The following is a 115343-nucleotide window of genomic DNA, read 5'->3' on the forward strand; positions in this document are numbered from 1 at the left end:
GTTAAATCATAAGGAGATAACTCGATAGTAACCTTATCTCCAGGTAGAATACGGATAAAGTGCATACGAATCTTACCAGATACGTGTGCTAGAATCACATGTCCATTTTCTAATTCTACCTTAAACATCGCGTTTGGCAAAGTCTCAACAACTGTCCCTTCGACTTCAATTACATCATCTTTCGCCATCTACTCTGTCTCCTCTCTATATGCAAATTAAAGTTCTCATCGTTACATCAAACGGATATCTGCTGCAACTTTAGAAGCAACCTCGTTTCAACATATGTTTGGATTGTATGAGAGATGTTTGAAAGACGCTCGTCTGGTTTCGCTTCACACAATCCACGGAATTTACAGAACCAATAAGGGCACTGAACCTCCCATGTTTACACGAATACCGGAATGTCTTTGATGAGATATTCATACCCGTTACACAGATGCTTCCACGAAACCCATTATACTCCTCCAAAAGGTATGTTGCACTCTTTAGAAGAAATATATACCGGGCACAATATGCTTTTGCAACTCTCAAAAAAATTATGTTTCGTTGTTGCTCCCGCATGCCTCCCGCGGAAGCAGTACTCTGCGCCCGGAGCCGGGTATCAGCTGCGGCTGCCCTGTAATAGAGCATCAAGATCAGCAAACACTTTGTTAATATCTTGCTGTCCATCAATGTTAGTTAACACACCTTTAGCTTGATAGAAATCAAGTAGAGGTTGTGCTTGATTCATATTTACTTCCAGACGGTTTGCAACCGTTTCAGGATTATCATCTGCACGTGTATAAAGCTCGCCACCATCTTTATCACATTTTCCTTCCACCTTAGGAGGATTGAAAATTAAATGATATGATGTACCACAAGTTTTACAAATACGTCGACCTGAAAGACGAGCAATTAACTCATCCTTTTCAACTTGAATGTTTAATGTATGCTCAATCGCTTTACCTAGATCAGCAAGAATGCTATCCAATGCTTCAGCTTGAGGAACAGTACGTGGGAATCCATCTAATAAGAAGCCCTTTTCACAATCAGGTTTAGCCAGTCGCTCACGAACAATACCAATCGTTACTTCATCAGGTACTAGTGCACCTTGATCCATAAACGATTTCGCTTGTAAGCCTAGTTCAGTACCTTCTTTAATTGCAGCACGGAACATATCGCCTGTAGAAATATGAGGAATCGCGTACTTCTCAACAATTTTATCTGCCTGAGTACCTTTACCAGCACCTGGCAGACCCATTAAAACGATATTCATTAGGAAATATTCCTCCCACAAAAGGTTTGCTGATTTAAGGAAACGATGGAACGTTCCCTAAAAACCAACATTATTTCATAAAGCCTTTGTAGTGACGTTTAACAAGTTGAGATTCTAGCTGCTTCATCGTTTCCAGCGCTACACCGACTACGATAATAATACTAGTACCACCGATCTGCACTGAGGCAGGTAAATTCATAAAATTAATGAATAAAATCGGCATTACAGCAATAACAGTTAAGAATATCGCACCAACAAAAGTTAGACGATATAACACGCTTGTTAAATACGTTTGAGTGTTTTCACCAGGACGAATACCTGGAATGTAAGCACCTTGTTTTTTCAAGTTGTCTGCCACATTTTCTGGATTCACTTGAACGAATGCATAGAAATATGTGAACGCGACGATCAAAATAATATAAATTGTCATACCGATAGGCTGCGTATACTGCAGATTTTTCGTAATCCAATTTGTAACACTATTTTCACCAAAGAACACAGCAAGCGTTTGAGGTGTTACAAGAAACGCTACTGAAAAGATTACCGGAATAACCCCTGCAGCATTTACTTTTAACGGTAGATGCGTTTGTTGACCACCAGTTTGCTGACTACGTCCAGTAACTCGTTTCGCATATTGAATTGGAATTTTACGAAGTGCTTGTTGCACGTATATAACCCCAACTACAACTGCTAATAAAATTAATACAAGCAATGCAAGGACAATGATGTTGATAAATAATTTATCTCCAGCACCCTCGATTTGCTGTGCAAAAATTTGGTTGATCCCTGTAGGCAATGCTGCAACGATACCTGCGAAAATGACAACAGAAATACCATTACCAACACCGTGAGCAGTAATTTGCTCAGCAAGCCATACTAGGAATGCTGTTCCCGCTGTCAATACTATAGCAATTGTAACATAAGTTAGAACGCCCTCTTCTTTAATCAAAGATCCACCATACATTCTATTAAAACCGAATGACATTGCGAATGATTGGATAAAAGCAAGAATAATAGTAAAGTAGCGAGTAAATTGTGCAAGTTTACGTCTTCCGACTTCACCTTGCTTTGCCCACTCAGCAAATTTCGGTACTACGTCCATTTGCAATAACTGAACAATGATTGAGGCTGTGATGTAAGGCATAATTCCCATCGCGAAGATGGAGAAGTTCTTTAAAGCACCACCGCCAAAAGTATTCAGGAAACCAACGAGGTTAAACTCATCAGTTGCCTTTAATACATCAGCGTCAACGTTTGGTACTGGAATGAAAGTTCCAATACGAAAAACGATTAACATTAAAAGTGTGAAAATGATTTTATTTCTTATATCTCGAACACGCATAAAGTTAGAGATTGTCTGAAACATTAAATCACCTCAGTAGTTCCGCCGGCATTCTCGATTGCTTCTTTCGCTGAAGCTGAGAATTTATGAGCTTTAACAGTAAGCTTTTTATTAAGAGCTCCGTTGCCAAGAACTTTAATTCCAGCTTTCTCGTTGCTCACTATACCAGTTTCAAGTAATAATGCAGCAGTAACTTCTGCACCGTCTTCGAAACGGTTTAAAGCATCAAGGTTAACAATCGCGTATTCTTTACGATTAATGTTCGTAAATCCACGTTTTGGTAAACGACGGAATAATGGGTTTTGACCGCCCTCAAATCCTGGGCGTACACCGCCACCAGAACGAGCGTTTTGACCTTTATGACCTTTACCTGCTGTTTTACCGTTACCAGAACCGATACCACGACCAACGCGATTGCGTTGCTTACGAGAACCTTCTGCTGGTTTTAACTCATGCAGTTTCATAGTGGGTGGCACCTCCTTGTTCAATTATTGAAAATTAAATTTCTTTTACAGTAACTAAGTGTGCTACTTTATCAAGCATACCGCGAGTAGCTGCATTATCAGCTTTCTCTACAGTTTGGTGTAATTTACGTAAACCTAAAGCTTCAACAGTTTTGCGTTGTGCAGGTTTAGTACCAATCACAGATTTAGTAAGGGTGATTTCTAATTTGTTAGCCATTATCTTTCCCCCCTTATCCTAATATTTCTTCCACTGATTTACCACGTAATTTAGCTACGTCCTCTACGCGTTTTAATTCAGTTAAACCTTGAACAGTTGCACGCACCATGTTGATTGGTGTGTTAGATCCAAGAGATTTTGAAAGAATATCAGTAATACCAGCAAGTTCTAGTACAGCACGTACTGGACCACCAGCGATAACTCCTGTACCAGGAGCAGCAGGTTTAATTAAGATTTCTCCTGCACCGAAGCGACCAAGCACTAAGTGTGGAGTTGTTCCACCAACACGTGGCACTTCTACTAAGTTTTTCTTCGCATCTTCAACAGCTTTACGGATAGCATCTGGAACCTCTTGAGCTTTACCAGTACCGAAACCTACATGACCGTTTCTATCGCCAACAACAACTAGTGCTGTGAAGCGGAAGCGACGTCCACCTTTAACAACTTTAGCAACACGGTTAATAGTAACTACGCGTTCTTCAAGTTCTCCAAGTTTGTTTGCGTCAATTCGACTCATGAAATGTGTCCCTCCTTCTTATTAAAATTCTAAACCATTCTCACGTGCAGCTTCAGCTAAAGCTTTCACGCGTCCATGATATAAGTAACCACCACGGTCAAAAACTACAGCAGTAATATTTTTTTCCGCAGCGCGTTTCGCGATTGTTTCACCGATTTTTGATGCAGTTGCAACATTGCTACCAGTGCCTTCAAAATCTTTTTCTTGAGAAGATGCGCTAACAATTGTTACGCCTGCTACGTCATCGATAAGTTGAGCGTAGATGTTCTTGTTAGAACGGAATACATTTAAGCGTGGACGCTCAGCAGTACCCGAAATTTTAGAACGAACTCGCGCATGACGTTTTTTACGAACTTGATTTTTATCCTGTTTCGTAATCACAAGGGTCACTCCTTTCTAATGCTTAGGCAGCATTATTTACCTGTTTTACCTTCTTTACGACGAACGTATTCGCCTTCGTAACGGATACCTTTACCTTTATATGGCTCTGGTGGACGAACGTCACGGATGTTAGATGCAAGAGCACCAACGCGCTCTTTGCTAATACCTTTAATGATGATTTTAGTGTTAGAAGGAACTTCAATTTCAAGACCATCTTCAGGTGTGAACTCTACTGGATGAGAGTAACCTACGTTAAGTACAAGTTTTTTGCCTTGTAATTGCGCACGGTAACCAACACCGATAAGTTCTAAAGCTTTTTCGAAACCTGCAGAAACACCAGTAACCATGTTCGCTAGAAGCGCACGAGTAGTACCGTGGTTTGTGCGGTGTTCTTTTGATTCAGAAGGACGTGATACAGAGATTACGTTACCCTCTTGCTCAATTTTCATATCTTGGTGGAAAGAACGAACAAGTTCGCCTTTAGGACCTTTAACAGTAACAGTGTTGTCAGCTGCAACAGTAACAGTTACGTTAGCTGGTACCTCGATAATTTTTTTACCTACACGAGACATTTAGTTGCACCTCCATTCATTTATTGCTAATTACCAAACGTATGCTAGAACTTCGCCGCCAACTTGTTTAGCGCGAGCTTCTTTATCTGTTAATAAACCTTGTGAAGTTGACACTAAAGCGATACCAAGACCGTTCAGTACTTTAGGCACTTCATTTGTTTTAGCATATACACGTAGACCAGGTTTAGAAATACGTTTTAAGCCAGTGATAACACGCTCGTTATCTTTACCGTATTTTAAGAAGATACGGATAATACCTTGCTTGTTGTCTTCCACGTATTCTACGTCACGTACGAAACCTTCACGCTTTAAAATTTCAGCGATTTCTTTTTTCACGTTGGAAGCTGGTACTTCTAACTTCTCGTGACGAACCATGTTCGCATTACGAATGCGAGTAAGCATATCTGCAATCGGATCAGTCATTGTCATTACATTTACCTCCTTCCCAAATTAGGGGATTACCAGCTGGCTTTTTTCACGCCAGGAATTTGTCCCTTATATGCAAGTTCTCGGAAACAAATACGGCAAAGTTTGAATTTGCGATATACAGAGTGTGGACGGCCACAGCGTTCACAACGTGTATATTCTTGCACTTTAAACTTTTGCTTACGTTGTTGTTTAACGATCATAGATTTTTTAGCCACGTTTTCGCCCTCCTTGTTTAAATTACTTTTGGAACGGCATACCGAATTGTGTCAATAACTCGCGAGCTTCTTCGTCAGAGTTCGCTGTCGTTACGATCACGATGTCCATACCGCGTACTTTTGAAACTTTATCGTAATCGATTTCTGGGAAAATTAGTTGCTCTTTAACACCTAGAGTGTAGTTACCGCGACCATCGAATGCTTTTTTAGAAACACCACGGAAGTCACGTACACGAGGAAGTGAGATTGAGATTAATTTGTCCAAGAATTCATACATACGCTCACCGCGTAATGTAACTTTAGCACCGATTGGCATACCTTCACGTAAACGGAAACCTGCGATCGATTTTTTCGCTTTAGTTACAACTGGTTTTTGACCAGTGATAATTGTTAATTCTTCTACAGCTGCATCTAATGCTTTAGAGTTTTGAACAGCATCACCAACACCCATGTTGATAACGATTTTGTCAACTTTCGGCAACTGCATAACTGATTTATATCCAAACTTGCTCATAAGAGCAGGAGAAACTTCATTTAAATATTTTTCTTTTAGGCGGCTCATGTGTGTACCTCCCTTCTTTTATTTACTAGTTAGTCGATTACTGCACCTGATTTTTTTGCAACACGAACTTTTTTACCGTTTTCGATTTTATAACCTACACGAGTCGGCTCGCCAGATTTAGGATCGATTAGCATTACGTTCGAAACGTGAATTGCAGCCTCTTGGCTTACAATCCCACCTTGTGGATTCAATTGGTTAGGTTTAACGTGCTTTTTCACGATATTAACGCCTTCAACAAGAACGCGGTCTTGTTTAGGGAAAGCAGCTAGGATTACTCCTTCTTTGCCTTTGTCCTTACCAGTGATAACCTTAACCTTGTCACCTTTTTTTACATGCATGCTGTCGCACCTCCTTGATTGGCACTATCATGAAATTAAAGAACTTCTGGAGCTAGAGAAACGATTTTCATGAAGTTGCTGTCACGTAATTCACGTGCAACAGGTCCGAAAATACGAGTTCCGCGTGGTGATTTATCATCACGAATAATTACACAAGCATTTTCATCAAATTTGATGTACGTACCGTCTTTACGACGTACGCCTGATTTAGTACGAACGATAACAGCTTTAACAACGTCACCCTTCTTGACAACGCCACCTGGTGTTGCTTTCTTAACTGTACAAACAACGATATCACCGATGTTAGCAGTTTTACGGCCAGAGCCACCAAGCACTTTAATTGTAAGAACTTCACGTGCACCTGAGTTGTCAGCAACTTTCATACGACTTTCTTGTTGGATCACTTAGGTTACCTCCCTTCGGAAATGGTTGTTCCGAAATAGTTATTAAATAATAACCGCTTTTTCTACAACTTCAACTAGACGGAAACGTTTAGTAGCTGATAGCGGGCGAGTCTCCATGATACGTACGATATCACCGATTTTCGCTTGGTTTTGCTCATCATGAGCTTTAAACTTTTTAGAGTATTTTACACGTTTACCGTAAAGCTTGTGCTTTTTGTGAGTTTCAACTAAAACAGTAACAGTTTTGTCCATTTTATCTGAAACAACGCGGCCCGTGTAAACTTTGCGTTGATTACGCTCAGTCATACTTGAAAACCTCCTTTATCAGTTATTTGCACTGATTTCTCTTTCACGAATAACAGTTTTCATACGCGCGATTGCTTTACGCACTTCACGAATACGAGCTGTGTTTTCTAATTGACCAGTCGCCAATTGGAAGCGAAGGTTGAAAAGCTCTTCTTTCAGTGATTTCACTTTTAATTCAATTTCAGAAGTGGCAAGGTCACGGATTTCATTAGCTTTCATTAGATTCACCACCAGTTTCTTGACGTTTTACGATCTTACATTTAACAGGAAGCTTATGTGATGCTAAACGAAGTGCTTCACGTGCAATCTCTTCAGATACACCAGCAATTTCGAACATAATTTTTCCTGGTTTTACTACTGCTACCCAACCTTCAGGAGAACCTTTACCAGAACCCATGCGGACTTCTAGAGGTTTTTTAGTGTAAGGTTTGTGTGGGAAGATTTTAATCCAAACTTTACCGCCACGTTTCATGTAACGAGTCATCGCGATACGTGCAGATTCGATTTGACGGTTAGTAATCCAGCTAGCAGTTTGAGCTTGTAAGCCCCACTCGCCGAATGATACTTCTTTGCCGCCTTTCGCTTCGCCACGCATGTTGCCGCGGTGTTCACGACGGTATTTTACGCGTTTAGGCAATAACATATTATTTGCCTCCTTCCACAGATTTCTTCGTAGGAAGAACTTCACCACGGTAGATCCATACTTTAACGCCTAATTTACCGTAAGTAGTGTCAGCTTCTGCGTGTGCATAGTCAATGTCAGCACGTAGAGTATGAAGTGGAACAGTTCCTTCACTATAGTGTTCAGCACGCGCGATATCAGCGCCACCTAAACGACCAGATACTTGTGTTTTAATTCCTTTTGCACCAGCACGGATTGTGCGTTGGATCGCTTGCTTTTGCGCACGACGGAATGATACACGGTTTTCTAATTGACGAGCGATGTTTTCAGCTACTAGACGAGCGTCAAGATCTGCACGTTTAATTTCAATGATGTTGATGTGTACGCGTTTACCAGTTAACTCGCTAAGGTATTTACGAAGGTTTTCAACTTCAGTACCACCTTTACCGATTACCATACCTGGTTTCGCAGTGTGAATTGTAATGTTTACACGGTTTGCAGCACGTTCGATTTCTACTTTAGAAACAGAAGCGTCTTTAAGAGCCGTTTCAATATATTTACGCACTTTGATGTCTTCGTGAAGTAGAGTTGCATAGTCTTTTTCAGCGTACCATTTTGACTCCCAGTCACGAATAATACCAACGCGCAGTCCTATTGGATGTACTTTTTGACCCACGGATTAACCCTCCTTCTTCTCAGATACCACTAGAGTGATGTGGCTTGTGCGTTTGTTAATTGCGCTTGCACGTCCTTGCGCACGTGGACGGAAACGTTTTAAAGTTGGACCTTCATCAACGAACACTTCAGAAACTACTAAAGAGTTGATGTCAAGATCGTAGTTGTGCTCAGCATTAGCAACTGCAGATTTTAATACTTTCTCAACGACTGGAGACGCCGCTTTTGGAGTATGACGTAAAATTGCAACTGCTTCACCAACTTGCTTACCTCGGATTAAGTCTACAACTAGACGTACTTTACGAGGAGCAATACGTACTGTGCGAGCGATAGCTTTAGCTTGTGTCATTAGGATTTACCTCCTCTCAAAATTAGCGTCTTGTTTTCTTGTCGTCTGCACCGTGACCTTTGTAAGTACGTGTCGGTGCGAACTCACCAAGTTTATGGCCTACCATATCTTCTGTTACGTATACAGGAACATGTTTACGTCCATCATATACAGCAATCGTTAAACCGATGAAGTTCGGGAAGATTGTAGAACGGCGTGACCAAGTTTTGATAACTTGTTTTTTCTCAGAAGCCTCTTGTACTTCCACTTTTTTCATTAAGTGGTCATCAACAAAAGGTCCTTTTTTCAAGCTGCGACCCATGTAGGAACCTCCCTCCGTGATTCCACCACGGCTCTCACATAGAACCGTAGTTTAACCACTTTATTTTTTACGACTACGGATGATAAATTTATCCGATTTGTTTTTCTTCTTACGAGTTTTGTAACCAAGTGCTGGTTTACCCCAAGGAGTCATTGGTGATTTACGTCCGATTGGAGAACGTCCTTCACCACCACCGTGTGGGTGATCGTTAGGGTTCATTACAGAACCACGAACTTCTGGGCGTTTACCTAACCAACGGCTACGACCTGCTTTACCGATGTGTACAAGTTCGTGTTGTTCGTTACCAACTTGACCGATTGTAGCGCGGCAAGTAGCTAACACTAAACGTACTTCACCAGATTGAAGACGAACGATTACGTACTTATCTTCACGACCAAGTACTTGAGCAGAAGTACCAGCAGAACGTACTAATTGTCCACCTTTACCAGGTTTTAACTCGATGTTATGGATTGTAGTACCCATTGGAATGTTTGCTAATGGTAATGCATTACCTACTTTAATATCAGCATCTGGACCAGAAACGATTGTTTGACCAACCTCTAGACCTTTTGGTGCTAAGATGTAAGCTTTTGCTCCATCAGCGTAGTTGATTAATGCGATATTCGCAGAACGGTTTGGATCATATTCAATAGTAGCAACTTTTGCCGGAATGCCATCTTTAACACGTTTGAAATCGATAACACGGTATTGCTTCTTATGACCACCACCATGATGACGAACAGTGATTTTACCTTGGTTGTTACGACCAGCTTTGCGTTTAGTTGGTTCAAGCAATGATTTCTCAGGCTTGTTAGTTGTAATTTCCGCAAAGTCTAATGACGTCATGTTACGACGACCATTAGAGGTAGGTTTATACTTTTTAATCGCCATTGTGTTTTCCCTCCTTCTTGAGTGTTCAAATCATAAATCCATTAAGGATTACACTTCGAATAATTCAATTTCTTTGCTATCAGCAGTTAATTTAACAATCGCTTTACGACGTTTGTTAGTGTAACCACCGTAACGGCCAACACGCTTGAATTTACCTTTGTAGTTAAGAACGTTTACTTTCTCAACTTTTACGCCAAAGATTTCTTCTACAGCGTCTTTTACTTGAGTTTTGTTAGCGCGAGTGTCTACTTCGAAAGTATACTTTTTCTCTGCCATAAGTTCTGAAGAACGCTCAGTAATGACCGGACGTTTTAAAATATCACGTGCTTCCATTATCCAAGCACCTCCTCAACTTTTTCTACTGCAGATTTAGTGAATACAACTTTGTCGTGACCTAATAGATCAAGAACGTTGATTCCATTTGCAGTTAAAACTGTTACACCTGGGATGTTACGAGCAGATAATGCTACGTTTTCATCTAGGTCAGCAGTTACGAATAAAGATTTTTTCTCTAAAGAAAGATCTTTAAGAATTTTTGTGAATTCTTTTGTTTTTGGTGCTGCTAGAGTTAGAGCATCAAGAACTAAGAAGTTTTGTTCTACTACTTTAGCTGATAAAGCAGATTTAAGAGCTAAGCGGCGAACTTTTTTAGGTAATTTATAAGAATAGCTACGTGGAGTAGGACCGAATACGATACCACCGCCGCGCCATTGTGGAGAACGGATAGAACCTTGACGAGCACGACCAGTTCCTTTTTGACGCCATGGTTTACGACCACCACCAGCAACCTCAGAACGGTTTTTAACCTTGTGATTACCTTGACGAAGAGAAGCACGTTGAGCTACTACTGCGTCGAATAATACTGCTTCATTTGGCTCGATTCCGAAGATCGCATCGTTTAATTCGATTTCACCAACTGAAGCACCTGTTTGACTAAGTACAGATACTTTTGTCATTCCTGTTTCCTCCTTTCTTGAAGTGATTACTTAGCTTTAATTGCAGTTTTTACTGTAACTAGAGCTTTTTTAGAACCAGGAACATTACCTTTAACAAGTAGTAAGTTACGATCAGCATCAACTTTCACGATTTCTAAGTTTTGGATTGTAACTACATTGCCACCCATTTGACCAGGTAATTTCTTTTGTTTAAATACGCGGTTCGGAGCAACTGGACCCATTGAACCAGGACGACGGTGGTAACGAGAACCGTGGGCCATAGGACCACGAGATTGTCCGTGGCGTTTAATAACACCTTGGAAACCTTTACCTTTAGTAACACCTGTTACATCAATTACATCGCCTTCTGCGAAAATTTCTACTTTGACTTCTTGACCAACTTCGTATTCTCCAACGTTCACGTTGCGGAATTCACGAATGAAGCGCTTAGGAGCAGTGTTCGCTTTTGCTACGTGACCTTGTTCAGGTTTGTTAGAAAGCTTAACGCGCTTGTCTTCGAAACCAACTTGAATTGCTTCGTAGCCGTCTGTTTCAACAGTTTTCTTTTGAAGAACTACGTTTGGCGCAGCTTCGATAACTGTTACCGGGATTAAATCGCCGTTTTCAGCGAAAACTTGTGTCATACCAATTTTTCTACCTAAGATTCCTTTAGCCATTTGTCACACCTCCTGTAAGTTTTGAAAAGTTATATTATTTTTACCATTAAAGTTTGATTTCGATATCAACGCCAGATGGTAAATCAAGTTTCATTAACGCATCAACAGTTTGTGGTGTTGGGTTAACGATATCGATCAGACGTTTATGCGTACGCATCTCGAATTGTTCACGAGAATCTTTGTACTTGTGAACCGCACGAAGAATTGTGTACACAGACTTCTCAGTTGGAAGTGGAATCGGACCTGATACACTTGCACCTGAACGTTTTGCAGTTTCCACAATTTTCTCAGCAGACTGATCTAAAATACGGTGATCATACGCTTTTAAACGAATACGAATCTTTTGTTTTGCCATTATTTTCCCTCCTTCTCGCCTATTTTCTAGACATTCTCCACGAAAATTTTCCCACACACCGCCATGGCAAAGCGGCCGGGTGTGTCGGCAACCTCTCGCTTCATCGCAGTCAAAGACCAACATTCAACATTATATACAATAAAAAAAGAATAAGCAAGTCTTTTCGCTAAATTCTTTTAAATGTTGTAGATATTCTTAGTACTACTACTTCTTCGCTTTATTAAGCCGTTTATTAGTATATAAAATTTTATTACATATTGCAATAGTTAAGGTTGTCATATCAACATTTCCGTACTTTTCAAACAATTCTTTAAGAAAGTAGTTTCTATAGATAAGAAACTACTTCTTATTTTATAGAAAGAATACACATGCCATCCAACCAAACAGGATCAAAGGGATATTAATAAAAACAAATGTCGGTACACAAGTATCCCAAATATGATGATGTTGTCCATCTACATTTAAGCCTGCTGTTGGTCCTAACGTAGAATCTGAAGCTGGAGAGCCTGCATCGCCTAAAGCACCTGCTGTACCAATTAAACAAAGAATCGCTAATGGACTCAATCCCAACCCTTGTGCAAGAGGAACAAATAACGTAGCAATAATAGGTACTGTAGCAAAAGATGAACCAATACCCATCGTCACAACTAATCCAATGACTAGCATGATAAAGACAGCGAGACTTCTATTACCTTTCAGCACAGCGATTGAGCTTGTAATTAAGCTATCCACATCCCCAGTAGCATTAATAACGGCTGCGAAGCCATTGGCCGCAATCATGACAAAGCCAATAAAGGCCATCATCTTCATCCCTTCAGAGAGAATGTCATCTGCCTCTTTCCATTTAAGTGCACCTGTAAAATACATCAACATAATCCCTGTAAACGAACCGACAATCATTGAATCTGTTAATACTTGAGCACAAAGTGATGCGACTAATGCAAGAGCTGTAGAAAACATCACAAACTTACTGACGTTCACGTTTAAAGATTCCGTCTCTACTTCATTGTGCTTATACTGTCTTGGCTTGCGGTATACAACAAAGGCGACAAGCAGCCCAATCAGCATTCCTAGCACCGGAATCGCCATTGCTACCGGTACATCACGTGAAGATACAGCCATTCCAGCCTCTGACACTTGTGTAGCAACGATATCTTGAAAAATGGCTCCGAAACCAGCTGGCACGAAACTATAAGTACCGATTAAGCCTACTGCAATTAGGACCGCAATGATACGTCGATCAACCTCCAACATATTTAATATTTTTAAAATAGGAGGAATCAATAATGGAATGAAGGCAATATGAATAGGAATAACATTTTGAGATAAAATAGACATCACGAAAATAAGGAAAAAAATTAAAACCTTCACTAAGCCTTTTCTATTACTTTCGCCATTTAAAATTTTTAACATCCCTGCAATCATCAATTTTGGTATTCCAGTTTTGGCAATAGCAATAGCAAAGCCACCAAGGAGACCATAACTCAATGCAATAGTGGCCCCTGCGCCTAACCCTTCTGTAAATGATTGTACTGTTGCCTCAATGCCCATTCCACTTGTAAGACCACCTACAAAAGCTCCTAGTACTAAGGAAAGAACGACATTGATGCGAAGCAAGCTTAATATCAACATAACGGCTACCGCCGCAATTACTGCATTCATTGTTACACTTCACTTTCATACACTAAATTACTAACATGTTAAACTTTATTATTCTGATATTTGAAAGTCAATAGTTTTCACAATTTCAATATGTTTATATAAAAAAACAGTGTAAAGGATTAATCATTACACTGTTTTTGAGTTTCTTCATATTTAATTGTTACAACGATTCACGAACAACTTTTTTATAATAGCCAACCGAAAGTATGCCAAAGATCGTATATAACGCTACGTAACAGCACATCGCAATCCACAAGGGAGCCGTTAACTCTGTACCAAATAAGAACCATCCTGACTTAACAGCAAAGTAGCTATGCAATAATCCAATAACTAATGGGACACCAAAATTAAAGGCCTGTTTCATATAAATGCCTTTCATGATGTCTTTCTCGGCAAAACCAATTTTTCTGAGTATTGTATAGGAACTTCTTTCTTCCTCTGCCTCAGACATTTGTTTAAAGTATAGAATACTACCAGTTGTCATTAGAAATGCTAATCCTAAAAATGCTGTTGTAAAAATCGTAAGACCTAATGTTTCAATATTATCTTTACGTTTTTCTTCAAAGGAAGATTGTGTATATTGCTGTGTCTTACCATCACCTTCTACAGCCGTAATAACTCCTGCATTTGTTTGAATATATAATTTCTCTGCTGTTTCTAATTCTTCTTTTGCTGTTATTGTAATGGTCGTTTGTTGATGCCAAGGATAAAGCGCTGCTTGCGTAGTTAAACTTGTAAACATGTCATCTGTCACAACAAAGATAGGTCCGCCACCTCCAGCCGTGACAATACCACTTATAACACTTTTATCATGAACATCTACTACATGGAAAGTTTCTTCAAGCTCTCCTGCAGATACCACTACATCACGATCTTTTTCTAATGGAAACATTTCAGCCATATAACCGCCATAGTTGGTTAAGATAACATCGTTGCCTGATAGCGATGCTTCAGGAACGCTTTGCTGATAATCAGAAAGCGGGATAGTATAGATTGTTCCTTCCATATCATATAAAGGATTGTCCTGCTGCTTTTTAGACATTAATTGACCTACAGAGGCTGTTACTCCTTGTAAACGATAATCTACTTTATCATACGTAATGTTATTTTTCTCTAACTCCTCTAAGAAGGTCTGACCCTGCTCTTCTAGCAATATGAAATCACCAGGTACTTGGCTATAAGCCGATGCCTCTGAGGAATAGTAGGCGATATAGGATAGCGTCGTTACACCTAGAGACACACCTGTTAATACAGTGATAAGTGTTAATGACTTTGCGTTGCTCTTCATGCGATGCATAATCGGTGTTAATGCTAATACATCCTTGATAGATAAATGCCCTTTTTTCTTCAAGCGAATAGTATTCATAATAAAGGCTACGGAGAAACGAAAGACAAGAAATGTACCACCAATAGTCGTAGCTAAAATTATCATCATATTGATAAATAAATGACCAGCTGAATCAATATCAAATAGCTTTGTTGACGCATAGTAGCCGTAAGCAATCAGCACAAGACCCATAAAGCCAATTGCCATTTGTAATGCACTAAAACGTCTCACACGCTCGTCTGCTTGTTTTGCCGCGCTAAACAGTGATAATAATGAAACACGATGAATCATCCAAGCCATCTGTACAAGAACAATAACCAAAAGAATAGCAAACACGATCATCGACTGCTGTAATGCCTGTGTACTAAATGTCATGGTTACAAGAGCTTCTTTTTCAAGGACACGTAGTAAAATCATAGCAAATACGCGTGAGCTAAAGAAACCTACCAGCATCCCTAGAATAACAGCACCAATAAATAAGAGAATGTTTTCAATCGCTAGTAAACGCACGATTAGCCCCTTTGTCATGCCTATCAATTGGTACAAGCCTATTTCCTTACTACGACGTTTCATAAATAAATGATTTGCATATAGGACGAAGAATAAAACGATAAAATAGAGAATATAAGTGGCTGCTTTAAATCCTGCCGTAGCCGTTCCACTCATTTGAACAGCATCCCATACCTCAGAATTATTTTGCAATGTAACAAAGGAAAAATACAAAGTAACACTAAAAATAAGAGCAAAGAAATATAGATAGTAGTGCTTCATATTTTTCTTCATGCTTCTAATCACTAGCTTACTAAGACTCATACCCGTCACCGCCTAGCACACTTTGCGTATGCATGATTTCTTGGAAAAATGCCTGCCTTGTTTTATCACCCTTATAAAGTTCACTATAGATCAGGCCATCCTTTAAAAATAAAACACGTGTGCAGAAGCTTGCAGCTACTGCATCATGTGTAACCATCATTATTGTCGCTTCTTTCGTCTCATTAATGTTTTGGAGATTTTGGAGCAAGGCTGTAGCCGATTTAGAATCCAATGCACCAGTAGGCTCATCTGCAAATACCAACGATGGGGTCGTAATAAGTGCACGTGCAGCAGAGGTACGCTGCTTTTGTCCACCAGATATTTCATTGGGATATTTATTTAAAATTTCTGTAATACCCAATAGGGATGTTAGCTCTTTCACTCGGCTTTCCGCAACAGCTTTTGGTAACTTACTGATAGCTAATGGCAGAAGGATATTTTCCTTTACTGTGAGGGTATCCAGTAAATTATAATCTTGAAATATGAATCCTAGCTGCTCTCGTCGAAAATTCGCTAATGCCTTTTCTTTCATATCACGCAAATTATGACCGTTTATTTCAATTACACCTTCTGTTGCGAAATCTATAGAACACAAGACATTTAAAAGTGTTGTTTTACCTGAACCTGAAGGTCCCATAATGCCTACAAACTCACCTTTATTTACTTCTAAATCAATACCCTTTAGCACTTCTTGAGCCGTTGATTTTTTGCCATATACTTTCTTTATTTTACGACCAATTAAAACTGTCACGTGATAACGCCCCTTTCTATAATCCAAGTGTACCCTGTCATAGCTATTCATTCGTGCGTTTTACATGACAATATAAAAAGGTAGGTGACAATTTCGTCATCTACCTGTTAGTTTGACATATTCATTTTGTAAGGGAAAACGCAGTGTAAATAATGAGCCGTCTCCAACATTCGATTGAACATAGATGCGAATCCCCATTTTTCGGGCTGCATTGGATGCCAAATAAAGACCCATTCCTGTAGATTGTGAGGATTCTCTTCCCGCTGTTCCCGTATACGATTTTTGAAAAATTCGAGGTAAATCCTCTAAAGGAATACCTATACCTACATCTTTTATATGTAATAATGTCGCACCTGTTGGGTCATGTTCAGTAAAAATTGTGACCTCAGAATTTACTGGACTATATTTTATGGCATTTGAGAGAATTTGCCGAACAATAAACGCTAGCCACTTGCCATCAGTCAGAACCGTATCTGTAAGCTCAGCGACTTCAAAGCCAATACCTTTTTCAATACACCAAGCCTGCATACCCCTGATTTCTTTATAGACAATCGGTTTCAGCTCGACCTCATTTAAATAGTTGTCCTTTTCAATAGAGGCTAATCTTGTTTGATGTAGCTGTTGATCGACTAAAAGATGTAGTCTCAGCCATTCATTCTCTAATTTTCGGCGCAGTGATACATCCTCAATATGCTCTAACAATAAATTAATCGTTGTTAAAGGGGCCTTTACTTCATGAACCCAAGCCAACAGCTCATCTGAATACTCTTGTAGTTGCACTTTAGCTTGATTTAACTCCATGTTCTTCTCAGAAAAGACACTTTCTATTTTTTGAAAGCATGCTTCCTGAAAAGGAGTTAAAACTAGTCTGTTTTTATGTGCTTCATCAAGGTAGTCGTCCATATTTCCCAGGAAATCTTTTAATTTCCCAACTTCATTGACATAACGCCACACAAAAAAGAGTGTAAAACTAACAAGCAAACTAATGTTTACATACCATATTGAAATACTATTTAAACCAACATCTAAAGAAAATAGCACATTTAGAAGTGTAAAAATGAAAATAAAAAAACCAATCCATGCAAAGCGTTCTCTTATAAATAATAATAGCATGTTTTTCACGTCCTCTGGCTGACTGCCATATATCCAAGTCCTTTTTTAGTTAGAATCACTTCTGGTAAACCAATATCCTCTAGCTTTGTACGTAATCGATTAACATTTACCGACAAAGTATTATCATTGACAAAACGTTCATCATCCCAAAGCTTTCTCATTAATTCGTCTCTTGAAACAATCTGATTAACCTGTTCCACTAAAATTCGTAAAATGAAGAGCTCGTTTTTCGTTAAGGAAGCAGTAGCCCCATTAAACACAATCTCACTCCTTGTATAATCAATAACGGCATTATTAAAACGAGTAACGTCCATTTTCTCCTCAACATAGTCATAGGTTCTTCGTAAAATCGCCTGTGTTTTCGCGAGTAGCACTTCCATATGGAATGGCTTTTGTATAAAATCATCTGCTCCCATTTGCATAGCCATCACCATATCCATTGGATGATCTCGAGACGAGAGAAAAAGGATGGGTACTTTGGATAAATGACGTATTTCTCGACACCAATGAAAGCCATCATAGGCAGGTAATTGAATATCAATCAGCACAAGGTGTGGTTTCTCCTCTATAAAATTGTCCATCACCTTTTGAAAATTTTTAGGACCAACCACTTGTAATGACCAATGTGCAAAACGCTCTTGAATCATGTTAAAAATGGATGGATCATCTTCAATGAGCAAGATTTTCATGTCCATGTTCAATTCCCCTTTTCTTTATTTCTCCTAGATGACATGCTAGCTGTTATGTATACATACACTAATTAAAATCATTTGATTTCCCTTATTTTAACACAAAAAACCAATCTGTAAGCGTCCCTACAGATTGGTTTGATAATTAGCGAAAGCTAAAATTATTTTTGGATAGAAGCAACTACGCCAGCGCCTACAGTACGGCCACCCTCACGGATAGAGAATTTAGTACCTTCTTCAAGAGCGATTGGAGCGATAAGTTCAACTGTCATTTCGATGTTATCACCAGGCATTACCATTTCAACGCCTTCTGGTAAGTTACAGATACCTGTTACGTCAGTTGTACGGAAGTAGAACTGAGGACGGTAGTTAGAGAAGAATGGAGTATGACGGCCACCCTCTTCTTTTGATAAAACGTAAACTTCAGCTTTGAAGTTTGTGTGTGGAGTGATTGAACCTGGTTTAGCTAATACTTGACCACGTTGGATTTCTTCACGAGCAACACCACGTAGTAAAGCACCGATGTTGTCACCAGCTTCAGCATAGTCTAATAATTTACGGAACATTTCTACACCAGTTACAGTAGTAGATTTAGCTTCTTCAGCGATACCGATGATTTCAATTACGTCACCAACTTTAACTTGACCACGTTCAACACGGCCAGTTGCAACTGTACCACGACCAGTGATAGAGAATACGTCCTCTACTGGCATCATGAATGGTTTGTCAGTTTGACGTTCTGGAGTTGGGATGTAAGAATCTACAGCGTCCATTAATTCAACGATTTTTTCTTCCCATTCTGGTTCACCTTCAAGAGCTTTAAGAGCAGAACCTTTGATTACAGGAATATCGTCACCTGGGAAGTCATATTCAGATAGTAGATCACGGATTTCCATTTCTACTAATTCTAATAATTCTTCGTCATCAACCATATCACATTTGTTCATGAATACTACTAAGTATGGAACACCTACTTGACGAGATAAAAGGATGTGTTCACGAGTTTGTGGCATTGGGCCATCAGCAGCAGATACTACTAAGATACCGCCGTCCATTTGTGCAGCACCAGTGATCATGTTTTTAACATAGTCAGCGTGTCCTGGGCAGTCAACGTGTGCATAGTGACGAGTTTCTGTTTCATATTCTACGTGAGAAGTGTTGATTGTGATACCACGCTCTTTTTCTTCTGGAGCGTTATCGATGTCAGCGTATGATTTAGCTGTACCACCCATTTTTTTAGAAAGAACTGTAGCGATTGCAGCAGTTAAAGTAGTTTTACCATGGTCAACGTGTCCGATTGTACCAATGTTAGCATGCGTTTTAGAACGGTCAAATTTTTCTTTAGCCATTAGAGATTGCCTCCTCAAAATTATATGTTTTATTTTTGAAATTTATAGAATGAATGCCGATAGAGAACGGGCCCATCCCCTATCCTGCAATCATAGCTTACAAATTAGTTATACTTTATGCAAGATGAAAATTCAATTATTCACCTTTATTTTTTTTGATGATTTCAGCAGCAATTGATTTTGGTACTTCTTCATAATGATCGAATGTCATTGAGAATACACCACGACCTTGTGTTGCAGAACGAAGTGTTGTTGCATAACCAAACATTTCTGCTAAAGGAACCATCGCACGAACAACTTGTGAGTTACCACGAGCATCCATACCCTCAACGCGTCCGCGACGAGAAGTAATGTTACCCATGATATCGCCAAGGTATTCTTCTGGAATTACAACTTCTACTTTCATCATTGGTTCTAAGATAACAGCGTCACATTGTTTCGAAGCTTCTTTAAGAGCCATAGATGCAGCAATTTTGAACGCCATCTCATTCGAGTCAACGTCATGGTAAGAACCGAATACTAATTTCGCTTTAATGTCGATTAGAGGGTAACCAGCTACTACACCGCGGTCAAGAGAGTCACGAAGACCTGCTTCAACTGCAGGAATGTATTCACGAGGAATTACACCACCAACGATAGCGTTTTCGAATTCAAATCCTTTACCTTCTTCATTTGGAGAGAACTCAATCGTTACGTCTCCGTATTGTCCACGACCACCAGATTGGCGAGTGAATTTACCTTGAACTTTTGCAGAGCTACGGAATGTTTCACGGTAAGATACCATTGGAGCACCTACGTTAGCTTCTACTTTAAATTCACGGCGCATACGGTCAACTAAGATATCAAGGTGAAGTTCACCCATACCTGAGATGATTGTTTGTCCAGTTTCTGTGTCAGTATGAGCACGGAAAGTTGGATCCTCTTCTTGAAGTTTTTGTAAAGCTTGACCCATTTTATCTTGGTCAGCTTTTGATTTTGGTTCTACAGAAAGAGAAATTACTGGCTCAGGGAACTCCATTGATTCAAGAATAACTAGGTTCTTCTCGTCACAAAGAGTATCACCAGTAGTAGTGTCTTTAAGACCTACTGCTGCTGCGATGTCTCCAGCAAATACTTTTGAGATCTCTTCACGAGAGTTAGCGTGCATTTGTAGGATACGACCTACACGCTCACGTTTACCTTTAGAAGAGTTTTGCACGTATGAACCTGAATCTAATGTTCCAGAGTACACACGGAAGAAAGTTAATTTACCTACGAATGGGTCAGTCATAACTTTGAATGCAAGAGCTGAGAATGGCTCTGCATCAGAAGATTTACGTTCTAACTCTTCGTCACCATCTACTGAAGTACCTTTGATTGCTGGTACATCAACTGGAGATGGTAAGTAATCGATAACGGCATTTAACATTGGACGTACGCCTTTGTGTTTGAATGCTGTACCACAGATTACTGGGTAGAATTCTACTGCGATTGTAGCACGACGGATCGCTGCTTTAAGTTCCGCAACAGTAATTTCTTCGCCTTCTAAATATTTTTCCATGATTTCTTCATCAACACTTGCAACAGCGTCGATTAGTTTTTCACGGTATTCTTCAGCTTGTGCGCGGTATTCTTCAGGAATTTCTCCTTCAGTTACTGCTGTACCTTTTTCGTCGCCATAGAAAGTAGCTTTCATCTCAACTAGGTCGATGATTGCTGAGAATTGATCTTCAGCTCCGATAGGTAATTGGATAGGGTGAGCGTTTGCTTGTAAACGATCATGTAGAGTTCCTACAGAATATAAGAAATCTGCTCCTGTTTTATCCATTTTGTTAATGAATACAATACGTGGAACACCATAAGTTGTAGCTTGACGCCATACAGTTTCAGTTTGAGGCTCAACACCAGATTGAGCATCTAGTACTGTAACAGCACCGTCAAGTACACGTAATGAACGTTCTACTTCTACAGTGAAGTCTACGTGTCCAGGAGTATCGATGATGTTTACACGATGGCCTGCCCATTGGGCTGTTGTTGCAGCAGAAGTGATTGTAATACCACGCTCTTGCTCTTGCTCCATCCAGTCCATTTGAGAAGCGCCTTCATGAGTTTCACCGATTTTGTGAATCTTACCAGTGTAATAAAGGATACGCTCAGTTGTTGTTGTTTTACCAGCATCAATGTGAGCCATGATCCCAATATTACGAGTATTCTCAAGTGAGAATTCGCGTTTCATAGGAAATTTCTCCTTCCATATTGGGGTAAAGACTGTATAAGAGACCTTGTGTTAGCTAACTGGCTAACACATAGGTTAAATTACCAACGGTAGTGAGCGAATGCTTTGTTCGCTTCTGCCATTTTGTGCATGTCTTCACGTTTCTTAACTGATGCACCAGTGTTGTTAGAAGCATCAAGAATTTCGTTAGCTAAACGTTCTTCCATAGTTTTTTCACCACGAAGACGAGCATAGTTAACTAGGTAACGAAGACCTAAAGTTGTACGACGTTCTGGACGTACTTCAACCGGTACTTGGTAGTTTGAACCACCAACACGGCGAGCACGAACTTCAAGAACTGGCATTACGTTGTTTAGAGCGGCTTCGAATACTTCAATTGGATTTTCACCAGAACGTTCTTTAACAAGTTCGAACGCACCGTATAAAATCTTTTGAGAAGTACCTCTTTTACCATCAACCATCATTTTATTGATTAAACGAGTTACTAGTTTTGAACTATAAATTGGATCTGGTAACACGTCACGTTTGGAAACAGGACCTTTACGAGGCATGTGTTTTCCTCCTTTCGAATAGTTATCGATTATTTTATAAAGTTGGCCTTTTCGTATTTGTCGATCAAATATCAAATCTGCTAGCAAGATTCGATATTTGTGACAATTAGTATGAGGCTCAGTATTAAATAACGTTATTTAACGTTAAATTATTTTTTTTCTTTAGGGCGTTTTGTTCCGTATTTAGAACGTGATTGTAAACGACCGTTTACACCAGCTGTATCAAGAGCTCCACGTACGATATGGTAACGAACACCCGCTAAGTCTTTTACGCGTCCGCCACGGATAAGAACAACACTGTGCTCTTGTAAGTTGTGGCCTTCACCTGGGATATAAGCTGTAACCTCAATTTGGTTAGTTAAACGTACACGAGCGTATTTACGTAACGCTGAGTTCGGTTTACGAGGTGTCATTGTACCAACACGAGTACAAACACCGCGTTTTTGTGGTGATTTAACATCAGTTAAAGATTTTTTAAATGAGTTATATCCTTTGTTTAACGCTGGTGATTTTGATTTCGTGATTTTAGATTGACGAGGCTTACGTACTAATTGGTTAATTGTAGGCATCGATATTTCCTCCCTTCATTTATTCCTTGTTAATACCACACATCCAGGTGGTTCATTTTTTGGGTAAAAACAAAGTCTTTGTGTTTAATACACAAAAACTACTCTACAGTAATCGCAACTACCGCAGCTCCAACATGGATTCCACAGGCCTTGCCCAGTTCCTTTTTCGACTCAACAAGAATAACTGGTATACCGATTTCTCTCGCGAAAGATATGGCCGAATCGGTTACCCAATTGTCTGCATCAAGTGCCACAAGAAGTTCTTTCACTGAACCGGCTCGCATTGCTTTTACTGCTTGCTTTGTACCTATGATTGTTTGACTAGCCCTTACTTTATCATAAGACATTTTCATATCCTCCGAAGTACAGACAGTTAACTATCAACCTTCAATATATTATCATTACCAATTTACACTGTCAACTAATATCTTTAAAAAGTCCGAAGAGACGGTGAAATTCCATCTCTTCGGTCCTATTTTAATGTCTATTCGGCAGAAACAACTTCTGTGTCAAGCTCATCTTTTTCGATGCGGATTTGACGGTAACGTTGCATACCAGTACCTGCTGGAACAAGTTTACCGATAATTACGTTCTCTTTTAATCCAAGAAGCTCGTCACGTTTACCCTTAATTGCTGCATCTGTTAACACACGTGTTGTTTCTTGGAACGATGCTGCAGATAAGAATGATTCTGTTTCAAGAGAAGCTTTTGTAATACCCAGGATAACAGGACGACAAGTTGCAGGATTTTTGCCATTCATAACAGCATCTGCATTTGCCTCTGCAAATTGGTGGATATCTAGTAATGAACCTGGTAATAAATCTGTATCTCCAGCTTCAATTACACGTACTTTACGAAGCATTTGGCGAACCATTACCTCGATATGTTTATCACCAATTTCTACCCCTTGCATACGGTATACTTTTTGAACTTCTTTTAATAAATATTCTTGAACAGTTGAAACATCTTTGACTTTTAACAATTGTTTTGGATCGATAGAACCCTCTGTTAAAACTTGACCACGCTCTACATTATCACCTTCGATAACTTTTAAACGTGCATTATAAGGTGCTTGATACTTACGCGTTTCTACGTCACCTTGAATAGTAATTTCTTTTAAGCCTTCACGAATTTCTGTGATATCTGAAACAGTACCTGTGATTTCTGAAATAACAGATTGACCTTTTGGATTACGTGCTTCAAAGATCTCTTGGATACGTGGAAGACCTTGTGTAATATCATCTCCGGCAACCCCACCTGTATGGAATGTACGCATTGTTAATTGTGTACCTGGTTCACCGATTGATTGAGCTGCAATAATACCAACTGCCTCTCCAACCTCAACCTTTTCACCTGTTGCCAAGTTCATGCCGTAACATTTTTTACATACGCCATGTTTTGTATTACATGTAAATGCTGAACGGATTGTCACTTCCTCGATACCTGCTTCAATAATTGCACGAGCAACATCTTGGTCGATTAAACCATCTCTTCCTAAAATAACTTCACCCGTTTCAGGATGTACGATTGTTTTCTTCGTATGACGACCAACAATACGTTCATCTAGAGCTTCAATCAGTTCTGTGCCTTCCATTAATGCACCAATTGTTAAGCCACGGTCAGTACCACAGTCATCTTCACGTACAATAACATCCTGTGCAACGTCAACAAGACGACGTGTTAAGTAACCTGAATCGGCAGTTTTAAGGGCTGTATCGGCAAGACCTTTACGAGCACCGTGAGTAGAGATGAAGTACTCTAATACTGTTAAACCTTCACGGAATGAAGATTTAATTGGAAGTTCAATAATACGACCAGCCGGGTTGGCCATCAGACCACGCATACCAGCTAACTGCGTAAAGTTAGATGCGTTACCACGGGCACCTGAATCAGACATCATGAAAATTGGGTTTGTTTTCTCAAGTGACTTCATCAGTTTCGCTTGAATTTCGTCTTTCGCAGCACTCCAGCTTGAGATAACACGATCATAACGTTCATCCTCTGTAATGAAACCACGACGGAATTGCGCTTGAACTTTATCCACTTTTTCTTGAGCTACAGCTAAAATTTCACCTTTATCAGGTAATACCACGATGTCAGATACACCTACAGTAATACCAGCACGTGTTGAATATTTAAATCCTAGGTTTTTCATGCGGTCAAGCATTTTAGATGTTTCAGTAATGTGGAAACGTTTAAACACTTCAGCAATGATATTTCCTAAGAATTTTTTACGGAATGGATTTACAACTGGTACTGATGCAAAATATTTACGCAATACAGCTGTACGTTGTGCATCAATTTTCCCTTTTTCATCTAAATTATTATAAGCGCTATCTGATTCAAGCTCTTTCAGAGTATCTTCGTCAATTACTAAATTAGCGAAGTATTTCTCTGGTGTTACTTGCTCTAAGTTGAAATCAGTTGGCTCATTAATATAAGGGAATGATTTTGGCAAGATTTCGTTAAAGATTACTTTACCAACAGTTGTCAATAGGAACATATTATTTTGTTCTTCTGTGAATGTTGGGTTATTTAACGAACTTGCTTTAATCGCGATACGTGTATGCAAATGTACATGACCTGTATCATATGCAATTAAGACTTCATTTGGACCATAGAAAACAGTACCTTCACCACGAGCATCTTCACGTTCAAGTGTTAGGTAGTAGTTTCCTAATACCATATCTTGAGAAGGTGTTACAACAGGTTTACCATCTTTTGGATTCAAGATGTTTTGTGCTGCAAGCATTAGAAGACGAGCTTCTGCTTGAGCTTCTGCTGATAACGGTACGTGAACCGCCATTTGGTCACCATCGAAGTCAGCGTTATACGCTGTACATACTAATGGGTGAAGACGAATAGCACGACCTTCAACTAGTGTTGGTTCAAATGCTTGAATACCAAGACGGTGAAGCGTTGGTGCACGGTTTAATAATACTGGATGCTCACGAATAACATCTTCTAAAACGTCCCAAACGTCATTGTTTAAACGTTCAATTTTACGCTTAGCAGATTTAATGTTATGAGCAAGACCACGCTCTACTAACTCTTTCATTACGAATGGCTTGAATAATTCGATAGCCATTTCTTTTGGCAAACCACATTGGTACATTTTTAAGTTTGGACCTACTACGATAACGGAACGACCAGAATAGTCAACACGTTTACCAAGTAAGTTTTGACGGAAACGACCTTGTTTACCTTTCAGCATATGTGAAAGTGATTTTAGTGGACGGTTACCAGGCCCTGTTACAGGACGTCCGCGACGACCATTATCAATTAATGCGTCAACAGCTTCTTGTAGCATACGCTTTTCGTTTTGTACGATGATGCTTGGCGCACCTAAATCTAATAAACGTTTTAAACGATTATTACGGTTAATTACACGACGGTATAAATCGTTTAAATCGGAAGTTGCAAAACGACCACCATCTAATTGCACCATTGGACGAAGCTCTGGTGGAATAACAGGTAGAACATCTAGAATCATCCATTCAGGTGAGTTACCTGAGTTACGGAAAGATTCAACAACTTCTAGACGTTTGATAGCACGAGTACGTCTTTGACCTTGTGCAGATTTTAACTCTTCTTTTAAAGAATGTGTTTCATCCTCTAAGTCAATTTTGCTTAATAGTTTTTTGATTGCTTCTGCACCCATTGCAGCTTCGAATGTGTTGCCGAATTTTTCACGGTATGCACGGTACTCTTTTTCAGAAAGTAATTGTTTGCTTTCTAAATTAGTAGCACCCGCATCAATCACAACATATGAAGCAAAATAAATAACTTCTTCTAATGCACGTGGTGACATATCTAGGATTAGACCCATACGGCTTGGAATACCTTTGAAGTACCAGATATGAGAAACTGGTGCTGCTAATTCGATGTGTCCCATACGTTCACGACGAACTTTAGCGCGTGTTACTTCAACGCCACAACGGTCACAAACTACGCCTTTATAGCGTACACGTTTATATTTACCACAATGACATTCCCAATCTTTAGTTGGACCAAAGATACGTTCACAGAATAAACCATCTTTTTCTGGTTTTAATGTACGGTAGTTAATTGTTTCAGGCTTTTTAACCTCACCATATGACCAAGAACGAATCTTGTCAGGGGATGCTAAACCGATTTTCATATATTCAAATTCATTAACGTCTATCAAGGAGCCTACCTCCCTCTAGTATAGGTCTTTATAAAGACTCTTTTACGCAGCTCGATAATCGCTTGCAAAGAATTGCCTCTTTGGCAAAGGATTAGAAATAGAATGATTTATTAAAAGAAAAAGCCAGGCAGGGCGTTAAATCCTGCCCGGCTAATTTGAAAAATAAGTTTGACCTTATTCACCATTGTGAATTTGGGTTTCCATTATTCAAAAGACTCTACTGGCTCTTCTTCTGTATCTGGCTGTGGTGCAATGTTAAGTGCATCAGCTGGTTGAAGATCTTCTTCTTCGTCTAAATCGCGAAGCTCTACTTCTTCATCATTAACTGTTAACATCTTAACATCCATACCAAGAGATTGAAGTTCTTTAATCAATACTTTGAATGATTCAGGAACACCTGGCTCTGGTACACTTTCACCTTTAACGATGGCTTCATATGTTTTCACACGACCAACAACGTCATCGGATTTAACCGTTAAGATTTCTTGAAGTGTATATGCAGCACCGTATGCTTCAAGTGCCCATACCTCCATCTCACCAAAACGTTGTCCACCAAATTGCGCTTTACCACCAAGTGGTTGCTGCGTAACAAGTGAATAAGGACCAGTTGAACGTGCGTGAAGTTTATCATCAACCATGTGAGCAAGTTTGATCATGTACATGATCCCAACAGATACACGGTTATCAAATGGTTCACCAGAACGTCCATCATACAGGATTGTTTTACCGTCACGGTTCATTCCTGCTTCTTCCATTGTTTCCCAAACGTCTTCTTCATTAGCACCATCAAATACTGGTGTTGCCATGTGGACGCCTAGGTAGCGGGAAGCCATACCTAAGTGTAACTCTAAAACTTGTCCGATATTCATACGAGAAGGTACACCAAGTGGATTTAACATGATATCAACAGGCGTGCCATCTGGCATGAACGGCATATCTTCTTCCGGTAAGATACGAGAGATAACCCCTTTGTTACCATGACGTCCGGCCATTTTGTCCCCAACGCGAATTTTACGTTTTTGAACAATATAAGCACGAACTAATTGGTTAACGCCTGGTGGTAATTCATCGCCATCTTCACGGTTAAATACTTTAACGTCAAGAATGATACCGCCAGCACCGTGTGGTACACGTAATGAAGTATCACGAACCTCACGAGCCTTTTCACCGAAGATTGCATGTAATAAACGCTCTTCCGCAGTTAATTCTGTAACCCCTTTAGGTGTTACTTTCCCTACCAGAATATCGCCATCACGTACTTCCGCACCAATACGGATAATACCACGTTCGTCTAGGTTACGAAGTGCATCTTCCCCAACGTTCGGAATATCGCGAGTGATTTCTTCAGGCCCAAGCTTTGTATCACGAGATTCTGATTCATATTCTTCAATATGAACAGATGTATAGACATCGTCTTTTACAAGGCGCTCGCTCATAATAACAGCATCCTCATAGTTAAAGCCGTTCCAAGTCATGAATGCAACAAGTACGTTACGTCCAAGAGCCAGTTCGCCTCTTTCCATTGATGGACCGTCTGCTAAAATATCACGAGGCTTCACACGCTCGCCAACTTTTACAAGTGGACGTTGGTTATATGAAGTACCTTGGTTTGAACGAATGAATTTTTGTAATTTATATTTTGTTAAATCGCCTTTAACCTCTTTGCCGTCTACAACTTCAATGCGACGAACATGGATAGAGCGAGCCTCTACGTGCTCAACAATACCATCGTATTTCGCTACAACAGCTGCACCTGAATCACGCGCATCAACATGTTCCATACCCGTACCAACGAATGGTGCTTCTGGGTTAAGAAGTGGAACTGCTTGACGTTGCATGTTGGCACCCATAAGTGCACGGTTAGAGTCATCGTTTTCTAAGAACGGGATACAGGCAGTCGCAGCAGAAACTACTTGTTTAGGAGATACGTCCATGTAGTCCATTTGAGCTTTATTGAATACTGTGTTATCCCCACGGAAACGACCTACTACTTCTTCATTAGTAAATGTACCATCTGGATTTAATAGCGAGTTTGCTTGTGCTACATAGTAGTTATCTTCTTCATCAGCTGTTAAATAATCAATTTGATCCGTTACTCGACCTGTTTCATGATCAATACGACGATAAGGCGTTTCGATGAATCCAAATTTATTGACTTTGGCAAATGAAGATAATGAGTTGATTAAACCAATGTTTGGACCCTCAGGTGTCTCGATTGGACACATACGACCGTAGTGAGAGTAGTGAACGTCACGCACTTCAAAACCAGCACGCTCACGTGTTAAACCACCAGGCCCTAATGCAGATAAACGACGTTTATGTGTTAACTCTGCTAGAGGGTTTGTTTGGTCCATGAATTGAGATAATTGAGAGCTACCGAAGAACTCTTTAATAGACGCAATTACAGGACGAATATTAATTAATTGTTGCGGTACGATTGCAGCTGTGTCGTTAATGGACATACGCTCACGTACTACACGTTCCATACGAGATAAACCGATACGGAATTGGTTTTGTAGTAACTCACCTACTGAACGTAGACGACGGTTACCTAAATGGTCAATATCATCTGTTGCGCCTACTTGGTAAAGTAAGTTGAAGAAATAGCTTACTGAAGATAAAACGTCAGCTGGTGTAATATTCTTCACTTCTTCATCAATGTACGCATTACTGATGATATTAATTTCTTTTTGTGTTTCATCTTTCGGTGCATAAATCTTAATAGATTGGATTGTTACATCGTCCTCAAGCACGCCACCAACTTGCGATAAAGTACGGTAACCAATACCTTTTGATGAATCTTCTAGGTAAGGTAGAATTTTATCTAAAGTACGACGGTCAAGCACTGTACCCTTTTCTACTAAAATTTCGCCTGTTTCAGGATCTACAAGCGTTTCAGCAATCGTTTGGTTAAATAAACGATTTTTAATATGAAGCTTTTTATTCATTTTGTAGCGACCAACATTCGCTAAATCATAACGTTTTGCATCGAAGAAACGAGAGTACAATAAACTCTTCGCACTTTCTACTGTTGGAGGCTCACCTGGACGTAAACGTTCATAGATTTCTAAAAGTGCTTTTTCTGTACTTTCAGAGTTATCTTTTTCTAACGTATTACGTAAATACTCGTTATCACCGATAATATCGATAATTTCTTGGTCTGAACCGAAACCTAGTGCACGTAGTAACACTGTTACTGGTAGCTTACGAGTACGATCGATACGCACATAAACTACGTCTTTTGCATCAGTTTCATACTCTAACCATGCACCACGGTTTGGAATCACTGTTGCGCCGAAACCTTTTTTACCGTTTTTATCAGTTTTATCATGGAAATACACACTTGGTGAACGAACTAATTGTGAAACGATAACACGTTCAGCACCATTGATAATGAACGTACCTGTTTCTGTCATTAATGGGAAGTCACCCATGAAGACATCTTGTTCTTTCACTTCGTCTGTTTCTTTGTTGTAAAGACGTACTTTCACACGTAATGGAGCTGCGTAAGTAACATCTCGCTCTTTACATTCATCAACATCATACTTAGGCTCACCTAATGAATAATCGATGAATTCTAATGAAAGATTACCTGTAAAGTCCTCGATCGGCGAAATGTCACGGAACATTTCACGTAAACCTTCTTCAAGGAACCACTCGTAAGACGCCGTTTGAATCTCAATCAGATTTGGAAGCTCAAGCACCTCTTTAATACGCGCAAAGCTTCTACGCTGGCGGTGTTGTCCGTACTGAACTAGTTGACCTGTCAACTCATTCACCCCTCAATAAAGCGATATTAGGTCTTTGCAAAATCATACAAATAGTGTATGATTTCGAAAGACAAAAAGAAAACGAGTCTTCAAAAAGATCTCATTTTCGGTTAACTAAACTTATCTTGGCAAGTATACCCATATAAAAACATTTCTATACAAAAGGGCATACGACCTCAAAATAATATTTTTGCATTGTATCATATTATCATAGCCGATTTGTCAAGTCAATAAATTATACATATTTCATTTATTTTTTTGCGCGTACTATCCAGTACCCTTTTTTCTTCTCGACAATATCGACTTCTGAAAATTTTTCTTCTAGGTAACTTACTGTCGATGGTGCTCCTTGTTTCTTCTGGATGACTACCCAAAGCTCACCCGAAGGCACTAGTCGATCATAAGCTCCATCGTAAAAGCGGAAAATCGTTTCCTTCCCTGCACGAATTGGTGGATTCGTTAAGATAGCTGCAGCTTCTACATCTGTATCAACCATCGATAGGCCGTCACTCACAAATATTCGCACATTTTGAACACCGTTCACTTGCGCATTTTTCTGCGAAAGTGTAACTGCGCGTTCATTTATATCCATCATATAAACGGTACGGTCTGGATTCGCTTTGGCAATCGATAATCCTATCGGCCCATATCCACAACCTACATCCAATATCGCACCATTAATATTAGGCATTTTAAAAGCGTCTATTAAAACACGGGATCCAAAATCTACTTCGCTTTTACTAAATACACCTGCATCCGTTTCAAACGAAAACGAATGCCCTAGTAACTTGAATGTCCAGTGACGAGGTTTACTCTCAGTTTGAGGCTTACTTGTATAATAATGATCTGACATTTTCATGCCTCCTCAGAATGAAGAAAAAAGCTCGCCAAAATGACGAGCTTTCCTTTTGTTAAAAAGTAATACGAGATTACTTAACTTCTACAGATGCGCCAACTTCTTCAAGTTTAGCTTTGATTTCTTCAGCTTCATCTTTAGAAACGCCTTCTTTAAGAGCTTTAGGAGCGTTATCTACTACTTCTTTAGCTTCTTTAAGACCTAAACCAGTGATTTCACGAACCACTTTGATTACTTTGATTTTTTCTGCACCAGCAGATGCTAATACTACGTCAAATTCAGTTTTTTCTTCAGCTGCAGCAGCACCGCCAGCAACTACTGCTACAGGAGCAGCAGCTGTTACACCGAATTCTTCTTCGATTGCTTTTACTAAATCGTTTAATTCAAGAACTGTCATAGCTTTGATAGCTTCTAAGATTTGCTCTTTATTCATTATAATTTCCTCCTAATTGGATAATGTTTTATTTTTTTTGCGATCAGGCCGCAGAAGTCTGAGTGCGTATTAAATTACGCGCCTTGTTCTTCTTTTTGTTCTGCAACAGCTTTTGTTGCAAGTGCGAAGTTACGCACTGGAGCTTGAAGTACAGATAAAAGCATAGAAAGTAGACCTTCGCGTGATGGAAGTTCTGCAAGTGCTTTAACATCTTCAACAGAAGAGATTGTACCTTCAATAATACCCGCTTTAATTTCTAAAGCTTCGTTTTTCTTAGCGAACTCGTTGATGATTTTAGCAGGCGCTACAACATCTTCATTTGAGAACGCAATTGCGTTAGGACCAACTAATACGTCGTTGATTCCTTCAAGACCAGCAGCCTCAGCAGCACGACGAGTTAAAGTATTTTTGTAAACTTTGAACTCAACGCCAGCTTCACGAAGTTGTTTACGAAGCTCAGTTACTTGTGCAACATTAAGACCACGGTAATCCACAACTACTACAGAAGCAGCGCCTTGGAATTTTTCAGTAATCTCTTGAACTTGTACTTGTTTGTTTTCGATTGCTTTGCTCATGATGACACCTCCTATTAGAATGGGTCATTTATACCGACAAAAGAAAAGCCTCTGGGTCAAATAGACGCAGAGGCTGAAAGTCATCATCTTTAAAATAAGAATCTGAATTCCGATGTCCTCGGTAGGATCATTAAGTGACAAGTCACCCCTACTGTCTACGGTACAAATGGATAATTCACAACAGCAACTATAATATCATGTATACTCACTGTCGTCAACACATATATATAAATTATTTTACTACTACGTTAGAAGCGTCAACTTTAATAGCTGGGCCCATTGTAGTTGTAACATTTACAGATTTCATGTAAGTACCTTTAGCTGCAGCAGGTTTTGCTTTTTGCACTACATCAAAAACAGCTAAGAAGTTTTCTACTAATTTTTCTGCTGAGAAAGAAACTTTACCGATAGGAGCGTGGATGATACCAGCTTTATCAGCACGGTATTCTACTTTACCAGCTTTGATTTCTTCGATCGCTTTTGTTACATCGAAAGTAACTGTACCAGTTTTAGGGTTTGGCATTAAACCTTTAGGTCCTAATACACGACCAAGTTTACCAACTTCGCCCATCATGTCAGGAGTTGCTACGATTACATCGAAATCAAACCAACCTTGTTGGATTTTTTGGATGTATTCTGCATCGCCTACATAGTCAGCGCCAGCTGCTTCAGCTTCTTTAAGTTTCTCACCTTTTGCGAATACTAATACACGTTGAGTTTTACCGGTACCGTTTGGTAGCACTACTGCACCACGGATTTGTTGGTCGTTTTTACGAGTATCAATACCTAGACGGAAAGCAACTTCTACAGTAGCGTCGAAGTTAACTGTGCTAGTTTTTTGAGCAAGTTCGATTGCTTCTTGTGCACTATATAGTGAGTTACGATCAATTAATTTTACTGCATCTTGCAGTTTTTTACCTTTTTTAGCCATTATATATTTCCTCCTTGATTGTGGTTATAGCGGATTTTACCTCCCACGAATAAAGGTTGCGTGTTCACAAAGAAACTTCGCAACCTTCCAAAAAACAAAACATCAAGTAAATGGGATTAGTCTTCGATAACAATACCCATGCTTCGTGCAGTACCTTCAACCATTAACATAGCAGCTTCCACTGAAGCAGCGTTAAGGTCTGGCATTTTAGTTTCAGCGATTTCGCGAACTTTATCACGCTTAACCGTTGCCACTTTTTTACGATTTGGTTCACCAGATCCTGATTGGATACCAGCTGCTACTTTAAGTAACACTGCTGCAGGTGGAGTTTTTGTAATGAAAGTGAAAGAACGGTCCTCGAATACTGAAATTTCAACTGGAATAATAAGACCAGCTTGATCAGCAGTACGCGCATTGAATTCTTTACAGAATCCCATGATGTTCACACCCGCTTGACCTAATGCAGGACCAACCGGTGGAGCTGGGTTAGCTTTACCAGCAGGGATTTGAAGTTTTACAACTTTAATAACTTTTTTAGCCACGAGACACACCTCCTTAAGTCCGTGATGTGGTAATTGGGTTGCCCCTCCCACTCAATATCTGTCTGTCAGCTAAGTGCCGATAACATTAAAATTATCAATACAGACGTCAACTAAAAGTATGACAGTCTGACCTATGAAATGATACCACTTTTAATTTTTTTAAGCAAGTAGTAATTAACAAAATCTGCGAAACATCTACCAATTGACATGTCATAGATCAATTACTGGAACTATAATTTTTGAATTTGTTCGAAATCTAGCTCCATAATTGTTTCGCGACCAAACATATCAACCGACACTTTTATTTTTCCTTTTTCCGTGTCAATTTCCTCAACACGCCCTTGGAAATGAGCGAACGGCCCTTCTAATACTTCAACAGCCTCACCAACAGTTATATCAACTTCTACAACCTTATCAGTCATACCCATTTGTTGTAGTAGACGATCTGCTTCCTCTGGTAGTAAAGGTGTTGGTTTTGCTCCTCCACCTGATGAGCCGATAAAGCCAGTAACGCCTGGCGTATTTCGTACTACATACCAAGAATCGTCTGTCATAATTAACTCAACTAACACATAACCAGGGAAAACTTTGCGCATCATCGTGCGCTTTTTCCCATCTTTCATTTCTGTTTCCTCGTGCTCAGGAACAATTACACGGAAGATTTTATCTTGCATTCCCATTGTTTCTACACGTTTTTCTAGGTTTGCTTTTACACGGTTTTCATACCCTGAATACGTATGAACAACATACCAATTTTTCTCCATAACTACTAGGACTCCTCGTCCGTCCCTCCCTTACAAATAAAAGTGAAAATGAATCGCGATATGCTAAACGCATTCTTACTCTTTTCACAAACATCTCATTAGAAAAATATAGCTTTCGCTAATAGCCAGCGAAAGCCCGATGATATATACCGAAACTAGCATAGTCATCAATCACTACTATCATACTCTCCTAGTAGCATCCTTATAATCATGAGCGTATTTTACTGACCTTCACTTCACCATGTCATCAAACCAATAGATAAAGTTTTCTGCTGAATGAAGATAAAACAAACGAAAAAACCCGTTATTACAATGGACGGGCTATTTCAAAAATATGCTATTTACTAAATTATAAATCTAAGTACCAGCGGAATAATGATGAAACACCTAAGTCAACTAATACAAAAAATAAAGCCATAATGACAACAGTTGAAATTACAACGACTGTATATTTCGTTAGTTCTTTACTTTTTGGCCAGCTTGTTTTGCGCATTTCAGACATTACATCACTTAAAAAGCCTTTGATCTTGCCCATTCTAGCTTAACCTCCGAATCAATCATATCTGTCTATTTACATATCATTTTATAGCGTTTGTTTATGCATTGTATGTTCATTGCAATGCGAGCAAAATTTCTTTAATTCGAGACGTACAGTTGAACCTTCTTTAGCTGGGAACGTGTAATTTCTCGACCCGCATTTCTCGCAATTTAGCACGACTTTTTTTGCCATATACTCACCTTTTTCGGCACTTTGTCTTTTTAAGACTAACACCTATATTTGTCAATGTCAATAAAGGCCTATATGGACTAAGACATTTCCTCAAGGACCAAATGTCGCTCTAATTTACGCTTGACCCGCTGCAATGCATTATCAATCGATTTCACATGGCGATTTAATTTCTCAGAAATTTCATGATAAGACTGACCATCTAAATATAAAGCTAAAACTTGTAGTTCTAATTCACTTAAAATCTCACTCATTTTTTCTTCTAAATAGCCGAACTCTTCTCTATGAATCATCAATTCTTCTGGATCGTCCATAATAGCACCTGTTAGCACATCCATTAACGTTCGGTCTGACTCTTCATCAAATATAGGCTTGTCCAAAGAGATATAGGAGTTTAGTGGAATATGCTTTTGCCTAGTAGCTGTTTTAATCGCCGTGATGATCTGCCTTGTAATACACAGCTCTGCAAAAGCCCTAAAAGAAGCCAGTTTATCGCCTTTAAAATCACGAATCGCTTTATATAAACCGATCATACCCTCTTGCACGATGTCTTCCTTATCTGCTCCAATTAAGAAATAGGACCTTGCCTTTGCTCTTACTAACAAACGGTATTTCGTAATTAAGTAATCCAACGCATCTGTATTACCTTGATGCACCATTTCAATAAGTTCTTCATCATTGAATCGTTCAAAATCTTGTGTCACTTGTACAATGCTATTTTTAAACATGGTATCACCTCAGCCACAACAGATAATTAGGAACAGTATAACGGAATTGGAAAATATGCGTCAATCTATCATTTCAATCCTCGTCGCCATTTTTCAAAAGCAAGTGCAACATCTGGCTTTAATTCTATACGAGAAGGCGGCTTGCTTTCTTGTTTGCGCCTCACGTCATGTGAAATTTTATGTTGGATAATGCTTGTATCAATTTCTAGCTCTCTAGCCGATTTCCTTAGAGCACCATTACCAAAGATAACGCTTTGCTCTGCCATATCGGACGTTGCTACATGTATCTGTACATTTCTAGCCTTTAGTTCACGCGTCATTTTTTCTATTCGTTCATCTGCCGTTTCATTTTTACGCGTATAAATGACTTCTACACCATTTTCTATATAAGATTGCTCAACTCCTGGTACAAGATGTGCGTCAAAAACAATAATTACGCGCCAGTCCATAGCCGCTTTATATTCAGCCATAACTTCTATCAGCTTTCTGCGCGCATCCTCAAAATTTGTATCACGCAATGGCCGCAGCTCTTTCCAAGATCCAATCATATTATAGCCATCAACAAGCAAAATGTTTTTCATTGTTACTCATTCGCTTCTTGACGTTTACGATACACTTCATACATTAAAAGCGCTGCAGCAACTGATGCGTTTAATGATGTAACATGCCCAACCATTGGTAAGTGATATAAAAAATCGCATTTTTCTTTTAATAAACGACCCATTCCCTTGCCCTCACTGCCAATAATGATGGCTAACGGTAATGTGGCATCCATTTTTCGATAATCCACCGAGCCCTTCGCATCTGTACCAGCGATCCATACACCTCGTTCTTTTAGTTCATCAACCGTTTGAGCAAGATTGTTCACACGTACAACTGGAACATGTTCAATAGCACCTGTGGATGCTTTTGCCACTACAGCTGTTAAACTAACAGATCGACGCTTTGGAATAATAATACCATGTGCTCCGATAGCATCAGCCGTTCGCATAATAGACCCTAGATTATGAGGATCCTCTAGCTCGTCTAAAATTAGGAAAAAAGGATCTTCCTGTTTATTGGCTGCAGCTGCAAATAAATCCTCAAGTTCAGCATACTTATAAGCGGCAACAGATGCAACAATTCCTTGATGATTAGCACTCGATAATTGATCGACTTTCTTTTTTGGGACAAACTGAACTATTACACCACGTTCTCGGGCTAAATCTAGCAATTCATTCACACCAGATTTTTTGACACCTTCTGCAATCCATACTTTATTCATATCGCGGCCTGAACGAAGTGCTTCTAACACTGGGTTTTTACCGGCAATAATTTCACCATTTTGTTCTGCCATTATTTAGACACTCCCTTTGATTCCTCGATTATTTGAATAGCATATGCAATGATTTCATACACGCGTTCTAGTTCATTTAATAAATATAAACTACCAAGCACTGCCTCAAAGCCTGAGCTATTACGATAGGTTTGGACATCTGTATTTTTTGGTACAGAGCCGGATTTGGCATTGCGTCCACGACGGAACACAGCCAATTCCTCCTCTGTTAAATAATTTTCATCCATCATGCGATGAACGATCTTAGATTGCGCTTTTGCTGAAACATAACGAGTTGCCTCTCGATGCAGCGTATTCGGCTTAACACGGCCAGAACGTAGCAAATGCTCACGTATTTTTTGTTCTAATACGGCATCCCCCATATAGGCTAATGCCAGCGCATTTAATTGCTTAACATCTTCATTGCGAAGTTTATCCAACTTTATTACCCTCGTTTCCATCTAGTTCCTTGTCGTGTATCTTCTAAAATGATACCCTGGGCTTGCAAATGGTCACGGATCTCATCAGAACGAGCAAAGTCACGGTTTTTACGTGCCTCTACGCGCTCTTGTAGCAATGCTTCAATTTCTTCGTCTAATAGCTCTTCTTCTTTTACAAATTCAATACCTAAGACGTCGCCTACTACTTCAAAAGTTTCCATAAATGTTTCTAAAACTTTTTTGCAAGTATTTGCTTCATTTAAGTAAATATTAGCAATACGTGCTACCTCGAATAATACTGAAATAGCGTTTGCAGTATTAAAGTCATCATCCATTGCCTCTTCAAACTGTGCTTTTTGTTCAGCAATTTTGCTCAGCCATTCTTCCGAGTGATCACCTAAGCTTGCTGTAGTTGTAAGACGATGCTTCACATTATTGTAAGCTGTACGAATGCGTTCTAAGCCCGTTGCAGCAGCTTCTACTAAATCTTTAGCAAAGTTAATTGGGTGACGATAATGAACCGATAGCATAAAGAAACGTAGTATCTGTGGATCAATTTGTTTACGAATATCATTAACAAGAATGAAATTGCCAAGAGATTTAGACATCTTTTCATTATCGATATTAATATACCCGTTATGCATCCAATAACGTGCAAATGTTTTATCGTTATGTGCTTCTGATTGAGCAATTTCATTTTCATGGTGAGGGAAAGTTAAATCTTGCCCACCAGCATGAATATCAATAGTATCTCCTAAATGCTCACGAGCCATTACAGAACATTCAATATGCCAGCCTGGACGACCATCTCCCCATGGACTTTCCCAGAAGATCTCACCCGGCTTCGCAGCTTTCCATAAAGCAAAATCTAATGCATCATCTTTTTTCTCGCCTGCTTCAATACGAGCACCGATTTTTAAATCGTCTACTGATTGATGCGATAATTTACCATAGCCATCAAACTTACGTGTGCGATAATACACATCCCCAGCAGATTCATAAGCATAGCCTTTATCAATTAATACTTGAATAAATTGAATGATATCGTCCATATGCTCTGTTACACGTGGATGAACATCCGCTTTTTTGCACCCTAGTGCTGTAACATCCTCGAAGTACGCAGCAATAAAGCGCTCTGTTAATTCATGCACTTCTTCGCCTAACTCATTTGCTGCCTTAATGATTTTATCGTCTACATCCGTAAAATTGGATACGAATTTTACATCATAGCCTTTATATTGAAAATAACGGCGAACTGTATCATACACAATGACAGGACGTGAATTTCCAATATGGATATAGTTATAAACAGTCGGACCGCAGACATACATTTTAACTTTTCCCTCTTCTAGCGGTACGAAGGTTTCCTTTTGTCTTGTTAATGAGTTAAATATTTGAATACTCATTGTGTTTCTCTCTCCTTTTGTAAGCGTTCGATTTCCTGCTGCAATTCAGTGATTTGCTTCTCGAAAACTTGACAACGTTCTTCCACAGGATCAGGTATATTTTGATGATCTAGTTTTTTCTCTAGACGAACTCCATCCTTAATTACTATTTTACCAGGAATACCGACAACTGTAGCGTTTGGCGGTACTTCTTTTAAAACAACTGATCCCGCACCAATTTTACTATTCTCACCAATTGTGATAGAGCCTAATACTTTCGCGCCCGTTGCAACAAGCACATTGTCCTCTAACGTAGGGTGTCGTTTTCCTTTTTCTTTCCCTGTACCACCTAATGTTACACCTTGATACAAAGTAACATTATTACCAATTTCACATGTTTCACCAATGACAACACCCATACCATGGTCTATAAAGAAACGACGACCAATTTTTGCACCTGGGTGAATTTCAATCCCCGTAAAGAAACGGCTAATTTGCGAAATGGCACGAGCTATAAAATAAAAACGTCTTTTAAAGAACCAATGCGCCACTCGATGCGCCCATGTCGCATGCAAACCAGAATAGGTTAACACCACTTCAAATACACTACGCGCTGCTGGATCATTCTCAAAAATTGTTTCCACATCTTCCTTCATTCTTTTAAACACAAAAACTCCCCCTTTTCATGTTGGTCTTGCTCAAATCCTTTGAAATCCTACACACTAAAACGATAGCAATTGCCAATTTCCTTCAGATTCCCTGCGTAGATGATGTGGTATTGACGCCTCCTTGTAAATTAGTGAAGCCTGCATCATTGCCTTTTTCTAAAAAATAAAAAGCGCCCCTATCATCCCCAAAAGGGAATGACAGAGACGCTTAAAATGCGTGGTTCCACTCTGTTTGAAGGCAAAGATGCCTTCCACTCTGGACGTTCTTTAACGGGAACGACTCGATAAAGCCTACTATAGTTCAGCTCTATGCTCAAAGGTGCATTTCAGTTTTGCCTGGGCTCAGACCACTTTCAGCCGGTGATGGTCCTCTCTTAAGAGCATGCGCCACTTACTTCTCCTTATCAACGCTTTTTCAATGTAAATACATTTTACAACGAAAGAATGGATTGTCAATAAATTTCTCTTTATTGGGCAAATTTTTCTACGCGGTCAATTGTTTTCTCTTTACCAATTAAACAAATCGCATTTGGTAACTCTGGTCCATGCGTTTCACCTGTTGTTACAACACGAATTGGCATAAATAGATTTTTACCTTTATGACCTGTTGCTTTTTGCACAGCTTTAATAGCAGCTTTTACTGCATCTGGTGTAAATTCTTCTAATTGCTCAAGCTCTGCTTTAAATGCTGCCATTACTTCAGGCACTTGCTCTCCCGCTAAAACCTCTTTTGCTTCTTCATCATATTCAATATGGTCGTTAAAGAATAGGCTAGATAACTCCACAATCTCTGCCCCAAAGCTCATTTGATCGTGATAAAGTGCGATTAAATCCGTCGCCCATGCATATTGCTCTGCCGTAAGTTCTTCAGGTAATAGCTCTGCTTTTTGCAAGTGTGGTAAAGACAATGCTACGACTTCCTCTAAAGATAGTTTTTTAATATATTGATTATTCATCCATGTCAGCTTTTGCTTATCGAACATAGATGGTGATTTAGAAAGACGTTTTTCATCAAAGATTTTAATAAACTCTTCTTTAGAGAAGATCTCTTCTTCCCCTTCTGGAGACCATCCAAGTAGCGCAAAGAAGTTGAACATTGCTTCAGGAAGATATCCTAAATCTTTATATTGCGTGATAAATTGAATAATTGATTCATCACGTTTAGATAGCTTTTTACGATTTTCATTAATAATTAATGTCATATGACCGAAGCGTGGATATTCCCAGCCAAATGCATCAAAAATCATCATTTGCTTTGGCGTATTCGATAAATGCTCTTCTCCACGGAAAACATGCGAGATTTCCATAAAGTGATCGTCTAGCACAACCGCATAGTTATATGTTGGAATACCATTTGCTTTTACAAGTACCCAATCACCAATGTCTTTAGATTCAAATGTAACTGGTCCACGAACTAAATCTTCAAACTCATAAGTTACATTTTCAGGAACACGCATACGGATTGTATATGGCTCGCCCGCTGCTTCTTTAGCTGCGACTTCCTCTGCTGATAAGTGACGACATGTCCCATCATAAGTAGGAGCCGCTACACCCCTTGCTTTTTGTTCTTCACGTGATGCTTCAAGCTTTTCTGATGAACAGAAACATTTGTAAGCAACACCTTGTTCTAATAATTTCTCAGCGTGCTCTTTGTAAATATCAAGACGTTCCATTTGACGATAAGGCGCATAAGGTCCACCAATATCAATGGACTCATCATATTCAATACCTAACCATTTTAGGTTATCTAGCTGAGATGCTTCTCCGCCCTCTACATTACGTTCAATATCCGTATCTTCAATACGTACAATGAATTTACCGTTATGATGTTTTGCATATAAATAATTGAATAATGCTGTACGCGCTCCACCGATATGTAAAAAACCTGTTGGAGATGGCGCGTATCGAACGCGAACTTCTTTCGTCATATTAAAAGCCTCCTAAATTTTCGATCAAAAAATTGACTTTGTTCATTTTACCACTCTGTTACAGGAAATAAAAGCGGAGTTAATCCGCATTTATTTCTTCATCAATAGAATTGTGGCCATAGCCGCTATACCTTCCTCACGACCTGTAAAACCTAAACGTTCAGTTGTCGTTGCCTTTACATTGACTTGAGACGGCTCTGCATGGAGCAATTCAGCGATGCGATTTTGCATCTGTCCAATATAAGGCGCCATCTTGGGGCGCTGTGCCATAATTGTACAATCTACATTCCCTAGCACATAGCCTTTGTCCTCAACAATTTTCCAAATATACGCTAATAGTTTTGCTGAATCAGCGTCTTTAAAGGCTGGGTCCGTATCTGGAAAATGACGACCGATATCTCCTTCTCCAATTGCCCCTAGAGCTGCATCCGTAACCGTGTGTAAAAGAACATCTGCATCAGAATGCCCTACTAGCCCTTTTTCATGTGGAATCGTAATACCACCAATAATTAATGGACGACCTTCTTCAAATGCATGTACATCAAAACCTTGTCCAATTCGAAACATATGATAGAGAGACTACTTTAGCAAAACATGTGGATCAAACCAGCTCTTTGCCTGCTGTAAGCGCAGTCTCATTCACCTTCTTTCACTTTTATATTCACTCACTATTATACCCTCACATTTTAACATATTTCCTAGGAAATTGAGCTGATAGCAAATAGTGAGCATTTTCCCTCACTTACATCTCAGCATAAGCCTGCGTCTGGCTCTATAAACATTGGCTAAATCAAGATAAAATCCCATTAGCAACAATTGCCAATGAGATTTTTAGATTACTATTCGTTTATTTGCAATGCTCGTTTTCGTAAAATAGCTTCACCAAATATTAAATCTTCCTGTGTCGTCATTTTGACATTTTCATAGCTACTTTCTACAATATGCACTGCATGACCTAAGCGTTCAACTAGCATAGCTTCATCTGTACCAAGAAAGCCCACCTTCTCAGCAACATCCTCTGCCTCCACAATTAAATCAAATTGGAAGGCTTGTGGCGTTTGAATCATCCATAAGCTATCACGATCAACTGTTTCTTCGATAATACCATTACGAACCTTTTTCATTGTATCCTTCGCTCGAACCCCTGCAATAGCTGCCCCAAACTCATGAGCACTTTGTACAAGGCTAGCGATAATACCATGTGTAATAAAAGGCCGAGCTGCATCGTGGACAAGCACAATATCTACCTGCTGCATCTCTTTCATACATGAATGGACTGAATGCTGTCGCTCAGCACCGCCATCAGGTAAGCCCTTCACTTTTGTAATCTCAAATTGCTCTAGCAATTCTTGAATATAAGTACGTTCTTCTGGTTTTACAGCCAGCCAAATACCAGTGCAAAAAGGATCTTGTTGAAACACTTCTAGCGTGTGGATCAGAATAGGCTTCTCTAAAAGTTTTAAAAACAATTTATTTTGTCCCGCACCCATGCGTTTTCCGCTTCCTGCCGCAGGTAGTACTACTTCATATTGCATTTTTCCACATCCTAATCGTCCTTCGGCTTGGCAAATATCATTCGACCCGCTGATGTTTGCAGCACACTCGTTACTGTCACAGTAATGGCCTGTCCGATATAACTACGGCCACCTTCAACAACAATCATTGTTCCATCATCTAAATAGGCAACCCCTTGATTATGCTCTTTACCATCCTTGATGACCACAACCTGCATATCTTCACCTGGGATTACAACAGGCTTCACCGCATTCGCTAAATCATTAATATTTAATACTTTCACATGATGGAGCTCACAGACTTTATTCAAGTTAAAATCATTTGTGACAATCTGTGTGTCATTCCCCATTTTCTTTGCAAGACGTACAAGCTTTAAATCCACCTCTTGTACATCCTCAAAATCTTCATCCGTAATTTCCACTTTGGTCTTACGTTCATCTTGTAATTTTCTTAAAATATCTAATCCACGACGTCCTCTTGTACGTTTTAACGTATCGGAAGAATCGGCAATATGCTGCAGCTCTGTAAGGACAAATTGAGGTACGACTAAGACTCCTTCTATGAAGCCAGTTCCAGAAATATCAGCAATACGACCATCAATAATAACGCTCGTATCTAACAGCTTATAACTCCCACGTATTTCTTGAATTTCAGCACCTTCAGCAGCCTTTTTCTTTGTATTATTACTACGTAAAGTAAAAAGCTGTATTAATTCATCTCTTTTTCTAAAACCTAAACGGAACCCTAAATAACCTAATACAAATGACAGAATAATAGGGAGTACTTCTGTAATTACAGGGAATTGCACACTATCGATGGCGAAGCCTAAAAAATAAGCTACAATCAGTCCCATGATTAAACCAAGCGTACCAAAAAATAAATCACCGATAGGCACCTTAAACAGGACCTCTTCCATCCAGCTAATGAGCTTCACAAAATAATCGGAAAATGCAAAAGACAGTGTAAATAGTAAAAGCGCGCCTAATGCTACTGATACGTAAGGATTATCTAGCCAAGGATTAGATGATAAATGAAGCAATTCGTATAATGGCGGTAAGAAAACAAGGCCCAATGCTCCTCCAATCAGTAAAAAGGCAATTTGAACAAATTTTTTCACAAGCTGTCACCTCCTATTGTTAGTTAAGATTATACATAGTTTACTGTAGAAAATCCTTCATGAGCTCATCAAATTATCATTATTTTTGATGTTCATTCACAGGGACAAATCATTTAGACATCATTCTTTCCAACCTCTATCTTACTGTGTTTTCGATGACACTCTTGCATGACTTTATCCTGCTATTATCTAGGACGCCTATCCCCTTACTTGAGTTTCCGATTTTAACGTTAAAAATGACGGAAAATGCATGTCAGAATGGTATCCAACATGCACAATTTCCCTTTACAACTCTCTAAAGCATGCATTTAATGCATCTTTGATCGTTTCTACTCCAACTATTTCTATTCCCTGTGGAAAATCCCAACCACCAATATTGGAGGCAGGTATGAAAGCTCTTTTAAACCCAAGCTTTGCCGCTTCAATAACACGCTGTTCAATCCGCGATACTCGACGTACCTCACCTGTCAGCCCTACTTCACCAATAAAGCAGTCCGTTGCTCGCACAGCTTGATCTTTAAAGCTTGAGACAATACTTGTCAACACCGCTAAATCAATTGCTGGCTCATCCAATTTGACACCACCAGCCACTTTAATATATGCGTCCTGAGCTTGTAGCATGAGGCCCATCCGTTTTTCTAGCACTGCCATTAGCAATTGCACTCGGTTTTGATCGACACCAGTTGCCATACGTTTAGGGTAATTAAAGCTTGTAGGTGTTACTAAAGATTGAATTTCAACAAGGATGGGTCTTGTCCCCTCCATGGATGCAACAATAGTGGATCCCGCTGCTCCTTGTGACCGCTCCTGCAAAAATAATTCAGAAGGATTCAGCACTTCCTTTAATCCCCCTTGAAGCATTTCAAATATCGCAATTTCATTGGTAGAGCCGAAGCGGTTTTTTTGGCTGCGTAGAATACGATGATTATGATGTCTTTCTCCTTCAAAATATAACACTGTATCAACCATATGCTCTAAAATACGAGGTCCGGCAATTTGCCCCTCTTTTGTTACATGCCCGACCAAGAAAATAGCAATGCCTTTTGTCTTGGCGATTCGCATCAGTTCTGCCGTACATTCACGAACTTGCGATACACTACCTGGTGCACTTGTTACTTCTGGATGAAAGACGGTTTGTATGGAATCGACAATGACAAATTTCGGTTGTACTTCATCAATGGTTTGGTTTAAAAATTCGAGATTCGTCTCGGAATATATGTAAAGCTCTTGAGAAACCACTCCTAGACGCTCTGCTCGTAATTTTGTTTGACGAATGGACTCCTCTCCAGAAATATAAAGCACACGATGCCCTTTATTCGAAAGTAATGCTGAAACTTGTAGTAATAGTGTAGATTTCCCAATCCCCGGATCTCCCCCGATTAATACGAGCGAACCGGGTACAATACCACCGCCCAATACGCGATTCAGTTCGCCCATTTCCGTCGCTACACGGGATTCTTCAGTCGCTTCGACCTGAATAATTGGGAGAGCCTTTTGGGTAACTGTAGCAGAATGCTGGAATGCTCCTCGTGGTCCCTTTGCGACCATCTCAACTTCTTCCACCATCTTATTCCATTCTCCACACCCTGGACATCTTCCCATCCATTTTGCAGTTTCATAGCCACAGCCTGAACATACAAACTTTGTTTTTTTCTTTGCCAAATTGCTTTCACCTCGAATATTTGTTCTTATCATTAATTGTACAGAAAAAAAGACAGCTTGGCACTTAAAGCCTCGCTGTCTTTGCATAAAATTATTTAGAGATGGATACTCCCTCTTTTTTCTTTACAATAAACTCACCGTCTACATAATCAATGATTACCTGATTACCCTTCTCTACATTACCTTTCAGCAATTCTTCTGATAATCGATCCTCTACTTGTTTTTGTAATGCACGGCGTAACGGACGAGCACCATATTGAGGGTCATAGCCTTCCTCAGCAATTTTCTCAAGTGCTGCATCAGTTAGCTCCAACGAAATATCTTGCTCTTTTAAGCGTTTTGTTAGTGCATTGCCCATCATTGCAATGATTTCTTTTAAATGCTCTTTATCTAATGCGTGGAAGACAATCATTTCATCGATACGGTTTAAGAACTCTGGACGGAATGCCTTTTTCAATTCTTCTAGCATCGTACCCTTCATATCTTTATGCTTAGATTCTGCTCCACCTACATTGAAACCAAGGCTCTTTTGATATTTTAAAGCATCGGCACCAACGTTTGAAGTCATAATGACTACTGTATTACGGAAGTCTACTACACGGCCCTTAGAATCTGTTAAACGGCCATCTTCAAGAACTTGCAGTAGAATATTGAAAACATCTGGATGTGCTTTTTCAATTTCATCTAATAATACAACCGAGTATGGTTTACGGCGAACCTTTTCAGTCAATTGACCACCATCATCAAAGCCCACATAGCCTGGAGGTGAACCTACTAAACGAGAAGTCGAATGCTTCTCCATGTACTCAGACATATCGACACGAATCATCGCATCTTCATCGCCAAACATCACTTCAGCAAGTGCTCTTGCCAACTCTGTTTTACCAACACCTGTAGGTCCTAAGAAAATGAATGAGCCGATTGGTCGTTTTGGATCTTTTAAGCCTGCTCTTGCACGACGGATCGCACGAGAAATCGCTTCTACCGCTTCTCCTTGCCCTACTACACGTTTGTGTAACTCTTCTTCAAGTTGTAATAACTTCGAAGATTCCTCGGAAGCAATTTTAGCTACTGGGATTCCTGTCCACATTGATACAACTGCTGCAACATCATCCACAGTCACTTTAGATTCCGCTTTGCCTTGCTCTTCTTTCCAATTTTTTCGTGTAGCTTCAATTTCATCTTTCAGCTTTTGCTCTGTATCTCTTAGAGAGGCTGCCTTTTCAAATTCTTGGCCTGATACGGCTGCATTTTTTTCAGAGCGCACATTTTCAAGTTTATCTTCAAGTGCCTTTAAGTTTGGTGGCACTGCAAATGAACGTAAGCGGACTTTAGAACCTGCCTCGTCGATTAAGTCAATTGCTTTATCTGGTAAGAATCGGTCTGAAATATATCTGTCACTCATTTTAGCCGCTGCTTCAATCGCTTCATCTGTAATTTTTACACGGTGATGCGCTTCATAACGGTCACGTAAGCCTTGAATAATTAGAATCGCTTCTTCCACTGTTGGTTCATCCACTTGGATTGGTTGGAAGCGACGCTCTAATGCTGCATCCTTTTCAATATATTTGCGGTACTCGTCTAATGTTGTTGCACCAATACATTGAAGCTCACCGCGTGCTAAAGATGGTTTTAAAATATTGGAGGCATCAATTGCACCTTCTGCACCACCTGCACCGATTAATGTATGCAATTCATCAATGAATAAAATGATGTTGCCAGCTTGGCGAATTTCATCCATCACCTTTTTCAAACGATCTTCAAATTCACCACGATATTTAGTACCTGCAACAACCGTCCCCATATCTAAAGTCATGACACGTTTGTCACGTAGGATTTCCGGTACTTCATTATGGATAATTTGCTGTGCTAACCCTTCAGCAATTGCTGTTTTACCAACACCTGGCTCACCAATCAATACAGGGTTATTTTTCGTACGACGCGATAACACTTCAATCACACGTGTAATTTCCTTGCTTCGACCAATAACAGGGTCCAATGTGCCTTCACGTGCAATTTGTGTTAAATCACGCGCTAGGCTATCTAAAGTTGGGGTATTGGCAGCTTGAGCTGCTTGTTGCCCAGATTGTGCATTATCGTTGTTACCTAATAGCAATAATACTTGCTGACGTGCTTTATTTAAGCCGACACCCGCATTGTTTAAGACGCGAGCTGCCACGCCTTCACCTTCACGAATAAGCGCTAATAATAAGTGCTCTGTGCCGATATACGAGTGACCTAATTTACGTGATTCATCCACAGATAGTTCAATTACTTTCTTAGCTCTTGGCGTATAGTGAACAATTGGGCCGACATCTTCTTTACCTTTACCAACTAATTCCTCAATACCAGCTTCAATCATTTGAGGACTAATATCAATGGCTTCTAACGCTTTCGCAGCAATACCGCCGCCTTCACGTATAAGCCCTAATAGAATGTGCTCTGTTCCAATAGATTCGTGCTTCCAACGAATAGCCTCTTCCTGAGCAAGCTGTAATACTTTTTGCGCGCGTTGTGTAAAACGATTAAACATCATATAAATCCTCTCCTTTTTCCCCATTTATAGGCTTATTCGCATATTCTTGAGATAATGCCTCACGGAGCATTTCCGCTCGGACACGATCCCGTTCAGCAGGGGGCAGTGCCTCACCTGCATAGTGCTGTAAAAAACCTGGTTGCATACTAACAACACATTCATTTAAGGTTGTTGCTTGAATCCCATCAATTAACTGTAGATCTACTCCTAAACGAACATTAGATAGACAGGTAGCGGCTTCCTCACTTGTTAGAATTCTCGCATGTGTAAGGGTACCTAAAGCCCGATATACTCTATCTTCTAGAGCAAGCTCTGCCTTTTCCATCAACTTCCCTCTTGCGTGTCGCTCTTTTTGGATAATCTTTTCAGCGACACTTTGTATGTCTGCTAAAATGTCTTCTTCTGTCTTCCCAAGTGTAATTTGATTCGACACTTGATAAACATTTCCTAAATTTTCGCTGCCTTCCCCATATATACCTCTTACAGTCATTCCTAAGCGAGTCATGGCATTAATAATTTGATTCATTTGCCCGGTTAATGTCAGTGCGGGTAGATGCATCATGACCGATGCGCGAAGACCCGTGCCAATATTCGTCGGACAACTTGTTAAATAGCCAAAAGTATCTCGAAAGGCATACGGTAATACTTTCTCTAGGATACGATCAATTTTATTTGCTTGTTCATAGGCACTTTGAAGTTGAAAGCTTGCTGTCATACATTGAATGCGTAAATGATCCTCTTCATTCACCATAATGCTAACGGATTCATCTTCAGAAAGAAGTATGGAGCCTACTTGCTCTTTTTTAGCAAGCTGTGGACTAATCAAATGCTTTTCTACAAGAATTTGACGCTGTAGAGGCGTTAAATCCTTAATAGCAAAATAAGCATAATCATTTTGAAGCGTTGGGCTATCACTTAGTGCATGTGTAACTGCCTGTTCCACCTGCAGTGCCTCATTCTCTGAGAAAGCTAATGGAAATCGATAGCCATCTAAATTTCGAGCAAGGCGAATACGTGTACTAATGACAATATCTGAATAATCATCCTTGATATGCATCCACGTTGGGGTCGCACGCTCTAAAAATGAATCAATCATCATGACACATCACCACCTTCAAATTGTAGATGCTTCTCTAGCTCTTTAACTTCATCACGGAGCTTCGCCGCCTCCTCAAATTGTTCTTCTGCTACAGCGGCCTTCATACGCTTGCGGATATCCTCTATTTGCTTTTTAATGACATACACATTACTGCGAGCACCAGGCATTTTACCAATGTGTTGAGGGCCTGCCTGTATGCGATTAAAGAGCTTAGGCAAATGCTCACTAAAGGTGTCATAACAGCTCGGGCATCCAAATTTACCTTCTTTTAAAAATTGTTTATACGAAAATCCACATTGTGGGCATGTTTGCTGTTGTGGTTGAACTTGTTGTTTTTCCCCCACCTTTTGCCATGTAGGCGAGCCGAACCAGTTCGACAATAGCTGTTGAATAGACACTGGCTCTTGTTTAAACTCTGCATGAAATGGATGGAACTGTGAGGCGCAGACGTCACAATAATGGTGCTCCACCTTTTGCCCATTTTGAACTTGTGTTACTGTAACTGTCGCATTACGTTGTTTACAATGTTCGCATATCATTTCCATCACCTCACTATTTTTGCTGTTCATATTTGATTGTTGTCAGCATTGCTCGCAAGATCTTTGCTCGAATAGTATCTCTTAAAGGGAGATGTAAATCGATTGTGGAGCGATCAATTGCTGCTAACATTAATTTCGCTTCTCGTTTTGAAATTACCTGCTCATCGATGAGCCGATATACTAAATCTTCTGCCATCGTTTGAGATGCTCCACCTTCTATTTGTCTGAGAACATCGTCGATTAAATCAATCTGTGAATGCGCGCGGACACGTAAAATTCGTATGTACCCACCACCACCACGTTTGCTCTCAACAAGGTAACCTCGCTCGGCAGTAAATCTTGTATTAATTACATAATTTATTTGTGATGGCACACATTGAAATTTATCAGCAATCTCACTCCGTTTAATTTCAATATGCCCTTCTCCACCTAATTCAAGTACTTGCTTTAAGTAACCTTCTATGATGTCTGATATATTACGCATTTTAGGAATACACCTCGCTTGCTTCACTGACTTTGACTATCTTTGACTTTCTTTTAGTATATTATACAAAACGCTTCAAAAAAATTGCAATGATTTCGCCCATAGAAAAGTGAAAAGTCTTAAAATGCCTATTTTAGTACGAAAAACAGCACTTTTTCACTTAAAACTGCGCGGGTTATAATTTGCTCATATACCTAATGTACCCTTATTAGTCATAGAAAAAACGCAAGCATATGCAACTAGCATATACTTGCGTCTATGAAAATTATACCCAACGACCAACAATTGGATAACGCCAAGGCTCATCAGACAATGCTTTTACGATACCGATAATTGGTACAACAAATAACATGATGCCGAAAATGATTAAAAACGGTAACCCAATAAGAACAAAACTTAAAACAACTGAGATAGCGATTAAAATACCCATAACAATTTGGAAGAGCAATGCTTGAATAGAAATCGCCTTCACTTCCTCATCCGAACTAATTAAGAAGAAAATAATAGGTACTAACCATGGCGCAAAAAATGCACTTGCGTGTATGATTACTTTAGACCATTTAGTCTCCATATATATCAACCCTTTCTTTGTACTTTGTCTATGTTTTATGTACTACTATTTACGGAACTATACCCGTAATAGTTTCACATTAAATAAGATTTATTAAATTTTTTTTGGAAGGCTGTGATGAGAGATGGAATTTAACAACACATTAGCAAACGAATATGAAAAGGGTATTCGTCGTACATTGCCAAGCTATGATGCCATGCTACGTTTAATACAAACCTTTTATCATTCTACACTCCCAGATAAAGCTGATATGTTAATTGTGGGTGCAGGAAGCGGCAATGAAATTTTACAGCTTGCAGATGGAAGGCCCGACTGGTCATTCACAGGTATTGATCCATCAGAGTCCATGCTCAGCATAGCAAAGGAACGTCTACACACTCTACCCAATACGCTGTCTTTCCACCAAGGAACAATACTAGGTACTCAATTACCCTCCATAAAATACGATGCAGCAAGTTGTGTTCTCGTTCTGCATTTTATTCTGGGTTATGAAGAAAAGCTATCTACATTAGAAGAAATCGCAAGACATTTAAAGCCTGGAGCACCGTTTGTCCTTGTCTCGAAATATGGTCAGCCCGGCTCTTTAGAAACTGAACTACAATTTGATTTATGGCGTTCCTATTGGCTACAACATACAAAGCTTTCTGCATCTGATGTAGCAGAGATGGAAAAATCCATTCGCTCCCTTCCGTTTATGCGTGAAGAGGATATTTTAACACTGCTACAAAAGGCGGGCTTTACAAAACCTTCTAGATTTTTTGCCACTACTTTATTTGCTGGTTGGGTATGCTTTAAAGAGGGGCACTAAATAAATATTTTGTAGTAAATAATTTGAGGTGAAAACCGTGATAAGCACCATTGGTATTACAAAACAACAACAATTACTAAAAGATTTTCCATTGGAAGTTATACATCAGCAAGAATTTGAATGGTATTGGGTTGATTTTAATTGCCCTACAGCCGAAGAAGAATCATTATTAGATACATTTTTCCATTTCCATCCGCTTGCTATTGAAGATTGCTTAATGCGATTACAGCGCCCAAAGCTCGATTTCTATGATGATTTTCATTTCTTTGTTATTCATCGAGTAAATGAAGAGAACCTTGCTGCAGAAGAGGTTAATATTTTTGCCTCCAATAAATTTATTGTGACGTTCCATAAAAACCCTGTTCCTGAAATAGATAAGGTACAAAAGATACTAGCAAGCCAACCAAAGAATTGGGAACGGGGAACGGTTTATTTAACATATCAAACAATTGATAAAATCGTGGATAGCTATTTCCCTCTTGTTTATAAAATTGAAGATCATCTTAATGCACTTGAAGGCGAACTTACATACCAAAGCAACGTAAATGCCATGAAGATTGTCTTCGAATTCCGTAGTGACTTACTTGACCTAAGACGCACTATTTTACCGATGCGAGATCTTTTATATCGAATTCTTAATTCTTACCGTTTTTCTTTAAACAAATCAGAAAGAGCTTATTTCGGAGATATTTATGACCATCTCATTAAACTAACTGAAATGGTTGAATCCAATCGAGAATTGACAGCGGATATGCGCGATAGCTATATGGCTATGAGCTCAAGTCGCATGAACGGCATTATGATGACTTTAACCATTGTATCAACTATCTTTATTCCCCTTACTTTTATTGCTGGTGTATATGGCATGAACTTTGATAACATGCCTGAGCTTCATGGCCATTACAGCTATTTTATTGTACTAGGCTCCATGATTATTATTGCGATCTTTATGCTAGCCATCTTTAAACATAAAGGCTGGTTTAAATTATTTAAACCATAAAAAAAGCTGCTCGTTTTGTCATGAAACGAGCAGTCTCCTTTTTCAAGAAGTTAATAGGGTCCCCTATCATCAATTTTATTATCACCTTGCTGCGGAAATAAAAAGTATGCTAGTACGCCTGATCCCAAAGTTGCACAGATTGTAATTAATAATCGCTCAACAGAGGGTACCTCAGCATAATAGTTTCGTAACATATAAACAGAGCCAATTGCGACAATAACCATGACTGGGATGACAAATTTAAAACGCTTTTTCTCCATATAATACCTCCTCTACTCCCTTTTTACGTACAGTCTCTATCTTGCTAAACAGTTCGTATTTTACAGGTTTCCTATTTTAAATTCAAATTTACTTCGCTTCACTAATTGAACTGACAATAAAGTAAAAAAATAAAGAAATAACCAAATTTTTAACCAAATATTCAGCAAATAATAGTAAAATAGATTTAATACCAATTATTTATCAAATTTACAAACCTAACAAATTTCAAAAGGCTTTTTTACTTACAATTTATTATGGATATTAGGAATGGAGCAAATAATAATGAGTTGGTTTTCCAAAAACAGTAGTGCTAACTATTCAATTACATTAACACCTGAAAATTTTAAGAATGATGTTCGACTAGATGTATCGAACTACCCGAATCTTCAAAAACAATTGCAACTTTTAAATTTAACAGTAGACGATTTAGCAATCATTAAACAACTACAACCGCTTGCAAAGGATCTCATCCCTGCAATGGTGGAGCAATTTTATGCTGCCATTAGTTTGAGCCAAGATCTAATCGATATTATTAATAGAACATCACATATTGACCGTTTGAAAATTACATTACATAAACATTTAAGTGATATTTTTGAGAGTCATATAAATGATGCCTACATTGCCGAAAGAAAGGCAATTGCCGAGACTCACGTGCGAATTGGTTTACAATCCAAATGGTATATTGCCTCATTCCAATCACTCACTTCTACATTCACAAATTTTGTGAGCGAAGTGGACATCTCAAAACAAGATGCCATTCGTGCCATAAATGCTTTTTGTAAAATCATTAATTTCGAGCAACAGCTTGTGATCGAGGCCTATGAAAATGAAGAAGAACGCATTCGCTCAGTGGCTGATGCAACAAAAAACTCTCTTGTTACAACCATTCAAAGTACAGCAGAGGAGCTCAACTCTATTAGTGAAGAAACAGCAGCATCACTATTGGTTATTTCCTCACAGACAGATGATATTGCTGTGGCGACAAAGCAAGGATTAAGCTTCGTAGCAGATACCCAAGAAAAATCAAGACGTGGTCAACTGCAGCTTAAAGAACAAAATGATTTAATCCAAGTCATTTTACAAAGTGTCAACAGTCTGGAGGTAACGATGAATCAGCTACGTACCTCTTCTCAGAAAATTTCTGAGATTGTTGGACTTGTTACAGGTATTGCTGATCAAACCAATTTATTAGCCTTAAATGCTTCCATCGAGGCTGCTCGAGCTGGAGAACATGGGAAAGGTTTCGCGGTGGTGGCTGAGGAAGTACGCAAGCTTGCTGAGGAAACAAAAAATGCCGTACAAAATGTTTCACACCTCATTAAAGAAACAGAAAGCAATATTACAACGATGGCCAATTCCGTTCTTAATGTGGATCAAAAAATTCAGCACAGTGTCAATACACAAGAGAATTTATCCAAGTCATTTAATGATATTGCCGATGCTGTTTCTGGCATTCAACAGCAATATGTCAACACATCAAGAGATATTTCAGCCATCTCTAATCTAATTACTGAATTATCACAGGGAGCTACGCTCGTTTCTTCTTCTTCTGACTCTCTTATTAATGTAGTTAATGAACTAAATATGTAAAATGAAAGGGAAATTCACTTTTAAAAGCGAATTTCCCTTTCTCCTTAATGTGGTAATGCACGTTTTTGCTTACGGTGCTCTCGTCTTGCTGGCCCTGTTTCAAACAAACGTTTTTCTTCATCTGTTTCAGGATAAATCGCAGGAACTGGTACTGGTTTCCCTTCCTCATTTACTGCAACCATCGTAACAAAGGATTCTGTCGTTAATTTTTCCTCGCCAGTCTCAATATTACGAGAAACAACACGAACGTAAACTTCCATAGAAGAACGTCCTGTAGACGAAACAATACTCTCGATTTCAAGAATATCCCCTACATGTGCAGCCGATAAAAAATCAACCGAATCAATAGATGCTGTAACTACGAGTCCCTTCGCATGTTTCATTGCTGTAATAGCAGCGATTTCATCAATATAAGCTAACACTCTTCCACCGAAAATAGAATTGTGATTATTTGTGTCTGGGGGTAATACGAGACGCGATTGAACCGTACGTGATTGGCTCATTGGTACAGCGTTGTTTGGCATAATACTTGCAACTTCCCTTCATGTAATGTTCTTTCGTCATCGTATCGCAGAAGAAGAGCTGATGCAAATTTAGAATGATTTTTTCATCGAAATAAATTTCATATCGCTCATTTCCTCAATGGCCCACTTAATTCCTTCTCGTCCATAACCACTCATCTTCACACCACCATATGGCATGTTATCTACCCTGAATGTCGGAATATCATTAATAATGACAGCACCAGCCTGTAATTCGTCTGCTGCATATAAGGCATCTGACAATATATTCGTGTAAATACCCGCATTTAGACCAAGGTCCGACTCGTTCACAAGTCGAATCGCGTCGTCTAATGTTTCATATGAAACAATTGAGACGATTGGTGCGAATGTTTCCTGACAGACAATTTTCATGTCAGCTGTTACATTCGTCATAACTGTTGGTGTTAGAGTACGTTCTGTAAATTCGCCACCTGTTGCAATAACTGCCCCTTGTTCTTGCGCTTCCTCAACCCACGCTCGGATACGTTCTACCTCATTTGGATTAATCATGGCACTGACATCTGTCTTTGTATCTAACGGGTCTCCTACTATAAGTTTTTTCGTTTCTTCAACGAATGCTTCAGTAAATTCATCAATGATGGACGAATGCACATAAATACGTTGTAACGAAATACATACTTGTCCAGCAAAGTTGAAAGCACCGCTTACGCAACGACTAACAATTTTATGAATTGGCGTCGATGGTTCGACAATTACGGCTGCATTAGAACCTAGTTCTAACGTTATTTTACGCAAACCGACCTTTTCTTTAATGCTCAAACCAACTTTACTACTGCCTGTAAAGGTTACTTTTTTGACGTATGGATGCGTAACAAGTGTATCACTAAGCTCGCCACCACTTCCTGTTACGATCTGCAACGCGCCATCAGGTAATCTGCTTCACGAAAAATTTCAGCCATCACAATAGCACTTAACGGCGTTTGTGTTGCTGGCTTTAATACAACCGTATTACCTACTGCAAATGCTGGGCCTAATTTATGTGCCACTAAATTGAATGGAAAATTAAACGGCGTAATGGCTGAGATTACACCTAATGGTTCTCGTTTTGTCCAGCCTATACGATCTCCAGCTCCAGGTGCTGCATCCATCGGAACAGTCTCACCCTTAGACTGTTTAGCTCCCTCTGCCGCAAATTGATAGGTTGCGATTGTACGATCCATTTCGGCTAATCCTGCTACTATAGGCTTCCCTGCCTCTAATGCTAAAATTTCAGCAAATTCTTCTTTACGTTGTCGCATAATCTCAACAACTTTATATAATATTTCGGCACGTTCGTAGGCTGTAGTCTTTTTAAACGATTGGAATGCCTGCTGTGCACCTTCGATAGCTCTCTCTACATCTTGTATCGATGCTTTTGCTACCTGAGCAATAACCTCACCACTATACGGAGATGTTAGCTCATAGCTTTCCTTGGCATCTTGCCACTGACCATTCATCCATAGTTTTGTTTCCTTCATCCTTCAAATGCACCTCCAAATAATCAAGTTCTCCTTTATTCTATCATGAAGAACTTGAACTTGATGCAATAGCAGCTGCACTAACCGCAGCTATCATCGCTGCTTGCTGTGCTTGGATTAATAATTCAATGGAAGACATAATGGTCATGGACAAAGATTTTTGCACCTTCGCCATATCATAAATAGCGATTTGTACAGCCATAAAGAGAACAAATTCACGGTGCCATTTTAATAATTTCAAGTCCTTTAATTCATGATATAAATCAATAATATCTTGAAGCTGTGCTTTAGTAAGACTTAGTATGGCTAAAAAGCCGAGTAAAGGATAATGCATAGCCTTGACCTTTACATTTTGGTTTTTGAGTGTATCACGGAGTGCCACAACATTTGGTGCTAGATTAACATCAAATTGTGGGGATAAAAATGTTAATACCTGTGATAGCCACTGTAGTTCATTACCAGCATTAAAATTATATGTTCGTAATTCTTTATAATATCGATTCATTGTTTCCGCCCGTAGCTCAACATCATCAGATGGACTACTCAATAACACTGCATAAGGAATGTCCTCATAAGATGTTAAAAATGGATGATGTTTACGAATAGCATCGAATAAAGCTCTAGCTGCCTGTGCATGTGCTTCTTTATTTTGTTCATCCTCAGTCAAAAACTGTGCTCCGATATAGCTGAAATTGCCGCTTCTAAATTTTGCTTCCTTCAAGATACTCACATTTGTAAGTAAATCCTTGACTGCCTTTTCAGTATCTTCTTGCTCCAATAAATTGGCGGCAATACTATATCCAACTGTTGTTCGTAAAGGGGACATCCACGAGGATTGCTTCTTCATCTCTTGCAGAACATTTTTATATCTTATTGCATCAAAAGTTTTTCCTGACGCTACAAATTTACAAGCAATCGCTAAAACAATTTTACGATCGACTGTCCAACCAGCAGCCTTTGATACATCCTCAACTGTATTTGTAAGTTCATTTTCAATCAGCGCGTAATCCATATTTAGCACACTCCTTTACCCATTTTACGTTACAATCTGTGCGAAAGATTCAATCCTCTTTGTAACAATTAACATAAAAAGTAAACTTAATTTAATGTATGTTACTTCATTTATCTGATTTAATAGGAAATATTAACAACTATAAAAGGAGGTCTTGAGGATGATAGCAAAAACCACAAGAAAACTATTATTTACCGTCACCTTAAAGGATCGATTACATTTATTCCTATTTTTAAGAAATTCATCAACTAATATCGCTTTACATACTCTATTCCACAAAAATTAATATAAAAAACAGCGGCAAATTTTTCTGCCGCTGTACTATCCTTCATTTAAATTAACCCTAGTTCTCGTAACTCCTCAGATGTGAAGGCTCTTGACCTTGTTAGGAAACGTTTTCCCTCTACGCCCTCTAATGAGAACATGCCTCCTCTGCCCGCAACAACATCCAATATGATTTGTGTATGCTTCCAGTAATCATATTGATTTTTGTGCATGTAGAAAGGCGCACCACCAATCTCTCCAAGGCACACATCCTGATCTCCTAATAGCAAATCACCTTCTGGATAGCACATTGGCGAGGAGCCATCACAGCATCCGCCGGACTGATGAAACATCACAGGTCCATGTTTATCTTTTAATAGATTGATTAGTGCCAGCGCTTCTTCTGTAGCTAGTACACGTTCAACCACGCTCATGCACCTCCCTACAAATTAGAAGAAACCAAGTTTGTTTTCGCTGTAGCTAACTAATAGGTTTTTCGTTTGTTGGTAATGTGCTAACATCATTTTGTGATTTTCACGACCAACACCTGACATTTTATAGCCGCCAAATGCAGCATGTGCCGGATAAGCATGGTAACAGTTTGTCCAAACACGACCTGCTTGAATTTCACGACCGAAGCGATAAGCTGTATTAATATCTCTCGTCCAAACGCCAGAACCTAAGCCATATAATGTATCATTAGCAATTTCTAGTGCTTCCTCTTTTGTTTTAAACGTTGTTACAGCAACAACTGGTCCGAAAATTTCCTCTTGGAAAATACGCATTTTATTATTTCCCTTGAAGACTGTCGGTTTAATGTAGTAGCCATTTTCGAAGCCCTCGCCTACATTATTTTTCTCGCCACCAATTAGGCATTGTGCACCCTCTTGCTTACCAATATCTAAATAAGAAAGAATTTTTTCCATTTGCTCACTTGAAGCCTGCGCACCCATCATTGTGTTTGGATCAAGCGGATTGCCCACTTTAATGGCTTCTACACGCTGTAGTACACGCTCCATAAATTTATCGTATATAGATTCCTGGATCAGTGCACGTGAAGGACATGTACATACTTCTCCTTGATTGAGAGCAAATAGTACGAAGCCCTCTACTGCTTTATCTAAAAAGGCATCATCTTTATCCATAATATCTTCAAAGAAGATATTTGGTGATTTACCGCCCAATTCTAATGTAACGGGAATAAGATTTTGAGATGCATATTGCATAATTAAACGACCTGTCGTCGTCTCACCTGTAAAGGCAATTTTACCAATGCGAGGATTGGATGCAAGCGGTTTCCCTGCTTCTAAGCCAAATCCATTCACAACATTAATAACTCCTGGTGGTAATAAATCTTCTATTAATTCCACAAGCACCATAATAGATGCTGGTGTTTGCTCTGCAGGTTTTAATACGACACAGTTCCCAGCTGCAAGTGCTGGTGCGAGCTTCCATACTGCCATTAATAGTGGGAAGTTCCAAGGGATGATTTGACCCACTACACCAATCGGCTCATGGAAGTGATAAGCAACTGTATCGTTATCAATTTGGCTAACGGAACCTTCTTGAGCACGTAAGACTCCAGCAAAATAACGGAAATGATCAATTGCAAGAGGGATATCTGCATTTAATGTTTCGCGCACCGCTTTACCGTTATCCCATGTTTCAGCAACGGCTAGCTTTTCTAGATTTTCCTCAATACGGTCCGCAATTTTAAGTAAAATGTTTGCACGTTCTGTTGGTGATGTTTTGCCCCATGCATCTTTAGCAGCATGTGCTGCATCGAGTGCATGTTCAATATCCTCAGCTGTGGAACGTGCTACTTGTGTAAAAACTTGTCCAGTAACAGGAGTGACGTTATCAAAGTATTGACCTTTCACTGGGGGTGTCCATTCGCCACCAATATAATTATCATATTTCTGTTTGAATTGAACTACCGATCCTTCAGTGTTTGGAAATGCATAAACCATTTTACTTCTCCCCTTTACACAATTTAATGAGAACTATCTAGAAAAAACGTTATTTTATATCGGAATAACACTATTTTCATAGAAACCCTCTCAACTACTATATTGTCAGAAACATAAAATAATTTCAACTTTTTAAAAAACTTTTCTATTTAATTTATTTTTGCTAGAAAAGCTTCTAGAATTCACGGCATGTACACGTTAAGGTATACTTAAAAATAATATAAAATATAGGAGAACAATATGCGTATTAATAAATATTTAAGTGAAACAGGCATCATATCCCGTCGTGGTGCTGATAAATGGGTTGCTGAAGGAAAAGTAACCATTAATGGTCAGTTGGCGACTGTCGGTAGTCAGGTTGAAACGGGTGATATAGTTTGCGTTGATGGAAAAGAGGTAAAGAAAGAACAACAGCTTGTCTATATTGCTCTGAATAAACCTGTCGGCATTACAAGTACAACAGAGCGTCATATAAAAGGCAATGTCGTTGATTTCGTCAATCATCCCTTACGTATTTTTCATATCGGACGTCTCGATAAGGAATCAGAGGGATTATTGTTATTAACTAATGATGGCGATATCGTCAATAAAATTCTGCGTGCAGAAAACCATCATGAAAAAGAATACATCGTTCAAGTTGATCAGCCTATAACAGCGCAATTTATTAAAAAAATGGGAGCCGGTGTTGATATTCTAGATACAACAACCTTACCTTGTCGTGTAGAAAAGATTTCGGACAAAGTTTTTAAAATCATTTTAGAGCAAGGCTTAAATCGTCAAATCCGCCGAATGTGCTCAGCGCTAGGTTATTCCGTTAAGCGCCTACAGCGTATTCGTATTATGAATATTAAGCTTGGTAATTTAAAAGTGGGCCAATGGCGTGATTTAACAGATAAGGAACGAACAGAACTATTCAAACTACTCAACTACACACCTAAATAAGCACTTAAAGGAGGGCGAGGACTATGATATCTATTCAAAGCACAGAGCAACTAACAGGGGTACGGGTTAGCGGGGATTATTGGGATTTAGATGAACTAATCAATGCGATCTATAAAGTAACTGGTGATGAAAATAAATACTATGATTATCAAGGTCCTCGACTACGTATTTTAAGCGTATGCTATAAACTAAGACATGCTATGCTCGGGGAACATCACCTTGATTTTGTGAGTAACGGACTTAATAAAAATGTCCTGACACAACATGAACTGATCTTTCCTAATAAAAATGTTTATTTTGCCACAGAAATTCTTTGGCCAGAAATAATATTTAGTGCGATTGCTTTAAATGATTTTATTGATTTGCATCAGCAGTTAAACAATGCGTCCATGTGGAATTATGAAATTGCCATTTTACGCAAGTTTCAAGCGGCTATTGCCGATTGTTTGGAACAGGAGATTGATGAGGAAGATTACGTTATGTTTGTCCGAATGCTACATGCTAAAAATCCATTCACTTTCCGTTTTGCTACGCAATATGTTGATGTTCTGAATCTAGAATATATTCAATTAAGTAAAGAGGAGCGAAAAGCACATTTAGCGGCATTTGCGGTGCGATTAATGGTAGAGGATCATGAATATTTGGCATTAAAATCAACTCTAATGGAAGCAGCCATTACGACTAAGCAAGCATTACATGATATCCAAATACAACTGAATTATCCTGAAGAAATACTATGGTGAACAAATCATGCCGTCTCAAAAACTTTGAGACGGCTACTTTTCTATTTAATGGTTTTGTAAGCCATTTTACGAATAACTCCCTCGTGCTGAGGATAGTCTGCTAAAAGCTCTTCCTGTGTAAACAATTCAAAATCTGCAAAGTCAAATCCTGGTGCAACCATACACCCGACTAGACTAAACGTCTCGGAATCCTCCACCGATGAGCCGAAAATGGTATTTTTCGGAACTGCAATTTGTGGTACCTCACCAGCTTCTACATTCAAACCAAGCTTTTTCGCCTCATAGGTACCATCGGGAAAAATCATATGAACTGTTAGTGGACTTCCCGCATGGTAATACCATAGCTCATCTGATTGCAATCGATGTAAATGTGAGATATCTTGTGAGCGTAATAAGAAATAAATACTCGTATAAATAGGTCTCTGAACATCTCTCACTGCTAGCTCGTCTGTGGCACGAAATGATGAAATGTAATAGCCTCCTTCTGGATGTTCGGCTAAATTTAATTGTTTAATAAAATATTGTGCTGAAAACTTCAACATGTATCACTCCTTTTTTCCACCTTACCAAAAAATAAAGTAAAAAGGCTACCTTTGATTTTTCAAGGGATCAGCTTTATCAAGAGGTAATCTTGATATATCGAAGATCAACTGAAAGGGCATCTCTTTGTTGAGATGCCCTTCAAATTCTATAATCCGCCTAAATAAGCTGCTTTTACTTGCTCGCTCTCTTGAAGCTCTTTTGCTGAACCAGCTAAAACAATACGTCCTGTTTCAAGTACATACGCACGATTAGCAACAGATAAAGCCATATTAGCATTTTGCTCAACAAGCAATACAGTTGTACCTTCTTTATTGACCTGTTCAATAATATTAAAGATGTTTTTAACCATTAGCGGTGCAAGACCCATCGAAGGTTCATCCATTAATAACAGTTTTGGTTTTGCCATTAAGGCACGGCCCATCGCAAGCATCTGCTGTTCCCCACCAGATAATGTGCCTGACTGCTGCTTGCGACGCTCTAATAAGCGCGGAAATAGCTCGAAAACATGATCCATATCTTTTTTAATACCAGCTTTATCATTACGTAGATAGGCACCAAGCTCTAAGTTTTCTTCTACTGACATATTGGCAAAAACACGACGACCCTCCGGAACGTGGGAAATTCCTGATTTAACAATAGTTTGTGCTGCCTTCCCAGCAATAGAGAAGCCCTCGTATTCAATAATGCCACCTTTTGGCTTCAGTAAACCTGATAATGTCTTTAACAATGTACTTTTTCCAGCACCATTTGCACCGATTAACGTTACAATTTCACCCTCGTTTACTTCTAAAGAGAGGCCCTTTAATGCTTGGATGTTGCCATAATAAACATCGATATTTTGTACTTTTAGCATTAGCCGATAACCTCCTCACCAAGGTACGCTTCAATTACCTTAGGATTGTTGCGAATTTCTTCTGGTGTCCCGTCAGCGATTAATTGTCCATGATCGAGTACATAAATGCGTTCGCAAATACCCATAACTAAGCTCATATCATGCTCAATTAACAAAATGGTTAAGCCAAATTCTTTACGAATAAATGCAATTAACTCCATTAAATCATGTGTTTCCTGCGGGTTCATCCCTGCTGCTGGCTCATCCAATAATAGTAGCTTGGGATTTGCCGCTAAAGCACGAGCAATCTCTAAACGACGCTGCATTCCGTATGGTAAGTTTTTCGCTAGTTCATCCTTATAGACATCTAAGCCAAAGATTTTTAAGAATTCAATTGATTGATGCTCCATTGCTGCCTCACCCTTGAAATGAGTTGGCAAACGGAAAATAGAAGACCACATGGAATGCTTAGCAAGAGAATGATTGGCTACCTTAACATTGTCTAGAACAGATAGCTCTTTAAATAAGCGAATATTTTGGAACGTACGGCTAATACCCTTTTGCGTCACCTGATATGGTGCAAGTCCATTTAATCTCATACCATCAAAAGTAATTATACCTTCCGTTGGGGTATAAACCCCTGTCAGCATATTAAAGCTGGTTGTTTTCCCAGCACCATTAGGTCCAATTAGCCCTACTAATTCACCTTGATTAAGGTACATATTCACACCCTGTACCGCCTTTAAACCACCGAATTGAATCCCCATGTTTTCAACTTTTATAAGAAGGTTTCCAGTCATTATTTTGTACCTCCTTTTTTACCAAACTTAAATAACTGCGTAATTTCCTTTGTTCCCATTAAGCCGGTTGGACGATACAGCATGACAATAATTAATACTAAACTATAAATAATCATACGAGTTTCAGGGAAGTTTGCTAGATAAGTTGATACAAAAGTTAAGAAAATCGCTGCAATCACTGAACCAGAAAGACTCCCTAAGCCACCGAGTACAACATAAATTAAAATATCAAATGATTTTAAGAAACCAAATGTTGTCGGTTGGATAATATAAAAGTTATGTGCGAAAATAGCTCCAGCTAGACCTGCAAAGAAAGACCCAATCGCGAATGCAACAACTTTATAATAGGTCGTATTAATACCCATAGCATCCGCTGCAATTTCATCCTCACGAATGGAAATACACGCACGACCATGACGAGAATTTGTAAAGTTCGAGATAACGAGAATCGTTAACACAACACCAAAGAATGCATATGTCCAGTTAGATAAATATTTAACCTGCATCCCCGCTGCGCCACCAACATAATCCGTATTTAAAAAGATAATACGAATAATTTCAGCAAAGCCTAGTGTCGCAATTGCTAAATAATCTCCTTTTAAACGAAGAGTGGGAATCCCTACTATTAGACCAGCAACCGCTGCTGCGACTGCCCCTAAAAGGATAGCCAATGGGAATGGCAGCATTAATTTTGTGGTAATGATAGCGGACACATATGCACCAACTGCTAGGAACCCAGCATGCCCAATTGAGAATTGTCCAGTAACCCCAATAACAATATGCAAGCTGACAGCCAGCATGATGTTAATACACATTGTGATTAACATATTTTTGTAGTACAAATCAATTACTTCTGTTGTAATCAATAATTGCACAACTGCATAGATGACTAGCGCTATTACGGCATAGCCCCAAAAAATTTTAGACTTTTTCATAAAACCGCTCACCTACACTTTCTCACGGGCATTTTTACCAAAGATACCCGATGGTCTGAAGATTAAAATTAAAATTAAAATTACGAATGCCGCTGCATCACGCCATAATGAGAAGCCAAGCGCACTTACTAAAGACTCTACAACGCCTAGTAACATACCACCAACCATAGCGCCCGGAATGATACCAATACCACCAAGAACAGCTGCGATAAATGCTTTAACGCCAGGAATAACACCCATTAAAGGATCAATCTTTGTATAATAAACACCGAAGATAACACCCGCTGCACCAGCTAAAGCTGAACCAATAGCAAATGTTGCAGAGATTGTATTATCAACGTTTATACCCATTAAGCGAGCTGCATCTGCATCGTGAGAAACGGCACGCATCGCTTTACCGATTTTTGTTTTATGTACGATGAATTGTAAAAGAATCATCAGTACAACTGCGACTGATAAAATTAAAATGGATGTACTGCTAATTTGTACACCAAAAATATCAAATGATTTATTTTTGAAAACTTCAGGATAAGCTGCTGGTTGAGCACCTCTGAAGAAAATAGTAGTGTATTCAATTAACAATGACACACCAATCGCTGTAATTAATGCTGCGATACGTGTTGCATTTCGTAAACGTTTATAGGCAATACGTTCAATTAAAACACCAAAGATCGCACAAACGGTCATTGCCAATAATAGAGCCGGGAAGAAACCAAGCTCCCATTTAGCAATTGCGTAAAAGCCAATAAATGACCCGATCATGAAAACATCACCATGAGCAAAGTTAATCAGCTTGATAATACCGTATACCATCGTATACCCTAACGCTATTAACGCGTAGATACTTCCAAGTGAAATACCGTTCACAAGTTGCTGTATCCATTCCATGCGCATTCACTCCTTTGAATTTTCTGAAAAATGAGAAATCTGTACATGCATCTATACTAGAAAGTTATGAATTACGTTAGCATTCTAGTTATCTAAAACATAAAAAGGAAGGCGTGTTTACCCGCCTCCCCCTTGCTTACAAAACATTAAGGATTAACTTTAGAGTTGAACACTTGTTTACCGTCTTTGAATTCAAGAACTGTTGCTGTTTTAATTGGGTTATGGTTTTCGTCAACTGAGAAAGTACCTGTTACTAAAGAAAGATCTTTTGTTGCAGCTAATTCATTTTTAATTGCTTCACCATCCGTAGAGCCTGCACGTTTAATCGCATCTGCAATGTAGTAAATTGAGTCATAACCAAGTGCATTAAATGCGTCAGGTGCTTTGTCACCATTTGCCGCTTTAAATGCCTTTACGAAATCTTGAATTTTTTGGTCTGGGTCTTCAGCAGAATAGTGGTTTGTGATGTATGTGTTATTCAATGCATCCGCACCAGCTAAATCTATTAAAGTTGGAGAATCCCAACCATCAGCACCCATTAAAGGTACATCAATACCCATTTCACGTGCTTGTTTAACGATTAAACCAACTTCTTCATAGTATCCTGGGATAAAGATGAAATCTGGATTTGATGCTTTAATATTTGTTAACTGTGTACGGAAGTCTGTATCCTTCGCTACATAAGCTTCTTCTTTCACAACTTTTCCGCCACTCTTAGTAATTGTTTCTTTAAAGGATTTTGCCAAACCCTTTGCATAGTCTGATGCATTATCTGCGAAAATAGCTACATTTTTCGCATCTAGCTCGCCTGAGGCAAAGTTAGCCGCTACAATTCCTTGGAATGGATCGATAAAGCATGTACGGAATGCATATTCATTCACACTGCCATCTTCGTTTACTGTAATATTTGGCGCTGTACCAGAACCAGTTACAATTGGAATTTTATTATCATTGGCTATTTGAACCGTTGCTACTGTATTTCCTGAAGTTGCAGGCGCTAGCATTGCTACTACTTTATCTTGCGTTGCTAGTTTAATAGCAGCTGAGGTTGCCTCAGAGTTCTCTGATTTATTATCTACTTTAATCAGTTCAATTTTCTTGCCGTCAATACCGCCAGCATCATTAATTTCTTTTACAGCCAGTTCTGCACCTAGCCCAATAGAGGAACCATAAGATGCTACATTCCCCGAAAGCTCTAAGTTGGCACCAATTTTAATTGTATCGCCATCAGATGAACCTCCGCCTGATGATGAGCCTCCGCCAGAACTTGAATCGTCTCCGTTACCACAACCTGCAAGAACACCAGCAAGTAATGAAGATGCTACTAAAAGTGAACCGAACTTCTTAAGCTTTTTGCTCTCTCTCATAATTAAATTCCCCCTGAAAATTTCTAAAATATTAGATATTTCTGATAATTATAAACAATTAAATTCATTTACTCAATAGCAAAAATAATTATTTATAACTATCCTAAAACGAATGAAAAATATTATTCATATAAGCCTTTTACATTGTAAAACATTCTTTATATTTAGTCTAGAGTGATTTTTCAGTATAATTAGTTATTTGTGAATTATCTTTTAATTTTACATAAAGACTAGTACAAAACTATTAGATGAAATTACTTTTTTACAATAAAGTCTAAGTAAGAGCGTTCATTTTCTCATATCATTATTTCCCTGAAAATAATTACTGCGATGTTACTTTATTTAAATTAGAAAAGCTTAGAGTTGGTTTCCCAAGCTCTAAGCTCTTTTTAAGACAAACACACAAAGACGTTCATTAATATTGGTTTCATTTTCTAAATGAACCTCATGAAGTAATTCAAATGATGTTCCGTGATGTAAAAATTGTAAATAATCATAAGGCGGATAATATAAAATTAAATGAATATCTCGCATTCGCTGTTCATAGGATTTCCAAATATTATGAATGACTGTACGAAAAATATGAATCGAAAAAGGGTTGAAGAAGAAGAACACATTATCACGTGACTTTATTTCATAAGCCTCAGCTATTGTATGAATAAACGAAATGGGTGCATGTGCTTTCATTTTTTGGAGATAACTACGTTTATTTTCTTCAGCCTCTGCATAAAATCCTGCATCCATTTCTATCCCAATAGTCGGAATACGGAACTTATGATGCACATAAATGGGTACTCTTCCTTTTCCACATCCCATATCAATGAATACTGGATTGTCCGGCATCTCGTACGCTTCAAACAATTGTTCCAACCCGCTATATGGTGTTGGCTCATATCGGTGATAGTGTGCGAGTTTTGGGAAACCGTATTGTTCTCCCACTGTGTTAATATGCAAATATTTATCAAACTGCTGTTCATTCATATGAAAAGACTCCTCAGAAAAGAATGCTTTATTTTAACACGATAAAATGCAAAAACCATACCCAAACATGTTGGATATGGTTATTTTTCAACGACCTCTGCGTTTAAATTTAACAACAAAGAGAAGTGCTAAGAGAAGCAATACAAGGCAGGCTGCGGCTGTAAACACTGTATTTTTATCAATTACAGTTGCTTGATTAGACGCTCCATCATTTTCACCTGGCATACTGATTGGGCCTCCGCTTCCATCAGGACGTTGCATTGATTCGCCATTTTGTCCTTCTCGTGGGCCATTGCCTTCTCTATTAAACGGTGGGCTCTGTGATGGATCAAAATCCTCTGGTAGCTGACTCGGGTCAAAATTCTCTGGCATTGAATTCATCTCACCATTTTCATTTGGAGTTGGTACGCCCATATTTCCTTGTGATGTCGTAGACGCTTCTACAACCAGCTCTCCAGATAGCTGCTTTAAAATAGATTGGGAGCGCTGTTTAGCGAATTCAGGTAAGCTATTTTCACCTTCAACTGCCTCTAAGAATTGCTCTGTAGTAGAGAATTTTGTGGGATCTGCCTCCACATAGGTCGTTATTAATAGTGCTAAGTTTTTAGTAATAGCTTGTACATAATCCTCTGTTAAATAGGTTGTCGCTAGCTCTTCTAGATAACCTTCATATTTAGCACGGTACTCTTCATTAGTAAGCAAGGCATTCAGCAGTGGCCGCTCCTCTAACGTTGTGCCAGAAACAGGGGTTTTCACACTAAAATTAATAGCACTCTCGGCTAACAGGTTGCTGGACATCCCCATTTCCATTCCCCTATTGAGGCCTCCATCTGGCTGTTGTAACCTCCCCCCACCTGCCTGATTAAGTTGTTCATTGTTTTGTGCTACTGGTTCTTCTAAAGTTGTCGGAGCATCAGCTGGATTTTGACTGTTTTCTCCACCCATTCTACCACCTCCACCGCCAACACCAAAGCCGCCGAAGGACATATTGTAATCCCATGGAATAATTGAAAACACACCATTCTGTTCATACAAATAATAGTTATGTTTCATATTCCCCTGGTAACTATCTAAATTGACAAGTGCTGTATTGACAGCGAAATAACGTAACATTTCATCGACATCAAGGTATTTTTTGATGTCTCCACCGTTATTAATAGCATTTAGCATCTCCACAAGCTTGGATTGATCCATATGACCCTCATTTGTTTTTAATCCTATGCCTGTATAGTCTGCAATATCATCACTAATATATTTCAAATCACTGCCAGTTCCGTCTGGCTTAAATAAAAAGCCATCATTAGAACCATAGTTATTGGCTAGGAATGTCTCATCTACTGCTTCCACTCCTAAAAACAAGCCCCGTTCTTCACCATTTACTGTGACATACATATAGGAGTGTGCTGGTGTTGGTAAGCCCATTTGCTCCATCATTTCATAGGAGATATATTCCCGCATCAATGTAGCATCACTATAATTATTATTTAAATTTAATTTTTTCAAACCATATAAGCTTTGAGTATCATCATAGTAATCAAAATCGATTTTTAAACTATAACGATCCGAGTCACTATTGACAACTGATCGTAATGATAAATTCCCTTTTGTGCGAATAGCAACATTCTCAATTTTCTTGCCGTTTACTGTAATATCCGCCTGTTTTAATTCCTCGTCCGCTGCATTTTCAAGCATGTCAGTCCAATCTTCCTTAGCAATCTCGATATCGACAGTGGTTACTTTATTGCTATTAAATACCATATCCTCATAGGAGAACTCGGAATTTTTCGTTTCAATTCCTGCATTTGGAAGCACAGCATATATCACGACAAAGAGAAGGAGTAAAATTGCCATGCACAGGTAGACAATTCGTGTTTTAATCATAGCCATCACCTCTCATCGTAGTCCTTTTTGTTAATGAGGTCATTACGCTGTGAAATTCCCATCGTAGCTAAGCATCATGGCTGATTTAACACCAGCAACTTTTGTTAGTTCATCCATCAGCTTCGCATCATTTTGCTTTACACGAATTTCGTAAGTTGTTTCAATTTCATCATTATGCATAATGGATTTTGATTTGAGTGCGAATTTTTTTGTTTGTGCAGCAATAATTCGCTCCACCTCAGCATTTGCTAGCTCTTCTTCAAACTTTACAATCAATAAATAAGGATTCTCTACCGTAATTTTATTCACGAACACTAGTAGTACAAGACCGATTAACACAGCACCGATAATTACTAATGGAATAAACCCTGCTCCACATAAAATACCAGAAACAATTGCCCAGAAAATATAGACTAAATCCATTGGATCTTTAATAGGTGTTCTGAAACGTACGATGGATAAAGCACCAACCATACCAAGTGATAACAGAACATTTGAACTAATCCCCATAATTACAAGTGCAGTTGCCATTGTCATAATAAGTAATGAGATATTGAATGAATGAGAGTAAATGACACCATTAAAAGTTTTCTTATAAACGGCGTAAATGAATAGCCCTATAAAAAATGCCACTACTAAGCCAATAATAGAATCGATTAATGAAAATGATGTTGTTTTTTCTAAAAAGTTGGATTTAAATATATCGCTAAATTTAATTGTATCCATTTGTTTATTCTCCTTTGTATTTAGCCGTACATACGACTAAGCTGATATTTGGAATATGCCTCTGCACGTGTATCTACAGATTGTAGTAAATACTTGATAATGTCTGGTAAATATTCATCATACTTTACCTCTAAAATCACAAGGTTCGGCTCCAGTACATCTACCATCGGCAGGTTTTGATTAAACATATCTGTGTTGCGTAGACTCGATTGGACCTTACTATCAAACGTAACGCGGACATTTCCAAACGGATAAATGTATGCCTCTCGCTCATAATCTACTACCGTTGTAGGTCTAAGCTGGCTATAATTCATTTCTTGATATAAGTCTCGAATTAGCGCTCGGTCGTCATTCTCCATCCAGGATATATCCCCGACACGCATTTGTTCATACTCAGCCTGAGATATTTTACATTTCGATTTAAAAGTGACATTGTTACGCTTACTTTTTCGCTCTAAATTAATAATGGCACTAGATTTCCCGTATATGCGTACCCGATATTTATCTCGATTGATATAGCCCTCTTTTTTCTCATTTAGCACTTTATTGGCTAAATTATCGAAATACGTACTACGGATCAAATATTTACCGTCCTTGCCCGCATGCTGGTCTAGCTGCATAACATGCTGAAGCTTAGCTTTTAATAAGGCATAATCTGGGTAGGATATCGCTTGTTTAATTTCTTGGCGACCATTTGGATTAAATGAAGTTACTATCGGCATCTCATCACGCTCCCTTGTCTTAGTGTTATACTGACAGCTACTTTCCCATTTGAATGGTTTACCAACTAGTACATGAAGATGACAAAGCCTTCATAAGGCTCGTCCTTTTGTTTACTCCTCGTCTACACCATTTACTATAAAGAGCTTTTGTGTCAGGCAGATGTCGGCTTTACATATTCTTCAACTATTTTTTACAATTCAATGCTCACCACCATCTCTATGAGACATGCAAAAAAATAACTATCGTCTTCCTCTACTCTCGGTACAATGATTGGCTGCATCAACATAAAAAAGCTACCACGCTCTTACAGCGTAGTAGCCTTTTGTAATACTAATTCAAAGGATGTGCCAGAGGTCTTGCTTTCGATTAATCGTAAATCACCCCCGACAGATTGTGCCATCATTTTACTAAGTGGTAGTCCTAAACCCAAGCCTCGAACTGTATATTTTTTATTTTCTCCTCTATAAAAACGCTCAAAAATAAATGCCTGTTCCTCCTGAGGGATACCGCGCCCTGTATCTTTGACTATCATCGATAACGTATCCCCTTGATCTGTCAACGTTAAGGTGATTGTTCCTTTGTCCATCGCCTGTTTGGCATTCGTTAAAAGGTTTGTCATGATTTGTTGGATACGAACAATATCAGCCTCTACCAGTACAGGTTGATCTAATAAGTGCAAATTCACACTTACAAGCTCATCATCCTGCATGACTTCCCACTGAGCCACTGCATCACGCAATAACTGATTAACATCTACAGATTCGATCTTCACGGGGATAGCATCCACAGCAAAGTGGTTAAAGGCAAGTAAATCACCAACCATTGTTTTCATTTTTGTTGTTTCAACCATCGCCATTTCAATGAACTCTATCGCATCCTGCCCTGTTACAACGCCATCTTTTACAGCTTGTAATAGACCACTTATCGAGGTAACAGGTGTTTTCAACTCATGAGTGACACCTGCTAATAATTCCGTTCGCGTTTTCTCCAGTTGTTCTAGCTTACTCGCCATATTTTTAAAGGATGTAACAAGCTCATAGACCTCTTTTTCTTTACTATCTTGAGGTAAATCAACAGCATAATGACCTTCCTGGACATGCTTGGCTGCCTCTGCTACTTGCTTGATTGGACGGGCTAAACGCTTTGATAAAAAGTAAATGGCTATCCAGCCTAATAAAGCCACTGCTCCAATCAATAAGGCGAGCTGACCATATGCTTGGTTAACGCTTGTTAAATTTACCTTCTTCTCCATCACGAGAACCCAGCCCAATAACTGATCATTATTTTCTATCTTTCTTATAACCACATATTCGGGCTCTCTTTCCCCAGTTACTTCCTTCGTCCCTTCTTCTCCATCCAACAAACCAGTCACATTTTTGGCACTGCCAGGAGGCACAGGGCGGTTACTCGTCAGTATATTGCCTTCTGTGTCAACAACATACAAAATCGGATCAATCTCTCTCATATTGAAGCGCTCACGATCCCCAATAAAGCCTGGAATACCCTTTATCGGCCCATTATTAGGATTTGTTGTATCAGTTAAACGATAGACCGTCTCGTCTGCTAAAAACGCCATCAATTCTAATCGATTTTCAAATGTTGTATGACGAATCCACGCAGCCGAGATGAAGGAAATTATAGCTAAGCCAATAAAAAGTGTTAATAAATAACGGCTCGTCCAATATTGGAGTAAAGATATTCGCTTATTTTTTTTGAACACTTAGCTGATACCCCAATCCACGTAGTGTCTTTATTTCTCCTTCTGCCCCATCCCATTCCTTTAATGCCCTTCTAAGCCTCTTTATAGCTAAATCTACTGCTCGATCACTACCTTCATACTCCCAACCCCAAACTTGATCTATGAGCTGATCACGGGTAAATGTTTGATTGGGATGGTCTGCTAAAAACATAAGCACTGATAAATCTCTTGGCGTTAATATAATTTCTTCTTCACCAAGAAATACCCTATGTGCTTTACTATCAATGGTTAAAGAACCATAACGTTTTATAACGGATGAATTTGTGCTTCCTTCAGCACGTCTTAAAACAGCCCTCACCCTTGCAACAACTTCATCTGCAATAAAAGGCTTAGCAATATAATCGTCTGCCCCATGGTCAAACCCTTCTAAGCGGTAGTTTACTTCACCTAATGCTGTCAACATAATAACAGGGCAAGTACTTAGCTCTCTAATTTCCTTTAAAATGGACCAGCCGTTTTTCTCTGGCAACATAATATCTAATAACACTAGGTCTGGCTGTATTTCCCGAAACATGTCCAAGGCTTCACCACCATTGAAACATTGTGTCACATCATAACCCACTTTTTGTAAATATACCTTTAACACCTGACTTATTGCATATTCATCTTCTACTACTAAAATATTTGCCATAGGCATTCACCTCGATACTAGTTCGCTCTTACATTCATTATAGCACCAGATTATGTCAGTTAAATGTCAGCCTATATACAGCCCATAAACTGCTATGAGATAATATATAGAGGGGCATCTATTGACAATGTCTTCCTAAGCCACTTATCATTGATTGCGAATGATAATCAATGATAATTCATTCAAAATTTAAGTAAATGAAATTAAGGGGGGTAAAAGCATGATTATTGTAACTAATCGTATTCAAGTGAAACCTGGTTTTGCTGCGAAAATGGCACCTAACTTTACAAAGCCAGGTCCACTACAACAATTTGAAGGCTTCCATAAAGTAGAGGTGTTAATTTCGACCGACGATCCTACTTATGACGAGATGAGTGTTAATATGTATTGGGAATCCAAAGAGCATTTCCAAGCATGGCGTAATAGCGATGCATTCGCAGCAGCCCATCAGCGTCCAAGTTCGGGTTCTGAGGGAGAAAAAGCGGACAGCCCAATGATTGGCAGCAAAATTGTGGTGGCTGAATTAGCATCTTCCATCGAAGCTTTACGTTAATGAACGACAATTAAATTATTTATACATTATCTTCTGATTCTATCTAAAAAGCCCTGCATGTTGAACCGACTATGCAGGGTCTTTTTTTAAGATAAAATAATGACTAGTATATAACCCAAAACGGATAAACAAACAGAGCCAATTAAACCAGCAATAAATGCCTTTACACCAAGCTCCTTAAAGGTTTTAATCTCCACATTTAACCCAAGGCCAGCCATGGCCATAGCGATTAAAATATACGCAATATTGACAAATGCTTGTGCTACATTAGCTGGTATAATCCCCAATGAATTAATAGCACTCATCGCTAAAAACCCTAAAATAAACCACGGAATGATGGAGAAGGAAAATGCCTTTTTCTCTTTATTTTTGTCTATTCTTCGATAGAAAATACCGATCATAATTGCTACTGGTACAAGTAGGGCAACACGTGTTAATTTCACAATAACCGCTATATCAATGGCTTCATTTCCACCAGCAGACGCTGCTGCAATAACATGGGCAATTTCATGTAATGTACCACCTGCAAAAATACCGTACTCTGTTGGCGTTAAGTCGATGATGGAATAGATAACCGTATAAATAAGCGTAAATATAGTCCCTAATAAGGCAACAATTGCTGCCCCTACTGCCGTTTCTTTTTCATTTGCTTTTATTTGAGGTGCGATTGCCACTACAGCAGCAGCCCCACAAATTGCTGTCCCACAAGCCGTTAATATCCCTAGCTTCTGTTCCACTTTAAACATTTTTGTTAATCCGTACACAACTAGTAAAGCAAATACTAAATTAATGACTGCAATCAAAAAAACATTTGCCCCTGCATGATAAATGTCTGCCAAATTTAAGCGCATGCCCAATAAAATAATGCCAAGCCGTAATAGCTTCTTACTAGAGAAGGCAATACCCACTTGCCATGAATCTTGTACTTTAAAAGCTGCTCTCCAAGCCATTCCTAATATAATGGCAATAACCAACTGACCTAATATTGAAAAGAAAGGAAATGTGGCAATATATTTCGCTACTAAAGCAATAAGGAGTGTTAACAATACTCCCTTCAAGAAATTAGGATTAAGGGTGGATTTCACTTTATTCTGTCTATTAACCATGTTGTTCACTTCTTTCTCCCTTGTTGATTATTACTTTAATAAAAAGCGAACTATTAGTAAAATACATATATATAATCATTATCATTAACATTTCTAATAATAGAGGTGAAACTATGCAATACGAAGCTTTAAAAACGTTCGTCACACTAGTTGAGGTCAATAATTTTACGAAAACCTCTGAAATACTTCATATTTCACAGCCAAGTGTTAGCTTACACATTAAAAACCTAGAGCAAGAATTACAAACAACCTTGTTTATTCGTTCACCAAAATCCGTACAAATTACACCAACTGGTGAAATTCTTTATAAACGAGCGAAGCAAATCATGGCTATAACTGAAGCGGCGAAAGAGGATATTGCGGCCTATCATCAAGAGGTACAAGGTACATTAGTCATTGGAGCAAGCTTTACGATTGGCGAATATATATTGCCCCCCATCATAGCAAGCTTGCAGCAACAGTTCCCACAACTTGAGCTTCAAATTATTATTGGCAATACAAAAGAAATCATTCAATATACAAAATTATTGCAAGTTGATATTGGTCTGATAGAAGGGCAAGCACAGGATAATGAACTGGTAATTAAGCCATTTATGCAGGATGAACTATTTATTGTCAGTGCCAGTAATCATCCACTGACAAAGCAACAACCCATTACCCCTGATAAACTTCAACAGCAAAACTGGGTTGCCCGTGAAGAAGGCTCTGGGACACGTTATTATTTAGATCATTTATTCAGAGCTAACGGTCTACAAATCCAATCACTTTTGACGATTAGTAGTAATCAGGGGGTCAAAGAGAGCGTTATGCAGGGACTTGGTCTTTCCTTACTATCCGCTTGTGTTATTGAACGTGAATTAAAAAATGAAGATATGACCATTTTGCCCCTTGAAGGACAGCATTTTCTGCGGACATTTTCTTATCTTTGCTCACCAACGATGAAAAATAAGCGCAATGTCGACATACTCATAGATATATTAATAAAGAAAGCTTAGCTGACTTTTTCTCGTCGCTAAGCTTTCTTTATGGTTCTTCTCGTATTCAAACGCTTAGTTTCAATGATTTCCACAAATTTTGTCGCTGCTCTAGAAAGAGGTACTGTTTTCAAATAACACATACCAATACTCCTTGTTGGAATACTTTCCATTAAGGTTAATTCATAGAGAAGACCTCGCTGGAGATAGTCCTTTGAAAATTCCTTGGTTACACACGCAATACCGAGATTACTACGAGCAAACTCTAACACCAAATCATGTGAACCTAGCTCAAATTCGGGTTCAATATGGATACCTCTTGCAAAGAGATAGTCTTCCACATACTTTCGTGAATTCGATTTTTTCTCTAGAAAGATAAGTGGAAATTTCAAAAGATCCTCATAGCTTAAACTTTTAGACGCAAGTGTCTTGTATTTCTCCCCACACACGAAGATATCTTGAATATTCGTGCATACGGTTAACTGTAATGTTGAATCCTCTATTGGAAAATTGCAAAATCCGATATCGACCTCACCCGATTTAATAAAATTACATATTTCAGATGTTGTACCATTCAACATTTGTAATTTGATATTCGGATACATTGTATGGAATGCTTCTAAATAAGGCATTAAAAAGAAGCGTGAAATGGTATCCCCTACTCCTAGTTTTAATTGCCCTGTTGTTAAATTTTTAAACTCTAGCAACTTTTCTTCACCAGCATCTAAAAGCCCTAAAGCTGAATTCGTATATTCAAAGAGAAGACTACCCTCTGTTGTCAGCGTCACACCTTTTGGAGTTCGATTAAAAAGACGTGTTCCAAGCTCCTTCTCCAATTGCATCATTGCCTGACTAACAGCAGGCTGTGTCATATATAAATCCTTAGCCGCACTCGAAAAGCTATTATTTTTTGCTACAACACTAAAAATACGATATAAATCTAATTTCCCTATCATATAAGCACCTCTTATAGCTATTATATGAACTATTAATTTTACTTATATCATTACTGGAGCGTATAGTAAAATCATATGGATTTTATTTCACTTTACGATTGATAGAATGAGGAGAGATTAAGTTGGAACGTGTAATCGGTACAGTTGTAAGAGGTCTTCGTGGTCCTATTATTAACGAAGGCGATAATATTGAACAAATCGTTGTAGATACAGTGTTAAATGCTGCGACAATTGAAGGCTATGCAATCGAGGATCGTGATATTGTCACAGTAACTGAATCTGTTGTAGCACGTGCACAAGGTAACTATGCATCAATAGATGATATCGCTGTAGATGTGGCAGCTAAGTTCGGCGATGATACTGTCGGCGTTATTTTCCCGATTTTAAGTCGAAACCGCTTTGCCAACTGTTTACGTGGTATTGCCAAAGGTGTTAAAAAGGTTGTACTAATGCTAAGCTACCCATCCGATGAAGTAGGTAATCACCTTGTAGATATTGATGAGTTAGATGTAAAAGGCATTAACCCTTGGACAGATACATTAAATGAGGTTGAATTCCGTGAACATTTTGGCTACCAAAAACATACATTCACGGGTGTAGATTATATCGAATACTATAAAGAGTTAATTGAAGCAGAAGGCGCTAAATGTGAAGTCATCTTCTCTAATAACCCAAAAACAATTTTAAATTATACAAAGAGTGTATTAACATGTGATATTCATACACGCTTCCGTACAAAGCGCATTTTAACAGCAAACGGTGCTGAAAAAGTTTACAGCCTTGATAATATTTTAGCTGAGTCTATTAATGGGTCTGGCTTCAATGCAGAATATGGTCTTCTTGGCTCTAACAAAGCGACAGAGGATAGTGTAAAACTATTCCCCCATACTTGTCAGCCAATTGTTGATGGAATCCAAGCAAAAATTAAAGAGGCAACAGGCAAAACGGTAGAAGTCATGATTTATGGTGACGGTGCATTTAAAGATCCAGTGGGTAAAATTTGGGAGCTTGCAGACCCTGTTGTTTCACCAGCGTTTACGGCTGGATTGCATGGAACACCAAACGAGGTTAAATTGAAATACTTAGCAGATAACGACTTTGCTAACCTTCGAGGTGAAGAATTAAAAGCCGCTATTTCTGAATACATTCAAAATAAAGATGAAGATTTAACGGGTCAAATGGCTGCACAAGGAACAACACCTCGTCGCTTAACAGACCTAATCGGTTCGCTATCTGATCTAACATCTGGCTCAGGTGACAAAGGAACACCTATGATTTATATTCAAGGTTACTTCGATAACTATACTAAATAAAAAAAATGAACTCTCGTGTAGAAATGAGAGTTCATTTTTATTTACCTTTGCGTGAGGATGACAGGAATCGAACCTGTAAGCCCTTTTCAAAAGGGATATGCATTCCTTGCACACTTCCTCATATTATATATTTTTGGAGTAATTGATTTAGTATTACATTTTTCTCAGTCCTTTTTATTTAATCTTTAATCAAAGTAATTTTGTTAGATCCATTTTATTTTAAGCCATTTGGAATCATTTCTTCCTGTAGCCAATGATCGCTTGTTTGAACATGTTGCGGTCTCACAAATTTTCCTAAATTATAGCGAAAATCATCATAATGGAATGAGGCAGCGTTTCTAATCACATACCCCTCTTGTTCACCATCAAAAATGGATTTACCAGTAAATGTCCGTTTTATTTGTTCTTCATCAAAAATACCCCGATATAAAACGGGTACTGTTTCAATACCTAACTCAGCTGCAAAAGCGACCGTTTCATCCCAACTTAAACAAATATTATCTTCATTCCAAATACTAAATAAATAAAAATAACTTGTTAAGGCTTGATAATAAATGGAATGCTTCGCATACATATTTTCTCCACATAAGCGCCAATCATTAGGAATTCGATACGCAAAACTTGCATGAAATGTTTTTATCCAATGTCTAGAAGGATGATTGGCTGAATGGATGCTTCTGGCATGCATATAGTCTTTGTAAAGCGTAGTGCCTTCCCCATCTAGTTTTTCAGTGACCACCACTTCTTTTCCTATAAAATGATTCACATTTTTAGCAACTTTATCATCATGGGTATAGCCCCTGCTCCAGGGTAAATGAAAGCTTCTTGGGTATTTCATTAATTTCGTCATAGTTCCACTTCCTTTCCTTTTTATTTAGCAAATTGATCTGCCTCTCGGAAGAAATAAAGTCTTGTTAATAAATCACCATCTAATAAGTGATAAATTTGGCTTCCGCCTTTATCGCCCCCATACTGGATTAACATATGAAATTGCACTAAATGAACAACCTTCAACACAAAATCCTCTTCAAAGCCCAACTCTACGAGAAAATGACAAACCAATTGGGCAGATACATTTTCATGCCCATAATAGCCATATCGTTGTTGCAATGGTTTATATTTTTTGCAAAATGGTTTGCCGACATCATGGAACAATGCAGCCAATTGTAGTGCCAGTTTATCGCTTTCCAAGTAGTATTCATTGATATAGGCAAACACGAAATACGTATGCTGACATAGTAAAAATTGATGGTATGGATTTTCTTGATTGAAATGATAAATTTCTTTAAAAAGTGGGACTGATCGAAGTGTTTGAAACAGTTCTTCATAAGTGGGTTGGCTTTGTATAAGTGAGACAAATTGCTGTCGAGAGATATCATAGGGACTTGATTCATGTACAATATGCACTTCATCAAACCCTTCTCCTGCTGTAGGAAACTCTAGATGCTTTCTCATTTTTTCCATCACCAATAATGGTACATGCCGCTTCCGCCGTTGGTTTCTGGCTACACAGATTGAATAAGGGGTATCAAAGTAATAGCATTCCTTCTTAACCGCACTCGACAATTTGCGGAGTGCAAACATTCTGCGCTCCCGCTCTATATTGGTGGCATCTACAATGACAGAATAACCTTTTGCCACTAAATCATTCAGACGCTCATATAACGTGCGAAAGACTACTCGTGATTTTTGCTTGGTGGCATCACCAAACAATTCTTGACGTATTGCATCACTGGAAAGAATAATCGCATTTTCACTTTTCGCTAGCTGTTTCACAAATGTACTTTTTCCACTTCCAGGCAACCCCACTGTAAAGATTACCTTCATCCTCTGCACCTCCCTTCAAGTTTCTATATCGTATTAAAAGAACAATCCTTTAGTTTTCAATACATACTGTAAGCAATTTAAAAGGCATGAGCCATTACCACACCAATACTCATGCCTTCATTATTTTTTAGCTTACGTCACTTATGGGCAAAGTGTCCGTGCTATATTTTCAAAGTAACGAACACCATATATAAGAGCTTCTTCATCTACTTTAAAACGAGGATGGTGCAATGGGTACGCTTCACCAAACTCTACGTTATGTACCCCGATAAATTGCATAGATGAGGGAACAACTTCTGAAAAATCGGCAAAATCCTCTGTGCCAAATATAGGTTCAGGCAATACCTTCACACCTGTAGCACCAACAATCTCTCCAGCTATACGACGAGATAATGCCGTTAATTCCTTATCATTTGTGACGGAAGGGCAACCTAGCTCCCAATTAATGTCTACTTTTGCACCGTGCATAGTTGCAATACCTGTCACTATCTTTTCTAAATGTTCTCGTGTATCCACACGAATTTTCGCATCTAGGGAACGGATTGTTCCTCCAAGCTCTGCTGTATCTGCAATAATATTTAATGCCGTTCCACAGTGAAATTTTGCAACAGTTAAAACAGGTGCATGTGTACTTGGCACTTTACGTGACACTATTGTTTGTAAAGCTACAACTATTTCAGAACCAATTATTAAAGGATCTATAGCGACCTCTGGTGTTGATGCATGACCGCCACGACCATAAATTTTAATTTCAAAATCATCTGCTGCTGCAGTAAATTTACCATCTTTCATAGCAAATTGCCCTACTTCATAATCAGGGCTCACGTGTAAAGCGAAAGCATAATCGACATTCTCTACTATTCCTAGTGCAACTAGTTGAGCAGCCCCCCCTGGTGTCACCTCTTCAGCATGCTGAAAAACAAAACGAATTTCTCCATTAAAATTGGTCCCACGCTCAGCCAATGCCTTTGCTGCACCAAGTAACATGGCTGGATGAGCATCATGTCCACACGCATGCATGACCCCTGGATTTATTGATTTGAATGGTAGATCCGTTTCTTCTTCAATCGGCAATGCGTCAATATCAGCTCGTAGTAAAATGGTATGTCCTTTATCTTCTGTTTTTGTACCTCTTAAAAAGGCACATACACTTGTTTCTGTTAAACGTCTTACTTCTAAATGAGGAAACGTTATTAATTGATCATAAATATATTGAGCTGTCTTATGCTCTTGATGTGATAATTCAGGATGCATATGCAAATGCCGACGCCATTCAACAACCTGTTGTTTTAAATTAGCTGTTTCTATCAATCTAATCACTCCTAATTTATTATTTATTTTATTAAAATGGTCCATAATTTATGAGATGCGCAATGACTAATAAGACAATCGCTAAGCCTGTCTGTATAAGGAAGTAAGGAAATACCCATCTGAACCATTTTGAAAATGGAATACCTGCTATTGCTAGTCCCGCTAATAAAACACCACTTGTTGGAATGACCATATTTGAAATACCATCACCAAACTGGAAAGCCAGTACGGCTGTTTGCCTAGTTACACCAATTAAATCGGCTAAAGGCGTCATGATCGGCATCGTTAACGCAGCTTGTCCACTTCCAGAAGGTACTAAGAAATTTAAGCAGAGCTGAAGCAAAAACATTCCTATCGCATTGATAGAAGCAGGTAATACACTTACAGTATTTGAAACAAAATGAAGAATAGTATCAATTAATCCTCCATTTGTAGTAATAACTAAAATGGTTTGGGCAAATCCGATAATTAATGCTCCTTCTACCATATCCCGGGCACCAGAAATAAACCCTTCAGCCATTTTATTTGGTCCAATCTTACAAATAATAGACATAATAATGCTGCTTAATAGAAAGACACCGGCAATTTCACTTATATACCATTGATACTTTATTACCCCTACAATCAATGCAACAAAATTTCCCAATAATACGAATAGTGCTATCAAATGACGTGGGCTCATCTTAAAGTCTAAATCAATTTTGATGCTCTCTTCTCTTTTAAACTTTCCGTAAATCCCTTTCGATGGGTCACTCTTCACTTTTTTTGCATGCCTGTATATATAAAGTACTGTCAAACTATAAAAAACGATGAACACAATGATTCGATATGACATTCCTGAATACATTGGAAGCTCTGCAATAGTTTGAGCTACACCAATGTTAAATGGGTTCGTAATGCCTGAAGTAAAGCCAGTTGCTAATGTACCTAGCATGACGATCGCAAAGCCTGTAATCGCATCCATTCCGAGTGCCATCGTTAACGGGATAATAATCGCTATATAGACAAGCGTATCCTCTGCTGAGCCAATTAGTGTCCCTAAACTAGCAAATATTAAAACTAGAATAGGGATTAATACGTACTCTTGTTTTCCAAATTTCGAGGCCATAACTTTAATAAAGGAATCAATAGCTCCAGTCTTTTGCATTACCCCTAAAGCGCCTCCAAATAAAAAGACAAATAAAATAATAGAAGCACCCTCAAGCATTCCCAGATGCACACTATTGAATATTTCTAGAAAGCCAATAGGATTTGACTTGATATACTGAAAGGATTCTGGATCTACTATCATTCTGCCATTACTCTCAACTCTTTCATATTGTCCAGCTGGTAAAATATAGGTCAGTAACGACATGACTAAAATAATAATAAACATTAATACAAATGCATTAATTCCCTTTATCCGTGGTTCATCTTCTTTTTTATCTTGCTGTAGGTTTACCATAACCGTCTCCCCCTAATAATTTTTTCTTTAGCTTTGAACTGAGGCACAGACAACGTATCCATTAAGCATTTCTTACACACCTACAAGTTTCCACCAAGCGGAAAAACATTCCGATTAACGGAAACTTTATACACAAGAATAAAAAACAGAAGATGAAATGTCAATATATTTCGACAATTCAGTTAAATTTATTTTTACTTCTAGGACAAATAAAAACTAAATATTAATAACAAATTCTTAAAAAACAGGCATAATGTTAGACTTTCCTACATATAAAAAAGACTGCTCCACTTATTTGTGGAACAGCCTTTATCGTTAAACGCAGGTTTCTTTATAATTTTATTATAGCATAAATTTACAATAATTATTAGACTATACTTCATTGCGGAGTAGATGTATGATAAATTTCCTGATTCAATCACCCTACATTTCCTCTTAGGTTAAATACGTTTATATACTAAAAAAGGTGTTTGGACAACCATTTAAAGGAGAATCACAATTATTTTCTTTTCACCATATTTATAGGTGAGGATTACTACTAACAGAAGAGAAAAATATGGAGAGGAATGTGAGTAAACGTTGGAAAATCAAAATGACTGGCTAGAAGAAAAACATCATCTTGAGCAAAGTTTAAACCTCATTGATCACAAAAAGAACGAATTATTGCTAAAAGAAAAGAGCTTCAAGGAAAATGCTGTCGCTCTGAAGAAAACTTTTTGGAACGATGTCAGAGTCAATTTAGACACTGCTGAAGATGTTGACGAAACCTTTTTCGCGATTAAGCAACAGGTAGAGCTTCTCTCTGACTCAGAGCTTGCACAGCAGCGTGCAATTCAGAATGTAAAGGTATACGAACGTTTACAACAGTCACCCTATTTTGCTCGTATTGACTTTTTACAAGATGGGCAGCAAGATCCATTAAAAATTTATATAGGTGTTGCCACTTTATTGGACGAACAAGATGAAAATATAGTTATTTATGATTGGCGTGCACCTATATCAAGTATGTACTATGATTGCACACCAGGTAAAGCCTCCTACGACACAACAGCAGAAGAGATTCATGGTGAAATGCTACTGAAACGGCAATTTATTATTAAAAACGGGCAGCTACAATCGATGTTTAATACTGGTCTTACCATTGGGGATGATTTATTGCTTGCTATCCTTGCACAAAATGCAAACGAGCATATTCGTAGTATCGTTGCAACGATTCAAGCTGAGCAAAATAAAATTATTCGCCATGTTCAATCACGCTATCTTATTGTAGAGGGTGTTGCGGGTAGTGGTAAAACAGCTGTGGCTTTACAACGAGTCGCTTATCTATTGTATCGCTATCGCAATGAAATGACGGCCGATCAAATTTTACTGATTACACCTAATCAACTTTTTAACCAATATGTCCATACGGTCTTACCTGATTTAGGCGAGGACAATATGCAGCAATTAACGTTTATAGAGTATGTAGAAAAGCGATTAGGTCGACAGTTTAAATTGGAATATCCGTACGAGCAATTAGAGGGCCTTTTAACAGAAAAAGATGAAGCTCATTATCAAACAAAATTAAGTAGTATATCTTATAAAGCGAGCCTTGCTTACAAGCATTTGATGGATCAATATGTAAGCTATTTATCCAATAAGGGCTTATTATTTAAAAATATCGTATTTCGTGGGGAACGAATTATTACAGCACAGGAAATTACTGAATACTTCTATTCTTTCCCTTCCACTATGTCGATACCAAATCGCCTACAATTCGTAAAAGAATGGTTATTGCAGCAACTGACGAAATTTGAAAAGGCTGAGCGTACAAAAGAATGGGTAGAAGAAGCGACTGAACTATTAGATAAAGAGGACTACTCCAAGTCTTACAGTGAGCTTTTATACGAAGGGCGCTATACTGAAAATTCATTCGATGATTTAGATCAAGAACGACAAAAATTAGCGAGACAAATTGTTAAAAAATACTTTAAACCGTTACGCAATTCCGTTCACCAATTAAAGTTTGTGCATATGTTAGGTACGTATCGCCAACTCTTTGATTTGAATAATCCCATTACTAAAGATTTACAGCATCTTATGCCAAACGATTGGGAGGATATTTGCCAGCAGACACTTCCAAATTTAGCAAAACGTTTTATAGCTTATGAAGATGCAGCACCATTTTTATATTTACAGGACAAAATTGAAGGGCAGCAGACTAATACGATGATCCATCATGTATTGATTGATGAAGCGCAAGATTATTCTCCATTCCAACTAACTGTATTACAGCAGTTATTCCCAAAAGCACGTATGACTATTTTAGGAGATGGACATCAAACGATTCATCCACATACCTTCGATAACCCTTCCCTGCTCGACCCTCAATTATATGGTGAGCAGGCTGAAAAAATGATTTTAACGAAAAGCTATCGTTCGACAAAACAAATCATTCAACTTACTGCAAAAATTTTAAATGATGGTAGCGAAGTTGAGGCATTTAACCGAACTGGTCCAGAACCATCAATTACTGTCGTTCCTAATGAATTGGAACTGATAGATGAAATTACCCAAAACATCCATCACCTCTCTGCTAAATTTGAAACCATTGCTGTCATTTGTAAAACTGCTGCTGAATGCTCCGCAGTATATGGGCAATTAAGTAATCAAGTAGATATTCAATTGATTAACCATAATACGAAGCAGTTTAAAAAGGGTATTTTATTACTTCCAGCTTATATGGCGAAAGGTATCGAATTTGATGCTGTGCTTATTTATAATGCATCTGCTGCTAATTACGCAAAGGAAAACGAACGGTACTATTTTTATACAGCCTGCACGAGGGCTATGCATGAGCTACACATTTATTCCATCAACAAATTAACGCATTTCCTTCAATGATAGCTAACAGATCCTCCTGTCATAGTGCTGAAAAACAAAACTATCAATAGAATTCTTGTGAAAGGTGAAAATGGATTTCCGTTGCAGGCTACTTGCTTTCCTGTGGGCGTGCGCCGAGCCCACTACGTCCAGTATGAAAGAGAAGGAAAAGACACTTTTGCACATGGTTGGTTGGAGTGGAGCCAGCGTCACAGCTGAGACCCTAGAGCGAACGGAATGCGTGAAGCGGCTCATCGGACGCGCCCTGAGAAGGATGCTGGCGGAACGGAAATCAACCTCTCGCCTTGCCAAAAAGTCTTTTTCTGCTATTTACTTCGTCTTTCTTCAACAACATAACAGGAGGATCTGTTACTGACAGATCCTCCTGTGTTTTTATATATAGAAAGTGTAATCTTCTGGAATGACACGTTTTAAAAATTTCTTTGTGCGCTCCTCTTTTGGGCTTACGAAAATATCATGAGGGCTACCCTCTTCTACGACAACGCCTCCATCCATGAAAATCACACGTTTAGCAACATCTTTGGCGAATCCCATTTCATGTGTCACCACAAGCATTGTTGTGCCTTCAGCTGCAATATTTTTCATGACCTGTAGGACCTCACCTACTAATTCAGGATCAAGTGCGGACGTTGGTTCGTCAAATAAAATAATATCTGGGTTCAATGCTACTGCACGTGCAATTCCTACTCGCTGCTGCTGACCGCCTGACAGTTGACTTGGATAGGCATCATACTTTTCCGATAAACCTACTTTATCAAGTGCCTTTTTACCAATGTCCACAGCCTGTGCTTTAGGAATTTTACGTCCAATGATTAAACCTTCCGTCACATTTTCTAATGCCGTTTTATTAGTGAAAAGATTATAATTTTGGAAGACAAATGCGACACGTTGGCGAATTGCATGTACGTCTTTTTTCTTCACATGTTGAAAATCCACTTGAATATCTCCAAATGTCGCATGTCCTTGATCCGCTTTTTCTAAAAAATTGATGCAACGTAATAATGTTGTTTTTCCCGAGCCACTAGGGCCTAAAATAACAACAACATCGCCTTTATCAATTGCTAAATCAACACCCTTTAAAATTTCATTACCACCAAATGATTTATGAATATTTTTAATTTCTAACATGCTCATTCACCCCTTAGGCATTTGCCACTTTATATTTGCTTAAATATTTTTCATAGCGCTTAAACAAGTACTCCACCGTACTACATAATATTAAGTACACGATAAAGATATCCAGATAGGCTTCCACGTAATTGTAGCCAACATTTGCAGCTACTTTTGCCTTCAGTGTAATTTCAGGAAGTGACATTGCGTAGCCTAACGAGGTAGCTTTAATAAGATTGACGGTAGCTGTACAAATATTCGGTAGCGCAACTACTAATGCTTGTGGAATGATAATTCGAGTATAAGCTTGGAATGTTGTCAAACCTACTGAGTGTGCAGCCTCTAATTGCCCCTTTTCAATAGTGCTTAACGCAGAACGAAAGACCTCTATTAAAATGGCTGTTGAGCTGAATGCAAACACGATAAACGCATACCAAATTGGATTGATTTTATAAATATCATACGCAATATTATATTTTTCAAAAATAATTTTTAACATTAACGGGATACTACTATAGATAATAAAGATTTGTATAATGATTGGCGTTCCTCGCACGAATGAAACGTAAATTTTTGCTAGATGATGAATAACTGGAATTTTATTAATTCTAGTGAGTGCCAACAAAAAACCAAGTGGCAGAGCTATCAATAAAGCAACAACTGTGACAAGGAGTGCAATGGGAACACCAGATAATGCAATGAAAAATGTTTCAAGTAAAAATGGATAATTCACGTTCACGCCTCCTCCTTAAGTTGTTTCTAAAGTTTTCTTACCCTTCCCAAATATCTTTTCTAATATAGTAAATATTTTTTCTATAATAATTGATAACACCCAATAAATAATGGCTAATGCAATATAAATTTCTAAGGCATGAGCATTGATGTTACTGGCAATAATTAAATTTGCCTTGCCCACAATGTCAATTAGACCAATTGTATAAGCTAGTGCACCTTCTTGTAGCAAAGCAATCATACCATTCCCAAAGTTCGGCAAAGCAACGACAAGTGCCTGTGGGAAAATAATTCGACAGTATGCCTGAAATGGTGTTAAGCCCACACTAACCGCTGCTTCAAACTGACCTTTTGGAATAGCTAAATAGGCTGATCTTATCACCTCAGACATGATTGCAGCAAATTGTAAGGTGAATGTTACGACAACGAATATAGCTGTTTCAATTGAATGGAGGTTAAGACCAACATTTTCTGCTAATGCTGGCACACCATAATAGACAAGAAATAACAAAACGATGGATGGCGTACAACGCATAATCGTTGTATATAAATTTGCGAATTTTTGTAACCACTTTATTGAAGATAGCTTAGCTGCCGCCAACAATAAACCAAATAGTGTGCCTAAGATAATCGAGGACCCTGCAACTAAGAACGTCATTTTTAAAAATGGTAATAACATTGGGATTGCGTTCCAAATGTAGGTTGCATCAAAATATTTATCCATTTCCTCACCAACTTTTCCTTTTATGAATAAAGACTGCTGAGCATTAAAGACTCAACAGCCTTATTATTCGTTCCGTTTCAAACTAACGATTAACATTTTCTAGCACTTCAAATAAATCGCGACCATAGAACTTGGTGCTTAATTCATTTGGTTTTTTCTGCTCTTTAATTTGAGCTATCGCTTTATCGTAGGCATTAGCAAATTCTTGCTCTTTTTTATTGAACAGAGGCCATGTTTTAATGACAGCAAATTCGTTATAGACAACCTCATCTTTTAAGTTGTAATAAGGGCCATCCTCAGCAAGCACTTGTTGTTTAAATGGTCCCTCAATCATGACGCCACCATCAACACGACCTTCATTTACCCACTGCACAACGTCTACGGTAAATGCATCACCAGCTTGAAGTTGTACTTTATTATCTGGATTTGCCGTATTATACTCATCGATAATTGTATATTGCGCGTTATTAGCAGCAATCGGTGCTAAAGAATAACCTTTTTTTGCAAAATCGGCTAATGTTTTCACACCTTCATCCTCTTTACGTAAAACGAGCCCCGCACTACTTAACCCTAAAAATTCCTTCGGGAAAATAAATTTCTCTGTACGCTCCTGTGTAAAGAAGGCATTTTTAACCCCTACTTGATATTTCCCTTGCTCAACACCAATCAACAAATCATCACTTGTTGTACCTACGTATTCAAATTGATAGTCAGGTAATAATTCATCTACTAATTTCATTACTTCTACATCATACCCTGTTGGATTTCCATTATCGTCGATATAGCTAATAGGCTTGGAGGCTTGATCGTAGGCGACCTTTACTGTACGAACCTGTTCACCATCACCTGAATCCTTATCTGCTGATTCCCCTGAATTACACCCCGTCAAAAGTGCTATAGAAGCCAAACCAATTGCGGCAAATTGAAATAATCTATTCTTTTTCATCTGTCATTTCTCCTTATTTCCATGTAATCATTATGAATTTCCATTTAATCTTTGTTGTTCAATAGCGGCAGTCGCTAACTTTATAATCGTCATATCATCCATGGGCGGATTATGAAGTCCTGCACGGACGTTACGATAATAGCGTTGTAATGGATTGGATAGCTGCAAGCTTTTCGCTCCCACTACACGCATTGCCTTATCGACTATATCTATTGCCATGTTTGTTACTGTATGTTTAGCAACAGCCATTTCATTTGTTAATAAACTACGTCTAGCTGGATCATCATAAGCCTCAGCCACTCCATACAAGACAAAACGTGCTTGATGAAGCTTTAATTCAATATCTCCTAAAAGCTGTTGTACATTTGGCAACGTACTAATCGGAGCATTCAAGCTATTCGGTTGATGATGATTGGCAAAATGGATCGCATAGTCACGGGCAGCCTGTGCAATACCTAAGTATGTTGCTGGGATATGGAGTATCCAGCCATTTATCTTGCCACCACTAGGATGACTTGGTAACTCTACTAAATGCTCTGTTGCCACTATGACATCTTTTAACACAAGATCATGGCTACTAGTACCTCGCATCGCAGACATTTCCCAATTTTCTTCAATCGTTAGCCCTACAGAATCTTTATGAATGAGGAAAAAACCAATTTGTTGCTTTTCTTCAATCCAAGCTGAAGTAAGGAAATAATCGAGCACCGGTGACGCAGTCGTAAAGATTTTGCGTCCATTTAATAGCCAGCCCTCTTTTGTCGAAACAGCATATGTTCCAGGTCGACCACCGCGTGTTGGACTACCCGTTGCTGCCTCACTAACTGCTCTATTAATGATGGCACCGCTCTTTATTTCCTGAGCGAATGCTGTTAATACATCTTCAGTCCATAAGTGGGTTTCATATATTTCACCAACAACGCCTAATGTCCAGCCAAGAGAAAGAGATGCATTTTCGTCATAGCTTGCTAATGTTTCTTGCACAAGGACCATATCATAGACCGATAAACCCTCTCCGCCATATTGTTTCGGTAAAGTTAGTTGTGGATAGCCAATTTGCAAAAGCAATTGATGTGCTTCAAACGGGAAACGAGATTGTTCGTCTACCTCAACAGCCTCAGCCTTAATTGGCTCTGCAATAGCTGCTAGCTGATCTAACCAAAACCGTTGTCGCTCTGTTTTTACAAATAAATCCTTCAAGTAAATCTCCTTCTTCCTAATATATATAAATCATATAAAATTACTAAGAATTAATAGTGAAAAAAAATCTCTGCCTACATATTGTAGTGAGACACTATTCGGTACTGAATTTTCTGATTCGTTGACATTTATAATACTTTTCACATTTGAAAATGTCAATGGGTGAAACTCAAGTTTTTTTGTTAGTTTAATATGAATTACAATGTTTCAATTTTACCCTTTAATTTATGCACCATGCTTTGTTTACAACATATGCTAAGACTAATGAAAGAGGTGTATACATGACTAATCATTTTAATTCGCCACAAAGTGCTGGCACCTTATCCTATTTGGCTCCACAAGTAATTCAAACTAAGTTTGGAGATATTAATGGCGATGGTTTTTTGGAAACAATTTTTTTAGTGGGCGTTCAACAACCGGATAGCCCTCTGTGGAAAAATATCACACTCACTATTTTTTATGTGCAAACACAACAAATGCAACAATTTCCCTTGAAACAGAATTTGGGCTATAATCCGACTATTTTTCTAGGCGATTTTACTGGTAATCATATTGAGGATATTCTGGTTGTCTCTGATACTGGGGGTAGCGGAGGAATTATAAACGGTGAAATATTTTCATCCATCAACAATCAAGTTCGTTCTATTTTTGACGCAGAGTCTTTTAATAATAAACTCAAATATAGCGTTAATTATGTAGATCACTACAAGGCTGTAGTTCAAAGTTCGAATCCCGCTAAAAGATACACAATCGATTTACAGTATAAAGGAGCGGACTACTTAGCAGAAATTTATAATCCAGACGGTACATTAAAGCAACCTATAGAAGGCTGGGTAGACCCTTTTAGCGGACTATATCCCATTGATTATGATCGAGATGGAACCTATGAAATTTTAGGGTATCAAGGAATTGCAGGTAGGTATCATGCCGATGGACTAGGCTATGTAGAAAATGTTTTAAAATGGAATGGTCATGAATTTATGATAGATCGACAAACGGTTAGTATTTTTGGAGAGGATTTATCATAGAAGACTCTCTCTATTAAATAAGATGAAAAACAGGAATCTGTTCATTTTTGCTTAAAAACAAAGCAAAATACGAGCAGATTCCATCATTTATATTTGTTTTTCAACTAAGGCAAAATAGTTATTTTCAGGATCAGCAAAATTAAATACCCTACCCATTGGCATCATAACTAAATCGCCCACTTTAATGCCCTTTGCCTGAAAATCTTGGTACATTTCTTCAATTTTATCAGCATAAAACATGATAGACGGAGTTCCTAAGTTTAGCTCCGGCTGCATTTTAGCTATGATCTCTTTATTGTGCAACACAAATGATGTTTGTGCATCCTTCGTTGGCGCAATTTCAATCCAGCGCATCCCTGCTTCTTCCTGATCAGCAACGACAACAAACCCCACTTTTTCTGTCCAAAACTTTACTGCTACCTCTTGGTCATTAACATATAGCATTACCTGCCCGATTTGATGAATCATAACCTATTTCCCTCCTCTTTTGAGCATTAGTATATATCAAACTGTAGCTTTATATAGCTTCTAACGATTTCAATTTAGCGAAATTTCGAATAATTGACCATAATATATATAACTTGTAAATTATTATTCCAAAGTACTTAACTTTTATTTTATTTCTGATAGAATGAGAATTATTTACCTTCTAGGGAAAAGTTTAGACTAAAAAAATTATGTGAGGATAATACAAGTGAAACAACTAAGTTTAAGAAAAAAGCTTATTTTTTCGTTTTTAGCAATGCTTCTCATCCCAACCCTGTTGATTGGAATTGTTTCCTACCAAAGTGCAGAAAAGCAAATTTCCGAAGAACAACATGCAAGTGCAACTGAAAGTGTACGTATTCTTAATACTAATATTACGAATACCATTGAACCCAAACTAAAAGATGTGCAATATTTTTCAAAAAAATTTAGTAAAACCTACTTTCAAGATCATAACATTCCGAAACTTCAATCATTACTAAGCGAATACATTAATATGCACCCTGAAGTAGAGCTGATTTATATTGGTACTGCCGATGGCAAACTACTTGACGAGCCTGCTCAAGACTATCCTGATGGCTTCGATCCTCGTACAAGACCTTGGTATAAGCAAGCTTTAGATAATAATGGAGAGGTCTCCATCACTGCCCCTTATGTTACACAATCAACGGGTGACATTGTCATTACAATTACGCAGGCTTTACCAGATGGTTCTGGAGTCATAGGATTAGATCTTAACATTTCTACATTAAGTGATATTACGAATAATATCCGCATTGGAGAGACTGGTTTTGCATCTCTTCTAGATAGCAATAAGCTCTATATCGCACAGCCTGAAAAAGAAAGTGGTACTGAGGCAACAGAAAACTATATCACTAAAATTTATGAGCAAGAAAGCGGCACAATTATTGAAAGAGACCGTCATTTACAGTTTGCTACAAATGAACTTACTGGCTGGAAGATAATAGGCACAATGTTTACTGCAGAAGCTGCAAAGGCTGCTGCCTCCACTTTAAATATCAACTTGATCATTATTGTTGTGTCCATTCTAGTTGGTATTATGTTTATGCTCTTCATGATTAAGTCTGTAGTTAATCCAATTAATCGACTTAAGCAAAGCGCGTTGAAAATTAGTGAAGGTAATTTAACAGAGTTTATTGAAATTCATTCTAAAGATGAAATTGGACAACTTGGGGAAGCTTTTATCTCCATGAAGGTTAGCTTGAAAAAACTAATTCGCAACGTGGACCAAAGCTCCCAGCATGTTCAAAAGTCTGCTCAAGATTTATCTGCCAATGCAGAACAAAATATTGCTGCCTCTGAACAGGTTGCGGATGCTATGCAACAAATGGCAGTCAGCACGGAAAAGCAAACAACAGGTATTGACCAAAACGCTATCTCCATTGAGGAAATTGCTAAAGGGGTTGTTGAGGTCGCAGACAGCTCTATGCAGGTATTAGACCTTTCTAGCCATGCTATCCAACTGGCAGATGAAGGTGGACAAGCAGTCGAGCAAACTGTACAACAAATGAACTCTATTCATGAATCTGTTACACAATCAGATACAATGATTAAAACTCTATATGATCGCACGAAAGAAATCGGTTCCATTTTAGAGATGATTAGTGCCATTTCAGACCAAACAAATTTACTAGCCCTCAATGCTGCTATCGAGGCAGCAAGAGCTGGAGAACATGGCAAAGGCTTTGCCGTAGTAGCCGATGAAGTACGAAAATTAGCAGAGCAATCTCACCAATCAGCAGAGCAAATTGCTGCGCTCATTACGAGTATTCAGCAGGATACAGCTAAATCTGTGCAGACTATGGTCAAGGCTTCAGCAGATGTTCAGGATGGCTTACAATTGACAGAATCAGCAAGTAAGAAATTCGCCAGCATTATTGAAAGTCTACGAAACATTGCGCCAAAGATGGAGGATATCTCTGCCTCTGCACAAGAAATGTCTGCAGTCGTGGAAGAAGTCTCCGCTACAGCTATTGAATTATCAGATCACGCCAAATTAAATGCTGCAGCTACAGAGGAAGTTGCTGCTTCTACTGAGCAAACTTTATCCTCTATGCAGGACATGGCATCCTCTGCCAAAACGTTACTTGATATGGCGGATGAATTGCAAGGTTACGTAAATCGTTTTGAATATTAAATTATCCTTTCAGAATCTGAGTTCTATTATGGAGCTCAGATTTTTTCTGTACTAATTTGACATATAAAAACAGGGGAAATTACAAAATAAAATATTTTTCTACAAAAAGTACTATAGTATAACTTTATTTTCCAGATTTTTCAGAAAATTATGTTGATTATTATTCATTTTCCTCTTAGAATCAGATTAAACATTGGAATGACTTGTCTATTGAACCAGTTATCAAATTATGACAATTAACTAATGTCATTTTAAGGAGGAATACTATATGAAACAGATTAGCTTAAGAAAGAAACTCATTTTTGCATTTTTAATGATACTCCTCATTCCCGCACTTTTAATCGGGTATACCTCCTTTAAAAGTACTAAAAATCAGATTTTAGAAGAGCAACAAGCAAGCGCTAAGGAAAGTGTGCGTATGCTTAACAGCAATATTACAAATACAATTGCGCCAAAAGTTCATGACATTGGATATTTTTCCAAAAAAATAAATCAATCTTATTTACAAGAAGATAAAAAAATTGAATTAAAAAAACTTTTTCAAGAATATATTAATACTCATCCTGAGGTAGAGCTGTTATATATTGGAACAGCAGATGGTCAAATAATTGATGAACCCGTCCATGATTATGCAAGTGATTATGATCCACGTAAACGACCTTGGTACGTAGAAGCAATTGAGAACAAAGGGCAAGTATCCATTACTTCACCATATATCTCAAAATCAACAAATAATGTAGTAGTGACTGTCATGCAAGCTCTTCCAGATAATTCTGGTGTGATGGCCTTAGATGTAAATATCTCGGTTCTTAGTGCACTGACAGACGAAACACGTATAGGAGAAACTGGGTTTGCATCCTTACTAGATCGTAATCAGCTATATATTGCGCAAAAAGATAAAGAAAGCGGCTCACAAGCAACAGAAGAATATATGGCAAAAGTTTACGAACAACAGGAAGGTATGATTACGGAAGATGATCGCCAGTTACGTTTTGAAACCAATGAACTTACAGGGTGGAAAATAGTTGGTACAATGTTCATCGCAGAGGCTACAGAGGCAGCTACTGCTTCATTTACTATCACATTGCTCATCATTGGTATTTCTATTATTGTAGGAATTATTTTTATGCTCTCTATGATTAAATCTATTGTGAACCCTATTAAACGACTTCAACAAAGTGCATTAAAAATTAGTGATGGCGATTTAACGGAGTTTATTGATATTCATACAAAGGATGAAATTGGACAGCTTGGTGAGGCATTTGTCTCGATGAAAGTTAGCTTAAAAAAACTGATACGCAATGTTGACCAAAGCTCTCAGCATGTTCAAACCTCTGCCCAAGGACTTTCAGCTAATGCTGAACAAAACATAGCTGCATCTGAACAGGTAACAGAGGCTATGCAGCAGGTAGCTATCAGCACCGAAAAACAAACAACTGGAATCGATCAAAATGCTGTTTCCATTGAGGAAATTGCTAAAGGTGTTGTAGAAGTGGCAGATAGTGCCCTACAAGTTTCAGACCTGTCCAGTCAGGCTATCCAATTAGCAGAGGAAGGCGGACATTCTGTTGAACAAACTGTGAATCAAATGGTTTCCATCCATGAATCTGTGACACAGTCCGACACAATGATTAAATCACTGTTTGATCGAACAAAAGAAATTGGTTCCATTATAGAAATTATTAGTGCCATTTCTGACCAAACGAACCTTCTTGCTCTGAATGCCGCTATTGAAGCAGCCCGAGCTGGTGAACAAGGCAAAGGCTTTGCGGTTGTAGCAGATGAAGTACGTAAATTAGCGGAACAATCCCATCAATCAGCAGAACAAATTTCTACGCTTATTACAGGCATACAACAGGACACAGCTAAATCTGTGCAAACGATGATGAAAGCTTCATCAGATGTCCAAGAAGGGTTACAGCAATCTGAGGATACGAAAAAGAAATTTACAAGTATCGTTGAAAGTCTTCGAGAGATTGCACCGAAAATGGAAGATATATCAGCTTCGGCACAAGAAATGTCTGCCGTTGTAGAAGAAGTATCCGCAACAGCCATTGAGCTATCAGACCATGCAAAACTAAATGCAGCAGCCTCTGAAGAAGTTGCCGCTTCAACGGAACAAACATTGTCCTCCATGCAGGAAATCGCTTCTTCGGCTAAAACTTTACTTGATATGGCGGACGAATTACAAGGCTATGTAGACCGATTTAATTACTAATTATCCATAACGCTTGGCTTTCGACAAAAGACATGGATGAATTAAAATAAAGCACGATGATCTTTGGACTTTCCAAGATCAGCGTGCTTTTAATTAGCTATTTATTCATTTGCCTCATGGCTAAATTGCCATTCAATACCGAATTTATCTGTCAACGAACCGTAACATTTACTCCAAAATGTTTCTTGTAACTCCATCGTTACTTTTCCTCCGTCTTTCAGCTTATCAAATGCTGCTCGCATTTGCTCTTCGTCATCGGAAACAACCGCTAATGTAACATTATTCCCAACGGAGAACGGTGAGCCTGGAAATGTATCTGAGAACATAATTCTACTACCAAATACAGAAAGTCTTGTATGCATCACAAGATCTTTCGCTTCCTCTGGTAGTGGGTAATCAGGATTTTGAGGTGAATCTCCAAACGTCATAATTTCAGCCTTGTCCGTATTAAAAGCATTTTCGTAAAACGCAACAGCCTCTCGACAATTTCCATTAAAGATCAAATACACTTCTACTGCCATTTCCAACACTCCCTTGTCATTTTTTGAAACAATTCTATTGTACATGGATTACAAAACATAGCACAAATTATAAATGGAATCATTCATCTACAAATAAATTTATTCCCCCTTATTTTTAAATTTTTCATTTATTTTCGTAAAAGCTTTGACATTTACTCAAAAATCATGTAAATTACCAAATGGCGAACAATTTAAAATAAATCTTTAAAAATATTCGTATTTTAGGAGTGTATATAATGGATAACGTATTTGACTATGAGGATATTCAACTAATTCCCGCAAAATGTATTGTAGAAAGTCGTTCAGAGTGTGATACTTCGGTTACTTTAGGTGGGCATACTTTTAAGCTTCCTGTAGTACCTGCAAATATGCAAACAATTATTGACGAAAATCTTGCTAAGAAACTTGCTGAAAACGGTTACTTTTATATTATGCACCGTTTCCAACCAGAAACTCGTATAAACTTCATTCAAGAAATGCAAGGAAAGGGCTTAATTGCCTCGATCAGTGTTGGTGTAAAAGAAGATGAATATGCGTTTATTGAAGAATTAGCAGCTGCTAATTTAGTACCTGAATTTATTACAATTGATATTGCACATGGTCATTCAAATGCTGTTATTCGTATGATTCAGCATATTAAAAAGCACTTACCAAACAGCTTTGTCATTGCTGGAAACGTTGGAACACCTGAAGCCGTACGTGAACTAGAAAATGCTGGCGCAGATGCTACAAAAGTAGGCATTGGACCAGGTAAAGTTTGTATTACTAAAATCAAAACAGGCTTTGGTACAGGTGGCTGGCAGCTAGCTGCACTACGTTGGTGTGCAAAGGCTGCTACAAAGCCAATTATTGCTGACGGTGGTATTCGTACACATGGCGATATCGCTAAATCTGTACGTTTCGGCGCTTCAATGGTGATGATTGGTTCTTTATTTGCTGGGCATGAAGAATCACCAGGTGAAACAATTGAGGTTGATGGTAAAACGGTGAAGGAATACTTCGGCTCTGCCTCTGAATTCCAAAAAGGCGAACGCAAAAATGTCGAAGGAAAGAAAATGTATGTTGAGCATAAAGGTAGCATCAAAGATACATTAATCGAGATGCAGCAAGACTTACAATCATCTATTTCTTATGCTGGTGGCACAAAACTAGAGGCTATTCGAAATGTTGATTATGTTATCGTAAAAAATTCTATCTTCAATGGAGATAAAGTATACTAATCCATAGTAACCCCGATAAAGAACTACTTGTTCTTTATTGGGGTTCTTTTATGAGACCTTCCCCATCAATTGTTCTATAAGCATCATGAATACATAGTATATTAAAATATGACATTCATTATCAGAATTTTCTATTTTATTAGAAAACTATATATTATAATATAACTATATTGGAGGAACGGAGGTTTTGTTTCATGAAATCAGTACGTAATAAACTTGTTAGTCTTGCCATCATAGTTATTCTAATATCAACAGTACTAGTTGGAACCGTCAATTACATCGTAGTGAAAGGTGAACTAGATCAAGTAGGTCGACAAAGTCTTAAAAATGGCACACTAGGCATTCTTGAATTAATTGCACAATTAGATGCTCAAGTCCAAAAGGGAAATATAACGTTAGAGGAAGCTCAGGAAAGTGCAAGAACACAAATTGTTGGTAAAAGAGTTGAAGACAATAAACGATCCATCGATAATCCTGTTAAATATGGGGATAATTTTTATTTCTATGCCTTTCAAGATAGCGGCATAGTCGAAACGCATCCATCTCTTGAAGGGCAAAATATTGCTGAATTACAAACAGAGGATGGACGCTTTTTTGTACGCGAAATGATTGAAGCAGCTAAGGCTGGCGGAGGATATGTCCGTTATGATTGGGCACTACCCTCCACCCCTGAAATCGTTGCACCTAAAATTACTTATGTAGAAATGGACGAACATTGGGGGTGGATTATTGCAGCTGGTACATACGAAATGGACTTCAATGCAGGCACTAAAAATGTTTTCTATTACACACTTGGTATGACAATCCTTGCAACGATTATTGGTGTGGCACTCTTCTGGTTCTTCTCTGGACGAATGACTACCTACATACGCAAAATCATGGTGATTACTTCAGATATTGCTAAAGGTAAGCTAACTGGCGATGACATACCTGTTACCACAAAAGATGAACTAGGTATACTGGCTAATAACGTGAATAATATGAAACATAGCTTATATGAAATGGTCAACAATACGAAGGATAGCGCCTCTCAAATGAGAGTTTCTTCAGAGATGCTTAGTGCTATTACAGAGGAAACAACCGCTTCTGCTGACGAAATTCATCAAGCAATCAATGACATCTCTAAAGGGGCTGTTGTGCAAGCAGAAGAAGCTGAGATGGCCATTAGTAAGGTTGAAACACTATCTTCACTTATTTCACTTGCTACAAATAAATATAGTGAGATCACTGAAAATATGAATATCATCAATTCATCACAAGAAAATGGTAGACAAAAAGTAGAAGGTTTACTGCAAAATTCAAGTGAATTCACACAGGTGATTGAGGAGTTAAGAACTAATTTCTCCAGTTTGACGAATCAAATGAAAGAGATTCATCAAGTGGTACAAACAATTACATCTATATCTGAACAAACAAACCTCTTGGCACTCAATGCTAGCATAGAGGCAGCGCGTGCTGGTGAACACGGTAAAGGTTTTGCCATTGTGGCAGAGGAAGTCCGGCATTTATCGGAGGATACAAACGAAGCTACTACGCGTGTCAGAAATCTATTACAGCGTATTGAGGTGGGTACTGCAAACTCTGATGCAAAGATGATACACACGCTCCAACTTTCACAAAATCAAGCCATATCGATTACTGAAGTAAAAGGAGCTTTTACATTCCTAGCAGACTCCATTCAGGATATTACAAAGCATCTCGTTTCACTAGATGAGGGAATGAACGACATGGCGGAAAATCGCATAGTGGTGATGAATGCTATCAAAGAAATAGCCAGTGTAGCTACTCAATCTGCCGCAGCTACGGAACAAATTAATGCTTCCATAGACGAACAAAAATCAGCAGTGAACTCGATTATGCACTCCTCTATGGAACTTCATACAGAGGCAGAGCGCATGTACGACTTAGTAGAACGCTTTACATGACAAGAAAAAAGAATGCTACGGTTTAGGCGTAGCATTCTTCTTAACATTATAGTTTGTTAATTACTGCGTGGATTGTTTCCTTAAGCTCTGCATCATGATCAGCAAGTTCTACAAGGTTTCCTAGACGTTCACGTAATACAGGGCGCTCAATTACTAATTTTTCATCAAGTACTTGTACCAGTAGCTCGATAATAAGACGATCACGAACGTTTAACGCTTCTTCTAAACGTTCTGGTGTAATTTTCGCATCAGTTTTTGCAGCTTTTGCCATTTTAAAAACCCCTTTTATATTTTATATTCATGCACATCTATTTTAGCATACCACTAAATTATTTTGAAAACTTTCTTTCATGAAAATATACCAAAACTTTACAAAAAATAAAGACAAGATTTACGGCAAATTGTTATATTTATATCATAATAAGCCACTGCTCAGCCATATGATGATGTATTTAACAAACCTAATACTAACACTCGATTGGAGGAAATGTATGAATCAAAAAAATTTTACTTATTCGCAGCTCATTAAAGCTGTGCCGAAATCTCTACAGCTATTTCTCAACGTTTGCCTTGTGCTACTAGCTCTTATCCTATCATTTTTGCTTTTTAAGGAGCTAATCGAATTTCTTAAAATATTAATCTTCGCCAAGGAAGGTGGCGATTATAAATTATTCCTTGCCAATATTCTTATTTTCTTCTTATATTTTGAGTTCATCACAATGATTATTAAATATTTTAAAGAGGATTATCATTTTCCACTGCGCTACTTTATATATATAGGTATCACAGCGATGATTCGTTTAATTATTGTGGAGCATGATCACCCTCTAAACACTTTAATTTATTCATTGATTATCCTGATATTAATCATAAGCTATTTTATTATTAATATCACACCACTTGAAAGACCAACGCGATCTTCTATTTTTATAAAAAAGGAGCACTGACCGGTAGTAAGAGCTATTCCTATTCTAAAATGTCGAAATACATGTAGGCTTTTCAAACACATAGAAAAACTGCAATAAGTCTTATAAATATAGCTCTTGGATCGTTACTACACCTATCACCAGCGAAGAAAGCTCGATCCAGAGCCAAAACCCATTTTCTTATAAAAATAAACGGAAACAAAACAACAAAATGAATGTTTTTTGCTAAAAAAATTTGAAAGAGATGTTAGATGAGTTCTTTAGCAACCTTCTCTTTTTATGTAATAAAACAACTGCAACAAGCCCTACCCCACCAATTACTAGAAAACAGGTTCAATTGAAAGTCATGTAGTTGCATACCACCAATGAGTTTGTCATCTTCCCAAAGTCCATAATACTGAAAAAATTATCAAGCGATTTTTCAGCTGCTCTTTTGTCCCATTCTTCCTGGATAGTCTTTTACAACGATATTCAGAAAGTCTAAAACATCTTGTTCTTTTAATAACTTCTCTATTACTCTCATCATATCCCCTCCATTTTCAAAGTGTTGCATGTTGTTTGTGCATTTTTCATATTAATTTTTATATCCCACAAATAACCTATACACCGAAATAATGAACAATGAAAATGATTAAAGGAGGAAAATAAATGTCTTTAATTGATTCGTATATTCACGAAGTGTCTAAAAGGCTACATAAGAATAAGCGTGAAGACATAAAGCTTGAACTAAAAGCTACGATTGAGGATATGCTGCCTGAGTCCTATTCTGAATCCGATGTTAAGGATGTACTCCAAAAACTTGGAAGTCCTACCGAAGTTGCGGCAAGCTTTCAGGATACACCTCGTTTTTTAATTGGCCCAGAGATTTTTGATCAATATACAAGAACAATCAAGCTAGTTATGCCTTGGGCTATTTTCATTACGATTATTATTCATGTAATCCAAAAAATTGTGCTCTATTCAGGTGAAGAAGCGCTTCTTTCAACCATTATTTCGGCATTTGCCATGATTATTGTGGCGATTATTGCTGTAATATTTCACGTATTGTTTTGGATTACCGTTGTTTTCATCATCATCGAGCGCTCTGGTTCTGAAAAGATTCATTTACCCTTTTTGAAAAACGCCAAGCAATGGTCTCCTGATGATTTAGTTAAAATGCAACCCATTCCCAAAGTTAAAGTCATTACTTTAAGTGATACGATTTTTAGCCTAGCTGGAATTCTAATATTTTCTTTTGTCTATTGGAATGCTTATCGTCTTTTAGGGATTTATACAACGAATGACAATGGTAGCTTGAAATTTGTTATGCCAATCTTTAATCAAAATGTTTTACAATCATTTGCTCCTATCGTCTTATTATGTATTGTTCTTAGTCTCGCATTAACCTTTATAAAATGGCGTGCTGGTCAGTGGACAATGCTCATCGCCATCACGAATGCACTACTTCAAAGTGTAGGAACGATCGTCTTTATTTTAATGGCGATACACCAAGATTTTATTCATAGTGCCTCGATTCCCTACATGGCTGCTATCCTAGAAACAACATCCGCTAAGGTTGCCTATACTATAGATAAAATCTTACTCGTCAGTATAATTATTGCTGTTTTAGCAAATGCATTTGATATTTATCAAGGATTTAAAAAAGCGAAAGTATAAAATCCCCCTCTTCAAATCGCTAAAATACCTTTATTCTCTGATGTTTTGTATAATGATAAAGTTGAAAGTATTTTATATACATGAATAATCTGCACAATTCAATCAGAGTAAGGGGAATTAACTATGACCATTCTTCTAGTAGATGACAATCAAGTCAATCTATTTGTCATTGAAAAAATACTAAAAAATGCAGGTTATGATAACTGTGTTTCTCTTTCATCTGCTTATGAGCTATTTGATTATTTACAATTAGATGCACCAAATCCAACAGGAAATTCTGTAGATTTAATATTGTTAGACATTATGATGCCGGAAGTAGATGGTATTGAGGCCTGCAAACGCATTAAGCAAAATGAAAGATTGAAAGATATTCAAATCATATTTGTCACAGCACTGGAAGATAAAAACAAACTAGCAGAAGCACTAGACATTGGTGGCGTAGATTATATTACAAAACCAATTAATAAAACGGAGCTGCTTGCAAGAATTCGTGTTGCCTTACGCTTAAAAGCTGAATTAGACTGGCACACCCAGCATGACAAGAAAATTCAATATGAACTAGATCTAGCCACTCATGTACAACGAAGCCTGCTCAGTCCACCATTAAACGAGAAGGATATCCGGATAGAAGTTTCTTATCTACCATCCTCTAATTTAGCAGGCGATATGTATTATTGGTACAAAATAGACGATCATCGCTATGCTATCATTTTATTGGATATGATGGGTCACGGTATATCTGCAGCGCTTGTTTGTATGTTTATCTCCTCTGTTTTAAGAGAGGCCGTTAAACAACTAAACGACCCAGAGCTTGTCATCAAAGAACTGAATCGTTATATGACTCTTTTACAAGATGGAAAAGATAATAATCTTTATTATTTTACAGCGATTTATTTCATCATTGATACAGAGCAAAAAACAGTCGAATACATAAACGCTGGTCACCCTCCTGGATACGCACTAATAGATGAAAAAACATGTATTCCATTAAATCAAGGTAGCTGTGCGGTCGGCTTTTTCGATGAAATGAAAGTTCAAAAGCAATGTATTCAATATGAACAAGATATTCAAATTGTGTTATTTACAGATGGTGTTTTAGAGGCAATGGGCCCCTGTGAAATCGAATCAGAAAAGCATTTGCAAACGCTAACATCCACTAAGTGGGATTATTCACAATGCCTCATTGACAACCTATTACCTAAAGATAAACAAGAAAACCAGCCTGATGATATGTGTGTATTAATGATTCAAGCTAGCACTACTTCCATATAAATAAAAAGCAGAGGCTATCACATGAAGATAGCCTCTTACTCATTAAGACATTTTTTGATAAATTCTTTCGTAGCCTACGATTTCTCGATATTTTGAAATAATCTCTTCAAACCGCAATGTTTCTTTATCCCCTAAGCATAAAAATCCTTTGTCACTTAGACTCTCATAAAACAAGTGGTGTACCTGGCTCTGTAGCTTAGGTGAAAAATAAATCAGGACATTTCTGCACAAGACAACATGAAACTCATTAAAGGAATGATCCGTTACTAAATTATGCTGAGCAAAAATAATATTTTTCAATAGTGTTGGATGGAAGTAAGCATATTGATAATCTGTTTGATAGTATTCTGAAAACGCATGGGCTCCTCCAGCAAGCATATAGTTTTTCGTATATGCCTGCATTTTATGAATAGGGAAAGCTCCTTTCTTCGCTTTTTCTAATACTTGCTCATTCATATCTGTTGCATAAATAATAGACCTCTCTATAAGCCCCTCTTCCTGAAGTAAAATAGCCATAGAATATACTTCCTCACCTGTCGCACACCCAGCATGCCAAATACGTATTTCTGGATACTCTCTTAAAATGGGGATTACTTTTTCACGAAAAGCTTTAAAAAAGCTAGGATTACGAAACATCTCGGTTACATTTATCGAAAAATCATTCAACATCTGCTCTAAAAATTCTTGATCATGAATGACCTTTTCTAGTACCCGGGAAATCGTTGGAATGTTATTGATCCCCATCCTATTATAAATTCTACGTGAAATGGATGAACGATTGTATTGACGAAAATCATAGCCTGATAAACGATAAATAGCCTCTAGTAATAAATCAATTTCTAAATTTGTTTGTTTATTTAATTGTATTTTTTGCTCCAAAGGCTGAAATTGCTCCATGTTCATTAACTCCCTTTAGAAACGAGCCAGACTCTTAAGACCGATAGTAATTGATCTAAATTTAATGGCTTGCTAATATAATCAGATGCGCCAGCCTGCAATGATTTATCACGGTCATTTTTCATAGCCTTTGCCGTCAATGCAATGATCGGTAAGTCTATTCGTTTCATTTGTTGTCGAATAATAGTCATCGCTTCATAGCCATCCATATTCGGCATCATTATATCCATCAGAACGAGATCGATGTCAGGATGCGCATGCATTACCTCTAAGCATTCAAGCCCATCTTTAGCAACTAGAATGCTCATACCTCTTTTTTCTAATGCCGTTTTTAATGCATAAATATTACGGTTATCATCATCTACTATTAAAATATTTTTCCCTTGGAAAACCTCTACCTCTTGTTGAAGGGCTCCCTCTATTTCCTTTGACTGCTCTGCAATTGGCTCCTCTACCAATGTAACGGCCACTTCGTTCATGGCAAGCTTTTGACAATGCTCCTCTTCGATTCCATTTGGTAAGCTTGGAATCGTTAACGTAAAGCTACTCCCCTGTCCTTCAGCACTTTGCAGCGTAATCCAGCCACCAAGCAATTTAGCAAACTCCTTACAAATAGAAAGACCAAGTCCAGTCCCACCATATTTTCGAACCGTAGCGCCATCGGCTTGCTGGAATGATTCAAAAATAAGCTGATGCTTGTCTTTTGGAATACCTATCCCCGTATCTGATACAGTAATTTCAAGCCAATCTGTACTTATATCCTGCATATTATTTGTTAACTGCTGTGGTGTAAGCTGATGAATAGCTAAATTTACCGAACCATGTTCCGTAAATTTAAAGGCATTGGATAATAAATTCTTTATGATTTGATGGAATCTCTTTTCATCTGTATAGAATACATCTACAACATGATCTGCCTTTGAAATATGGAATGCTAAATTCTTCTTCATCGCAACAGGTGCAAAGGTATGTTCAATTTGTACAGGTACTTCGCTCATGTTCACTTCATTAAAAATAATATCAAGCTTTCCTGCCTCGACTTTTGATAAATCTAAAATATCATTAATTAAAGCAAGTAAGTCCTCTCCAGAAGAATGAATGACTTGAGCATACTCTATTTCCTCGTCTGTTAGATTTTGTTGACTATTTTCTGCTAGCATCTCCGATAAAATTAATATGCTGTTTAAGGGTGTTCTTAATTCGTGTGACATGTTTGCTAAAAACTCGGATTTGTAGTTTGAATTCAAGATAAGCTGCTCGGCACTTTCTTCTAATTCCTTTTTCGCCTTTTCTAGCTCTCTTGATTTAGATTCTGCCTCTTTTGTACGTTCTTCAAGCTGCTCATTAATCATTGTCAGCTCTTCGGTCTGCATTTGTAATTCTTCTGATTGTGTCTGCAGCTCTTCTGATTGAACTTGTAACTCCTCAGTCATTGCTCTAGATTCATTCAATAGACGAACAATTTCCATGCGTCCTAAAACACTATTCACTGTTAGCCCAAAAGTTTCTGTGACCTGCTTTACTAATTCTTGCTGTAGCTTACTAAATTTAGTCATTGTCGCTATTTCTGCAACTGCTATCACTTCATTTTCAAAAATGACAGGAATCAATAAAATATTATGCGGTCTTACCTCGCCTAATCCTGTTCTGATTAAACGATAGTCTTTTGGAATATTATCGTAAAATAACATTCGTTTTTCTAATGCACATTGCCCAATTAATCCTTGTCCTATTTTAAAGCTTTCCATACCGACGCGATCATCTCCGTCAGCAAATGCAGCCTTTTTCACAAATTGTACTTGGTCCTCTGTTACTTCACGAACATAAAATGCACCAAGCGATGCCTCTGTTTTCTGCGCGATTTCTGACAGGAAGGTCTCAGCCAATTTTGTGATGGCTGAAACTCCTTGATATTTTGTCACAATTTCCGCAATATTGCTTTGTAGCCATTCTCTCTTTTCGACTGACTCTAGCAGTATATTCGTTGCATTAGCAAGATCATTCACTTCATCATTGGTATTCACATAGATTCTTCTTGTAAAATCACCTTTTGTAGCTGCGATTTCTTGTATGGTTTGTGTAACTTCTGTTATCGTTTTTACAATAGAACGTGAAATACCACTAGCTATGACAATTGCTATAATAGAAACTAAAATTAAAATCCCAAATAAACCACTAGTTAATTTATTATTTTGTTTATCTAATTGACTTGCCTTCGCCTGTGTATAAACATTTTCAGTTGAACGGAACGAATCAAATAACTTACGCATTTTCTCCAAATCTTGGCGCCCAGTATCTACTTTAAAAAACTCATTTAACGCTTCTATATTATTATCTTTTTTATATTGAATCGTTGGCTCTCCCGAAGTGGCAATCCAATGTTCAATCGTTTCCTCTATCTCTTTTAGTTTTTCCTGCTGTGATGGTTTATCTGTCATTCGCTGATAGAGATCATTAAAATCTATTTTCCAATTATCAGCTGCCTTATTATAAGGCTCAAGATAGCTTTGCTTGCCTGTAATAATGAAAGCTCGCTGACTCGATTCCATATCCAATATATATTTTTCAATTTCATTGGTTAGTGTTTGAACATTGGAATCGTACTTAATAATATAATTTCTTTCCTTTTGCAAAGAATTAATTTGATTATTTAATATGACAACGGCTGCAAGTAAGCAAAGAATGATTACGATATAACCTAATGTAATCTTAGAGCGTATACCCAATTTCAATCTATTTAACATTTGGTTTTCCTACCTTTACCTTTCTTTAACTCTATTTTATTACTAGTATACATGTAAAAATAACTGATTATCTCTTCTTTTGACATGAGCAACAAAGAAATTTTGCTGTTTCGTATTAATAAGTCTATGCATTTTTCATATACATTTTATATTGAGTCATTTCTAAATTAAGGAGAGAATACATGTGGACATAATCGTAAGACCAGGAGATTCACTTTGGCATTTCAGTGAAGTGTTTAAAATACCGCTTCAACTAATTTTAGATTCCAATGAAAATATAAATCCCCAATTTTTAAGAGTTGGACAACGCATTCGTATTCCTGGTTTTGTGACCATCGACTATCAATTGAAACAAGGGGACTCTTTTTGGCAAATTGCACAGAGTCAAAACCTCCCCCTAGTCGCCCTATTACTCGTTAATCCAGGTCTCAATCCAAATCGCTTACAAATTGGTCAGATGATTCGTATACCACAACGTATTACGTGGCGTTTAGTTGATGGTAAGCAAAATTATACGTATACCCGTATGATGAATGATCTTAATAAACTAATTGATGCTTATCCTTTTCTTCACAATTCAACTATTGGTAGTTCCGTTTTAGGGAAAGGTCTACCTGAGTTGTTGATTGGCAATGGAGCTAAACGTGTTCACTATAACGGCTCCTTCCATGCAAATGAATGGATTACTACACCTATTATTCTAACATTTTTAAACGACTATTTGCTCGCCCTCACCAACCAAAGTAGCATTCGTGGCATCTCTCCATTCTCTCTTTACCAGCAAACCTCTCTTTCTATCGTACCCATGGTGAATCCTGATGGAGTGGATTTAGTAATACAAGGTCCCCCAAATGATACAACATTAAGAAATCAACTAATTACATGGAATAATGATAGCTCTGATTTTTCTGGCTGGAAAGCAAACATCCATGGCATCGATTTAAATGATCAATTTCCTGCACAATGGGAGTTAGAAAGTGCCCGTAACCCTAAGACACCAGGGCCTAGAGATTATGGTGGTGACAGACCTTTATCTGAACCTGAAGCTATTGCGATGGCTGACTTGACTAAACTACGTGATTTTTCAAGAGTACTAGCCTTTCATACACAGGGGCGTGTTATTTATTGGGGCTTTGAAAATCTTGAGCCTCCAGAATCAGAGGTACTTGTGAATGAATTTAGTAGAGTCAGCGGCTATGAACCCATTCAATCTGCAGGAAGCTATGCAGGCTATAAAGATTGGTTCATTCAAGATTGGCGTAGACCTGGCTTTACCGTTGAGCTAGGAAGCGGTACGAATCCTTTGCCAATCAGTCAGTTTGACGAAATTTATGAGGAAGCCCTCGGAATTTTTCTTGCAGCATTATATATGTAAAAGTATTGTTTGAGCTCCATTCGCTATGAAATTGTCCTTTGCGGCATTTCAGTGAATGGAGTTTTTTCATGAAGAGGAATTGGACATAATTGCCAAAAAGGAAAAATAAATTACTTTGACAGGTAGAGTAATGTTTGCTACTATTACTCTGACAGATAGAGCAATAAAATAAAGTAGGTGACTTATGGTTCGCAGTGATATTATCCGAGGACATTTGGATTCGATTATTTTACGGCTAATTTCAGAAAAAGATCGTTATGGCTATGAAATTTCTCAGGAAATAAGTCTCCGTACAAACAATCGATTTCAAATCAAGGAAGCAACTTTGTATGCCGTTTTTCAACGTCTCGAGAAAAAGGAAATTATTGAAGCCTATTATGGCGATGTTTCACATGGAGGCAAAAGAAAGTATTACCGTATTACCTCATTAGGTAAAGCCTATTTAAATGAGTTAGTGAAAGAATGGTCAGAAGTAAAGGAAATAATCGATTTATTTATGGAGGGCTTTGAATGAAAAGAATAAAAAACCATATTGATGAGCTTTTTAAGGATATTCCTCGTAATAACGAGACTGAAATGGTCAAACAAGAAATCATTGAAAATCTTGAAGAAAAAGTATTTTACTTGATGGATCAAGGAAAGGAACAAGAAGATGCCATCAATAAGGCGATTGTAGAATTCGGAGATATTGAAGATTTGAAAAAGGAATTGGGTGTTAAGGAGCCTGCTAAGAAAAACATGGCAAAACTAAATTTAGAGTTTTCCATCTGGGGGAGTGGCTTAATCATTGCATTTTTTATCTTTATTAATCTTTATTACACTCCACATACAGTTTGGGCCATCTATCCAATCTTCGCAATACTTTGGTGGCCTTTATCAATGTACTTTGTATGGTCACGTAAGAAATGGGGTGAATGAACATGAGGAACTTTATTAACTTTTCTTTAGCCGGGAGCCTGATGACCATGATTTTTTTAGGGATCGTCAATTACACGACATCACCGCAAACAATGTGGTTTATATATCCTTGCCTGCTGCTCTTGCTATGGCCAATTACGCTATTTTTTATGTCTAATAAAATGTATAAACAATACTCTATCGTTTGTAGTGCAATGATTATCGCATTTCTTATCGTTGAAAATTATTTATATGCACCAAATCATTTATGGTTTATCTATGCTATTTATCCAATTATCTGGTGGCCGCTTCTTATGTACTTAGGTGAAAAAGCAAAAACTTTAAAAACAGCACTCATCGGCTGTGCTTCCACAATTATTTATTATGCATTCCTGAATATCATGCTGTCTCCTCAATATCCTTGGGCGATTTATCCCGCGTTTTTAATTATGTGGTGGCCTCTAGCTTTATATCATGCTCAACGGAAAACGTTTGTAGCATTCTCCGTGACAGCTTCATTGCTAATTAGTATCTTTTTCATTATTGTTAACGTCGTTTCTTCACCTACGGTTATATGGGCGATCTACCCTATTTTTGTTACGCTATGGTGGCCGCTAAGTATGTATTTTTATGTGTATAAAAGAAAAATGTATCAAGCTACCTTTACGAAACGCATGTAAAGAAGGGATTCTATGAAAGCTATTAAAAAATTCGTCAAATATCTTGTCATTATCATGAGCTCCTTACTTTTACTAGCACTTCTATTCCCAACATGGACATCATCTATAAAGGGAACTAATAGCATTAGTACATTAGAGCAGGTAGCAATTAACGACAGTGACCATGAAATTATGATACGTGGGCAAAACAAAGATAATCCTGTGATCATCTTTGTCCACGGTGGACCTGGCTGTTCTGAAATCCCCTATGCCAAAAAATATCAAGATTTGTTGGAAACCGAATTTACCGTGGTCCATTACGATCAACGGGCTAGCGGGAAATCCTATCATTTTTTCGAGGACTATTCTAATCTTTCATCTGACCTGCTTGTGGAGGATTTATTAGCACTGACTGATTATATAGCTAATCGCCTAGACAAAGAAAAAATCATCTTAATCGGTCATTCCTATGGTACATATATTGCCACACAAGCAGCTGCTAAAGCTCCTGAAAAATATGAAGCCTACATTGGTATTGGTCAAATGAGTAATACCATTGAAAGTGAAATGGATAGTTTACAGTACACCATCCTACAGGCTCAACTCAAAGGGAACACAGAAGATGTTGTATATTTACAAAGGTTAACGGAAGACATAAATAAGGGTAAGACATTTACACCCCGCCATTACGTAAATAAATATGGAGGAGCCACAAGAAACATTGATAACCCTGACGGCAATATGTTAGGAATGCTATTCAGTGCAGAATATAATTTATTGGATATGATCCGCTACAACAAAGGCCTATCATTATCTCAAGAAGCATTATTAAAAGAGGTCATGCAACATCCATTACCTACTAAAGTTAATAGACTAGACCTCCCCTTCTATTTTGTAATGGGTGACTACGACTATCAAACATCATCGAATACCGCTAAAAAATACTTCGACCAAATAGATGCCGAGAAAAAAGAATTTATAGCATACGAAAACTCTGCACACTACCCACAGTTCGAAGAAAAAGATAGATTTTTTGAATGGATGCGTGTGACTTTTAAACAATAAATTTTTTTAGAGCTATTCTATGCTTGGAAAGATTTATTTAATTGCTATATAATTTAATTATTAAATATTTTAATGGACGTGATTATATGGCAGATAATCTACACAATGTAGAAATCATTATGAAAGAAATGCTGGACATTCAGCAAAAATCAAAAATGTTTGTGGAACTTTTAACTAAAGGGGAAGCATTGTCGCAAAACCAATTGATTTTACTTCTGCAACTAAAAATAAATAATGGAATGAAGGCAACAGAAATCGCTGACTTCTTTAGTGTAACACCTGGAGCTGTAACTTCCATGTGCGATAAGCTGGAAAAGCTAGAGCTGATTCAACGAATTAGAGAAAATAATGATCGTCGTGTTGTCAAAATGGCTTTAACCAATAATGGTGATCAGAAGGTCCAAGAAATTTTCTTAAAGTTTTCTCAGGATAAACTGGCAGACATGGCTAATATCTTACGTGAAGTAAATCAATTAATGAATAATATCTTTTAGGATTTCAACAAATTGAAATCCTTTTTTTATTGCTCAAATTTTAGGGAATTCTTTTGTTCTTGACAAAAGGGAGATGCATATAATTTAATTAATATATATTTTAATAATTAAAATATATATTAATTAAATTAAAATGAGGTGATTTTTTATGTTTCAAAAACTTCGTACACTAACACTAACGAATGGCCGCATTAAACATCTGGATACTGGGTATGAGCAATTAAATATTCGAGGAGCTGTAGCTTTACATCAAGAAGTACACTTAAAAAAGGTGTCCACTCATGGTCATAGCTCCTTTTATTGCTCTGTTACTGCCCAGGTATTTAACAGTTCAGGCTCATGCACATTAAAGGATTATTGTGAGATCGAAGAACTAACAAACGCTGGAAACATTCAAATACGTAATGGATGTGTCCACAAGATCAATAGTTCTGGGAAATTCATAATTGAGGAGAAATTACAGAGCAGACGGTTCGACGCTATTGGTGTAGTAAAAGCTGAAGAAATAGTGGCTAATCATTTTCAGTTGAAATTATCGGGGGAAAGTGAAATTAGCAAGCTACTAGCGGACAGTGTAGTGATAGAAAAAGATCGAGTGACACTTCTTCCATTATTTAAGAAAAGGTTAAGTTGCCATACAATCAAAGGAAAACAACTGCAACTATCGTATACAGATGCACACATTGTTGACGGCGAAGTAGTTAGAGTGGGAGAAAACTGTCTAATTGAGACGCTTTACTATACAGATGATTATACGATTGCTTCAAACGCAAAGGTATACCACATTATACGGAGGGAAAAAGAATGACATTCCTAAAAATGCTACAAGCCTTTTTTTGCTCATTAGCCCTAGTTGTCTTATCCGTTCTTTACATTGGCTTACTTGTAAGTGCTGTTCTATCTATACTCGCTGGCATGTTACGAACATTCGGACTAGATCAAATTAAAATGAGCATCTGGTATGATGTAGACCTCCCAATTCTATTCAGCATCCCCCTAGCACTGCTAGTAGCTGTACTACTATTCCTTTGTGCCACCTATATCAAACGCTCTATGGTATTTTGTTTATCAAAGCTTCGAATTTAGATAACATGATTAAACAATCTTCCATTTTCGTTAATCTAGTGTATTCAGGCACAATTGGAACTCCGAGGATTGACAATAAAAGTAATGAATTAATATTTGTTACTAGTTTTAGAAAAAGGCGTATTCTTAATGGAATATGCCTTTTTACATTTTTAATAGAAGACATAGTAAATAGAGAAAAATAGCAAAACTTGTAAGTAGTAACTTAGGAGATGCAATCCAGCGAAAACAGCACCAATGGGCAAAATCACAAATATGATACTGACAACCACAAGATGAACCTATATAAAAGCCATACATCGTATTTTCTTGATTAGGTACAATTGGGAATATGACATTCATTATAAAAATGAAAAGAGATACTCCAAAATCGTTTATTTTGCCCTCACCTGTTAAATATAAATAATGAACAGTATGATAATACATGTGAAAATTATCTTTCCTGTCCTATCCCCATTCAGAAAGTAACCATGGACGCAATATTACTAAAGTTCCCCTTCAAGAAATTGGATAAGATAGAACTCAGGCTTAGCTAGGAACTCTGTGAAATTGCATAAATCTGCATATTCCTCATGCTCCACATCATAGCATCCAACTTGTCCCTCACCTTCCGGGTTCCAAACTACTTGTAAATCAGAATAATTGTCGACATTGGCTGAAAGAAGAAGCAGCTTTTGTTGACCAAACTTCATCTCAATTGTATCCGTTAGGTTAAAAAAATCGATATAGTGAATATCATAATCATTTGGTGCAAGTTTGAGATGCAATTGATCACCTGTCAGAAAATCAAGCAATTCCTTTGGTAATTTATATTTTTGTAACGCACACCTTTTATTCTCTATCGAATGAAGCTCTATAGGTTCGAGTGCTTTTAAATAATTGGCAAGCTCCTTATTTTTCATACCTAGTGCAATAGTATAAGGGCGTTGCCCATCTTTCTCCGTTAAAGTGATACTTGCACCTCGTTCAATTAAATATTTCACCATAGTGATATTGCCCATTCGTGTTGCAACTGTTAATGGTGTTGCTCCATAGGGATAGACCATGTCAGGCTTTTGGTAATTAATATCTACTCCTTGTTCAAGTAAATAATTGACTGTTTTCTTATCAAAATCAGATACAGCTTGTCGTAATACTGCCCCTCCATACTCTTTCACATCAAGTCCGAGTTCATGAATAAGCGGGATATTTCTTTTATTTCCATAGTATGCCTGTAAATAAGCTCCAGAGCCAACTTGATTATGTCCATCTAGTTTTGCGCCTTGTTCAACAAGGTAACGCACTATTTCCTCCTTACAATAACGAACAGCTCGTAAAAAAGCTGGATTCTTTTTAACATTTAAATTTACGTTATACGCA

Annotated in this window: 119 protein-coding genes, 1 tRNA gene, 2 pseudogenes and 2 other annotated features (2 of these 124 cut by a window edge); of the genes and pseudogenes, 25 read left to right on the plus strand and 97 right to left on the minus strand. The window is 38.1% G+C overall.

Features of this window, described 5'->3' with window-relative positions; genetic code table 11:
• From infA to NST76_RS21595, 61 genes and pseudogenes are all read right to left on the minus strand, one after another.
• A protein-coding gene (infA, locus tag NST76_RS21295; protein ID WP_004233690.1) for a translation initiation factor IF-1 crosses the window boundary here: on the minus strand, positions 1-188 show its 5' portion. The gene continues 31 nt to the left of window position 1, outside the view; only the first 188 of its 219 coding nucleotides appear in the window; the start codon lies at positions 186-188; the stop codon falls past the left edge of the window.
• Positions 189-274: 86 nt separating this feature from the next.
• Positions 275-349: pseudogene (locus NST76_RS21300) on the minus strand (type I methionyl aminopeptidase); the annotation flags it as partial.
• A 252-nt stretch (positions 350-601) separates the two neighbouring features.
• A complete protein-coding gene (locus tag NST76_RS21305) occupies positions 602-1255 on the minus strand; it encodes an adenylate kinase (protein ID WP_330493772.1) in 654 nt (217 codons plus the stop codon).
• A 70-nt stretch (positions 1256-1325) separates the two neighbouring features.
• Complete coding sequence (secY, locus tag NST76_RS21310; protein WP_036129079.1) at positions 1326-2621, minus strand: preprotein translocase subunit SecY; 1296 nt, start codon at positions 2619-2621, stop codon at positions 1326-1328.
• A complete protein-coding gene (gene rplO / locus NST76_RS21315; protein WP_036129082.1) occupies positions 2621-3061 on the minus strand; it encodes a 50S ribosomal protein L15 in 441 nt (146 codons plus the stop codon). Before rplO ends, secY begins: the two co-directional genes overlap by 1 nt.
• 34 nt (positions 3062-3095) lie before the next feature.
• Positions 3096-3278: a 50S ribosomal protein L30 gene (gene rpmD / locus NST76_RS21320; protein WP_004233668.1), complete on the minus strand. Its 183-nt coding sequence runs from the start codon at positions 3276-3278 to the stop codon at positions 3096-3098.
• Positions 3279-3291: 13 nt separating this feature from the next.
• Positions 3292-3795, minus strand: coding sequence for a 30S ribosomal protein S5 (rpsE, locus tag NST76_RS21325; RefSeq protein ID WP_008181711.1), 504 nt, complete (start codon positions 3793-3795; stop codon positions 3292-3294).
• 21 nt (positions 3796-3816) lie between these two features.
• Entirely contained in the window at positions 3817-4176 is a 360-nt protein-coding gene (gene rplR, locus NST76_RS21330; protein ID WP_036124657.1) for a 50S ribosomal protein L18, read from the minus strand.
• A gap of 32 nt (positions 4177-4208) precedes the next feature.
• Positions 4209-4748, minus strand: a complete 540-nt coding sequence (rplF, locus tag NST76_RS21335) for a 50S ribosomal protein L6 (RefSeq protein WP_008181715.1) — start codon at positions 4746-4748, stop codon at positions 4209-4211.
• A gap of 30 nt (positions 4749-4778) precedes the next feature.
• Positions 4779-5177: a 30S ribosomal protein S8 gene (gene rpsH / locus NST76_RS21340; RefSeq protein WP_008181717.1), complete on the minus strand. Its 399-nt coding sequence runs from the start codon at positions 5175-5177 to the stop codon at positions 4779-4781.
• Between the two features lie 29 nt (positions 5178-5206).
• Positions 5207-5392, minus strand: a complete 186-nt coding sequence (locus tag NST76_RS21345) for a type Z 30S ribosomal protein S14 (protein ID WP_004233656.1) — start codon at positions 5390-5392, stop codon at positions 5207-5209.
• A 22-nt stretch (positions 5393-5414) separates the two neighbouring features.
• Positions 5415-5954, minus strand: coding sequence for a 50S ribosomal protein L5 (gene rplE, locus NST76_RS21350; protein ID WP_008181719.1), 540 nt, complete (start codon positions 5952-5954; stop codon positions 5415-5417).
• Positions 5955-5983: 29 nt separating this feature from the next.
• Positions 5984-6292: a 50S ribosomal protein L24 gene (gene rplX / locus NST76_RS21355; protein ID WP_004233652.1), complete on the minus strand. Its 309-nt coding sequence runs from the start codon at positions 6290-6292 to the stop codon at positions 5984-5986.
• A gap of 35 nt (positions 6293-6327) precedes the next feature.
• Positions 6328-6696, minus strand: a complete 369-nt coding sequence (rplN, locus tag NST76_RS21360) for a 50S ribosomal protein L14 (RefSeq protein ID WP_004233650.1) — start codon at positions 6694-6696, stop codon at positions 6328-6330.
• A 42-nt stretch (positions 6697-6738) separates the two neighbouring features.
• A complete protein-coding gene (gene rpsQ / locus NST76_RS21365) occupies positions 6739-7002 on the minus strand; it encodes a 30S ribosomal protein S17 (RefSeq protein WP_008181723.1) in 264 nt (87 codons plus the stop codon).
• Positions 7003-7020: 18 nt separating this feature from the next.
• A complete protein-coding gene (gene rpmC, locus NST76_RS21370) occupies positions 7021-7221 on the minus strand; it encodes a 50S ribosomal protein L29 (RefSeq protein ID WP_004233646.1) in 201 nt (66 codons plus the stop codon).
• The gene (rplP, locus tag NST76_RS21375; RefSeq protein ID WP_025116437.1) at positions 7211-7645 is read right to left on the minus strand and encodes a 50S ribosomal protein L16; all 435 of its coding nucleotides are present in this window, start codon (positions 7643-7645) and stop codon (positions 7211-7213) included. Before rplP ends, rpmC begins: the two co-directional genes overlap by 11 nt.
• A 1-nt stretch (position 7646) precedes the next feature.
• A complete protein-coding gene (gene rpsC / locus NST76_RS21380; protein ID WP_025116438.1) occupies positions 7647-8300 on the minus strand; it encodes a 30S ribosomal protein S3 in 654 nt (217 codons plus the stop codon).
• Positions 8301-8303: 3 nt separating this feature from the next.
• Positions 8304-8648, minus strand: a complete 345-nt coding sequence (rplV, locus tag NST76_RS21385; RefSeq protein WP_004233639.1) for a 50S ribosomal protein L22 — start codon at positions 8646-8648, stop codon at positions 8304-8306.
• Positions 8649-8670: 22 nt separating this feature from the next.
• The gene (gene rpsS, locus NST76_RS21390) at positions 8671-8949 is read right to left on the minus strand and encodes a 30S ribosomal protein S19 (RefSeq protein ID WP_008181911.1); all 279 of its coding nucleotides are present in this window, start codon (positions 8947-8949) and stop codon (positions 8671-8673) included.
• A 60-nt stretch (positions 8950-9009) separates the two neighbouring features.
• A complete protein-coding gene (gene rplB / locus NST76_RS21395) occupies positions 9010-9840 on the minus strand; it encodes a 50S ribosomal protein L2 (RefSeq protein ID WP_036124661.1) in 831 nt (276 codons plus the stop codon).
• Between the two features lie 48 nt (positions 9841-9888).
• Positions 9889-10173 carry a 50S ribosomal protein L23 gene (gene rplW, locus NST76_RS21400; protein WP_036124663.1) on the minus strand — a complete coding sequence of 95 codons (285 nt, stop codon included), beginning with the start codon at positions 10171-10173 and terminating at the stop codon, positions 9889-9891.
• On the minus strand, positions 10173-10796 hold the full coding sequence (gene rplD / locus NST76_RS21405) for a 50S ribosomal protein L4 (RefSeq protein WP_004233626.1): 624 nt from the start codon (positions 10794-10796) through the stop codon (positions 10173-10175). Before rplD ends, rplW begins: the two co-directional genes overlap by 1 nt.
• A gap of 26 nt (positions 10797-10822) precedes the next feature.
• On the minus strand, positions 10823-11452 hold the full coding sequence (rplC, locus tag NST76_RS21410; RefSeq protein WP_036124665.1) for a 50S ribosomal protein L3: 630 nt from the start codon (positions 11450-11452) through the stop codon (positions 10823-10825).
• Between the two features lie 46 nt (positions 11453-11498).
• Positions 11499-11807, minus strand: coding sequence for a 30S ribosomal protein S10 (gene rpsJ, locus NST76_RS21415; RefSeq protein WP_004233624.1), 309 nt, complete (start codon positions 11805-11807; stop codon positions 11499-11501).
• Between the two features lie 351 nt (positions 11808-12158).
• Positions 12159-13469, minus strand: coding sequence for a Na+/H+ antiporter NhaC family protein (locus tag NST76_RS21420; RefSeq protein ID WP_342504329.1), 1311 nt, complete (start codon positions 13467-13469; stop codon positions 12159-12161).
• A 160-nt stretch (positions 13470-13629) separates the two neighbouring features.
• Entirely contained in the window at positions 13630-15609 is a 1980-nt protein-coding gene (locus NST76_RS21425; protein WP_058845121.1) for an ABC transporter permease, read from the minus strand.
• A complete protein-coding gene (locus NST76_RS21430; RefSeq protein ID WP_036123701.1) occupies positions 15599-16360 on the minus strand; it encodes an ABC transporter ATP-binding protein in 762 nt (253 codons plus the stop codon). Before NST76_RS21430 ends, NST76_RS21425 begins: the two co-directional genes overlap by 11 nt.
• A 96-nt stretch (positions 16361-16456) precedes the next feature.
• Positions 16457-17473, minus strand: a complete 1017-nt coding sequence (locus NST76_RS21435; protein WP_342544443.1) for a sensor histidine kinase — start codon at positions 17471-17473, stop codon at positions 16457-16459.
• Positions 17474-17478: 5 nt separating this feature from the next.
• Entirely contained in the window at positions 17479-18168 is a 690-nt protein-coding gene (locus NST76_RS21440) for a response regulator transcription factor (protein WP_080717086.1), read from the minus strand.
• 155 nt (positions 18169-18323) lie between these two features.
• Positions 18324-19511: an elongation factor Tu gene (gene tuf / locus NST76_RS21445; protein ID WP_036123706.1), complete on the minus strand. Its 1188-nt coding sequence runs from the start codon at positions 19509-19511 to the stop codon at positions 18324-18326.
• Between the two features lie 136 nt (positions 19512-19647).
• Positions 19648-21726, minus strand: a complete 2079-nt coding sequence (fusA, locus tag NST76_RS21450; protein ID WP_036123709.1) for an elongation factor G — start codon at positions 21724-21726, stop codon at positions 19648-19650.
• 80 nt (positions 21727-21806) lie between these two features.
• Positions 21807-22277: a 30S ribosomal protein S7 gene (gene rpsG / locus NST76_RS21455; protein ID WP_036123710.1), complete on the minus strand. Its 471-nt coding sequence runs from the start codon at positions 22275-22277 to the stop codon at positions 21807-21809.
• A gap of 149 nt (positions 22278-22426) precedes the next feature.
• The gene (gene rpsL, locus NST76_RS21460) at positions 22427-22846 is read right to left on the minus strand and encodes a 30S ribosomal protein S12 (RefSeq protein WP_010860613.1); all 420 of its coding nucleotides are present in this window, start codon (positions 22844-22846) and stop codon (positions 22427-22429) included.
• A 98-nt stretch (positions 22847-22944) separates the two neighbouring features.
• Positions 22945-23193, minus strand: coding sequence for a ribosomal L7Ae/L30e/S12e/Gadd45 family protein (locus NST76_RS21465; protein ID WP_036123715.1), 249 nt, complete (start codon positions 23191-23193; stop codon positions 22945-22947).
• A gap of 137 nt (positions 23194-23330) precedes the next feature.
• The gene (rpoC, locus tag NST76_RS21470) at positions 23331-27014 is read right to left on the minus strand and encodes a DNA-directed RNA polymerase subunit beta' (protein ID WP_058845122.1); all 3684 of its coding nucleotides are present in this window, start codon (positions 27012-27014) and stop codon (positions 23331-23333) included.
• 203 nt (positions 27015-27217) lie between these two features.
• A complete protein-coding gene (rpoB, locus tag NST76_RS21475) occupies positions 27218-30793 on the minus strand; it encodes a DNA-directed RNA polymerase subunit beta (protein WP_342544444.1) in 3576 nt (1191 codons plus the stop codon).
• A gap of 241 nt (positions 30794-31034) precedes the next feature.
• Positions 31035-31637, minus strand: a complete 603-nt coding sequence (locus tag NST76_RS21480) for a class I SAM-dependent methyltransferase (RefSeq protein WP_058845123.1) — start codon at positions 31635-31637, stop codon at positions 31035-31037.
• A gap of 76 nt (positions 31638-31713) precedes the next feature.
• The gene (gene rplL, locus NST76_RS21485) at positions 31714-32073 is read right to left on the minus strand and encodes a 50S ribosomal protein L7/L12 (RefSeq protein WP_004233598.1); all 360 of its coding nucleotides are present in this window, start codon (positions 32071-32073) and stop codon (positions 31714-31716) included.
• Positions 32074-32147: 74 nt separating this feature from the next.
• A complete protein-coding gene (gene rplJ / locus NST76_RS21490) occupies positions 32148-32648 on the minus strand; it encodes a 50S ribosomal protein L10 (protein WP_004233596.1) in 501 nt (166 codons plus the stop codon).
• 32 nt (positions 32649-32680) lie between these two features.
• Positions 32681-32827 (minus strand) — a sequence feature (ribosomal protein L10 leader region).
• A 53-nt stretch (positions 32828-32880) separates the two neighbouring features.
• Positions 32881-33579: a 50S ribosomal protein L1 gene (gene rplA / locus NST76_RS21495; protein WP_036123728.1), complete on the minus strand. Its 699-nt coding sequence runs from the start codon at positions 33577-33579 to the stop codon at positions 32881-32883.
• A 116-nt stretch (positions 33580-33695) separates the two neighbouring features.
• Positions 33696-34121, minus strand: coding sequence for a 50S ribosomal protein L11 (gene rplK / locus NST76_RS21500; RefSeq protein WP_004233593.1), 426 nt, complete (start codon positions 34119-34121; stop codon positions 33696-33698).
• Between the two features lie 230 nt (positions 34122-34351).
• Positions 34352-34885, minus strand: coding sequence for a transcription termination/antitermination protein NusG (gene nusG, locus NST76_RS21505; protein WP_036123731.1), 534 nt, complete (start codon positions 34883-34885; stop codon positions 34352-34354).
• Positions 34886-35234: 349 nt separating this feature from the next.
• The gene (secE, locus tag NST76_RS21510; protein WP_036123733.1) at positions 35235-35420 is read right to left on the minus strand and encodes a preprotein translocase subunit SecE; all 186 of its coding nucleotides are present in this window, start codon (positions 35418-35420) and stop codon (positions 35235-35237) included.
• A 48-nt stretch (positions 35421-35468) separates the two neighbouring features.
• Positions 35469-35615 (minus strand): 50S ribosomal protein L33, encoded by a 147-nt coding sequence (gene rpmG / locus NST76_RS21515; RefSeq protein WP_004233588.1) that lies wholly within the window; start codon positions 35613-35615, stop codon positions 35469-35471.
• 77 nt (positions 35616-35692) lie between these two features.
• Positions 35693-36340 (minus strand): RNA polymerase sporulation sigma factor SigH, encoded by a 648-nt coding sequence (gene sigH, locus NST76_RS21520; RefSeq protein ID WP_036123738.1) that lies wholly within the window; start codon positions 36338-36340, stop codon positions 35693-35695.
• Positions 36341-36408: 68 nt separating this feature from the next.
• Positions 36409-36921: an NYN domain-containing protein gene (locus NST76_RS21525; protein ID WP_036123742.1), complete on the minus strand. Its 513-nt coding sequence runs from the start codon at positions 36919-36921 to the stop codon at positions 36409-36411.
• Between the two features lie 2 nt (positions 36922-36923).
• A complete protein-coding gene (gene rlmB / locus NST76_RS21530; protein WP_036123745.1) occupies positions 36924-37676 on the minus strand; it encodes a 23S rRNA (guanosine(2251)-2'-O)-methyltransferase RlmB in 753 nt (250 codons plus the stop codon).
• Positions 37676-38095, minus strand: a complete 420-nt coding sequence (locus tag NST76_RS21535; RefSeq protein ID WP_036123747.1) for a Mini-ribonuclease 3 — start codon at positions 38093-38095, stop codon at positions 37676-37678. The genes rlmB and NST76_RS21535 overlap by 1 nt, the downstream gene beginning before the upstream one ends.
• A gap of 5 nt (positions 38096-38100) precedes the next feature.
• A complete protein-coding gene (cysS, locus tag NST76_RS21540) occupies positions 38101-39501 on the minus strand; it encodes a cysteine--tRNA ligase (RefSeq protein WP_058845124.1) in 1401 nt (466 codons plus the stop codon).
• Complete coding sequence (gene epsC, locus NST76_RS21545; RefSeq protein ID WP_036123753.1) at positions 39498-40148, minus strand: serine O-acetyltransferase EpsC; 651 nt, start codon at positions 40146-40148, stop codon at positions 39498-39500. Before epsC ends, cysS begins: the two co-directional genes overlap by 4 nt.
• A gap of 197 nt (positions 40149-40345) precedes the next feature.
• Positions 40346-40565: a binding site (T-box leader), on the minus strand.
• A gap of 50 nt (positions 40566-40615) precedes the next feature.
• Positions 40616-42076, minus strand: a complete 1461-nt coding sequence (gene gltX / locus NST76_RS21550) for a glutamate--tRNA ligase (protein WP_340812363.1) — start codon at positions 42074-42076, stop codon at positions 40616-40618.
• 90 nt (positions 42077-42166) lie between these two features.
• Positions 42167-42643 carry a 2-C-methyl-D-erythritol 2,4-cyclodiphosphate synthase gene (gene ispF, locus NST76_RS21555; protein ID WP_089933398.1) on the minus strand — a complete coding sequence of 159 codons (477 nt, stop codon included), beginning with the start codon at positions 42641-42643 and terminating at the stop codon, positions 42167-42169.
• Positions 42644-42915: 272 nt separating this feature from the next.
• Positions 42916-43611 carry a 2-C-methyl-D-erythritol 4-phosphate cytidylyltransferase gene (gene ispD / locus NST76_RS21560; protein ID WP_271911893.1) on the minus strand — a complete coding sequence of 232 codons (696 nt, stop codon included), beginning with the start codon at positions 43609-43611 and terminating at the stop codon, positions 42916-42918.
• 11 nt (positions 43612-43622) lie between these two features.
• Positions 43623-44708 carry a PIN/TRAM domain-containing protein gene (locus tag NST76_RS21565; protein ID WP_036123784.1) on the minus strand — a complete coding sequence of 362 codons (1086 nt, stop codon included), beginning with the start codon at positions 44706-44708 and terminating at the stop codon, positions 43623-43625.
• Between the two features lie 285 nt (positions 44709-44993).
• A complete protein-coding gene (gene radA, locus NST76_RS21570) occupies positions 44994-46370 on the minus strand; it encodes a DNA repair protein RadA (RefSeq protein ID WP_036123854.1) in 1377 nt (458 codons plus the stop codon).
• Between the two features lie 91 nt (positions 46371-46461).
• Positions 46462-48906 (minus strand): ATP-dependent Clp protease ATP-binding subunit, encoded by a 2445-nt coding sequence (locus NST76_RS21575; protein WP_036123786.1) that lies wholly within the window; start codon positions 48904-48906, stop codon positions 46462-46464.
• Positions 48896-50005 (minus strand): protein arginine kinase, encoded by a 1110-nt coding sequence (locus NST76_RS21580; protein ID WP_036123789.1) that lies wholly within the window; start codon positions 50003-50005, stop codon positions 48896-48898. The genes NST76_RS21575 and NST76_RS21580 overlap by 11 nt, the downstream gene beginning before the upstream one ends.
• Positions 50002-50544, minus strand: a complete 543-nt coding sequence (locus NST76_RS21585; protein WP_036123855.1) for a UvrB/UvrC motif-containing protein — start codon at positions 50542-50544, stop codon at positions 50002-50004. Before NST76_RS21585 ends, NST76_RS21580 begins: the two co-directional genes overlap by 4 nt.
• A 13-nt stretch (positions 50545-50557) precedes the next feature.
• Complete coding sequence (locus NST76_RS21590; RefSeq protein WP_058845128.1) at positions 50558-51028, minus strand: CtsR family transcriptional regulator; 471 nt, start codon at positions 51026-51028, stop codon at positions 50558-50560.
• 265 nt (positions 51029-51293) lie between these two features.
• Positions 51294-51599 carry a DUF4870 domain-containing protein gene (locus NST76_RS21595; protein WP_036123796.1) on the minus strand — a complete coding sequence of 102 codons (306 nt, stop codon included), beginning with the start codon at positions 51597-51599 and terminating at the stop codon, positions 51294-51296.
• 124 nt (positions 51600-51723) lie between these two features.
• Between NST76_RS21595 and NST76_RS21600 the strand changes: the two genes are divergently transcribed.
• A complete protein-coding gene (locus tag NST76_RS21600; RefSeq protein WP_340809609.1) occupies positions 51724-52407 on the plus strand; it encodes a class I SAM-dependent methyltransferase in 684 nt (227 codons plus the stop codon).
• A 37-nt stretch (positions 52408-52444) separates the two neighbouring features.
• Positions 52445-53407, plus strand: coding sequence for a magnesium/cobalt transporter CorA (gene corA, locus NST76_RS21605; RefSeq protein ID WP_036123803.1), 963 nt, complete (start codon positions 52445-52447; stop codon positions 53405-53407).
• Between the two features lie 50 nt (positions 53408-53457).
• On the opposite strand, the gene NST76_RS21610 is transcribed toward corA, so the two are convergent.
• Entirely contained in the window at positions 53458-53667 is a 210-nt protein-coding gene (locus NST76_RS21610; protein WP_036123806.1) for a hypothetical protein, read from the minus strand.
• Between the two features lie 283 nt (positions 53668-53950).
• Between NST76_RS21610 and NST76_RS21615 the strand changes: the two genes are divergently transcribed.
• A complete protein-coding gene (locus NST76_RS21615) occupies positions 53951-55261 on the plus strand; it encodes a globin-coupled sensor protein (protein ID WP_036123811.1) in 1311 nt (436 codons plus the stop codon).
• Between the two features lie 44 nt (positions 55262-55305).
• Here NST76_RS21615 and NST76_RS21620 read toward each other — a convergent pair whose 3' ends face one another.
• The 5 genes and pseudogenes from NST76_RS21620 to adh form a co-directional block, all read right to left on the minus strand.
• Positions 55306-55785 (minus strand): acyl-CoA thioesterase, encoded by a 480-nt coding sequence (locus NST76_RS21620; RefSeq protein ID WP_016992152.1) that lies wholly within the window; start codon positions 55783-55785, stop codon positions 55306-55308.
• Between the two features lie 69 nt (positions 55786-55854).
• Positions 55855-57281 (minus strand): annotated as a pseudogene (locus tag NST76_RS21625) (aldehyde dehydrogenase family protein).
• 43 nt (positions 57282-57324) lie between these two features.
• On the minus strand, positions 57325-58293 hold the full coding sequence (locus NST76_RS21630; protein WP_342544446.1) for a DUF4003 family protein: 969 nt from the start codon (positions 58291-58293) through the stop codon (positions 57325-57327).
• Between the two features lie 332 nt (positions 58294-58625).
• Positions 58626-58985: a DUF779 domain-containing protein gene (locus NST76_RS21635; protein WP_036123819.1), complete on the minus strand. Its 360-nt coding sequence runs from the start codon at positions 58983-58985 to the stop codon at positions 58626-58628.
• Between the two features lie 21 nt (positions 58986-59006).
• Entirely contained in the window at positions 59007-60527 is a 1521-nt protein-coding gene (gene adh, locus NST76_RS21640) for an aldehyde dehydrogenase (protein WP_036123825.1), read from the minus strand.
• Between the two features lie 240 nt (positions 60528-60767).
• On the opposite strand from adh, the gene rluF reads away from it, so the two are divergent.
• A complete protein-coding gene (gene rluF, locus NST76_RS21645; protein WP_036123828.1) occupies positions 60768-61469 on the plus strand; it encodes a 23S rRNA pseudouridine(2604) synthase RluF in 702 nt (233 codons plus the stop codon).
• A gap of 23 nt (positions 61470-61492) precedes the next feature.
• On the plus strand, positions 61493-62212 hold the full coding sequence (locus tag NST76_RS21650; protein ID WP_036123832.1) for a hypothetical protein: 720 nt from the start codon (positions 61493-61495) through the stop codon (positions 62210-62212).
• A gap of 41 nt (positions 62213-62253) precedes the next feature.
• On the opposite strand, the gene NST76_RS21655 is transcribed toward NST76_RS21650, so the two are convergent.
• The 12 genes from NST76_RS21655 to NST76_RS21710 all read right to left on the minus strand — a co-directional run bounded on the left by NST76_RS21655 (position 62254) and on the right by NST76_RS21710 (position 74278).
• Positions 62254-62754 carry a cupin domain-containing protein gene (locus NST76_RS21655; protein ID WP_170829857.1) on the minus strand — a complete coding sequence of 167 codons (501 nt, stop codon included), beginning with the start codon at positions 62752-62754 and terminating at the stop codon, positions 62254-62256.
• 146 nt (positions 62755-62900) lie between these two features.
• Positions 62901-63608, minus strand: coding sequence for an ABC transporter ATP-binding protein (locus tag NST76_RS21660; RefSeq protein WP_036123837.1), 708 nt, complete (start codon positions 63606-63608; stop codon positions 62901-62903).
• Positions 63608-64387, minus strand: coding sequence for an ABC transporter ATP-binding protein (locus NST76_RS21665; protein ID WP_036123840.1), 780 nt, complete (start codon positions 64385-64387; stop codon positions 63608-63610). Before NST76_RS21665 ends, NST76_RS21660 begins: the two co-directional genes overlap by 1 nt.
• Entirely contained in the window at positions 64387-65322 is a 936-nt protein-coding gene (locus tag NST76_RS21670; protein ID WP_036123842.1) for a branched-chain amino acid ABC transporter permease, read from the minus strand. The genes NST76_RS21665 and NST76_RS21670 overlap by 1 nt, the downstream gene beginning before the upstream one ends.
• A 12-nt stretch (positions 65323-65334) precedes the next feature.
• Complete coding sequence (locus NST76_RS21675; RefSeq protein ID WP_036123845.1) at positions 65335-66210, minus strand: branched-chain amino acid ABC transporter permease; 876 nt, start codon at positions 66208-66210, stop codon at positions 65335-65337.
• Positions 66211-66356: 146 nt separating this feature from the next.
• Positions 66357-67577 (minus strand): ABC transporter substrate-binding protein, encoded by a 1221-nt coding sequence (locus tag NST76_RS21680; RefSeq protein ID WP_036123848.1) that lies wholly within the window; start codon positions 67575-67577, stop codon positions 66357-66359.
• 378 nt (positions 67578-67955) lie between these two features.
• A complete protein-coding gene (locus NST76_RS21685) occupies positions 67956-68558 on the minus strand; it encodes an SAM-dependent methyltransferase (protein WP_036123850.1) in 603 nt (200 codons plus the stop codon).
• Between the two features lie 87 nt (positions 68559-68645).
• Positions 68646-70439, minus strand: a complete 1794-nt coding sequence (locus tag NST76_RS21690) for a CotH kinase family protein (protein ID WP_342535192.1) — start codon at positions 70437-70439, stop codon at positions 68646-68648.
• A 42-nt stretch (positions 70440-70481) separates the two neighbouring features.
• Positions 70482-71165 (minus strand): DUF4956 domain-containing protein, encoded by a 684-nt coding sequence (locus tag NST76_RS21695; protein WP_089933370.1) that lies wholly within the window; start codon positions 71163-71165, stop codon positions 70482-70484.
• A 20-nt stretch (positions 71166-71185) separates the two neighbouring features.
• On the minus strand, positions 71186-71887 hold the full coding sequence (locus tag NST76_RS21700) for a polyphosphate polymerase domain-containing protein (protein WP_058845136.1): 702 nt from the start codon (positions 71885-71887) through the stop codon (positions 71186-71188).
• 305 nt (positions 71888-72192) lie between these two features.
• A complete protein-coding gene (locus NST76_RS21705; protein WP_342535193.1) occupies positions 72193-73608 on the minus strand; it encodes a HAMP domain-containing sensor histidine kinase in 1416 nt (471 codons plus the stop codon).
• Complete coding sequence (locus NST76_RS21710; RefSeq protein ID WP_330493783.1) at positions 73592-74278, minus strand: response regulator transcription factor; 687 nt, start codon at positions 74276-74278, stop codon at positions 73592-73594. The genes NST76_RS21705 and NST76_RS21710 overlap by 17 nt, the downstream gene beginning before the upstream one ends.
• A 220-nt stretch (positions 74279-74498) precedes the next feature.
• Here NST76_RS21710 and NST76_RS21715 point away from each other — a divergent pair, with 220 nt between their 5' ends.
• On the plus strand, positions 74499-74831 hold the full coding sequence (locus NST76_RS21715; protein ID WP_036123876.1) for a heme oxygenase: 333 nt from the start codon (positions 74499-74501) through the stop codon (positions 74829-74831).
• Between the two features lie 86 nt (positions 74832-74917).
• On the opposite strand, the gene NST76_RS21720 is transcribed toward NST76_RS21715, so the two are convergent.
• Entirely contained in the window at positions 74918-75937 is a 1020-nt protein-coding gene (locus NST76_RS21720; protein ID WP_058845139.1) for a YeiH family protein, read from the minus strand.
• Positions 75938-76050: 113 nt separating this feature from the next.
• Between NST76_RS21720 and NST76_RS21725 the strand changes: the two genes are divergently transcribed.
• Positions 76051-76932 carry a LysR family transcriptional regulator gene (locus tag NST76_RS21725; RefSeq protein WP_036123879.1) on the plus strand — a complete coding sequence of 294 codons (882 nt, stop codon included), beginning with the start codon at positions 76051-76053 and terminating at the stop codon, positions 76930-76932.
• Positions 76933-76949: 17 nt separating this feature from the next.
• Here the strand turns inward: NST76_RS21725 and NST76_RS21730 are convergent, their stop codons facing one another.
• Positions 76950-77867, minus strand: coding sequence for a LysR family transcriptional regulator (locus NST76_RS21730; RefSeq protein WP_058845141.1), 918 nt, complete (start codon positions 77865-77867; stop codon positions 76950-76952).
• A gap of 122 nt (positions 77868-77989) precedes the next feature.
• On the opposite strand from NST76_RS21730, the gene NST76_RS21735 reads away from it, so the two are divergent.
• Positions 77990-79180: a coenzyme F420-0:L-glutamate ligase gene (locus NST76_RS21735; protein WP_058845142.1), complete on the plus strand. Its 1191-nt coding sequence runs from the start codon at positions 77990-77992 to the stop codon at positions 79178-79180.
• A 52-nt stretch (positions 79181-79232) separates the two neighbouring features.
• Here the strand turns inward: NST76_RS21735 and NST76_RS21740 are convergent.
• The 5 genes from NST76_RS21740 to NST76_RS21760 all read right to left on the minus strand — a co-directional run bounded on the left by NST76_RS21740 (position 79233) and on the right by NST76_RS21760 (position 83762).
• Positions 79233-79300: transfer RNA gene (locus NST76_RS21740), tRNA-Ser, on the minus strand.
• A gap of 94 nt (positions 79301-79394) precedes the next feature.
• Entirely contained in the window at positions 79395-80030 is a 636-nt protein-coding gene (locus NST76_RS21745) for an RNA ligase family protein (RefSeq protein WP_036123890.1), read from the minus strand.
• 20 nt (positions 80031-80050) lie between these two features.
• The gene (locus NST76_RS21750) at positions 80051-81007 is read right to left on the minus strand and encodes an AAA family ATPase (protein ID WP_058845143.1); all 957 of its coding nucleotides are present in this window, start codon (positions 81005-81007) and stop codon (positions 80051-80053) included.
• 141 nt (positions 81008-81148) lie between these two features.
• Positions 81149-82327 carry an amidohydrolase gene (locus tag NST76_RS21755; RefSeq protein ID WP_308221978.1) on the minus strand — a complete coding sequence of 393 codons (1179 nt, stop codon included), beginning with the start codon at positions 82325-82327 and terminating at the stop codon, positions 81149-81151.
• A gap of 22 nt (positions 82328-82349) precedes the next feature.
• Positions 82350-83762: an AbgT family transporter gene (locus NST76_RS21760; RefSeq protein WP_036123899.1), complete on the minus strand. Its 1413-nt coding sequence runs from the start codon at positions 83760-83762 to the stop codon at positions 82350-82352.
• Between the two features lie 579 nt (positions 83763-84341).
• Between NST76_RS21760 and helD the strand changes: the two genes are divergently transcribed.
• Entirely contained in the window at positions 84342-86645 is a 2304-nt protein-coding gene (gene helD, locus NST76_RS21765; RefSeq protein WP_036123902.1) for an RNA polymerase recycling motor HelD, read from the plus strand.
• A 372-nt stretch (positions 86646-87017) separates the two neighbouring features.
• On the opposite strand, the gene NST76_RS21770 is transcribed toward helD, so the two are convergent.
• From NST76_RS21770 to NST76_RS21790, 5 genes are all read right to left on the minus strand, one after another.
• Positions 87018-87773: an amino acid ABC transporter ATP-binding protein gene (locus NST76_RS21770; protein WP_058844107.1), complete on the minus strand. Its 756-nt coding sequence runs from the start codon at positions 87771-87773 to the stop codon at positions 87018-87020.
• A gap of 13 nt (positions 87774-87786) precedes the next feature.
• Entirely contained in the window at positions 87787-88488 is a 702-nt protein-coding gene (locus tag NST76_RS21775; RefSeq protein ID WP_036123914.1) for an amino acid ABC transporter permease, read from the minus strand.
• Positions 88489-88503: 15 nt separating this feature from the next.
• On the minus strand, positions 88504-89211 hold the full coding sequence (locus NST76_RS21780) for an amino acid ABC transporter permease (RefSeq protein ID WP_036123917.1): 708 nt from the start codon (positions 89209-89211) through the stop codon (positions 88504-88506).
• An 82-nt stretch (positions 89212-89293) separates the two neighbouring features.
• Positions 89294-90157, minus strand: a complete 864-nt coding sequence (locus tag NST76_RS21785; RefSeq protein ID WP_036123919.1) for a transporter substrate-binding domain-containing protein — start codon at positions 90155-90157, stop codon at positions 89294-89296.
• A gap of 30 nt (positions 90158-90187) precedes the next feature.
• Complete coding sequence (locus NST76_RS21790; RefSeq protein ID WP_058844106.1) at positions 90188-91357, minus strand: acyl-CoA dehydrogenase family protein; 1170 nt, start codon at positions 91355-91357, stop codon at positions 90188-90190.
• Between the two features lie 281 nt (positions 91358-91638).
• On the opposite strand from NST76_RS21790, the gene NST76_RS21795 reads away from it, so the two are divergent.
• Positions 91639-92385 carry a hypothetical protein gene (locus tag NST76_RS21795; protein WP_036119444.1) on the plus strand — a complete coding sequence of 249 codons (747 nt, stop codon included), beginning with the start codon at positions 91639-91641 and terminating at the stop codon, positions 92383-92385.
• 87 nt (positions 92386-92472) lie between these two features.
• Here the strand turns inward: NST76_RS21795 and NST76_RS21800 are convergent, their stop codons facing one another.
• Entirely contained in the window at positions 92473-92853 is a 381-nt protein-coding gene (locus tag NST76_RS21800) for a VOC family protein (protein ID WP_089933349.1), read from the minus strand.
• Between the two features lie 226 nt (positions 92854-93079).
• Between NST76_RS21800 and NST76_RS21805 the strand changes: the two genes are divergently transcribed.
• Positions 93080-95029: a methyl-accepting chemotaxis protein gene (locus NST76_RS21805; RefSeq protein ID WP_340812372.1), complete on the plus strand. Its 1950-nt coding sequence runs from the start codon at positions 93080-93082 to the stop codon at positions 95027-95029.
• Positions 95030-95297: 268 nt separating this feature from the next.
• Positions 95298-97247, plus strand: coding sequence for a methyl-accepting chemotaxis protein (locus tag NST76_RS21810; RefSeq protein ID WP_342544448.1), 1950 nt, complete (start codon positions 95298-95300; stop codon positions 97245-97247).
• A gap of 101 nt (positions 97248-97348) precedes the next feature.
• On the opposite strand, the gene NST76_RS21815 is transcribed toward NST76_RS21810, so the two are convergent.
• On the minus strand, positions 97349-97768 hold the full coding sequence (locus NST76_RS21815) for a VOC family protein (RefSeq protein ID WP_036119456.1): 420 nt from the start codon (positions 97766-97768) through the stop codon (positions 97349-97351).
• 236 nt (positions 97769-98004) lie between these two features.
• On the opposite strand from NST76_RS21815, the gene guaC reads away from it, so the two are divergent.
• Positions 98005-98988 (plus strand): GMP reductase, encoded by a 984-nt coding sequence (guaC, locus tag NST76_RS21820; protein WP_036119459.1) that lies wholly within the window; start codon positions 98005-98007, stop codon positions 98986-98988.
• Between the two features lie 194 nt (positions 98989-99182).
• Positions 99183-100913 carry a methyl-accepting chemotaxis protein gene (locus tag NST76_RS21825; RefSeq protein ID WP_036119462.1) on the plus strand — a complete coding sequence of 577 codons (1731 nt, stop codon included), beginning with the start codon at positions 99183-99185 and terminating at the stop codon, positions 100911-100913.
• Positions 100914-100959: 46 nt separating this feature from the next.
• Here NST76_RS21825 and NST76_RS21830 read toward each other — a convergent pair whose 3' ends face one another.
• On the minus strand, positions 100960-101184 hold the full coding sequence (locus NST76_RS21830; RefSeq protein WP_036119465.1) for a hypothetical protein: 225 nt from the start codon (positions 101182-101184) through the stop codon (positions 100960-100962).
• 220 nt (positions 101185-101404) lie between these two features.
• Between NST76_RS21830 and psiE the strand changes: the two genes are divergently transcribed.
• From psiE to NST76_RS21845, 3 genes are all read left to right on the plus strand, one after another.
• Positions 101405-101860 carry a phosphate-starvation-inducible protein PsiE gene (psiE, locus tag NST76_RS21835; RefSeq protein WP_036119468.1) on the plus strand — a complete coding sequence of 152 codons (456 nt, stop codon included), beginning with the start codon at positions 101405-101407 and terminating at the stop codon, positions 101858-101860.
• 627 nt (positions 101861-102487) lie between these two features.
• The gene (locus NST76_RS21840; protein WP_036119471.1) at positions 102488-103495 is read left to right on the plus strand and encodes a hypothetical protein; all 1008 of its coding nucleotides are present in this window, start codon (positions 102488-102490) and stop codon (positions 103493-103495) included.
• Positions 103496-103618: 123 nt separating this feature from the next.
• Complete coding sequence (locus NST76_RS21845; protein WP_036119474.1) at positions 103619-104767, plus strand: fused response regulator/phosphatase; 1149 nt, start codon at positions 103619-103621, stop codon at positions 104765-104767.
• Positions 104768-104809: 42 nt separating this feature from the next.
• Here the strand turns inward: NST76_RS21845 and NST76_RS21850 are convergent, their stop codons facing one another.
• On the minus strand, positions 104810-105664 hold the full coding sequence (locus NST76_RS21850; protein ID WP_036119477.1) for a protein-glutamate O-methyltransferase CheR: 855 nt from the start codon (positions 105662-105664) through the stop codon (positions 104810-104812).
• A gap of 5 nt (positions 105665-105669) precedes the next feature.
• A complete protein-coding gene (locus NST76_RS21855; RefSeq protein ID WP_271911926.1) occupies positions 105670-108408 on the minus strand; it encodes an ATP-binding protein in 2739 nt (912 codons plus the stop codon).
• 184 nt (positions 108409-108592) lie between these two features.
• Between NST76_RS21855 and NST76_RS21860 the strand changes: the two genes are divergently transcribed.
• The 8 genes from NST76_RS21860 to NST76_RS21895 all read left to right on the plus strand — a co-directional run bounded on the left by NST76_RS21860 (position 108593) and on the right by NST76_RS21895 (position 113984).
• Complete coding sequence (locus NST76_RS21860; protein WP_036119487.1) at positions 108593-109783, plus strand: M14 family metallopeptidase; 1191 nt, start codon at positions 108593-108595, stop codon at positions 109781-109783.
• Between the two features lie 184 nt (positions 109784-109967).
• Positions 109968-110297: a PadR family transcriptional regulator gene (locus NST76_RS21865; protein WP_036119488.1), complete on the plus strand. Its 330-nt coding sequence runs from the start codon at positions 109968-109970 to the stop codon at positions 110295-110297.
• Positions 110294-110701, plus strand: a complete 408-nt coding sequence (locus NST76_RS21870; protein ID WP_036119491.1) for a permease prefix domain 1-containing protein — start codon at positions 110294-110296, stop codon at positions 110699-110701. The genes NST76_RS21865 and NST76_RS21870 overlap by 4 nt, the downstream gene beginning before the upstream one ends.
• Positions 110702-110748: 47 nt before the next feature.
• Positions 110749-111360 (plus strand): hypothetical protein, encoded by a 612-nt coding sequence (locus NST76_RS21875; protein WP_230593766.1) that lies wholly within the window; start codon positions 110749-110751, stop codon positions 111358-111360.
• A gap of 12 nt (positions 111361-111372) precedes the next feature.
• Positions 111373-112404, plus strand: coding sequence for an alpha/beta hydrolase (locus tag NST76_RS21880; protein ID WP_036119497.1), 1032 nt, complete (start codon positions 111373-111375; stop codon positions 112402-112404).
• 86 nt (positions 112405-112490) lie between these two features.
• Entirely contained in the window at positions 112491-112898 is a 408-nt protein-coding gene (locus NST76_RS21885) for a MarR family transcriptional regulator (protein ID WP_036119500.1), read from the plus strand.
• 148 nt (positions 112899-113046) lie between these two features.
• A complete protein-coding gene (locus NST76_RS21890; protein ID WP_271911929.1) occupies positions 113047-113706 on the plus strand; it encodes a hypothetical protein in 660 nt (219 codons plus the stop codon).
• Positions 113703-113984, plus strand: coding sequence for a hypothetical protein (locus NST76_RS21895; RefSeq protein ID WP_036127135.1), 282 nt, complete (start codon positions 113703-113705; stop codon positions 113982-113984). The genes NST76_RS21890 and NST76_RS21895 overlap by 4 nt, the downstream gene beginning before the upstream one ends.
• Positions 113985-114469: 485 nt before the next feature.
• Here the strand turns inward: NST76_RS21895 and NST76_RS21900 are convergent, their stop codons facing one another.
• Positions 114470-115343: the 3' portion of an ankyrin repeat domain-containing protein gene (locus NST76_RS21900; RefSeq protein ID WP_101966862.1), read on the minus strand. The gene runs 206 nt beyond the window's last position; 874 of the gene's 1080 nt are visible here — the last part of the coding sequence; its start codon lies off the right edge, out of view; it ends in the stop codon at positions 114470-114472.

This window comes from Lysinibacillus sp. FSL W7-1291, from assembly GCF_038593415.1.
Taxonomy (GTDB): Bacteria; Bacillota; Bacilli; order Bacillales_A; family Planococcaceae; genus Lysinibacillus; species Lysinibacillus fusiformis_D.

Bases quoted from the DNA above. Each gene is read 5' to 3' on its own strand.
- NST76_RS21305 (WP_330493772.1), bottom strand. From the start codon at position 1,255: ATGAATATCGTTTTAATGGGTCTGCCAGGTGCTGGTAAAGGTACTCAG.
- secY (WP_036129079.1), bottom strand. From the start codon at position 2,621: ATGTTTCAGACAATCTCTAACTTTATGCGTGTTCGAGATATAAGAAAT.
- rplO (WP_036129082.1), bottom strand. From the start codon at position 3,061: ATGAAACTGCATGAGTTAAAACCAGCAGAAGGTTCTCGTAAGCAACGC.
- rpmD (WP_004233668.1), bottom strand. From the start codon at position 3,278: ATGGCTAACAAATTAGAAATCACCCTTACTAAATCTGTGATTGGTACT.
- rpsE (WP_008181711.1), bottom strand. From the start codon at position 3,795: ATGAGTCGAATTGACGCAAACAAACTTGGAGAACTTGAAGAACGCGTA.
- rplF (WP_008181715.1), bottom strand. From the start codon at position 4,748: ATGTCTCGTGTAGGTAAAAAAATTATCGAGGTACCAGCTAACGTAACT.
- rpsH (WP_008181717.1), bottom strand. From the start codon at position 5,177: ATGACAATGACTGATCCGATTGCAGATATGCTTACTCGCATTCGTAAT.
- rplE (WP_008181719.1), bottom strand. From the start codon at position 5,954: ATGAGCCGCCTAAAAGAAAAATATTTAAATGAAGTTTCTCCTGCTCTT.
- rplX (WP_004233652.1), bottom strand. From the start codon at position 6,292: ATGCATGTAAAAAAAGGTGACAAGGTTAAGGTTATCACTGGTAAGGAC.
- rpsQ (WP_008181723.1), bottom strand. From the start codon at position 7,002: ATGACTGAGCGTAATCAACGCAAAGTTTACACGGGCCGCGTTGTTTCA.
- rpmC (WP_004233646.1), bottom strand. From the start codon at position 7,221: ATGAAAGCTAATGAAATCCGTGACCTTGCCACTTCTGAAATTGAATTA.
- rplP (WP_025116437.1), bottom strand. From the start codon at position 7,645: ATGTTATTGCCTAAACGCGTAAAATACCGTCGTGAACACCGCGGCAAC.
- rplV (WP_004233639.1), bottom strand. From the start codon at position 8,648: ATGACACAAGCTAAAGCTATCGCTCGCACAGTACGTATTGCTCCTCGT.
- rpsS (WP_008181911.1), bottom strand. From the start codon at position 8,949: ATGGGTCGCAGCTTGAAAAAAGGACCTTTTGTTGATGACCACTTAATG.
- rplB (WP_036124661.1), bottom strand. From the start codon at position 9,840: ATGGCGATTAAAAAGTATAAACCTACCTCTAATGGTCGTCGTAACATG.
- rplW (WP_036124663.1), bottom strand. From the start codon at position 10,173: ATGGAAGCACGTGATATTTTAAAACGTCCGGTCATTACTGAGCGTTCT.
- rplD (WP_004233626.1), bottom strand. From the start codon at position 10,796: ATGACAAAAGTATCTGTACTTAGTCAAACAGGTGCTTCAGTTGGTGAA.
- rplC (WP_036124665.1), bottom strand. From the start codon at position 11,452: ATGGCTAAAGGAATCTTAGGTAGAAAAATTGGTATGACACAAGTTTTC.
- rpsJ (WP_004233624.1), bottom strand. From the start codon at position 11,807: ATGGCAAAACAAAAGATTCGTATTCGTTTAAAAGCGTATGATCACCGT.
- NST76_RS21420 (WP_342504329.1), bottom strand. From the start codon at position 13,469: ATGAATGCAGTAATTGCGGCGGTAGCCGTTATGTTGATATTAAGCTTG.
- NST76_RS21425 (WP_058845121.1), bottom strand. From the start codon at position 15,609: ATGAGTCTTAGTAAGCTAGTGATTAGAAGCATGAAGAAAAATATGAAG.
- NST76_RS21435 (WP_342544443.1), bottom strand. From the start codon at position 17,473: ATGCTATTATTATTTATAAGAGAACGCTTTGCATGGATTGGTTTTTTT.
- NST76_RS21440 (WP_080717086.1), bottom strand. From the start codon at position 18,168: ATGGACATGAAAATCTTGCTCATTGAAGATGATCCATCCATTTTTAAC.
- tuf (WP_036123706.1), bottom strand. From the start codon at position 19,511: ATGGCTAAAGAAAAATTTGACCGTTCTAAAACGCATGCTAACATTGGT.
- fusA (WP_036123709.1), bottom strand. From the start codon at position 21,726: ATGAAACGCGAATTCTCACTTGAGAATACTCGTAATATTGGGATCATG.
- rpsG (WP_036123710.1), bottom strand. From the start codon at position 22,277: ATGCCTCGTAAAGGTCCTGTTTCCAAACGTGACGTGTTACCAGATCCA.
- rpsL (WP_010860613.1), bottom strand. From the start codon at position 22,846: ATGCCTACAATTAACCAATTAGTACGTAAGCCTCGTCAATCTAAAATC.
- NST76_RS21465 (WP_036123715.1), bottom strand. From the start codon at position 23,193: ATGTCTTATGATAAAGTAAGGGCTAGTCAAACAATCATAGGTACAAAG.
- NST76_RS21480 (WP_058845123.1), bottom strand. From the start codon at position 31,637: ATGTCAGATCATTATTATACAAGTAAGCCTCAAACTGAGAGTAAACCT.
- rplL (WP_004233598.1), bottom strand. From the start codon at position 32,073: ATGAATAAAGAGCAAATCTTAGAAGCTATCAAAGCTATGACAGTTCTT.
- rplJ (WP_004233596.1), bottom strand. From the start codon at position 32,648: ATGAGCAAAGCAATCGAAAACAAACAAGTACAAGTTCAAGAGATTACT.
- rplA (WP_036123728.1), bottom strand. From the start codon at position 33,579: ATGGCTAAAAAAGGTAAAAAACTGCAAGATGCAGTAAAATTAATTGAT.
- nusG (WP_036123731.1), bottom strand. From the start codon at position 34,885: ATGGAGAAAAATTGGTATGTTGTTCATACGTATTCAGGGTATGAAAAC.
- secE (WP_036123733.1), bottom strand. From the start codon at position 35,420: ATGGGCAAGATCAAAGGCTTTTTAAGTGATGTAATGTCTGAAATGCGC.
- rpmG (WP_004233588.1), bottom strand. From the start codon at position 35,615: ATGGCAAAAAAAGTCGTGCTAAATTGCGAGAAATGCGGGTCGAGAAAT.
- sigH (WP_036123738.1), bottom strand. From the start codon at position 36,340: ATGTTTAAAAATAGCATTGTACAAGTGACACAAGATTTTGAACGATTC.
- NST76_RS21525 (WP_036123742.1), bottom strand. From the start codon at position 36,921: ATGAAAAACATTTTGCTTGTTGATGGCTATAATATGATTGGATCTTGG.
- rlmB (WP_036123745.1), bottom strand. From the start codon at position 37,676: ATGGCAGAACAAAATGGTGAAATTATTGCCGGTAAAAACCCAGTGTTA.
- cysS (WP_058845124.1), bottom strand. From the start codon at position 39,501: ATGAGTATTCAAATATTTAACTCATTAACAAGACAAAAGGAAACCTTC.
- gltX (WP_340812363.1), bottom strand. From the start codon at position 42,076: ATGACGAAAGAAGTTCGCGTTCGATACGCGCCATCTCCAACAGGTTTT.
- ispF (WP_089933398.1), bottom strand. From the start codon at position 42,643: ATGTTTCGAATTGGACAAGGTTTTGATGTACATGCATTTGAAGAAGGT.
- ispD (WP_271911893.1), bottom strand. From the start codon at position 43,611: ATGCAATATGAAGTAGTACTACCTGCGGCAGGAAGCGGAAAACGCATG.
- NST76_RS21575 (WP_036123786.1), bottom strand. From the start codon at position 48,906: ATGATGTTTAATCGTTTTACACAACGCGCGCAAAAAGTATTACAGCTT.
- NST76_RS21580 (WP_036123789.1), bottom strand. From the start codon at position 50,005: ATGATGATTGATTCATTTTTAGAGCGTGCGACCCCAACGTGGATGCAT.
- NST76_RS21585 (WP_036123855.1), bottom strand. From the start codon at position 50,544: ATGATATGCGAACATTGTAAACAACGTAATGCGACAGTTACAGTAACA.
- NST76_RS21590 (WP_058845128.1), bottom strand. From the start codon at position 51,028: ATGCGTAATATATCAGACATCATAGAAGGTTACTTAAAGCAAGTACTT.
- NST76_RS21595 (WP_036123796.1), bottom strand. From the start codon at position 51,599: ATGGAGACTAAATGGTCTAAAGTAATCATACACGCAAGTGCATTTTTT.
- NST76_RS21600 (WP_340809609.1), top strand. From the start codon at position 51,724: ATGGAATTTAACAACACATTAGCAAACGAATATGAAAAGGGTATTCGT.
- NST76_RS21610 (WP_036123806.1), bottom strand. From the start codon at position 53,667: ATGGAGAAAAAGCGTTTTAAATTTGTCATCCCAGTCATGGTTATTGTC.
- NST76_RS21615 (WP_036123811.1), top strand. From the start codon at position 53,951: ATGAGTTGGTTTTCCAAAAACAGTAGTGCTAACTATTCAATTACATTA.
- NST76_RS21620 (WP_016992152.1), bottom strand. From the start codon at position 55,785: ATGCCAAACAACGCTGTACCAATGAGCCAATCACGTACGGTTCAATCG.
- NST76_RS21630 (WP_342544446.1), bottom strand. From the start codon at position 58,293: ATGGATTACGCGCTGATTGAAAATGAACTTACAAATACAGTTGAGGAT.
- adh (WP_036123825.1), bottom strand. From the start codon at position 60,527: ATGGTTTATGCATTTCCAAACACTGAAGGATCGGTAGTTCAATTCAAA.
- rluF (WP_036123828.1), top strand. From the start codon at position 60,768: ATGCGTATTAATAAATATTTAAGTGAAACAGGCATCATATCCCGTCGT.
- NST76_RS21650 (WP_036123832.1), top strand. From the start codon at position 61,493: ATGATATCTATTCAAAGCACAGAGCAACTAACAGGGGTACGGGTTAGC.
- NST76_RS21655 (WP_170829857.1), bottom strand. From the start codon at position 62,754: ATGTTGAAGTTTTCAGCACAATATTTTATTAAACAATTAAATTTAGCC.
- NST76_RS21660 (WP_036123837.1), bottom strand. From the start codon at position 63,608: ATGCTAAAAGTACAAAATATCGATGTTTATTATGGCAACATCCAAGCA.
- NST76_RS21665 (WP_036123840.1), bottom strand. From the start codon at position 64,387: ATGACTGGAAACCTTCTTATAAAAGTTGAAAACATGGGGATTCAATTC.
- NST76_RS21670 (WP_036123842.1), bottom strand. From the start codon at position 65,322: ATGAAAAAGTCTAAAATTTTTTGGGGCTATGCCGTAATAGCGCTAGTC.
- NST76_RS21675 (WP_036123845.1), bottom strand. From the start codon at position 66,210: ATGGAATGGATACAGCAACTTGTGAACGGTATTTCACTTGGAAGTATC.
- NST76_RS21680 (WP_036123848.1), bottom strand. From the start codon at position 67,577: ATGAGAGAGAGCAAAAAGCTTAAGAAGTTCGGTTCACTTTTAGTAGCA.
- NST76_RS21685 (WP_036123850.1), bottom strand. From the start codon at position 68,558: ATGAATGAACAGCAGTTTGATAAATATTTGCATATTAACACAGTGGGA.
- NST76_RS21690 (WP_342535192.1), bottom strand. From the start codon at position 70,439: ATGATTAAAACACGAATTGTCTACCTGTGCATGGCAATTTTACTCCTT.
- NST76_RS21695 (WP_089933370.1), bottom strand. From the start codon at position 71,165: ATGGATACAATTAAATTTAGCGATATATTTAAATCCAACTTTTTAGAA.
- NST76_RS21700 (WP_058845136.1), bottom strand. From the start codon at position 71,887: ATGCCGATAGTAACTTCATTTAATCCAAATGGTCGCCAAGAAATTAAA.
- NST76_RS21710 (WP_330493783.1), bottom strand. From the start codon at position 74,278: ATGGCAAATATTTTAGTAGTAGAAGATGAATATGCAATAAGTCAGGTG.
- NST76_RS21715 (WP_036123876.1), top strand. From the start codon at position 74,499: ATGATTATTGTAACTAATCGTATTCAAGTGAAACCTGGTTTTGCTGCG.
- NST76_RS21720 (WP_058845139.1), bottom strand. From the start codon at position 75,937: ATGGTTAATAGACAGAATAAAGTGAAATCCACCCTTAATCCTAATTTC.
- NST76_RS21725 (WP_036123879.1), top strand. From the start codon at position 76,051: ATGCAATACGAAGCTTTAAAAACGTTCGTCACACTAGTTGAGGTCAAT.
- NST76_RS21730 (WP_058845141.1), bottom strand. From the start codon at position 77,867: ATGATAGGGAAATTAGATTTATATCGTATTTTTAGTGTTGTAGCAAAA.
- NST76_RS21745 (WP_036123890.1), bottom strand. From the start codon at position 80,030: ATGACGAAATTAATGAAATACCCAAGAAGCTTTCATTTACCCTGGAGC.
- NST76_RS21750 (WP_058845143.1), bottom strand. From the start codon at position 81,007: ATGAAGGTAATCTTTACAGTGGGGTTGCCTGGAAGTGGAAAAAGTACA.
- NST76_RS21760 (WP_036123899.1), bottom strand. From the start codon at position 83,762: ATGGTAAACCTACAGCAAGATAAAAAAGAAGATGAACCACGGATAAAG.
- NST76_RS21770 (WP_058844107.1), bottom strand. From the start codon at position 87,773: ATGTTAGAAATTAAAAATATTCATAAATCATTTGGTGGTAATGAAATT.
- NST76_RS21780 (WP_036123917.1), bottom strand. From the start codon at position 89,211: ATGGATAAATATTTTGATGCAACCTACATTTGGAACGCAATCCCAATG.
- NST76_RS21785 (WP_036123919.1), bottom strand. From the start codon at position 90,157: ATGAAAAAGAATAGATTATTTCAATTTGCCGCAATTGGTTTGGCTTCT.
- NST76_RS21795 (WP_036119444.1), top strand. From the start codon at position 91,639: ATGACTAATCATTTTAATTCGCCACAAAGTGCTGGCACCTTATCCTAT.
- NST76_RS21800 (WP_089933349.1), bottom strand. From the start codon at position 92,853: ATGATTCATCAAATCGGGCAGGTAATGCTATATGTTAATGACCAAGAG.
- NST76_RS21810 (WP_342544448.1), top strand. From the start codon at position 95,298: ATGAAACAGATTAGCTTAAGAAAGAAACTCATTTTTGCATTTTTAATG.
- NST76_RS21815 (WP_036119456.1), bottom strand. From the start codon at position 97,768: ATGGCAGTAGAAGTGTATTTGATCTTTAATGGAAATTGTCGAGAGGCT.
- guaC (WP_036119459.1), top strand. From the start codon at position 98,005: ATGGATAACGTATTTGACTATGAGGATATTCAACTAATTCCCGCAAAA.
- NST76_RS21825 (WP_036119462.1), top strand. From the start codon at position 99,183: ATGAAATCAGTACGTAATAAACTTGTTAGTCTTGCCATCATAGTTATT.
- NST76_RS21830 (WP_036119465.1), bottom strand. From the start codon at position 101,184: ATGGCAAAAGCTGCAAAAACTGATGCGAAAATTACACCAGAACGTTTA.
- psiE (WP_036119468.1), top strand. From the start codon at position 101,405: ATGAATCAAAAAAATTTTACTTATTCGCAGCTCATTAAAGCTGTGCCG.
- NST76_RS21840 (WP_036119471.1), top strand. From the start codon at position 102,488: ATGTCTTTAATTGATTCGTATATTCACGAAGTGTCTAAAAGGCTACAT.
- NST76_RS21845 (WP_036119474.1), top strand. From the start codon at position 103,619: ATGACCATTCTTCTAGTAGATGACAATCAAGTCAATCTATTTGTCATT.
- NST76_RS21850 (WP_036119477.1), bottom strand. From the start codon at position 105,664: ATGGAGCAATTTCAGCCTTTGGAGCAAAAAATACAATTAAATAAACAA.
- NST76_RS21855 (WP_271911926.1), bottom strand. From the start codon at position 108,408: ATGTTAAATAGATTGAAATTGGGTATACGCTCTAAGATTACATTAGGT.
- NST76_RS21865 (WP_036119488.1), top strand. From the start codon at position 109,968: ATGGTTCGCAGTGATATTATCCGAGGACATTTGGATTCGATTATTTTA.
- NST76_RS21870 (WP_036119491.1), top strand. From the start codon at position 110,294: ATGAAAAGAATAAAAAACCATATTGATGAGCTTTTTAAGGATATTCCT.
- NST76_RS21875 (WP_230593766.1), top strand. From the start codon at position 110,749: ATGATTTTTTTAGGGATCGTCAATTACACGACATCACCGCAAACAATG.
- NST76_RS21880 (WP_036119497.1), top strand. From the start codon at position 111,373: ATGAAAGCTATTAAAAAATTCGTCAAATATCTTGTCATTATCATGAGC.
- NST76_RS21885 (WP_036119500.1), top strand. From the start codon at position 112,491: ATGGCAGATAATCTACACAATGTAGAAATCATTATGAAAGAAATGCTG.
- NST76_RS21890 (WP_271911929.1), top strand. From the start codon at position 113,047: ATGTTTCAAAAACTTCGTACACTAACACTAACGAATGGCCGCATTAAA.
- NST76_RS21895 (WP_036127135.1), top strand. From the start codon at position 113,703: ATGACATTCCTAAAAATGCTACAAGCCTTTTTTTGCTCATTAGCCCTA.